This is a genomic window from Massilia frigida (assembly GCF_011682175.1).
Lineage (GTDB): Bacteria > Pseudomonadota > Gammaproteobacteria > Burkholderiales > Burkholderiaceae_D > Telluria_A > Telluria_A frigida.
In genome coordinates this window covers 1-114,237 of record NZ_WHJG01000020.1, presented here as the reverse complement: position 1 = coordinate 114,237, position 114,237 = coordinate 1, and the positions used below count along the sequence as shown (strand labels likewise).

The following is a 114,237-nucleotide window of genomic DNA, read 5'->3' as shown; positions in this document are numbered from 1 at the left end:
CGATTTCAGCGACAACATCGGCGCCGTCTCTGGCGTGGTGGGCCTGGCCGGCGGCCTGGGCGGCTTCGTGCTGCCGATCCTGTTCGGCGCGCTGGTCGACCTGACCGGGGTGCGCTCGTCCGCCTTCATGCTGCTCTACGGCACCGTGTGCGTGTCCCTGGTGTGGATGCATTTCAGCTTCAAAGACAGTGCGCGGCCCGCCGCGCCGCCCCGGCTGGCCGTGGTCGCCTAATTTAAAGGAGAAATCAAATGAGTAAATATGTGATCGCCACCTGGGAGCCGGAAGTGCCGGCCTTCTGGCAAAAGAGCGGCAAGGCGACCGCCAACCGCAACCTGTGGATTTCGATCCCGGCGCTGATGTTCGCCTTCGCCGTCTGGATGGTGTGGAGCGTGGTCGTGGTCAACCTGCCCAATATCGGCTTCAAGTACAGCACCAACCAGCTGTTCTGGCTGACCGCGCTGCCGGGCTTGTCCGGCGCGACCTTGCGCATCTTTTATTCCTTCATGGTGCCGATTTTCGGCGGGCGCAAATGGACCACGATCTCGACCGCCTCGTTGCTCATTCCCGCCATCGGCATCGGTTTCGCGGTGCAGGACGTCGAGACCAGCTACCCGATCATGCTGATCCTGGCCTTGCTGTGCGGCTTCGGCGGCGGCAATTTTGCCTCGTCGATGGCGAATATCAGCTTCTTCTATCCCAAGGCGCAGAAGGGCTACGCGCTGGGCATGAATGCCGGCCTGGGCAACCTGGGCGTGTCGGCGGTGCAGTTCGTGGTGCCGCTGGTGATTACCGCCGGCGTGTTCGGCGCGTTCGGCGGCGAGGCGCAGCAATGGGTCAAGGGCGACGCGCACAAGGCCATGTGGCTGCAGAACGCCGGTTTCATCTGGGTGCCCTTCATTGCGCTGACCGCGGTCGCGTCATGGTTCGGGATGAACGACCTGGCCTCGGCCAAGGCCTCGTTTTCGGAACAGGCCATCATTTTCAAGCGCAAGCATAACTGGCTGATGTGCTGGCTGTACACGGGCACCTTCGGTTCCTTCATCGGTTACTCGGCCGGCTTTCCGCTGCTGATCAAGACCCAGTTTCCGGATGTCAATCCGCTCGATTACGCTTTCCTTGGCCCGCTGGTCGGGGCGCTGGCACGGGTGGTGGGCGGCATCGTGGCCGACAAGCTGGGCGGCGCAAAAGTGACCCTGTGGACCTTCGTCATGATGATCTTGGCCGTGGTCGGCGTGATCCAGTTCCTGCCGCATGGTGGCGTGGCCGGCAACTTCACCGGCTTTTTCTGGATGTTCATGCTGCTGTTTGCTGGCACGGGCGTGGGCAATGCCTCGACCTTCCGCATGATTCCCGTGATTTTCCTGACCGAGCGCCAGCGCGCCGCCGAGGGCAAGGGCCATGCCGCCAAGGAACAGGCGATTGTCGACGCGAACAAGGAAGGTGCGGCGGTACTCGGTTTCACCTCGGCGGTGGCGGCCTATGGCGCGTTCTTCATTCCCAAGTGCTACGGCACCTCGATCGCCCTGACCGGCGGTCCGGACGCGGCGCTGTGGGGCTTCGTCGGGTTTTACGTTAGCTGCATCGTGGTCACGTGGTGGTGCTACGCGCGGCGCAATGCGGACATGCCTTGCTGACAGCAGGAGCGGCCATGGAAAAGAACCGATTTTCGCCGCAGACCTTCCTGGCGCGGCTGCCGCTGTTCGATGCGATGTCGCCAAGCGAACTCGATGCCATCGCCGCCGGCACCAGCGAGCGCCATGCGGCGCGCGGCGAGATCATTTTCCAGCGTGGCGATACCTGCAAGGGCTTTCACCTGGTCATTTTCGGCCAGGTCAAGCTGGCCGCCGGGGTGGCCAACGGGGCCGAAAAGATCATCGAGCTGATCGGCCCCGGACACAGTTTCGGCGAAGCGCTGATGTTCATGGAAAAGCCCTACATCGTCTCGGCCACGGCGCTGGCCGATTCGCTGCTGCTGCATGTGACCAAGGAAGCGGTGTTCGATGGCATCGCGCACGACCCCGGTTTCGCGCGCAAGATGCTGGCCGGGCTGAGCCGGCGCATGCATGGCTTGATCTGCGACCTGGAATCGGTCGCCTTGCAGTCGGGCACCCAGCGCGTGATCGGCTACCTGTTGCAGGACGAGGCGACCGGGCAGGGTGCGCAGCTGACCCTGCCGGTCAGCAAAGCGGTGGTGGCGTCGCGCCTGAACCTGACGCCGGAGCATTTTTCGCGCATCTTGGGCGACCTGACCATGCATGGCCTGATCGGCGTGCAGGGCAGGAATGTGACGATCATGAATATCGACGGCTTGCGCAAGCACGCCGGCTGAACGGAGCAGGCCATGCAAGACATCGAGAAGTTCGTACGCGGTTTCAGCCGCTTCCAGCAGCAGTATTTCAGCGAAGACCATGGCGTCTACGACACTTTGCGCGGCGGACAGCGTCCCAGCACCTTGCTGATCGGCTGCTGCGATTCGCGGGTCGATCCGATGCTGCTGACGGGCAGCGGTCCGGGCGACATGTTCGTGGTGCGCAATATCGCCAATCTGGTGCCGCCCTGCACGCCGGACGCGCCGCCCGGCGTCAGTTCGGCCATCGAGTTCGCCATCTGCAACCTGGAAGTGCTGCGGGTGATCGTGCTCGGGCATGCGCGCTGCGGCGGCATCCGCGCCTTGCTGGCGCCGCAGCCGCTGTCAGCGGAGCAGCGCGAAACCGGGTTTGTCGAGCGCTGGATGCGCATCGCCGAACCGGTGCGGGTGCGCGTCATGCGCGACCTGGCGCACAAGAGTTCGGAAGAACGGCACAAGGCGTGTGAACAGGCCAGCATCTTGCAGTCGCTCGACAACCTGCTGACCTACCCGTGGGTCAAGCGCAGGGTGGAGGAGGGCAAGCTGGTGCTGCACGGCTGGTATTTCGATATCGACAGCGGCGCGCTGATGGCCTATTCGGCACGCCAGCAACAGTTTTTGCCGATGGTGTGCCCGATCGATGCGGTCAAGGGCCGGGTGCTGCCGGCCGGCACGCCGTAAGGTACGCCGCAAGGTCACCGTGCTGGCCGCGTTTCCGTATTAAAGTTGCACAAAAGAATTTTCGATGGCACAGTCGAGGGCTTGCCCATTCCCGCCTCAAGGCCGCACATGAACCTACGACTCCGCCCGGCCCGCCTGCTTGCCTCCTTCTTCCTCTCCATGACAGCACTGGCGGCCTCTGCCGCAGCGACGCCGGACACCGGGCAGTTCCTGCAGATCCTGGAAAAACAGGTGGGCAGCGATGGGAACGACCAGTCGTCCGTTACCGGGCTGATTGCCGACGCGCACGGACAGCAGTTTGCATCGGCCATCCTGGCCCGGCTCGCCGAACAAAAGGCGTACCGGGATGACATGCAGGCATGGCTGAGCGCCAATGCGGAGCCCACGCAGGAAGACCTGGTGCGCAGTTGGCTGAAACATTATCACCGTACCATGTTCTACTCGCACGAGGTCATGGACGATCAGGATATGTCCGTGCTGTTTCGGATGGGGACGATGAATCCGGTGTACGGCACGCCCCGCCAGGGCTGTCAAACCCGCAGCGAGGCGGAGACACATGCGCTGCTCGACGACAGGCGGCACGCGCTGATCGAGGAGCACAAGGACCGCCTTGCCCGCGTCATCGCCGCCGCGTATGTGCGTGGACTGGCTAATTCCAACGCGCCGTCCGAGGACGACAAGTCCGCAAGCAAGATACGCTCGAGCCGGGTGATGGCCGCGTTCCAACGACTGTCGGCCAGCCTGCCGGCGGCCGATGCCGCTATTCTCGCGAACCATTATGCCTACAAGGGCCGGCTGGCCACTTCCATGCAGGAAGCCTGCGACAACGCCTGGGTCATCAGCCATGCGATTGTCGACGCCAAGGTGAGCGATGCCGTGTTGTTGAGGAACAGTGTGACGCAGTCGGCCTACGCGGGCCAGTTCGAGTCGCGTGAGCCAGTAACATTACAGCGCGTATCGGGTTTTACTTCCGGCAAGGCCATGGTCACTGTCCCCACGCTGCTGACCATGCGTCAGGTCGTCGGTACGGTCAGCTTGACCGTCACGGTGGATCAGGCCGGCAAGGTGAGCGAGGTGGCCGTGACGCGCAGCAACCTGGTCCCCGAGCGCGTCACCAGTGCCAACGGGGAGAGCTTTGAAGCCGCGGGGCTGTTCCAGGCGGCGCTTGCAAAATATTACCGCGCGGGACAGTTTGCGCCACGCCTGGTCGATGGCGCAGCGGCGCCATTTTCGTTTTCGCAAGAATTCAATTTTAAGTAACAATCCGGCCTCAGAATCGTTTCACTCTGCTTTATGTATCGGTGTCCAGCATCGATGCTGGCGGCGTCGCCAGAGCGCTGACCGGCGATTAATGTGGCGCAAACACCGGCATTGAACTCCACAGAATAATGGATGAGGGTGGTTGGCGGTAATCCCCTGTTTTATTGGGTTTGCATCCGATCATTCCGCCTTCGCATGAAGCTTTTCCTAAAGAAAGCACATGCTTACCGCTATTTATTCTGAGGAGGTTATTATGTGGATCGGATCAATCGGCTTGGTCGCCGCGACCAAAAATGTTCCCAATGCCGGGACCGATAACCTGGTGCAAGCCACCGTTTTACGCAATGGGAAAGAAATCCGGGTGTTGAACCTGGATTATGCGGATGTGGATGACCATGAACGCGGCGACAGCCGTAGCTACAATTACAGCGGGCCGGCCAAACTGCCTCGCAGAAACGACCTGACGCCGGAATTGCCACCCGGCATAGGAATGATTCCGATGCCGTATCCGGGCTACGGATTCGAGTTTTCACATGGCTTGAACGGCCATTTGCAGATTCAATTGCGCATTAATGGCGATGATATGTGGATCAAGGATAACATCGATCTGTACGTCAAATTCATTCGCCTGCGCGCCACCAGTTTCGATACCCTGGCATGGCTGGAAGATACCGCCTGGACCTACATTGCCAGCTGGACCCAGGATGTGGCGCTGTCCACCGATGACGATGAAGGCGTGACCACCTGGACGCTGAATCTGGCGTAAAGCGGCCGTCTTGATCATGAGGGCGCGCAGCGGGATGGTTTACTCATCCATAATGGCCGGGATGTTCCTTGTCCCGGCCATCTGCATGTCCCGGGATTTGAAATCGCTGATTGAAAATTCAACTTTTGACCAATCCTGCCGTTAATCATTAACGAGCACGGCGCACTGCCGTCTTTCGCCTATGAAGATCTAACGTTACGGCGTGCAATGCGCCAAGGAGGAGAGGTCATGAGTATTACCATTTCCAACACAACACCGTCAGGCGGCGCCACACCCATTGGGCCACGAGAAACCAGCCGCCGGCCGGCCGATAGCGCCCAGGCTGAAGGCAGCGTCAAGACCGACAAGGTGACCCTGAGCGGGCCGGAACAAGCGCCGCTGACCTATGGCGTGCCGCGCGCGGCCGCCGCCGCAGCCCAGGCGCCGCCGGACCTGGACGCCTTGCTGGCCGAGTCCGACCGCCAGGCGCAGGAAGTCATCAACCTGATCCTGCCCGCCGTCGAGCAGCAGGGCCTGAACCTGTCGAAGGTCGTCAGCGGCGAGCAAAAGCTCAGTGCCGACCCGGAAACCATCGAAGCGGCCAAGGCCGCCACCGCCGAAGACGGCGAGTTCGGCGTTGCCAAGGTGTCCGAACGGATCCTGAATATGGCCAAGGGCGCGATCGGCGACGATCCATCCAAGCTGGCCGCGATCCGCGCTGCCGTGGAGGAAGGCTTCGACGAAGCCGCCGAGGCGCTCGGTGGAACCCTGCCCGAACTGAGCCAGAAAACCCGGGACGCCATCATGGCCACCTTCGACCGCTGGGAGAAGGATGGCATGTCGGCAGCCGCTCCCGTCAAGGCGGCCAATGATGCCTCCGGCGCTGCCTGAGTGCACGTTACGCTGAGCAGGCCGCGCCGGACAACGTCCGGCTGCGGTCGTCATCTTGCTTGATTTTAATTTTCTCTTGCCGTCTGCCAGCATTTTCAAGACAATCCGCGCTTCATTCGACGAGAGAAAACTGTACCGATGTCCTTTTTGCCCGCAGGCACGCGCCCATGACGCAGCGCCAGCCGACCTACCAGGAACGGCTCGCCGGCGGCATCGTCGGCCTGCTGGTCGGCGATGCACTGGGCGTTCCCTACGAGTTTCACACGCCTGCCGATATTCCACCGGCCGCCCTGATCGACTTCACGCCGCCGCCACGATTCCCGCGTTCACATCAGGGAGTGGCGCCAGGAACGTGGTCCGACGACGGCGCCCACGCATTATGCCTGCTGGCCTCGCTGCTCGACCGTGGCAGCCTCGACCTGCATGACGTCGGCGCGCGCCTGCTCGCTTGGTATGACGACGGTTATATGGCGGTCGATGGGGTGGTGTTCGATGTCGGCGTGAGCACCGGTACCGCCTTGCGCGCACTGCGTTCCGGCACGCCGTCCGCACAGGCGGGCCCGTGCGGCCAGTACGACAACGGCAATGGATCGCTGATGCGCGTCTTGCCGCTGGCGCTGTGGCACCGCGGGTCCGACGCCAGCCTCGTCCATGACGCCCACCAGCAATCCCTGCCCACCCATGGCCATCTGCGCTCTCAAGTGTGCTGCGCGCTGTACTGCCTGTGGGCGCGGCGCGAGCTGGCGGTATCGAGCGATCCTTGGGGCGATGCGGTGGCGGCGCTGCGTGCCATTTACGCGTCCATGCCGGAGGCGCTGGAAGAACTGGAATGGGCGGTGCGCCCGGACGATCCTCCTGCTGGCGGCGGCTCCGGCTACGTGGTCGACTCGCTACGCTCGGCGCGTCTGGTGCAGGCCGCAGGCACATATGAAGAGGTGGTGCGCGCGGCGGTCAGCCTGGGCAACGACACCGACACCACCGCCTGCATCGCCGGCGGAATTGCGGGTGTACGCCTCGGCATCCACGGCATACCCGCGCGCTGGCGTGAACAGCTCAGAGGTAGCAACTTGTACGGGCATCTGGTCGATGCGCTTCTGGCGTGGCGTACAAGGGACCACGGCGGATGAAAAGCACGAACAGCAATCGGTGCGTTCAGCTCGACTATGTGCTGCAAGAAACCTTCAACGCGACCCCGCCAGGCGTGGGCGATCATCTCGCATGCGCCAACTTATCCCAGCAACGGATCGATACGGTTAAGCGCCGCAACATGCTTGGGTCGGCGTTGCATTCAGGAATATAATGTTGTATCGAATATCTAGCTGCCCTGCCAATGTCCGACATCCAGACCGAAGACCTGACGATCGCCACGCTCGTTCATTCCGATGAGTATGCGAAGCACTTCAAGCAAATCGCCATCATCCGGACCCACGCAATCTATGTGGTGAAACGCAAATATGGGTATGAAATGGCCCGCATTCCCCTTGAGCAGGACGCCACGATCACCTACGCGGTGACGTGGGCGCTTATCCCGATGCTGTTCGGTGCCTTGCTGGTGGCCGGCATTATTGCGATCTTCGTATTCGGTTCGGTTGAAGCCGGCACTCGCATCCCGGTCGGCGCTCTGGCACTCGGGTCGATCTTTGGGAGCGTGCTCATCCGCGGAACAAAACGCCATTTGATTACCGTCCGCACCGGTGGACGCACCTACCGCTGGAGGTCGAAGGCCGGGGCCTTCAAGGACCAGATCGCCAGCACCGCGCGCGTCATCGCCTTTATGCGTGCGCGCAATGGCATACCGGCCGCGCCGCCGGGCGCTCCTGAGCCGGCGGCTGCGAGCGCCGCTGGCTTGTCGACCTAGTCGGAGCCGATCAGCACGGGCGGCGACTTCTTGCGGGCCGCGACGGCGCCATCCTGCCGCGCCGCGCGCATCCGGCCGGGCGCACGATATTGCTCGCCCAGCGCGTCGACCTTGAAGATATTGACCGTCTCGACCAGATTGCCGGCTTGCTCTTCCAGCGATTCGGCGGCCGCCGCAGCCTGTTCCACCAGCGAAGAATTGCTTTGCACAAGCGAGTCCATCTGGACGATGGCCTGGTTGACCTGCTCGATGCCCGATGACTGTTCCTGGCTGGCCGTGGCGATCTCGCCCACGATGGTGGACACGCGCTGGATACTGGCCACCACTTCGTTCATGGTCGCGCCCGCGTGATCGACCAGCTTGCTGCCCAGGTCCACCTTGTCGACCGAATCATTGATCAAGGCCTTGATTTCTTTGGCCGCACCGGCGGAACGTTGCGCCAGATTGCGCACTTCCGACGCCACGACCGCAAAGCCGCGCCCCTGTTCGCCGGCGCGTGCCGCTTCCACTGCCGCGTTGAGCGCGAGGATATTGGTCTGGAACGCAATACTGTCGATCACGCTGATGATGTCGACAATTTTCCGGGCCGATTCGTTGATTGAGCCCATCGTATCGACCACCTGCGAAACGACCGCGCCGCCCTTGATGGCAACCTCGGACGCGGACGAGGCGAGCAGGTTGGCTTGCCGGGCGTTGTCGGCATTTTGCTTGACGGTGCCGGTCAGCTCTTCCATGGAGGAGGCGGTTTCTTCCAGCGAACTGGCCTGCGATTCCGTGCGCGCCGACAGATCGGCGTTGCCGGCCGCGATGTCGTGGGTGGCGGCCGATATCTCGTCGGAACTGGCGCGAATTTTTTGCACGGTCTGTCTCAGGTTGGTGCTGATGGTGTTCATGCTGTGCAGCAGCTGGCCGACCTCGTCGCTGCGTTGTTCCGCCGTCTCGCCGTTCAGGTCACCCGAGGCGATCTTGCTGGCGGTATCGATCGCGTGGGTGAAGCCAACCTTGATGTGCCGGTAGATCATCAGCACGGTGACCAGCGACAGGCACAGCGACACGCCAAGCACCGCAACGGCGACCCAGAACGCGGTATCGGCGCGGGCGGCGGCGATCCGCACTTCCTCGCCGGTGCGTTGGTCGAGCATGGCCAGGAACTCGTTGACCGGCGCCATGATCGTCGCCTTGTTCTTGTGGCAATTGGCGTCGTGCATGATTTTGCGCGCCATGTCCAAGCAACAAGTTGCAATAGAAATGGTATCGGGGCGGGTTGGCGGGGAGAGGACGAAAACCGCTGCCGCTCGCGCGCTTCGCAGTGCCGGCCGGATGCCCGAGCCTGGCACACCAGCCATTGTTTAATCTATTCGAGCTGCACGGGAATATGCGCACCGTTGTGGCTGATCAGCTTGCTGAAGGGGCAAAAGCCTGGCACTGGCCAAGCGGCTGGGGTGCGCGTCTCGCGCAATGCATGCCGATCTGGACCGCGAAGTCGGATGATTTGCTGGAACGAAGAATATTACCTAGCGAGCATTTGAAGCAGGCGCTGTTGGAGGCGGCGGGCCGTGCTATCAACATGGGGAAGCCGCTCGATCTCGGCGTCTTTCTGTTTGCATTCGTCCACGATCGCATCGGCATTGCAGCCAGTGCCCTGGAAGAGCATGGCCTTGACCGCCACCGTCTGGCCTGCCGCATCGCGCACGGCGCGGCCATGGACGGCGCGGAGCGGGACGACGCGCTCGCGCCAGGCATTGATGAAGCGCGGCTGGTGATTCTTAATGACGACTATACGCGGATGGCATTCGTGGTCGAGGTGCTCGAATCGGTCCTGGGAATGCCTCCGGACCAGGCGCAGGCATGCATGATGCAGATTCATCACGAGGGACGGGCGGACTGTGGCGTGTTCCCGCTGGCAATCGCACGCGCCAAAGTAGAGGAGGTCCTGGCGCTTGCGCGGGAGCGCTGCGAACCCTTGCGCACAAGCCTGGCCAACGCTTGATAGGTCGCCAGCGTGCCCCGGCACGCCGCATGGCGCCTGGCGCGATCGCGTGATGCGCACTGCCGGAGCGACCGGATCGCCATCGCAGCGAACCCTATGCCGGCGCAAACTGGCGCAATTCGCCATCCCGCCCGAACGCCAGGAACTGCCCGATCTGGCCGGTGTGAATATAGGTCACCATCATATTGAGCGGTGCTTCTGCCTCGGTCGAGGCCGGCGGCTTGCCATGGCGCCCCGACATGGTGGTGACGAACACGATATCCCATTCCTTGCCGGTGTAGTTCGACTCGGCCACGAGGTCGGCAAAGCTGCCCAACTCGTCGAGGGTCTTGTCCACGCACATGACCGGGGCCAGGGCGCCACCGCGTTGCTCGGCGAAACCGGCGCGCTCGGCCGCGCCCGCCTCCTCGGGCAACTCCGCCTTGGCAAAGGCGAATAGCACGCGCTGCGGTTGCGGCTGGGCGCGCGCGGCTTGGATCAGGTCGTCATAACTGGTGATGTTCATTGCTCGTTCCTTCAGGTTCATGTGTCGATAGCGCATGTATACCGTATCCATTCAGCACCCTCCATAGCCACAAAGGACTAGGCAGCCTAGTCCTTGTCGCCGCGCCGCACCACCTTCTTGCCAATATGCATCGTGACTACCGCTGCGTAGACTGCTTTCATCGGGTTGCGCCCTTGTCGAAGGCGCCGCTCTCATTCAAGCGGAGGCAGCATGAGTCATTTTCTGGATCGTCTGAAGTTCTTCAATCGCCCCAAGGAGACGTTTTCCGACGGCCATGGCGCCGTCGTCCACGAGGACCGTACGTGGGAAAACGCCTATCGCCAGCGTTGGCAGCATGACAAGATCGTGCGCTCGACCCATGGCGTCAATTGCACCGGCTCGTGCAGCTGGAAGGTGTATGTGAAGAATGGCCTGATCACCTGGGAAACCCAGCAGACCGATTACCCGCGCACCCGGCCCGACCTGCCCAACCACGAGCCGCGTGGCTGCCCGCGCGGCGCCAGCTATTCCTGGTACGTGTATTCGGCCCAGCGCGTCAAATACCCGATGGTGCGCGGCCGCCTGATGCAGATGTGGCGCGAAGCCCGCCTGACCATGGACCCGATCGCCGCCTGGGCTTACATCAGCCAGGACCCGGAACGGGCGACATCGTACAAATCGATTCGCGGCCTGGGCGGTTTCGTGCGCGCCAACTGGGATGATGCCAACGAGATCATCGCCGCCGCCAACGCCTTCACCATCAAGAAATACGGCCCGGACCGGATCGTCGGCTTTTCGCCGATTCCCGCCATGTCGATGGTCAGCTACGCCGCCGGCACGCGCTACCTGTCGCTGATCGGCGGCGTGGCCCTCAGTTTCTACGACTGGTACTGCGACTTGCCGCCGGCCAGCCCGCAGGTATGGGGCGAACAGACAGACGTGCCGGAATCGGCCGACTGGTACAACTCCACCTTCCTGATGGTGTGGGGCTCGAACGTGCCGATGACGCGCACGCCGGACGCCCACTTCTACACGGAAGTGCGCTACAAGGGCACGAAAACGGTGGCCGTATCGTCGGACTTCGGCGAAATGGCCAAATTCGGTGATATCTGGCTGGCCCCAAAGCAAGGCACCGACGCGGCGCTGGCGCTGGCCATGGGCCACGTGGTCCTCAAGGAATTCCACGCCGAAGGCGGTTCGGACTACTTCCGCGGCTACGCCAAGCAGTACACCGATTTCCCGATGCTGGTCATGCTCAAGGAAACCAACGGCGCCCTGGTGCCCGATTACTTCCTGCGTGCTTCGCACCTGGACAATAACCTCGACGAAACCAACAATCCCGACTGGAAAACCCTGGTCATCGACGAAGCCACCGGCGCCATTTGCGCGCCGGCCGGTTCGATCGGTTTCCGCTGGGGCGAGTCGGGCCGCTGGAACCTGGAACAGAAAGAGGGCACCAGCGGGCGCGCCATCGATCCGCTGCTCTCGCTGATCAAGTGCAGCGATGCAGTCGAGGAAGTCGGCTTTGCCTACTTCGGCGGCAAGGATGCCAGCGACATGCTGATGCGCCGGGTGCCGGTCAAGAAAGTGGTGCTGGCCGACGGCAGCACCGCGCTGGTGACCACCGTGTACGACCTGACCCTGGCCAACTACGGCATCGACCGTGGCCTGGGCGGCGCCAACGTTGCCACCAGCTACGACGATGACGTTCCCTATACCCCCGCATGGCAGGTCAAGCATACCGGCGTGAAAGCGGCCGACGTGATCACCGTGGCGCGCCAGTTCGCCGAAAACGCCGACAAGACCCAGGGCAAGAGCATGGTCATCGTCGGTGCCGCGCTGAATCACTGGTACCACATGGACATGACCTATCGCGGCATCATCAACCTGTTGATGATGTGCGGCTGCATCGGCAAGTCGGGCGGCGGCTGGGCTCACTATGTCGGCCAGGAAAAGCTGCGTCCGCAAACCGGCTGGACCCCGCTCGCCTTCGCCCAGGACTGGAACCGTCCGATGCGCCAGATGAACGGCACCTCGTTCTTCTACGCCCACACCAGCCAGTGGCGCCACGAAAAGCTGCACACGAGCGAAATCTCCTCGCCATCGGCTGGCGACGACGTCGCGCCGATGTCGCTGATCGACTACAACGCCAAGGCTGAACGCATGGGCTGGCTGCCGTCCGCACCGCAGCTGGAAACCAATCCGCTGGAAGTGACGCGCGCCGCCAAGGCCGCCGGCATGGACCCGGCCGCCTACGCGGTGGGCCAGATCAAGGCCGGCAAACTGAACTTTTCGTGCGACGACCCGGACAATCCGGCCAACTTCCCACGCAATATGTTTGTGTGGCGCTCGAATATCCTGGGCAGCTCGGGCAAGGGCCACGAGTATTTCCTCAAGTATTTGCTGGGCACCCAGAACGCGCTGATGAGCGACGAAACGCACTGCGTCAAGCCGCGCGACGTGAAGATCCGTCCCGCCGCCGAAGGCAAGCTGGACCTGGTCGTGGTGCTGGACTTCCGCATGTCGACCACCTGCCTGTACGGCGACATCGTGCTGCCGACCGCCACCTGGTATGAAAAGGATGACCTCAACACCTCGGACATGCATCCCTTCATTCACCCGCTGTCGGAAGCCGTGCAACCGCTGTGGCAATCGAAGTCGGACTGGGAAATCTACAAGGGCATCGCCGAGAAATTCTCGGAAATTGGCGGCGCATACCTGGGCACCCAGCAAGATCTGGTGCTGACCCCGCTGATGCACGACACCCCGGGCGAACTGGGCCAGCCCTTCGATCCGAAAGATTGGCGCGCCGGCGAGTGCGAGCCGATTCCGGGCAAGACCATGCCGAACCTGACCGTGGTCACCCGCGATTACAAGGACGTGTTCAAGAAATTCACCTCGATCGGGCCCCTGCTCGAATCGCTGGGCAACGGCGGCAAGGGCATCGGCTGGAAAACCGGGCATGAAGTCGAAGTATTGCGCGGCATCAACCGCACGGTGACGGAAGAGGGCGTATCGAAGGGCCAGCCGCGCCTCGACACCGCCATCGACGCCGCCGAAATGATCCTGTCGCTGGCGCCGGAAACGAATGGCCACGTGGCTGTCAAGGCCTGGGCCGCGCTGACGACCATGACCGGGCGCGACCACACCCACCTGGCGCTGCCGCGCGAACACGACACGATCCGCTTCCGCGACGTGCAGGCGCAGCCGCGCAAGATCATTTCGTCGCCGACCTGGTCCGGGCTGGAATCGGAAGAAGTGAGCTACACGGCCGGCTATACCAATGTGCACGAACTGATCCCTTGGCGCACCCTGACCGGGCGCCAGCAGTTCTACCAGGATCACCGCTGGATGCGCGATTTTGGCGAGGGGCTGTGCGTGTACAAGCCGGCCATCGATACCAAGACCACGGCGGCGATGCTGGGCGCTTCACCGAACGGCAACAAGGAGATCGCGCTGAACTTCCTGACGCCGCACCAGAAATGGGGCATTCACTCCACGTATTCGGACAACCTGCGCATGCTGACCTTGTCGCGCGGCGGGCCGCACGTGTGGATTTCGGAAGAGGACGCCAAAGATGCCGGCATCGTCGACAACGATTGGATCGAGGTGTTCAACGTCAACGGCACCCTGACGGCGCGGGCGGTGGTCAGCCAGCGCATTCCGGTCGGCATGACCTTGATGTACCACGCCCAGGAAAAGATCATCAACACGCCGGGCGCGGAAATGTCGGGCAAGCGGGGCGGGATCCACAACTCGGTCACGCGCACCGTGACCAAGCCGACCCACATGATCGGCGGCTACGCACAGCTGGCGTGGGGCTTCAATTACTACGGCACCGTCGGCTCGAACCGCGATGAATTCGTGCTGTTGCGCAAGATGAACAAGGTGGAGTGGCTGGAAGGCCCCCTGGTAGAAGAAAAGAATGGAGCACACGTATGAAGATCAGAGCGCAAATCGGCATGGTGTTGAACCTGGACAAGTGCATCGGCTGCCACACTTGTTCGGTCACCTGCAAGAACGTCTGGACCAGCCGCGACGGCGTCGAATACGCGTGGTTCAACAACGTTGAAACGAAACCCGGCATCGGTTACCCGAAGGAATGGGAAAACCAGGATAAATGGAATGGCGGCTGGAAACGCAATGCCGCCGGGAAGATCGAGCCGCGCCAGGGTGGCCGCCTGAAAATCCTCGCCAACATCTTCGCCAACCCGAACCTGCCGGCCATCGACGAGTATTACGAGCCGTTCACCTACGACTACGAGCGCCTGCAAAACGCGCCGCTGTCGGAAACGCCGCCGACGGCGCGCCCGATCTCTGTGTTGACCGGCAAGAAGATGGACAAGATCGAATGGGGTCCGAACTGGGAAGATGACCTGGGCGGGGAATTTGCCGCCCGCAGCAAGGACAAGCTGTTCGACAATATGCAGAAGGAAATGTACGGCACCTTCGAGAACACTTTCATGATGTACTTGCCGCGCCTGTGCGAGCACTGCCTGAACCCGACCTGCGTGGCATCCTGCCCGTCCGGCTCGGTGTACAAGCGCGAAGATGACGGCATCGTGCTGATCGACCAGGATAAATGCCGTGGCTGGCGCATGTGCATTTCCGGCTGCCCGTACAAGAAGATTTACTACAACTGGTCGTCCGGCAAGGCCGAAAAGTGCACCTTCTGCTATCCGCGCATCGAAGCGGGCCAGCCGACCGTGTGTTCGGAAACCTGCGTCGGCCGCATCCGCTACCTGGGCGTGTTGCTGTACGACGCCGACAAGATCGAAGCGGCGGCCGCGGTGCCCGACGAGCGCGACCTGTATCAGGCGCAGCTGGGCCTGTTCCTCGATCCGCACGATCCGGCCATCATCGAAGAAGCGCGGCGCCAGGGCATTCCCGACTCGTGGCTGGAGTCGGCCAAGAAGTCGCCGGTTTACAAGATGGCGGTGGACTGGAAAGTCGCTTTCCCGCTGCATCCGGAATACCGCACCCTGCCGATGGTGTGGTACATCCCGCCGCTGTCGCCGATCCAGGCTGCGGCCGAGTCCGGCAAGATGGGCATGAATGGCATCTTGCCAGACACCAACAGCCTGCGCATTCCGGTGCAATACCTGGCCAACCTCTTGACCGCCGGCGACCAGCCGCCCGTGATCCGCGCGCTCGACCGCATGCTGGCCATGCGCGCCTATATGCGCAGCAAGACCGTCGACAAGGTCGAGAACCTGGCCGTGCAGGAACAGGTGGGATTGAGCGAGGCCATGGTCGAGGACATGTACCACATCATGGCGATTGCCAATTACGAAGACCGCTTCGTGATTCCGAGCAGCCACAAGGAAATGGCGGAAGACAGCTTCAACGAAAAAGGTTCGTGCGGTTTCAGCTTTGGCAACGGCTGCTCGGACGGCGTGACCGAGACCAGCCTGTTCGGCAAGAAAAAGCAGGGTTCGGCCATCTTCATGGCGATGCCCAAGTCACGCAAGAAAAAAGACGCCCAGGAGGCATGATGAAAACCAGTCAACACTACCAGGTGTTATCAAGCCTGTTGCTGTACCCGGAACCGGAGCTGATCGCGGAATTGCCGTCGCTGGCGAATGCCATCGCCCACTCGCCGGCATTGCACGCGCCGCTGCTGCCGCTGTTCGCTTACCTGAGCGACGGCGCCCTGATCGACCTGCAGCAAAACTACGTGATGACGTTCGACCGCAATCCCTCGCATTCGCTGCATCTGTTCGAGCATATTCACGGCGAATCGCGCGACCGCGGCCAGGCCATGGTCGACCTGATGGAAGAGTACAAGAAGCACGGCTTGCACATGACGGGCGACGACTTGCCCGACTTCGTGCCGCTGTTCCTCGAATTCCTGTCGCAGCAGACCACGGAGGAGGCGGCCCGCCTGCTGTCGGACGCGGTGCACGTGCTGGCCCATATCGGGCGCAAGCTGGCCGCCAACGGCAGCCCCTACGCCGGCGTGTTCGCCGTGCTGGAGCATCTGAGTCCGGTGGCGGCCGAGGAATTGAGCGAGCCGCCGGTGCGCGACATGGACGAGGCGCTGGAAACCTTCGGGCCGGGCATGGACGGGGTCGAACCGCTGCTCAAGCCGACCGGGGCGCCCGGCACGCATCCGATCAATTTCTACCCCCGCACGGCGCGCGCCGCTGCCAGCGTGTAAAGGAAGCATCATGGACTACCTTCATCAATTTCTGTTCGGGATTTATCCCTACATCGCGCTGGCGATCTTCCTGCTCGGCAGCCTGATCCGTTTCGACCGCGAGCAGTACACCTGGAAATCGGAATCGACCCAGGTCCTGCACCAGGGCAGCCTGCGCTATGGCAGCGTCCTGTTTCACATCGGCATCATCGGCCTGTTCTTCGGCCACATGGCCGGGCTGCTCACGCCCGTGTGGGTGTGGGATACGCTGGGCGTGAGCCACGGCCTCAAGCAACTGGTGGCGATGGTGGCCGGCGGCGTGATGGGCCTGCTGTGCCTGGTCGGGATCGTGCTGCTGCTGGTGCGCCGCTTCAGCAACGAGCGCCTGCGCCATGCCACCACCTTCAAGGACAAGATCGTGCTGCTGTGGATCCTCGCAACCTTGCTGCTGGGACTGTCGTCGATCTACGTGTCGGCCGGCCACATGGACGGACACACGATGGTGTTGCTGATGAACTGGGCACAGCACATCGTGACCTTCCGTGCCGATGCCGCCGCCTTCATCGCCGACGCACCGCTGCTGTTCAAGCTGCATCTGTTCATGGGTATGTCGCTGTTCGTCATCTTCCCGTTCACCCGCCTGGTGCACGTGTGGAGCGGACTCGGCGCGCTGACCTATCTTGGCCGCGCTTACCAATTGGTACGTAGCCGTTAATCGGGAGAATCATCATGGGTATTTCAGTCAATGGCGTGGACATCGACGACGTGGCGGTCGAGCAAGAGTTGCCGCATCATCAGGGGGCGGATAATCCGCTCAAGGAAGCGGTGCATGAGCTGGTGCTGAGGACCTTGCTGCTGCAGCAGGCCGAGACGCTGGGGATCACCGGGGGCGACGATGACGCCCGTATCGAGGCGCTGCTGGCGCTGCAAGTAAAGGTGCCCAAGGCCGACGAGGCCGCGTGCACTACGTGGTATCGCAACAATGCCCAGCGCTACACCAGCGGCGATATGGTCGAAGCACGCCATATCCTGTTCCAGGTGACGCCGGGGGCGCCGCTCGAATTGCTGCGCGCCACCGGAGAAGCCGTGCTGGAAGAGTTGCAGGTGCATCCGGAGCGCTTCGACGAGCTCGCTGCGCAGTATTCGAATTGCAGTTCCGGCAAGGTGGGCGGTAGCCTGGGGCAATTGTCGCGCGGACAGTGCGTGCCCGAGTTCGAGCAACTGGTGTTCCGGCTGCGCGAAGGCGAGCTGGGGGGGCGCTTGCTGGAAACGCGCTTCGGCTTGCATATCGTGCAGGTGCTGCGCCGGGTGGAAGGGCGGCTGTTGCCGTTCGAGGCCGTCAAAAGCGAGATTGCGGCCTACCTCGACCGCCAGTCGAGCCAGCGCGCAACGCACCAGTATCTGCATATTCTGGTGGGCCAGGCGCAGATCGAGGGCTTGAGCATGGAAGGGGCCGATAGTCCGCTGGTGCAGTAAGCTGCGATTCCGGGGCTCGCTAGCGGGCCCCGGATGCATGCCGGATGCCGGCCTTGTCGATCTTGCACAGCCATTTGGCGTCCGGACACCACCGTGGCGGCTCCGTCACCGGTTCCGCATGGCCGTCGGCGACAAGATCGTCGACACGGCCTTGCTCGTCGGTATCTTCATCGAAAATGGCGACGGGCATGCCCCGATAAAATGAGATGAGCGCGCCGGACGAGTCGGTCTCCTCGTCGCGGCGGGATAGGACAACGAGGTTGTAGTCCAGCATCTCTCCCGAATCGACGCGGATGCGTGGACTCCGGCCGGACGCGGACAGCTCATCCGATGTGGCCTGCCGCCGTTTCGCCTGCACCGCATCGGGCGCTCGCGCGGGGGCAACGGGGCCAGGGAGTGGGCCTAGAACGTCGTTGCGTGCGTAGGTTATCCCGCTTTGGTCATATGGCTCGCCAGCGCATCCTTGCACATGGAAGCAATCCTGGCACTCCAGCACAAGCTGCCCGCTTCCGACCGCCTTGAACAGCATGAAATCGGAGGGGCCGCACACAGGACAACGTTGCTCGACTTGTATAACGAGTAACTGCTCCATCGCATCGTGAAGAATGCCTTCGATCGAAGCGAGGTGGGTCCTGACTTCATATTGCTCGATGGCGGTTTTGAAGTGACGGAACGCCTCATCTCTCATTGCCGATTGTTGGACGGGATAATCCACTGCCTTCATGCTGAAGTATTGCGCGAAGCGGCGACCGGAAAACGGTTTGCTGCTGAACTGGGCGCGGTATTTTCTGAAGCCGGCGACCAGCGTGGCAAAAATGCGTTCCGGCTCCGCACTGTCGTCCAGCTTGAGCAATTGATCGCGCAGGTCGTGCCATTGGTTCTTCATCAATCTGCGCATCAATCTATCCTGTATGGCGCTTAAACATAGGGGCGGCGCGCCGGGTTGAAGACGTGCGGGTGATCGTTGTCGTCGAGCAGGTCGAGAAATTCGCCGAGGCCTTCCTCGTTGTTTTTGGCAAGGGCATACTCGCTGTCGGCGATCAGATGCACGCACAGCGTTCCGATGTGATGGCCATCGTGTTCAATATGCTCGAACAGTTCGCGGTCGGTGCGGATGATGGGCGGCAGGAACAGGAAGGTCTTGAATGGGCAGCCCTCCAGCGGCGCGGCCGGCAGCGGTACCGTGTGGCCCTGGCCGAACCAGGTGCGGTCCGTCTCGGGCAGCTTCGCCAGCCAGCGCAGGGTGGAAAAATAGGCCGGGTCGAGATCGGGCACGTACCAGACCAGCTCGCTTGCCAGGGATTCGTCCACCTCTTCATTGTGCGGGCCCGTCATGAGCCGGTCGCTCATGCCCGACGTGACCAGCACGTAACCTTCCTGATCCTCGGCATCGACGTCGCACTCTGCGACAAAATTGCGGCCGAATGCATAAATGCTGACGCGGAATGCGCGGTCCTCGTCCAGGTCGATGTGATCTGGCTCGCCGAGTTCGTCGGCCATGGCGCGCAGTCGCGTGGCGGCCAGGGTGTCGTCATTGGCTTCGGCAAGGCCGAACAGGATGTCAGATTTTTCGGCCATGGCTCGCTTTGTTAAAGTGTCGATGGCTCGACTATACAACGCGAAAAGCAAACCGTCGATGGCCGCTGCGTGGCGTGCGCGTTACTTAAAAATCAAGGTAGGTAAAACCGATCTCCCATGGCCGCACGACAGGGAAGCGCCAGATGATTTCGTGGGTGCTCGTCGCTGCGACACAATGATCGACCACCCGCACTTCATAAAATGGATTGGACACACTGAAGCACGCTGCCCAGACCAGCCCGCGCGGGTTCACGACCGCGACAAAACCTTCGTTCCCCATCACGCCTTCGCCGCAGATCGCGTAAGCCTCGGTGCCGATGATGGGCGCCCGATGAATATAGGGAGTGACCTCGTTAAAATAGTTCTCCGGATTCCCCGCAAAACTGTCGATCGATGTGAGGCCGGCTGGACGAATGTCGTAGCGCGGACGCCTGTCGACGTAATCCTCGGTTTCCTCCAGCGCGAGCATGGTCCCGTCACCGGCGATGATGCCGATAAAATCGGGTAGTGAATCGGTCTTCCAGTGCCCGGCAATGGTAGGGTGAAAATATTGGGCGTTTAAATCGATGTTGAGCATGGCGGGGAGGGTATAGGGAGTGGTTGGCGGCGTCACGGCTGGTCGACGCCGCCCCTGGGTGTTTCTATTCCCGGATCTGAAGGTAGGTCTGCGGGTAGTTGGCTTTGAATTCGTTGGCCCTGGTGCTCCACACATCGTCCAGCGAAAAGGAGGCATGTTGCCAGAAGGCGTCGCTGCGCGGCACGTTATTGTTGGCGGCGTTCGCAAAGTCGCTGTCGTTGCGCGTCTTGAACGAGGCGCTGCCGAAATTGGACGCTTCCAGCGCCAGGCGGTAATCCCGGTTGGCCTGGTAGCGCACGGTTTCATCGCTGTTCCAATCGGGCACCGCGCTGTAATGGCTGATGATGTCCGGCGCGTAAAATTCGCCCCAGTTGCCGAGGAATTCGACGCGTTTCTTGTCTTCGGCATTGGCGAAGCGGAAGGCGTGGGTGAGGGCGCCGTCCTTGTGATAGACAACCAGCGGGTGGCCGTTCTGGGTCTGCAACTGGCCGATGGCGCGCGTGGTGTATTTTCCGTGGGCGCTGGTGGAGACATGCGAAATGAAGTCGGCCTGGTCGTTCACCTTGCCGGTCCACACGATCACCGTTTCCACGTCATGCCGGTGGCCGCCGAGGAAGCTCAGGCCGATGGCCTGGTCTTTTTCAAAATACAGTTCGTAAAAGTGGGCGCAGCGTTCGATCTTGTCGGCACCTTCGATGCTGGCCCTGCATAGTTGCCGGTGCACGGTGTTGGCGTAGACGGTCCAGTCGGCATCACGGCATCCTCCGTGGACCGAGCCGGTCGCGCTCTTGCCCGGGTTCTGGCGCAGATGCTCGTTGCGGTGGAATGGCGTGGCCGCGTAGCAGCCATCCGAATCGAAGTCGAACGCCGGATGGAAATTCCTTACCTGCTTTTCATTGTATTTGGTAATCGCCGCGTTCCACTTCGGGAAGTCGTCGGCATGCGCCGCCAGCGCGTTGAATGCGATGCAGGATGCCAGCGCGGCTTTTAACCACGTTGATTTTTTCGGATTGACGGAGATCGTTTTTCTTTTCATGGGATGCGCCTTTAAAAGATTGCCAATGTCGCGGGAAGGTCGGGTGGACCGCTGGTAAACACTACAGAGTATTTATTACCGTTTGTTGACTTGAACATCCTTTCGCGGGCGCTGCGCCGTGATCATCCTGGCGCTGGACGCGCTAATCGACGGGCGTAGCGGCCGATATTCCTTTCAGGGTCAAGGCACTGGCCAACTCATCGGAATAGTCCAGGTAACCCCGCGCATTCGCTTCTTTTTCGCAAAGAAAGTTCTTTACGAACACCGGTGCGGTTTCCTGGAAATCCCCGATCGACAAATCGGTCGCGGCCGAAAACTCCAGGGTGTAGGCGTCGCATTCCTCTCCATCGGGGATGCCGAACAGGATGAAGGTCGATCCGGAACCGGCGTGCCTGGCGACGAATGCGGGCACCTCCTCGTAACGTCCCGATTCGTCCATCTCGAAGCTGGTGCCGTCAATGGCACTTTCCAGCCTGCGCGCCACCGTGTCGAGTGGCTCCAGGCTCGGAATTTCTACTGAGGCTAGTAAGTTTTTCTTTTGCATTGCGTTGTTCCTTAATTCCCGGTCGGGAAATAATGCTGGGTTTCCTGTTTCCTGGCGATTTGTTCCTTGGTAAATATCCTGAACACAGGAAGCTCGCTCTTCATTCCTTCAAGAACCGGATTGTCTTTCATCGTTGTTTCAAGATCCTTGAATGTGTCGTTCAGTGACTCATCCAATTTGCTGATGTCCTTGAAGAAGGTCTTCTTCGGAAACTGAGCGGCCAGGTCATCGCTGATGACAAACAAATCGATGTCGTAGCCTTGCGGCCCGTCATAAGGCTTGCCGCCTTTGGTGGCAACGATGCCATCGAATGCGACCCGTTCCCCGTCCGGTCCCAGCTTGGTGGGATTCTTCAAGCCATCGACCAGGCTGCCCCGGAAACCGATTTTTGCAGTCGGATCGAGCGCCAGTATGCGTTCAATCGACGGTTGTACCGCCGCTTCGATTTGTCCGATGATCAGGGTGCGATTGGCGTTGCCATGCAATACCAGCACTTCCTCGAACGACTTGCCGGTATGGTCGGCGCCGCATTTCGTGCACGGCGTCAGCCCGAGCGGATCGACCCACTGGGTGGGATTCGGCGCATAGGCATGCAGATTGTTGCCACCCAGCAGACCGATCGGGTCGCAGGACACGAAACGGCCAACGTCGGGATCGTAATAGCGGAAGCGATTGTAGTGCAGCCCGGTTTCGATGTCGTGGTACTGGCCCTGGAAACGAATCGCCTGGAACTGGTCCAGGCCGTCCGCCGAGGAGTCTATGTGCGCGGCCGGCGTGGTTTCTTCGAGCAGCTTGCCCCAGGCCTTGAACCTGGCGCCCCAGGTGAGCTCGCCATCGGGCGCGGTCGCTTCGCGCGGCGTGCCCAGGTGGTCGGTGTGCAGGTAGGTGAGCACCGGTCCGGTTTGCGCATCGTTCCCGCCCGCGGACGGCGGCGCCAGGTCCGACTGCGCCACTGGCACGAACGAATGCGGCTCGTAGATGTAGGTGCGGCTGTGGCCCTCGCGCGCTTCGCCGAGCAGGCGGTTGCCATCCCACGAAAAGCGCGTGGTGCCCTGTTTGTCGCGTTTGGCGATGCGGCGTCCGAACGGGTCGTAGGCATATTTCACCGTGTGCAGCGTCGGCTGCTCGTCCTGCGCATTGCGCGTGATGACCGCCTTGACCAGCTGGTGCGCGCCGTTCCACTCGAAGCGCATGCGCGTGTGGCTGCCGACCAGCTTCTCGCTCAGATTGCCGTGCGCATCGTAATCGTAGCGCTTGTCCTCGAACACGCGCACCCGGTTGCCTTCGACCCGGCCCACGCCGGCAACGCTTGCGTCGAGCAGATTATGCGCGGGATCGAACGCAAAGCGTTCGTCCGACTGCGGCTGCACCGCCGACAGGATGCGTCCGATCACGTCGTAGCTATAGGTCGTGCGGCCGTTGCGCTTGTCGTCGATGGCCAGCAGGTTGCCGCTGTCGTCGTATTCGTACTGGCGCGCGATCACCGGCGCGGCGCCTTCGCCCACGCCGATCTGTCCGGTCACCTGCGACAGCAGCCGCCCCGCGTGGTCGTAGCGGAACTGGCTGGTCAGGGCGCCGTGGGTGCGGCTGACCGGACGGTGCAGCTGGTCGCGTTCGATGTCGGTGATGACCTCGCCATCGATATTGATCTGGTGCAGATGGCCCGAGCCGTAGAACAGGTTGTTGAGCACCCGGCCATCCGGCAGCACGGTCTGGATGCGGTTGCCCATCTCGTCGTAGGCATGGCGCAGCAGCGTGGTTCCAGCGTCGCTGTCGGTCTGCTCGGCCACCAGCCGGCCCAGCGCGTCGTATTGAAGCGACACTTGCGCATCGGCGTTGGCGGCCTGGGTCATCCGGCCCAGCTCGTCGTAGGCATAACGCAGGCGCAACTGTTCGGCGCGCGCCTCGCCGGTCACGCGCGAGACAATCTTGTCGACCAGCTGGCCCGCGCTGTCGCGCAGGTAGCTGGTGTCGATGCGGCTGTATTCGGTGCGTTCGCCGCTGCCGTGTTCTTCCTTCGCCACCAGCTGCCCGCTGTCGTCGTAGCGGTAGCGCGTCAGGCGCGCGTCGAATCCGGTTTCCTCGATCAGGCGGTCGAGCGCGTCGTAGACGAAGCGGTGGGCGTCGCCGTTTTCATTGATCAGCTCAGCCATGCGCCGCAGGCCGTCGTAACGGTATTCCATCACGCCACCGCGCGCGTCGATGCGCTTGCGCGGCTTGCCGTCTTCGGCGAGCTCGTAGCTGGTGCGCTTGCCGGCGGCATCGACGCGCGCCAGCAGGCGGCCCAGCGCATCGTATTCGTAATGCTCGGCCGTGCCATCCGCCTGTACCGCGCTCGTCAGGCGTCCGGCCGCATCGTAGGCATACGCGGTCGCGCTGCCATGCGCATCGGTCACGCGCAGCAGGCGCCCGTCCTCGTCGTAGCTGTAGTAGCTGCTGTTGCCCGAGCAATCGGTATAGCTGATCAGTTGCGCGGCGCGGTTGAACGCCAGCTTCTTGACGCCGCCGGCGGCGTCGACCACCTTCACCGGCAAGCCCTGCTGGTCGTAGTGGTAGACGGTGCGCTGGCCGAGCGCATCGGTCACGCTGTGCAGGTTGCCGCGCTCGTCATACCGCAGCGCGGTGGTGGCGCCGAGCGCATCGGTGATCAGGGCCGGCTTGTCGAACACGGTGTCGTACACGATGCCGGTGCCCTTGCCGCCGCTTTCCACCCGCACCACCCGGCTGCGGCCGTCATAGCGGTAACTGGTGCTGCGTCCGCCCGGATGGATGATGCCGACCAGGTTGCCGTTGCTGTCGAGGCGACGCGTAGTCTCGCCGCCGAGCGCGTCGATCATGCCGGTAAAGCGCCGCTTCTTGTCGAAACGGTAGTGCTGGGTGCGCCCCAGGTTGTCGGTGACCACGGTTTCGCCGGCCAGGTAGCGGAAATCCCACGACATGCCATTGTTGGTCCAGTTGCGCGTGACCTTGCCGGTCCATTCAATCTCATCGTATTCGTAGCGCGACACCAGCCCGCCGGGCTGCGCGTGCTCGACCATGATGTGATTGCTGTAGGCGAACTGGCGCATGAGCTGGCCCATGCGGTTGCGCACCTCGGACAGGTTGCCCAGCGCATCGTAGGCGTAGCTCACCAGCACCTCGTTGGTGGCTTCTTCGTAATCGACCGGGTCGCGCTGCACGCTGACGCTGCCCAGGCGCAGCTGGCCGCGATGCTCGATGAAATCCAGCACGAATACGCGCCCGGCGCTATCCTCGATGGTGTCGGGCAGCTGGCGCGCGTTGTAGGCGATGCTGATCTTGTTGTCGTTGGCGTCGACCATGCCGACCAGCACGGCGGTGTCATACGCGCGTCCGAGCATGGCGAACTGGCTGCGCAAGCCCTTGTCGTCGATCAGCTCGAAGCTGCGTTCGCCGGTGCGCTCAAGGGTGATTTTTTCCGACAGCGAATACAGCGCATCGCCCACGCGCGGCAGCGAGAAGGTGATGTCGCGCTGAAACGCGTCCTGCACGACCACCTGGCCGTCGCTGATGTGGAGCGATTCCGACAGCGGCGTACTCCAGCCCTGGCCGAGCCAGCCGGCCTTGCGCTGCGCCGAGCTGTAGACGCGTTGCCAGGCCAGGGGCAGGGCGGCGGGCAGGGAAAAATCGCGCTCGCTGGTGCCGGCCAGGATCTTGCTGCCGGAAATAGGATTGACCGGATTGGCCACCAGCAGGCAGGCTGGGCAGGATTCGGCGGCTTCGCCTTCCTTGCGCGGTTTTTCCTTGACCGGCGCCGGGTTCTTCACCGGCTCAGGCGCGTGCGCGCTGGCTGCCGGCGCAGGTTTGGCTTTGGCGGCCGCAGCCGCAGCCGCAGCGGCGTCGACATCGGCGGCGGCGCTGCGCGGTTGCAGGGCCGGATGGTTGGCCAGTACATCGCGGTTGGCGGCGACCCAGTTGGAAAACTTGGGACCCAGCTTGCTTTTGCTTAAGTGCTGCAGCAGCATGCTCTGCTTGGCTTGTCCGCGCGACAGATACAGCGCGATGGCCGACAGGATCGCAATGAACAGCAGCATCTTGCCTTGCGCAAACGCTTCGACCGATTGCTGCATCATGGTGGCGGACTGGGCGCGCGCATTCTCGGGCAGCCGGCCCGCCTGCCACGCGAGGGCAAAGCCTTCAATCATCTTGACGGCCATGTCGGGGATGGTCTTGCCGATATGAATGACCAGTTCGCCCAGGCCCATCCAGACCAGGACTTCGGTGCCGAGCTGGGCGCCCAGGGTGGAGCCGGCCGCCGCGCCGGGCACGGCGCCGATACCACCGCCCAGCGCGCCCAGCCCGCCACCGATGGCGCCGCCGAGCACGGCGCCGCCGCCCACGTACAGGGCCACTTCCTTGGCTGCCGACCACAGGATGACCCAGACCAGCGACAAGTCCAGGCCGGCCAGCTGGGCTTTGAGCAATTCCGTGAAACGGTGTTCGGAGCGGTCGAGCGCGGTGGAAACAAACATGCCGCAACGCACACTTTCAATTTGCAGCGTGGCTTCCCCGATGCGTTCGATCGACTCGACCATGTGATTCGAGAGGCGGCGCAGGCGCCGGTGCATATCGCGCCGGGCCTGGTCGCCAGCCATCTCGTAGCTCTGCTGCATCTTTCTCAAGGTATTATTGAAGCTGGTCCAACCGTTTGAATCGGAATGATTTGTCATGCGTGCTCGGGCTTGGTCGTGGTCGTCGGGGCTGAATTTAGTATCTAAAAATCAACATATCCATGCTAGTATATCCAATTTCCAAAAAGATAAGCTTCCTTTTTTGCATGTGGCGCGGCCGATTGAGCCTGCCCTGCGGTCGGAATCGACCCACTTTTTGTCGTTGCGGGAGCAGTGTCGGCCATGGTGATCAGCAAGCAAGTGGTGTGGGAGTCGCTGTCACGCTTCGTCAAGCCGTCGCTGCTGGCGGAAACGGCGGCGCAACTCCCGTCCGGCTTGCCGGTGCCGCCGCAATGGGTGGCGATCTTGCAGGCGCAGCAAGCCAGCGGGCGCCTGGAGGCCTCGGCCGGCTGGCATGATTTTTCGGAGCAATTGCCGAACCTGGCAACCTTCTTCAACAAGCAGGCCAGGCCGCTGTTATTGCTGGCCGAGGTGGATCGAGCCGTGTCGCTGCTGTATCCGTTTACCGCCGGCGGCGAGCTGTATCTGTATCGGGGGCATCCGCCGCTGACGGCTGCGCCTGAACGGTTTCAGTCGGTGTGGCCGCGCATTCCGCAGCAATTTCGTGACTTTTACACAACGGTGCACAATGGCTGGACCTTTTTGTCCGCCAATTCCATGGGGCCGCTGCCTGTGGCGGACTGGGCTTACCTGTCCGAGGACCGCTTCGATATCGATGACGCGACGGCGGCCGCCATGCCTGTCGATATCGGCAAGGTGATTACCGTCTTTCACAACGGCGGTGGCGATTACCTGTGCCTGGACTTGTCGGCGCCGGACGGCGTCGCAACGGGCTTGATCTGGTGGCATGACGATCCGGGGCATCCCGAAGTGGTCAATTTCTGGGCGGCGCTCGATGCCTGGATCGGGGTTTTTTTCGAGGACGTCGATAGCATTCCGGCGCGAGCGCTCGCTTGAGGCAAGCCGCCACGACGCCGCGCGTCTCACCAATGCAAAAAATGGTCCGGTAAGGCATGGCGACATCCACTCAAACACTGCGTCTGGTTCTCTACCGCATATTGTTTACGCATGAGGTCACCGATTTTGCCGGCTTGGCCGAGACCCAGGCCGGCCTGATCAGGCAAAGTCACGACGATGACACGCTCGAACACATAGCGGCAGCGCTGACGTGGGCCACCAACCATCCCAACTTCGATTACCAATCGCTGCTTCCGTACATGCCCCATTCCAGCGCGCGCCTGTACGACTACCTGTGCAAACTGGCGCGGGTGTGGGGCGTGGGGTAGGCCGTACGCAACACCCGATTGGGCGCATGCGCCACGCGCAGCTACACGGCGATCTTGCCTTCGATCGAATCGTCGAGGGTTTTGCCGATCACGGCGCCCACCAGCATCTTCACGCCGGCGACGGCCTTGCCGTGCTTGTTATCCCAGTAGTAACCCTGGCCCGGGGTGATCTTAATGGCCGTGATACGCGGATCGTTTTCGCCTTCGGTGAACCAGGTTTTCAGGATGAAGTTCCACAGCTCCTTGATCCTGGCCTTGTCGCGCGTGATCGTGGCCACGCCGTCGAGCACAAGGAATCCAGAGCAGCGGGGCGCCAGCCTAAGATGCGGGCCGCGCTCCGGGCATCCCGAGAAAAACAGGATTCGCTAAGGTCCACCACAAGCGGTCGGGAAAAAGCGCGTGCAAAGCCCAATCATGGCGCGGTTACAAACCCGTGCAGACGCCACCCGCCTATGCACACAGCCCGGCGATATCGCGTATCAATTCGCTCAGGGCAACCGGGTCGAGCGTGGACAGGCTTTCTGTCGGCGAAGGAAAACCGTCCCGGTTGGCCTTGCCGTACTGTACGAAGGCGAGTGTCTGCTCCGGGTTCTCGGTAAGATTGCCGGTATAAATGCCGGGACCAAAGGAAAGCATGGCCGCCTTGTCAGTGCCGATCGGCTTGCAGAAGTAATACATGCAGCCGTGGTCTTCCGCACTGCCGCGGCGCCAGCCCCGGTTGACCAGACCGAGTATCCGGCCGGTCGGCACTACCTTGCCCTCCCACCTCTGCAATGTGCACCCGTCCAGCTCGTCGGCTTCAGCGCGATAGCTGTCGCGGCCGAGCTGCGCGAATGGCTGCAGCAATTCGTAGTCGGCGAACAGCTGGCCAAAGGCGGTAGCGTCGCTGGCGGGCAGTTCCAGCGCATGAGGAATGCCGATCCGCACGTCGGAACCGTCGGGCAGCACAAAATCCTCGTCGCCGGCGCCGGTATAGAAGCCCTCCGGCGTCACCCGGAAACAGGCGACCAAGCGCGCCCGCTCCTGCGCCACCTGCTGGTACACGCCCCATACCAGGCGTTGCACAAGGTGGCGCAGCAGCGGGTGCTGCGCCAGGACGGCCACGAAGACTTCGGCAGTCCAATGACGTGGCGTGCACATGGCGCACTCGAGCCGGAACACCTGCTGCGCCGCGATCACCTTGGCATCCTTTTTAAGCAGCTTGAAGCGCGCCACCGCTTCTGCCGCCAGGGCCTGGTCATCGCTGGCTTTCGGTTTCGGCAGGTCTTTCAGGCGCGCCCCGCTGTCGTCGCGCACATAGGGATTGAGCGTCTCGTCAAAGCCGACCGTAAACCGGCGCGGCCCGAAGTCCAGTGCGAGCTTGCCGCTATCGTCCAGCCCCAGGTCCGGCGCCAGCCGGTCCTCGAGCTCCTCGATGCTCAGATTGCGCGCTTCGGCGATCTGCTCGATCTTGGTCCGTGCGCGGTCCTGCAGGGCCTTGAACTTGAGTTTTTGGGCGATGCCGTTCAGGAGCATGAGCGCCGTATCGGTGCCGATGGCAGCCAGTATGTCCAACCCTGCTGCCGCGCGTGCGTGTTGCGACTGGCCGGGCCACGCCCGCAGCAGCGGCGTCAGTTTGCGCGCGCTGCGATCGTTGCCCAGCATCCCCAGCGCGAGAAAGGCCCAGCCCTCCTTGGCCGGGGCGCCGGCGTCCATCCAGGCCCTGAACAGATCCCAGGCGAAAGCGTCCAGCGAATCGGACGTGCACGCGGCCTTGACGTCGACGATGCCGGCGTAGGGGCCTTCAATGGTGGGAAAGCGCAGCATGGTCCCGAGATGGTCGAGCGCCTCGTCGGGCAAGCCCTTGCCACTAGCGGCGAGGACCGGGCGGGTCCATCCGGCCGGCTGCCAGAAATCGGGCGCCTTGATGCGCTTGTCGGGGTAGCGGTCGAGCGGGTCTTCGTCCAGCAGCGCGCGCACGCGCAGCGCCACGGCCGGATCGGGGTAGCGCTTCGCCACCGCCATCAGCAGAGCATCGTGGCCTTCCGCCGCCAGCAGGCGCAGCGCCAGCACTGCGCAGCGGCGCTCCGCCCCAGGCGCCGCGAGCGCATACGCGATCAGGCCGCAGGCGGCATGTTCGGGAAACGCCAGCAGCCACTGGCGCGCGGTATCGCGCACCGTCTTCAGCTCTGCAAAGGCACGCGCGACGGGCAGCGCCAGTTCGATCGCCCCCAGGTGCAGCGCGAGGTGGAGATTTTTCAAGGCACGGAACGTGCAGACGAGGACCATGCCGGGGATCGCGCCGACACCTGACCGGGCAAGGACAAAATCGATATCGTAGTCCCCCTGGCAGGCTAGCTCATTCCAAAACGCCAGCCCCGTTGGCTGCGGCATAAGCATGGCGCCGCGCGCACTGAAATATGGGCACTCGTCGCGGCTGTCGCGAAGCTCGATCCACAATGCCGCCAGGTCAGCGCCGTCATGCTTGGCCAGGCAGCGCGCGACACGGTCAGTGTTCTTCGTGCCAAGGCGGAACCAGTCGATCAGCCCAGGCAAGTTGCCCAGCTTTTCGCTCAGCGTCTGGTCCCAATCGCTCGGCACAAGGAGTGCCTCGCGTTCGCCCTCGGCCCACTGTTCGACGGGCGCCAGGTCCAGCAGATCGAGCTCCATCGGTGCCGGTGCGCGGCGCCCTGGCACCGTCCATGGCGCCACGGCCAGCACGCGCGGCAAATCGGCCGGCCCGGCCAGGTCGGCGCGCTCGCCAATGTGCGCGCTCAATACGTCGATGACCTTGTTGGCCTCGTCCGAGAGCCATGGCCGCAGCGCGGCCAACATGTCGGCTTGGCTGCGCAGCAAGGTCGCGAGCATGGGCGCGAACGCTGTCATGGCCTTGCGCTCGGCGCCGATCATCTCGCTCAGCCCGGCAATGCCAGCTAGCGGCCAGCACTGCACGGCAGCGGTGAAGCGCGCCATCGCCTCTTTGCCGGTGCTGCTCGCCCCGGCCAGCGCGCGCATGGACGAAGGCGTGCCGATACAGGCCAGGCCTTCGGCAGCCAGGTCATTTTCCGGATACGCGACCAGCAGCGCCTCGGCAGCGAGGCCGCGTTCCTGCAGCAGCGTGGCGACCAGCCGGGGGTAGGTGAAGCCCGATTCGGCGCCACGGTATGAGGGCGGCGCATATGTCATCAGGCGCACGGTTTCCGGCGAGCTTGCCCCCAGTTGCAACCAGTATGCGGGCGTAAAGTCCGGGGTGGCCGCGTAGTCCAGTATCAGCTGCTCGCACCAGCCGGCCTGCTCGGAAAACAGCAGGCCGAACAGTGGACGGCGCTTGACCGGCAGGCCGGGCACGGCTGCCTGGCAAAGCGCCAGGCATTGATCCCATGTAGCTTGGTCGGCATGGGCCAGGTGTGCGCGATAGGCCAGTTCGGTGGCCGTGTAAATACCGTTATTCGTGTAGTTGAAGGCATTTTCGTCGGCATCGGTGAAGCTGAAGTAATACCCATTCGATTTGTGCTCGACGGTGCAGCTCCAGCGCTCCATCTGCAACAGCACGTCCAGCGCGTAGGCCAGGCCCTTGCGTGCCACCAGAAAATCGACGAATGCCGACCCGGTGCTGCGCGCCGCCTTGCTGTAGGAAGGTAATTTTGCTTCGGCCGCAAGCAGTATCGCGTCCGATTCCAGCGAGCCTTCCCATTGGTCCTGATGGAAGCGTGTAGCAGCCTCGTTAACGGCGGGTTTGAAAGCCTTGGAGGCCACGTCGTACTCGGGATAACAAAAGCTCTCGGTCATCGCTTCGCAAAATTTGTCCCACAGTTTTGCCAGGTCGTTGCCTGGCTTTTTGCCGGGAAAGCGGCGTGACGGCAGCGCCAGCGCGGCCAGCTTGGGCGGTATGACGACGAGGGTGTCGAGTGCCAGCCACGGGGCGATATCAGTGCGCGCGCCAGGGGACGCTGGCGCTGCCGTAACCGGTGCGATGGGTTCCGCCGGTGCCACACGTGGCGTCGCTGCCTTCGCAGCCGGGACGGGCAGCGGGACCTGCGCTGCGACAGGGGCACCGGCAGCTGTTTCGACATAGCCCTTTGCGGTCTTCTCCTTGACCAGCTTGGCCAGCGCGGCAGCCGCCTTGTCCGCATCGGCATGAACTTTGGTCTGGCGCTGGCCGGTTGTACCGAATTTGCCAAAGCAAACGTTAAGCTCGCATTCATCCTGTTCAATGCTCCAGAATTTCCGGGATGTGCCGTCGTCAAACTCGAAATGCCGCATGCGTTCCGCCTTATTGTTGTGTGCGTCGATCAAACTAATAACATTGCATTATCGCTCATGTAGGTCGGCAGGCGCGGTTACAAACCCGTGCAGTGCCCGACTGTACTAAGTGCACAGTGTGGTGAGGTCGCTCCCGGGAATCGGGGCCGATTCGATCGCTGCTCAAAAGCGCGCGCAAGTCCCCTATTTGCGCGCTTTTACAACCCGCTAACACTGCGCGGGAACGACGACTTAACGGTATCGACATGGAATCTGTTCGCGCTGATTAGGCAGACACACCCTGGCCGGCGTGCGCCGGCCAGGTGAAACCGGGCTGCGCCAACGGCCTTGGAGAAGAGGAGATATAATTCAGGAAAGATTGTTTAAGTTTTAATGATGCATGCGCGTCGATTATGCTGGCAAGCTTTCCTTTTCAACGTACGCCATGGAGCACACATGCTGGTTTTTTCCGTCACACTCACCGCCAAACCGGACGCAGGCCCGGCCCTGATCGAACTCGCCGCCATGCTGGTGCCGCTCTCGCGCGCCGAGCCCGGCTGCATTCGCTACGACTTCCTTCAATCGCCGCATACCCCGAACAAGTTCGTCTTTTTCGAGGTGTGGAAGAGCCGGGCCGATCTGGATGAACACTACCAGACGCCGCATTTCAAGACCCTCGCCGCGCAGTTGCCTGCGCTGATCGAAGGCGAACCCGAACCCGTGAGCTATGAAACCGAGGGGCCAATACCTGGCTTCTGATCGCAGGCACGAACCGGTGCGCCCGCTACAGGCGCGCCCGGCATATCAGCGCGTGGTCCAGTGCCATGCCGGTTTTTCCAGCTCGCGCATGCCCACGACCCGGGTCGCGCCAAACTCCTTTTCCAGGCAAATCGACTGATAGCCGCGCTGCTTCTCCAGCGCTGCGATCAGCCCGCTGGCGTGCGACACAGCAATGATCTGCGAATGCCGTGCAGCCTTGCCCATCAGGCGTCCGAGCGGCGCCAGCAGGTCGGGGTGCAAGCTCGTTTCCGGTTCGTTCAGCACCAGCAGTTCGGGCGGACGCGGGGTGAGCAGGGCGGCGATCCATAGCAGGTAGCGCAAGGTCCCGTCCGACAGCTCGCTGGTGCGCATCGGGCGCAGCAGGCCGTGCTGCTGCATGAACAGCTCGAAGCGTCCGTCGCTGATCTCCACCTCCAGCGAGGCGCCGGGGAAGGCGTCGTCCACCGCTTCGTGCAGGGCGTCGGCGTCGCCGATCTCGATGATGGTCTGGATCGCGGCGGCCAGGTCGTGGCCATCGTCGCTCATCACCGGCGTGTGCGTGCCGATCTGCGCGCGTCGGGCTGGCGCGTCGGCATCGGTGCGGAAATGGTCGTAAAAGCGCCATGCGCGTACTTGCTCGCGCAACTGCAGCATCTCCACGCCGTCGCGCACGTCGCCAAGCTGGGTCAGCATGCTGTCGAACGTGGACAGGGCCGCACTCAGCACGCGCCACTCGCCGGCGCTGTCCTTGAACTTGACGATCGCCCCGGTGCGCTCGACAAACTGGGCGCCGCGCCGCAGGAAGGGGCCGCTCCAGATGCACTCGCGCTTGATGTGCGGATCGAGCATGAATGCGCTGGGCATGTCCGACTTGAGCGGCAAGCCGAGGTCGATCAGGTAACTGCTGGCATCGCTGGCAAAACCCAGGCGCAGATTGACCGCTTCCTTGCGCCGCGTTCCCTGCACCTCGTGCCGTCCTTCGAGCATCGCCCGCGAGATAGTCTCCGGCCCCGCCCACAAGGTCGACTGCAAGCCGCCTTCGCGCGCCAGCGCCGGAATCAGCCCGCCCTGCGCGGTCTCGGCCAGCAGGCGCAGCGCGCGGTACACGCTCGACTTGCCGCTGCCGTTGGCCCCGGTAATCACGTTCAACGGTTGCAGGGGCAAAATCAGGTCGCGCAGCGAGCGGTAATTGGCAATGGCAAGTGTGGTGAGCATGCTCAAGTGGACGGTTAACTAAGGAACCTCTTGCTTATATCATATCGCTTCGCGTGATAGGTCCCGCATCAGGAAATTACCGATGCGGCACCGGTTTGTGTAACATTCAATTCATTTGAGCAAGTTTCAGAACTGTTGGCATTTATGCTACTATTTGGCAATACGAACGGTCGACTCTGGGCCTTCTTCCTTCTGCATAGGAGTGCGGCGATACTTGTTTAATTCATTGTATGGAGAACGCATGAGCTTGCAAGATCTGGTCAGCGAACGTCAGCATGACCGCTTGTTGCGTTTATTTTTTCTAAATGAGGATGCTCCATCGTCCCAACTTCTCGTCAACCGCGTCGATGTATTCGAGGCGCTTTCGCGTCGGTTCGAGTTCACGGTGGCACTGCTCCCTGATGACCCCAATATCGCACTGAAGGAGCTGCAGAAGCAGATGAGGTGGGTCGCGCAGGTTCGACGGAACGGCGCCCGGCGAAGCCTAGGCGGTTCGATGAGTATCAATTAAGGGGTAGTCATGGACATAATGGTGACCTCTAGACACCTGCTGGCCGACTTGACCACATCGCTCGATGTGGAAGGGCGCGAACACCTGATCATCGTGGTTAAATCGAGCTGGCAGATACCCCGCCGCGGTGCGCGGCCGCGACCGATCGCTCCACAGCCGCTGGAACAGGGCGACGTCTTCTTTGCCGATCCCGGCACCAGCCCGATGAAGTACGGCAGTGACTTGGTGCGTTACAAACCGCGTTGCGACATACTGTTCGACGCGCAGGCTCACGCGCCGGCAGGAGCACCAGTGACCGAGCTGGTGGCCGGTTTCAAGGTGGGCACCCTGCAAAAAGGGGTTAAGGTAATCGGGCCACGCAAATGGCGCGTCCGGCTCGGCATGGCCAGCCTGACCAAGCCGGACCCGTTTGTCAGCATGCCGCTGCATTATGGTTTTGCCTTCGGCGGAACGCGTACCTATCAAAAGGGCAGGGGCGATAAGGTGCAGACACTGACCGAAACCCTGGCCAGCAATCCTGTCGGCCTGGGCTGGGTGGGTCCGAACACCGGAGCGGAGCTGCATGACCTGCCTGCCCCCAGTCTGGAACCGCTAGACGACCCGGTCAGATCTCCCACCGGCAAACACCGGCCGGCAGCGTTTTCCGCCGTGGCGCGCCAGTGGCCGGTCAGAAGACAGTACGCAGGCACCTATGACGCGCATTGGCAGCAGCACACCTTTCCGTTTCTACCGGAGGACTTCGATGAACAGTTTCACCAGTGTGCCCCGGCGGACCAGCAAATACCCTACCCGAAGGGCGGTGAAGAAGTGGTCCTGCTCAACTTAATGGCTGGGCACGAAATCGTGCGCTTCAAGCTACCGGCCCTGGACAAGCTGCAGATCCGCGTGCTGAGGAAGGATTACAGCGTTGCAACGCCGGTACCGGTGGTGGATACGCTGTATTTTGAGCCGGATAGCGAACGCTTCACGGCCGTGTGGCGTGCCAGCGTACCTGTGTTGCGCCGCATTCAAGAGTTCGATACCGTGGCGATCGGGCCCATCGACCTTCAGTGGTGGAGCAACAAGATCCTCGGTGTGGATGGCAATGGCTGTATCGGTTGCGACAGCAGAAAGGAAGCTGCATGATGACGTTCTTTAATACGCGCGCGGCTGCGGATCGCCCGGAGCCGGTGCGCCTGGCGATCCGCGCGGCCGGCCTGTGCTGCGTCGTTGGCTACCACCTGCGCGCTGCCAGCTGCGCGCTGCGTGCGCACATGGACCACTTCCAGGAGAGCGAATTTCGCAGTAGCAACTTTGACCCGATCATCGTGGCCCGGCTGCCCGACGATATCTATGGCCACGAGCGGCTGCAGCGCTGGGTCAGCCATGCGGTGCGTGATTGCGCCCATGGCATGCGCGAGCCGCTGTCCTTGCTGGACGCGGCGCGCACCGCGGTCGTGGTTCTGGCGCCGGATCCCACGCGTACACACACGGGCGATGGCTTTTATGCCGCGCTGGTTGCCAACGCGCTGCATCAGCTGCGCGCAGCCGAAGACGCGGGCGCGGCACCAAGCCCGGACGTGGACGCACGCATCGTCACGGTGATTGCCTCGGGCCGGGCCGGGCTCGGGAACGGCTTGCAGCAGTCCATGCGCCTGCTGGGCGATCAGGCGGTCGAGCAAGTGCTGCTGATTGGCGTGGACAGCTATCTGAATGCGGCCGACATGAACGCCATGCTGCGCGCCGAGCGCCTGCTGGTCAAAGGTAACAGCAATGGCTTTCTTCCTGGCGAGGCGGCCGCAGCGGTGCTGCTGACCCTTGCGACGCCGGATGCCCGCGGCATTTTCATTGAAGGAATTGGCCATGCAGACGAAGCGGGGCGGCCCGATGGCAGCGTGCCGAGCCGCGCGGTCGGACTGACCGAGGCCATACGCGCCGCTTGCGGGCAGGCCCGGGTCACGCCAGCGGATCTGGATTTCCGCCTCAGCGACCAGAATGGCGAACAGTTTTTCGCACGCGAATCGGCCAATGCCGTAACGCGCATCATGTTTGGCGCGCAGCAGCTGGTGCACCTGACCCTGGCCGACAAGATCGGCGAAGTGGGAGCGGCCACCGGTGTAGCCATGCTGGCCTGGCTGTCGCATGAGATGCCGCACATCGACCACAGCCCCGGCAACCTGGGCGTACTACACCTGGCCAACGACGGCGGCGACCGCTGCGCCGTCGTCATTCGCCACACCGGAGAGAACTAGATGGAAACACATGTCTACGCAAACGAGAACGAAGTGTGCTCCAAGGCAGCCGATGGTAAAGCCACTGCCGGCCCCGATCCTTGCTGGAGTCCTCCCGCACCGACTGCCGGACCGGTCGTCGTCCCGTATTCCAACACAGCCTGTGCCAAGGAACTGACCAACGGTTCCAGCACCGTCTTCGTGTGCGGCACGCCGGTCGCATTGCGCGATAAATCCTTTCTTGCCAACAGCGTTGGCGATGAACCGGCAACGCGCAATCTGGGCATGGGGGTATCGAGCCACGATATCAAGGGCGATGCCTACTTCATTGACTGGTCACCAAATGTCAAAGTGGAAGGTCTGAATGTCTGCCGCCACAACGATCCAATGACGCACAACCACGGGTAACAGGAATGCAGACGTCGGCCAATTCCCCAACCAGTATCTATCTCGATACGTTCAACAAACATCCTTCCTGCGCGGACGACGAGAAAGTAGTCAAGGACAAATGTAAGCCTGAACCGGAGCAATCTGAAGAAGACAAAAAAAAGGGCAAGCCAAAGCCAGAGAGAAAGGGGCTTGGCGGAAAACTGGCCACGGCCGCGAAAGCGCTTGACGACGCCGGCAAGCTGGCCGCCGGCTACAAGCGCGACCCGGGCAGCAAGACCGCCTTTGATGGCAACGGCTGGATGGAAGACCATTGCACAGGCCAGTGGATTTCCCCGATCCACACCGCTGATCCGGAGTTCGAAAAGAAACTCACCGAGATGCTCGAAAACATCGAGGACAAAAGGTTGCGCCTGATGTTGGACGGCTTCGATGAGCTGGTGGAAGTCGCGGTTGCAAAGGTCGGCCCTGTGGCGCAGGAAATGGCCACCAATTTCCTGATCAGGGCCGGTTTGAAGGCAGGAGTCGGCGTGCTCACTGCGGAGACCTTGCTGGGACCATACCTGATGGGTGCGTGGACCGCAACTGACTTGGTTCTTACAGCTAAAGAGCTGGCGGCAATGGCCGGCGACAAGGGCAAGGCTGCATTGGACGCCCTGGAAAAAACCAAAAATATCGGCGACAAGGCCAAGGATATTCTCGGCAGCTACAAAAAAGAACCGCATCGCGCCCATGCGGATGCTATGAGCCTGATGGCCCAGCTCGACACGTGCCTGCGAGCCCGCAAATGCCTGCTGGTGCCCTATAAGAATGCGGATAGCGACGGCAGGACGGATAAAGAAGAAAGCGCCAGGCGCACGGCGGCTAGCGGCAAGAAAGCCACTGTAACAAACAGTAAGGCCAAGTCGCAGGCAAAACACGGGCATGGTTGCTGCCCTGGCCAGACCGGCCATCATATTCTCCCGAATGCTATGGTCGAAGGCGCCGACTGCCCCGGCTACGACTACGACAATGCGCCGACTATGTGTCTGGAAGGCGCAAACAACGCTGCGCTTCATGGCAGCCACGGTATGGCGCACAACAACCTGAAGGTGGCCATGTTCGACTATACGAAAAAAACCGGCAAAAGCAAGCTATCCTATGCCGACGCCAAGAAGCACGCGATCGATGCGGTACAAATGGCCGGCGCAATCCAGTGCAAGCGGGAATGCCTGGAAGCCCAGCTCGATGCGCACTACAAGTGCGATGGCAAGGAATTGAATGCCAATGCAGGCGTCGGCGGTGGCACGAAGAGAACGCCACCACCCGTGAATAATACAGACAACGGATAGGATGAATATGCAGATTACAATGAAGGAATATGCCACCCACCTCAGCACGTTTTATGTCTATGGATGTGCCGTGCGCGACCGGACGCGTTTTGGTTTCATTGCGGATCGCTGGTATACCGACGAAGAAGTCGAGGCAGAGGAAAAAAGCGGACGTAGCCGGGACCGTCGCAACAAGCACTTGGTTACATTTTTCCGTAATGGTGACTCAGGCAAGCAGTGGGGCTCAACGCTGCTGGAAGAATGGGCGACCGTGTACATCGGCGCGGCGACCAAGCCGCAGAGCCAGTTCATTGCACTGGAAATGGAGGACACCTCGGCCTTTGTCGTCGGCAGCGGTGTCAGCTACATGGATACCCCGGTCGAAGATTGCAAGGGCAATCCCCTGCGCGGGGGGATACGCCGCACCAAGATGATTGAAGGCTACGCCTATGTTTGCGGGGGCGTCAGGTCGGTCGGCAAGCGGCTTGGCAAGGGCGAATGGTTTTCGCACTCGCAGGCCATCCCAGAACTGGCGGATTGGAGTGACGGCGGCTTCGATGACATCGCCGGATTCAGCGAAAACGATCTGTATGCTGTCGGCGGCAAGGGCGACGTCTGGCACTACAACGGCAAGACGTGGCAGCAGGTGTCTTTCCCCACCAATATCTGGACCAGGACAGTCTGCTGCGGCGGCGATGGCAATGTCTATATCTCGTGCTACGAGGGATTGACTTTCATGGGACGTGAAAACCGCTGGAAGAAAATCTATGACGGCGGCATCAGCCTCGGGTTCAAGGACATGGTCTGGCACGAAGGCAAAGTCTGGTGCACCAACGACAACGGGGTATGGACGATCGAGAACGGCAAGCTGGCGCGGGCCGGCGGCCTGCCCTCGGAAATATATGTATGCTCCGGCAGCCTGTCGGTCAACGACGGCGTGATGCTGATGGCTGGCCTGGGCGGCGCTGCATTTATGGAAAACGGCCAGTGGCACAACTTGTTCCTGCGCGGCGAAATGGAAATGGCCGTGCGCAAGTCGAGCGCGCCGTGAGCGGCGCGACCAGCGCTGCCAGCACGGTGCAGGCGCCGTGCCGGCTGGACCACTACCGTATTCCCGCTAAACCCACCTTGAGCTTGACGATTCAATGAAGACTGATCCAGTCCCTTTCCCGATTATTGCGCCGCTGGTGCGCCGCCATGCGGAAGATGCCGCCTTCTATTGGTCGCAGCATGACGGCTCGGCGAGTTCACCGCACCTGACCCTGGCCGGATAGCGATCGCAGTACTGATAAAGAAGAAAGCGCCAAGCGCACGGCGGCCAGCGGCAAGAAAACCACGGTAACAAACAGTAAGGCCAAGTCGCAGGCAAAACACGGGCTTGGTTGCTGCCCTGGTCAGACCGGCCATCATATTCTCCCGAATGCTATGGTCGAAGGCGCCGACTGCCCCGGCTACGACTACGACAATGCGCCGACTATGTGTCTGGAAGGTGCCAATAACGCGGCGCTTCATGGCAGCCACGGTATGGCGCACAACAACCTGAAGGTGGCCATGGCAAAATACAAGGCTGCGACTGGCAAGGACACGCTGCCCTATGCCGACGCCAAGAAGCACGCGATCGATGCGGTACAAATGGCCGGCGCCATCCAGTGCAAGCGGGAATGCCTGGAAGCCCAGCTCGATGCGCACTACAAGTGCGCCGGCAAGGAATTGAAGGCGGATTCAGGCTCCCCCGGTGGCACGAAGAAAAAAACACGACCCGTGAATGACCAAGACAACGGATAGGACGAATATGCAGATGACACTGAAAGAATATGCCGCCAACCTCAGCACATTTTACGTCTATGGATGTGTGGTGCGCGACCGGACGCGTTTTGGCTTTATTGCCGATCGCTGGTATACCGATGAAGAAGTCGAGGAAGAGGAGAAAAGCCGCAGTAGCCGGGACCGTCGCGACAAGCACTTGGTTACGTTTTTCCGTAATGGTGACCCCGGCAAGCAGTGGGGGTGGACCCTGCTGGAAGACTGGGCAACCGTGTACATCGGCGCGGCGACCAAGCCGCAGAGCCAGTTCATTGCCCTGGAAATGGAAGACTCGTCGGCCTACGTGATCGGCAGCGGTGTCAGCTACATGGATACCCCGGTCAAAGATTGCAAGGGCAGTCCCATGCGCTGCGGGGCGATTACTCGCACCAAGATGATCGAAGGCTACGCGTATGTGTGCGGTGGCAACAGGTCGGTCGGAAAGCGGCTTGGCAAGGGTGAATGGTTTTCACACTCGGAGGCCATTCCGAAGCTGGCGGATTGGAGTGACGGCGGCTTCGATGACATCGCCGGATTCAACGAAAACGATCTGTATGCAGTTGGCGGCAAGGGCGACGTCTGTCACTTCAACGGCAAGACATGGCAACAGGTGGCGTTCCCCACCAATATCTGGACCAGGACAGTCTGCTGTGGCGGCGATGGCAATGTCTATGTCTCGTGCTACGAAGGATTGACTTTCATGGGGCGCGAAAACCGCTGGAAGAAAATCTATGACGGCGGCATCAGCCTCGGGTTCAAGGACATGGTCTGGCACGAAGGCAAAGTCTGGTGCACCAACGACAACGGGGTATGGACGATCGAGAACGGCAAGCTGGCGCGGGCCGGCGGCCTGCCCTCGGAAATATATGTATGCTCCGGCAGCCTGTCGGTCAACGACGGCGTGATGCTGATGGCTGGCCTGGGCGGCGCTGCATTTATGGAAAACGGCCAGTGGCACAACTTGTTCCTGCGCGGCGAAATGGAAATGGCCGTGCGCAAGTCGAGCGCGCCGTGAGCGGCGCGACCAGCGCTGCCAGCACGGTGCAGGCGCCGTGCCGGCTGGACCACTACCGTATTCCCGCTAAACCCACCTTGAGCTTGACGATTCAATGAAGACTGATCCAGTCCCTTTCCCGATTATTGCGCCGCTGGTGCGCCGCCATGCGGAAGATGCCGCCTTCTATTGGTCGCAGCATGACGGCTCGGCGAGTTCACCGCACCTGACCCTGGCCGAGCTGGGGCGCTTCAGCGCAATGCTTGCTGCACACCTCGAAGGGCTGGAAGTGGCAGGCTCTGACGGTTGGGCCCCGGCCCTTGCCGCGCTGGAGCGCTGGAAGAAGCCCGGCGAAGCATTTGTCTGCGCCTGCTTGGCGCTGCAAGCGGGCAACGCGGCGCCGTTCGATGAATTGATGGCACATGTGCGCGCCCGTCCCGATGAATTGCTGCGCGGCGTGATCAGTGCGTTTGGCTGGGTGCCGCACGCGCAAGCGGCTGCCATCATTTATGCGTGGAGCGCGCCCACCAGCGATCCCATTCGTCAAACTGTGGCCTTGCGTGCCACCGCCTTGCTGGGTGCTGCCGCCACGCCAGCCTTGGCGCAGCCACTGGCGTTGTTCCTGGACAGCCCCGACGAGCACGTGCGCGCGGCTGCCTGTCGTGTTGCCGCTGCCGCGAGTGCGGGCGACAGCCTGCACGATGCAGCCCTGCGCGCCGGCCTGGCGGGTCCATGCCTGGTTGTGCGGGCTGAAGCGGCGATTGCCCTTGGCGGCCGTCCGCCCCTTCGTGCAAACCATGATGCCGAAGACGCAATGGTGGCGGCCGAAGCTCTGTGGCAATGCGTGATTGTCCAGGTCAAACTGCACAACGCGGCAACCGGCTGGTACCGCAAACAAGCCCTGCGCCGCCTGCAGCGCTGGGTGCAGTTGTTGGCCAGACTAATACCCATCGGCAATCCTAACCTGGCGGCACTGATCAATTTCATGCCGGCTCGGGTGGCCCTGCGCTTCATTGCTTACCATGGCGACAGTGCGCACTTGCCTTACGTGATCGCCCAGATGCGCGACCCGGCCACTGCGCGCTACGCTGGCTGGGTATGGCAAACGATCACCGGGGTGGGCCTGCGCGCCAGCGCGCTGGTCCTACCAGAACCGCATGCCGGGTCCGACACCCCGGAGCTTGGCGATGCCGGCCAGGATGCCGATCTGGGCCTGCCTGTGCCTGACGCCGACGCCATCGCTGGCCATTCCAGCGTTCGGCTGGCAGAAGGTCAGCAATATCTGCAGGGGCAAGTGCTCAACCCTATGCGGGCCCTGTCCCTACTGCAGCACGCCGTACAAGCCGAGCGCGGTATCGCGGCCCAATACCTGCTCGCGCTCCCTCCCGGTGAGGCAGGCGCTCCGCACGTCCGGCTTTCGATACGCGCTGCTGCACCATTGCAAATCCGCTCTGCGGACAAGCTACGCGACCAGTTTGCGGAAAGCGCTATTGGCGCATGAAGACCGCGCTCGACCCGTGGGACGATGCCGACATGCTGGCCCAACGCCTGCGGTACGGGATGCGCTGCTGTTCATTCTGATCGGCGCGGAACAATAGTGCGCCCGCTGCCGCGACATGCGCCCGCATTTTGATGCCCAGGTGTCCCAAGTCGAACCCATATCGTTATAGGGAGGAAGAGAGAAAACGGAAAAATAGCACGCCAAGGCGGGCGAGGCTGACGTCGAGGGTCCGGTTCGTGGCAAAGGCCCAGCCCGGTGTTATGTTGGCAGATGCCGGTTATGGTGGTGAAACGGCCTTTCGTGACGGTATTACAGAAATGGGCTTGCTCTATGCCGTCGGCATCCCCCCCGGAACGACGGTATGGCCGCCGGGCGTGTCACAGTTGCCGCCGATGCCGCAAAAAGGCCGGGGACGCCCATCAAGCCTGCTGCGTCGCGGGCCGGGCCACGAACCTTCGTCGGTCAAGGAAGTAGCGATGGGACTACCAACAGATGCGTATCAGCGGGTGAACTGGCGGGAGGGGTGTAATTCGACCTCGTCGTCGCGCTTCGCCGCACTGCGCGTGCGGCCGGCCCATCGCGATATCTGGCGCAGCGTGCAGCGTGCAACGTGCAGAGGAGTGGTTATTGATCAAATGGCCCGAAGGCGACGCCGAGCCGTTGAAATACTTTCTCTTAACAGCACCAAGCGGCGCCACGCTTGAGCAGATCGTGTTCGTGACGAAAATGCGCTGGCGAATCGAGCGCGACTATCAGACCTGAAGCAGGAATTCGGCCTCGGACACTATGAGGGCCGAGGCTGGCAAGGCTTTCACCACCATGCCACGCTGAGCATCGCCGTTTATGGATTCTTAATCAGTCAACGTCTCAACGATCGAGGCGCAAAAAAACTCCGCTCAACCAAAAATCGCTCCCTTACCCGTTAATTACATCCATCGCGGCAGCCAGGCGAACGCAACCCCACGTGCCTGATTCGATAACGTCGCTCCGCGCAGCAATCACACGCGCAATCATGATGCGATTTCAGCGTTGCCCATGTTGCAATGCGGTTGGACGGAATGTATGACACAGTAAGATGAACATCGCGATGACAAATTGTCACACAGGCCGCCTGGCGCGCGCTTGGAAAAAGCGCGCCATCTAGTTCTTTATGACTAGCCCCGCTACCTCGTCATGGGCACATTCAAATCCGGCCCGGCCCGCTACAATCGGCTTGTCATCAATCTTCAGGGAGTAGGACCATGCTGCGCGACCGGTACGGGCGATCGATCGAATACCTGCGCCTGTCGGTGACGGACCGCTGCGACCTGCGCTGCAGCTACTGCATCCCGAAAGGCTTCAAGGGCTTCGAGGAACCGCAGCACTGGCTCACCTTCGATGAAGTCGCGCGCCTGGTGGGCGCCTTCGCCCGTCTCGGCACGCGCCGCCTGCGCCTGACCGGCGGCGAGCCGCTGCTGCGCCGCAATCTTGCCGAACTGGCCGGGCGGCTCTCCAGCTTGCCCGGCATCGACGACCTGTCGCTCTCGACCAACGCGACCCGCCTCGCGCACCACGCCAGCGAACTGCGCGCGGCGGGCGTGTCGCGCATCAACGTCAGCCTCGATTCGCTCGACCGCGCCTGCATGCACCAGATCACCGGGCGCGACAGTCTCGGCATGATCCTCGACGGCATCATGGCCGGCAAGGCGGCCGGTTTCGATCCGATCAAGATCAATATGGTTGCCCTGCGCGGCGTCAACGAGCACCAGATCGACGCCATGGTCGCGTTTTGCATCGAACACCAGTTCGTGCTGCGCCTGATCGAAGCCATGCCCATGGGCAGCACCGGGCGCGACGCCACCTGGCTCGACCTGGGGCCGATCGAACGCCACCTGCGCCGCCATTTCGGCCTGATCCACCAGCCGGCCACGCTCGGCGGCGGTCCGGCGCGCTACCTGGCCACGCCGGATGGGCGCACCAGCGTCGGCTTCATCACGCCGATGTCCCAGCATTTCTGCGCCGACTGCAACCGCGTGCGCCTGTCGGTCGACGGCACCCTCTACCTGTGCCTCGGCCAGGAAGACAAGGTCGAGCTGCGCCCCTTGCTGCGCGGCGGCGCCAGCGATGCCGAACTGGAGCAGGCGATCCGCGCCGCTATCGAACTCAAGCCCGAAAAACACGAATTCCGCGAACAACCCGGCAAAATTATCCGGTTCATGTCGCAGACCGGTGGATGAGCGCCATTCCGGCGGGAACGTTTTGCCGCCCGCAAGCGTATCATGGCGTCAGCAAGGAGTACCCATGACCCTCGACACCCTGATTCCATCCCGTCACAAGCTCTCGACCAAGATTGTCGGAGCGCTGGTGGGCTTTCTCTCGCTGGCCCTGTTTGCCATCGGCGTGACCCTGTACCTGTCCTGGCAGCTCGAAGGCAGCGCCGCCGCCATCAACGATACCGGCAGCCTGCGCATGAGCAGCTACCGGCTGGCGATCCTGTTGTCGCAGCCGGGCGACCGCGCCAGCGATGCGGCGCGCCAGGCCGGCGCCGTCCAGCAAATGGCGCAGATCGATGCCACCCTGGTCCAGCTGCACCAGGGCGACCCGCAACGCCCCCTGTTCCTGCCGCCGACCAGCGCCATCCGTGGCGAATTCGAGCGCATCGACAGCGACTGGCGGCGCGAGCTGCGCCCGGCGGCCCAGGCACTGGCGGCCCGCGACGGCGCCACACCGGACGCGCTGCGCAGCTACCTGGCGCGCACCGACCGCTTCGCCGGCCGCGTCAACGCGCTGGTCCAGTTGATCGAGCGCGACAGTGAAACCCGCACCTTCTGGCTGCGCGCTTCCCAACTGGCCTTGCTGGCCCTGGCGCTGGTCGGTACCGTCAGCCTGATCTACCTCATGTTCAGCCTCATCATCGAACCGGTCACGCGCCTGCACGAAGGCTTGCACCGCATGAAGGACAAGGATTTCGAAGTGCGCCTGGAGGTCGACAGCGTCGATGAATTCGGCCAGCTGGCGCAGGGATTCAACCAGATGGCCGACTGCCTGCAAGCGCTGTACGGCAATCTGGCCACCCTGGTGCAGACCAAGACGGCCGCGCTGGAGCACCAGAACCACGAACTGGCCCTGCTGTACGATAGCGCCGCCTTCCTGCAGCGTCCGCAGCCGCTGGAACCGCTGTGCCAGGGCTTCTTGCAGCGCATCAGCGACTATTTCAATGCCGACGGCGGCTCGGTGCGGGTACTCGATACCGGCCGCGATAACGTGCACATGGTGGTCCACCGCGGTTTGTCGCCGCGCCTGGTCCAGCGCGAACACTGCATGAAAGTGGGCGATTGCCTGTGCGGCGAAGCGGTCCAGAAAAAAGTGACGGTGATCCACGACTTGCGCAAGCTCGACAAGGGCTACGAACTCGAATGCCACCGCGAAGGCTTTGCCACCGTGTCGGTGTTCCACATGTATGCGCACCAGCAGCACCTGGGATTTTTCAACCTGCATTTCCGTTCCGCGCGCGAGCTCGACGCGCGCGAACAAGGCTTGCTCGAAACGCTGGGCCAGCTGCTCGGGACCGCCGTCGAAAACCTGCGCCTGGGCGCGCGCGAACGCGAAATGGCGGTGTCGGAAGAGCGCAACCTGGTGGCCCAGGGGCTGCACGACAGCATTGCCCAGGGTCTCAACTTCCTCAACCTGCAAGTGCAGATGCTGGAACAGTCGGTGGGCGACGGCAAGCTCGCCGATGTGGCCGAGATCGTGCCGGCCCTGCGCGCCGGCGTCCAGGAAAGCTACGAAGACGTGCGCGAGCTGCTGCACAATTTCCGCACCCGCCTGGTCGAGGGTAACCTGATCGGCGCGCTGGAAACCACGGTCGACAAGTTCCGCCGCCAGACCGGCATCGCCGCCGAGCTGGTGGCCGATGTCGACGGCGCCCCGTTCCCGCGCGAGCAGCAGCTGCAATTGCTGTTCATCGTGCAGGAAGCGCTGTCGAACGTGCGCAAGCACGCCGGTGCGAGCCGGGTGCTGGTGCGCCTCGAAGACCGCCACGATTTTCTACTCAGCATCGCCGATAACGGCGACGGCTTCGATCCGGCGCTGCTGGAAGGGCGCGGCGACAGCCACGTCGGCATCCACATCATGCGCGAGCGCGCCCAGCGCATCGAAGCGGCGCTGAGCGTCACGTCCAGCCCCGGCGCGGGCACCACGATTGCCTTGACCTTGCCGCAGGAATGCCGGCGCGCCGCCTGATACGAATAAAGAGGAACCATGGACACCCCGAAAGAACCGATCCGCGTGCTGCTGGTGGACGACCACAGCCTGTTTCGCAGCGGCATACGCTCGCTCTTGCAGCGCCACACCGAGTTTGCCGTCGTCGGCGAGGCGGCCGACGGCGTGGAAGGCATCAAGCGCGCGCGCCAGCTGCAACCCGACGTGGTGCTGCTGGACTTGAACATGCCCGGCATGTCCGGCGTGGAAACGCTGCAACTGATGCAGCAGGATTGCCCGGACGCGGCGATCGTCATGCTGACCGTGTCGGAAGAGTCGCACGATCTGGCGACAGCGCTGCGCGCGGGCGCCAGCGGCTACCTGATCAAGAACATCGACACCGATTACCTGCTGCGCGCGATCCGCCGCGCGGCTGCCGGCGAAACCGTGGTGGCCGAAGCCATGACCGGCAAGCTGGTGGCGCAGTTGCAGGGGGGCGCAGCGGGCGAGGCGCCGGCGTCGGAACTCGACAAGCTGACCCCGCGCGAGAAGGAAATCCTCGACTGCCTGGCGCGCGGCGAAAGCAACAAGGCCATCGCCCGCAACCTGGACCTGGCCGAAAGCACGGTCAAGATCCACGTCCAGAACGTGCTCAAGAAGCTGAAACTGGCCAGCCGCGTGCAGGCCGCCGTGTTCGCCGTCGAGCACCGCCTCAAATAGCCCGGCCCGGGCCGGAAGATCGCAGGCGGCGGCGACATGCCGCCAGCGCTCGCTCCGGAGCGTGCATCGGAGCGAGGGCCGCGGGCACGCGTGGCTTGCGGATCAAGCGCCGCCGCAACCGCCGCAGCAACCACCGCTCGCTTGCGGCGCCACCGTGAAGCCGGCGGCGGCCACGGCCAGGCGCAGCTGATCGGCCGAGGCGCGCGCCTCATCGAAGCCGACCCGCGCGCGGCCGGTAGCCAGGGTCAGGTGCACGGTCTCGACGCCGGCGACGGCTTCGAGGGCTTTGGCCACGGCCAGTGCGGCGCTCTGGTCCTGCATGGCGGGAATGGTGAGTAAAGCGGTTTGCATACGTTCTCCGATGAATGGCGTGGTGGATGCGAACAGCGTAAAGCGCCGCACCGCCAGCCGTCCAGAAGCCCGTGCGATTTGTTCGAAAAGCATAATCTGCATCAAGAATGGCGCATTTCCGCGGCGCCGTGTCCGCGCCGGTGTCAAAACGCGCGCGATAGTCGTTGCCCGGGGCGGCGGCATAAAGTAGTATATTTAATATATCTTTAAACAGGTGATGACATGAGTCTGCTGACAATCGACGAACCGGCCGCGCCGGTCCACCACGCGCCGTGGAGCGCGCAACACCCCGTGTGGGCGCTCGGCTTTCGGCCCTTCTACATCCTGACGGCTGCATTTGCGGCGCTGGCGGTGCCCTTGTGGCTGGCGCAATACCTCGGCTGGCTCGCCTTGCCGCACGGCGGCCTGGGCTGGCACGCGCACGAAATGGTGTACGGCATGGCCATCGCCGTCATTATCGGTTTCCTGTTCACGGCCGGGCGCAACTGGACCAATCTGCCGACCCCGCATGGCGCCCACCTGGCGGCCCTGGCTGGCGTGTGGCTGGCCGGCCGCGGCGCCATGCTGTGCGCGCCGCCACTGGCCGCCGCCGGGGTCGACCTGCTGTTCCTGCCGCTGGCCGCGTGGCCGCTGTATCGCGTGTTGAAACAGTCGGGCAACAAGCGCAACCTGTTCCTGGTGGCCTTGCTCGGCTTGCTGACCGTGGCCAACGCGCTGTTTCACGCGGCCACGCTGGGCTGGATCGCCCTGTCGCCGCTCACGCCCGTGCATGCGGGGATCCTGGTGATCGTCATCATCGAGGCGGTGATCGGCGGACGCGTGATTCCCATGTTCACCACCAATGGCGCGCCCGGCACCAAGCCGGTGGTGCGGCCCCGCTATGACAAAGTCGCGCTGGCCCTGACCGCCGGCGCCAGCATCGCCTGGGTTGTGGCGCTGCCCGGCGCGCTCACGGCCGCGCTGATGATGGCGGCCGCCTGCGCCATGCTGCTGCGCCTGGCGGGCTGGCAGCCGCAGCGTACCCTGCATGTGCCGCTGCTGTGGATCTTGCACCTGGGTTACGCCTGGATCGCCTTCGGATTTGCGCTGCTGGCGCTGGCCGCGCTGGGCATCGGCACGGCCAGCGCCGGCTTTCACGCGCTGGCGGTCGGCTCGATGGCCGGGCTGATCATCGGCATGATGACCCGCACCACGCTCGGCCATACCGGCAGGATACTCAAGGCCGGGCGCTACGAGCCGGTCATGTATTCCCTGATCCAGGCCGGCGCCGTGCTGCGTGTGCTGGCGCAGGTGGTTCCCGGCGGCTGGCGCGATGGCGCGCTGCTGGCCTCGGGCGCGTGCTGGAGCCTGTCGTTCGTGCTGTTTTTGCTGGTTTACACGCCGTATCTGTGGCGCGCCCGCATCGATGGGCGCGAGGGCTGAGGCGAAATGGCAGGATACGGGTCCGCAGCACGCCGTTGCGGCGACTATCCCCATTTAAGTGAAGTGATCAGGAAAAAATGACGACCGTATTTGCCATGCCCGTGTTCGATGCCACGGTAATTTTTGAAGGAAATGAACTGTTCAAGGGAAAAGGATCGGCCAGCATGTGGGCCGAGAAACTCGCTGCCGAGCTTGGCGGCGAGGTCGGGGTCGAGAAAATCGGCACCGGCTGGGTGTTAACCGGCCGCGTCGATGGCGACGACTGCCAGTGGGGCATCCACGGGCAGCGCCTCAAGCGCGTGCTCAGCGCACCTGCGCAATAGCATCGCTACGCACTTTTAAAGCCTTTTCCAGCCCCGGATCGCGTTTGTAGACGTCTTCCGGAAACAGGGCCAGCCCTTCGCGGTCGGTCACGGCCGTCGAATAGAACAGCACCACCGGAATTGGCGTTTTCAGGCTGACGGTCTTCATCGGCGCCGGCTTCATCAGTGTTTCGATGGTGGCCGGGGTCATCTGCGGCTGGTCGCCGAACACGAACTTGGCCAGGCCGAGCGGGTTTTCGACCCGGATGCAGCCGTGGCTCAGGTCGCGCCGGCCGCGCTTGAACAAGCTTTGCGCCGAGGTCGAGTGCAGGTAGATATTGTCCGTGTTCGGCATGGCAAACTTCACCGCGCCCAGCGCATTGCGCGGACCGGGACGCTGGCGCACGCGGAACTGGCCGGCGCGCAGGCCGTCCAGGGTCGCCGCATCGACCACCGACACGGGGCCGCCGCCGCCGACCGGCACCAATTCCATCTCGTTCTTGCCCAGGTAGCCCGGATCGCGCGCCAGCTTGGGAATGATCTCGCCTTTTTCTATGCTGCGCGGCACGTTCCAGTAGGGATTGAATTCCACATAACGCATCGAACCGACGAATAGCGGCGTCGGCGTCTTGACGGCGGCGCCGACGATCACGCGCATTTCGATCAGCGGATTCTTGGCGCCGGGACCGAGTTCCAGTGCCCACAGACGGAACGAGGGCAGGTTGACGGCGATCAGGCGGCCGTCCGGGAAGTCGGGCAGCCAGCGCAGGCGCTCCAGGCCCAGCTCGAGCTGGCGCACGCGGCGCGACAGCGGCACGTTCAGGGCCGCCAGCGTGCCGGCGCCGATCACGCCATCGTCATTGAGCGCGTGGCGCGACTGGAAGTGCTTGACGCCGTCGGCCAGGGCCGCCGTGTAGAGGCCGGCGCTGGCGGGCGGCTCGGCCGGGGCGGTAGCGCTCAGGTCGCCCAGCTGGATCAGGCGCGCGCGCAGGGTGGCCACGCCAGCATACGGCGCGCCCGGTTCGAGCTTCTTGACACCCTCGGGCAGCGGCGGCAGCGCCGTGAACGGCTGCTCGGCCAGCTTGCGGTAGGTCGCCAGGGTGGTCATCACGCGCCGGTACAGGGGAATGCGCGGCTCGGAGGCGGCCACGGCCTGGTCCAGGCGCTGGCTCAGCAGCGCCGCGCGCAACTGGTCGACCGGGTCGGTCTTGGTCAGGCGCGGGTCGGGCAGGGTGGTGTGGTATTCGGAGCGCACGCGGCCCACGCGCAGGTCGGCCAGGTAGTGCAGCATGGCCTGGGTCATGGCGGCGTCGAAGCGGGCGCTGGCGCGCAAGGCCGGGTCGGCCAACTGGCGCGCCAGGCCGTCGGCGTTGTATTCGGACGGCGACAGGCCGTGCACCGCTGCATTTTGCAGCAGGGCGATGGCGGCGCTGGCCTGTTTGTAGCCGCGGTCTTGCCAGGCCGGCGCGTAGGCGCGCGGCACGTAGAAGCGGGCCAGCCAGTCGCGCTCGTCATAGGGGCGGGGCGTACGGATGATGACCGCCGCCGCATTGATCGCCAGCGTGCGCAGCTCGGCTGCGATGCCGGTCGCCGGCTGTGCAATGGCCGCTACCGGGGCTGCGGGCAGCGGAGCCGCCGCGCCGGCGCCGCTGTGGGGCAGCCAGACCACCAGTGCCATGGCGATTGCGCTCAGGCGGAAGCTTCGTTTGCCGACGATCATTTAAGTTTCCAGACAGTAAAAATCCGACCATCTTAATCGAACATGCCCACGATGACATAACTGTTGCCGGAAAAGTTATAAAAATGGTAGCGCCAGCGCAACAATTCGCTTGGGATCGCGGGGTGGGACGGGCTGCTAACGACGACCGGATGCGCCGCGTTCGCGCATTGCGCAACGGTGGAGGAGCGGTCCGCAATCGAGCCTAACCCGAGCATCATGAATGACGCCGTTGCGTTATCAAAAAGACATCATCGTTTTGTTTGGAGTCAGAAACCACATAAAAATGGTCTTGGCTGCGCGACAGACTGAGTCTCAGCAAGCGTTATCTCGTCCTTAAGGTCCGGCAGGGCCCGTTTGCGGGCCTGCTCGAACGCCTTGAGGTCGCGCCGCAGTTCCATGTGATTCTCGCGCTTGTAGATGAAATCGCCGAGATAGACAGTGTGTCCCGCCGGGGCGATGAAGGCCGTCGCCTTCCCGGGCGGGGCATCATGGAGCCGGCCGTAGGAATAGCTGCCGGGCGGAACGTCGAACGCCACATACTGCACCTGCCCCGGGGCCGACAGAATACTGGCCTCGGTCCGGTTATAAAACAGGCAGCCGCCGGTGATGGCCTGGTCCGCTAGGCTGTATTGCTCGAGACGAACAGATAGCCCTTGGGCCTCCCGATTACCCTCCACGCCGATGCCGTAGACCACGACGGCGCGCCAGAAGTTGGGCGTGCCCCCGCTTGGCAGGGGGTGAGTGTTATTCATCAGGCAGCCGCTGAGCAGCACGCTTGCCGCGAGCGGCGCCAACAGGTATCGAAAAGAGGGCATCGGGTCCTTGACAGGGGCGGGAGGATGCGGCGGGCGTGCCGCTCGCTCCCGGTGCGCATTAGACCACAGCGGTGCCGTCAGGATCTAATAGCCGATCTCCTTGAGATAATCGGCGCGCGCGGCCAGCGCCGTATCGGCGAAGTCGGAGAACACGCCGTCCACGCCTAGCGCGTAGAACTGCTTGTATTCGAGCTTGGGATCGCCCTTGTAGTCGAGCGGCAGGCGGCGTTTTTCGTTACGGAAGGTATAAGGGTGGACCAGCAGGCCAGCCTTGTGGGCATCGGCCACCAGGGTGGTAGGCGCGGTGGTGCTGGTATCGGCCTCGTTGAGCTTGCCGTCCTTGTTGGCGTCGACCAGCTTGCCGTCGGCGCCGGTGCTGCCTTTGGTGCTGACGATATAGCGCTTCCACGGGCCGATGGCGTCGGCGTAGGTCTTGATCTCGGCCAGCCCGGCCGGGGTGACCATGGCGCTGAACAGGCGCTTGTCGCCGGCCAGCGCCCAGTCGTACGGGCGGTCGAAAGGCGCGGCGTAGGTGAGGGCGCCGGTTTTCAGGTCGACATCGTCGGCATCGATCAATTGCACCATGCGCACGGTCGAGCCCTTGCCGCGCATGTACTTCAGGCTGCCCGGCTCGAACGACTGGATGAATACCGGCGCGCCAGCGCTGTTCCAGCCGGCGGCGCTGAGCAGGGCCAGCAGCTTGTCTTCCAGCGGCAAGCCGTTTTGACGGTGGAAGGTCGGGTTCTTGGTTTCGGGGTACAGGATGATGTTGCGCCCGCTCTTCTTGATCATGTCGACGATTTCCTGGATCGTCGCGATCTTGTAGCGGCCATTGAATTGCTGCGGCCGTTCGGCGTCGGTGGATATGCCGCCCAGGGTCTTGATCTCGGCCAGGGTAAAGTCGCCGGCGAACCAGCCTTCCTCTTCCACGCCATCGACACGCAGCTTGCGCTTGCGGCTGGCGAACTCCGGGTGCGAGGCGACATCGGTGCTGTAGGCCAGGTTGGGATCGTGGCGGGCGATCAGGATGCCATCCTTGGTCGACACCACATCGGGTTCGATGGCGTCGGCGCCTTGCTCGATGGCCATGGCGTAGGCTTCCACGGTTTCTTCCGGCAGGTAGCCGCCGGCACCGCGGTGCGCGACCACCAGCGGCGCCTTGCCGTCGAGGGTGTTGAGGACGACGGGATCGCCGCCGCCGCACGCGGCCAGCGCCATGGTTGCCGCGCACATCACTGCCAGGTTCCGTTTCATTGCCATTGCTGAGTCTCCCTAGATCAAACGCGGAATTCTAGGTGGTGGAAATGACAAGCTGATGACGCTGACATAGTGATGCCCCTGCAAGGCTGGCGCGGCGTCTGGCATTTGACGCGACGCGCCGTCTCACTAACGATTGCGCGGGAACATGGCGTGGGCATGGCAGCGTGTGATGGGCCAGCCCTCATGGATGTGTTCCGAGCCGGGTTGCCCACGAATCTCGCAGATCTCGGCACTCAGGTATCGAATATCGCAGAGGTAGGACTCGAATGCGTCGTCGCAGGGACTACAGCGTACGTGCAAGGCCGCCCATTTCTGAAACACCTCCTCGATCACCACGCCCGGTGGCAACTTGTCGAATACGTCATCGACAAGCGCAAGCCAGCCGGAGGCGCATGTTTGTTCAATTCACTTTTTCGCCTCAGATCGGTCCATCGATTTCGCCGTTGAGCTATTAAACGGGCCAGTATAGTTGAGGCGATGAAATGCCTTTCGTTCTGACCGATAATCTGTTCTGCTTGCTTTCTGCCCCCCCGTGGACGATGGCGCAAGTGCGTCGAGAAAGCTGTCGCTTGCGTACGAGGAGAATCGTTGAAGATGAAAGCGATCCTGATCCGGGATGGAGGCGACAACGTCAAGTGGACGAAGTGCTCCCCGTTCGACGGTTTGGATGGAATGAAGTGACCGTGACGCCATCACAGGCTATGATATTGCTTCATACCAGCACTCATCCCGCCGGGCAGCGCCCGGCCTCGAAAGGGCGGACCTCATGAAGATACGGCGTTGTGCAGTCCTGTTCATCGAACCGCGCGAAGACCTGGGCATCGACTGGGCGGCCTTGTTCTCGGGCGCCCGGGCGCTTAGCGCCGCGCTGCGCTGGGTGGCGCTGGCGCCGCACCTGGACCGCGAAACCACCATCGACGCCGCCCAGGTGGCCGCCCTTGGCGCCATCGGCCAGACCGCCTGGACCGAACGCGCGGACGTCGAGCGCCAGTTCGGCGCCCCAATGCTCGACAGCCTGCTCGCACTCGGCCTCCTGCTCGACGACGACCCGGCCGACAACCCCGCCCGCGAACGCGACGCCCTGCTGCGCGCCCAGCACTGGCGCCCGCTCTCGGCCGCCGCCCACATGTTCAGCCGCTGGGACGGCATGGAAGTCGACAAGGGCATGCACTTTCCCAGTTTCGAGGAACTGGTGCAGGCCTACGGCACGCCGCCGCCGCCGGCCCTCGGCCGTGGCGATCCGGCGCAGGCGATCAAGCTGCCGCCGCCCTTGGGCGGAGCGCTCGACGCCCAGCTGCTGCAGCGCTACACCGGCCGCAATTACGATCCCGCTGCCGTGCTGCCGCTGGACCTGCTGGCGCGCCTGCTGCAGCGCACCTTCGGCGCCCAGGCCGAGCGCATGGTGGCCCAGGAAGCCATGGTATTGAAGAAAACCAGTCCCTCGGCCGGCGGCCTGCATCCCACCGAAGCCTACGTGCTGGTGCAGCGCGTGCCGGGCATCGCTCCCGGGTTATATCACTACCACGCGCTCGACCACACCCTCGCACCGCTGGCGGCGCTCGACGCGGCCGCCGCCAGCGAGCTGGCGCGCCAGTTCGTGGCCGACCAGCACTGGTTCGTCGATGCTCCGGTGATGGTGGTAATGGCGGCGCGGGTGGCGCGCAATTTCTGGAAGTACCGCAACCACGCCAAGGCGTACCGCGCCATGATGCTCGACGCCGGCCACCTGTCGCAAACGTTTTATTTATTGGCCACCGAAGCGGGCATGCCGGCCTTCGTGACGGCGGCCGTTAACGAGAAAGCGATCGAGCGCGCGTTCGGGCTCGATCCCTTGTCGGACGCGGTGGTCGCCGTGTGCGGCTGCGGTGTTGCAGCCGCCGGACAGACCACGCTGGAATTGCGTTATGAAGAGTAAAGCGTAGGGCGAAACGCCCGAATCAGGCGGTGCCGGACAAAAAGAAGGGAATTGCGCCGGCAGCGCTGTCGAGCTTGGACATGAAGGCCATCCGGTCGAGGGCAATCGCATCCTTCGCAGCCAAGCAGCGTTCGGACGGAATCTGCCCGGCTTCCAGCGAAATGCCGAGGCTGCCCAGGGCCGCTACCGGGTCCCCCAGCAGGCGTGCGCGGAATACGTCATCGCTGGACAATTTATGGAGCAGGGAGTCCAGGTCGCTATGCAGGTGGGTTGTCATGGTAAGGGCCTTTTCGTGTAGGAAAATGATGAGTCACGTAGGAGAAGCTCTTAGCCATGGTAGGACAGTTATTGATCGGTATCAAGGTTTAGAAATCATAGCTGTGTGTTTTTCTCCCGACTGTTGGCACCGTCCATCACTTCGTCGAACAAGCGTAGGAAAGTAGGCAATATTTCCATTGCGGTCTTGCCATCCTTAGCCATCAGACACTGTTCCAGTTCGCCGGCCGACCCATACAGTTGCTGGGCCGATAGATTGCCGGCCGCACCCTTGACCTTGTGCACCAGCAGCGCCGCGTTGTCCAGATCGCCGCTATCGATGGCTTGCGCGATGGCGGCGTGGCTGCCCGTAAAATCCTTGGCGAACATGGTCAGCAAGCGCGTGAGCAGCGGGCCATTGTGGCCCAGGCGCGCCAGCGCCGCTTCCACGTCGATGCCGGGCAGCTCGCGCGGCACGCCGCCTTCCTCGGGCGGCGGCGCGCTCTCGGCCGCCACCCGGTTCGGATCGGCGTGGATCCACCCGGCCAGCACCGTGTACAGGATGGCCGGCTCGATCGGCTTTGACAGGTAATCGTTCATGCCCATCGCCAGGCAGCTGTCGCGGTAGCCGGTCACCGCGTGCGCGGTCATGGCGATGATCGGCAGGTCGGCATGGCGCGGGTTGGCGCGGATGCGCGCGCTGGCCTGGTAGCCATCCATTTCCGGCATCTGGATATCCATCAGCACCGCGTCGTAGTCAGCCTGGTCGACCATGCGCACGGCATCGACGCCGTTGCCGGCCAGGTCCACGTGCACCCCGGCGCGGCGCAGGATCTCGCTGGCCACCTGCTGGTTGACCAGGTTGTCGTCGACCACCAGCACGCGCGCCCCGCAGATGTGATCGGCGGCGTGGGACGGGAAGGGCGCCGCGTCGCGCCCCGGCACGGCGGCGTCGAAGCCCATGGTCGCCAGTACGCTGTCGAGCAGCTGCGAGGCGCTGACCGGCTTGACCAGGAAGGCGCCGATGCCCGCTTCCTCGGCCGCCGCCTTGATATGGTCGCGCGCGAAGGCGGTCACCATGATGATCGACGGGATCGACGCCAGGGTCGGGTCGTCCTTGATGCGGCGCGCCGTTTCCAGGCCGTCCATGTCGGGCATGTTCCAGTCCATCAGCACCAGGTCGTAGGGTTCGAGCTGCAGCGAGAACAGGGCGGCGGCGCCCGAGCCGACCGCGCTGGCGTCAAAACCGAAGCTGCGCAGCTGCAGTTCCAGCATTTCGCGCGTGGGCGCGCTGTCGTCCACCACCAGCACCTTCTTGCCGCGCGCCCCGGCGCCGGCCTGCAGGCGCGCGCCGCCCTGCGCCGGCGCCACGTTCAGCGTCAAGGTGAAGTGGAAGCGGCTGCCGGCGCCAAGCTCGCTGTCGACGCCGATTTCGCCGCCCATCTTGCGCACCAGCTGCTGCGAGATCGCCAGTCCCAGGCCGGTGCCGCCGTAGATGCGGGTGGTGCTGGCGTCGGCCTGGGCGAAGGCCTGGAACAGGCGCTCCTGCTGCTCCGGGCTGATGCCGACCCCGGAATCCTCGACCGCGAAGCACAGGCGCACCTGGTTGTCGTCGCCGCTCCACTCCTTGTCGCGCTCCACGCGCAGCTGGATATGGCCATGCGCGGTAAACTTGAGCGCATTGCCGACCAGGTTGATCAGCACCTGGCCGAGGCGCAGCGGATCGCCCATCAAGATCTGCGGCACGTCGGGCGCGGCCCAGATCACCAGTTCGAGTTCCTTTTCGGCCGCGCGCCAGGCGAACAGGTCGACGATATTGGTCAGCGTGTCGGGCAGGTCGAACGGCACCACTTCCAGTTCCAGCTTGCCCGCTTCGATCTTGGAAAAATCGAGGATGTCGTTGATGATGTCGAGCAGGTTGTTGCCGGCCCGGGCGATCTTGCGGAAGTAGTCGCGCGGCTTGGCATCGAGCTCCAGGTGGGTGCCCAGGCCCGCGAAGCCGAGGATGGCGTTCATCGGCGTGCGGATTTCGTGGCTGATATTGGCCAGGAACTCGCTCTTGGCGCGCGTGGCCGCTTCGGCGCGGGCACGCGCCTGTTCGATCAGGCGCAGCGCATTGGCCTTCTGGAAGGCCGACACGAACGGTTCTTTCAGGGCCTTGAGCAGTTCCAGGTCGCTGTCTTCCAGCGGCACCTGGGGCGCGCGGTTCTCGAACACCAGGAAGCCTTCGATGCGCTGCTCGATGCAGATGCGCACCGCCAGCTGCGCGTGGCCCGCCTGCGCCGGGGTGGCGGTGCGGGTCAGGTAAATGTCGGAGGTGATCCTCTCGGCCGCGTTGACGTAGCGCGCCTCGGCCTCGCCCAGTTCCATCCGTTCTTCGACCGGCGTGCCGCCGTTGCGGTCCCACATCGCGCGCACGGCCAGGTTGTCGGTGTCGGCTTCGCGCACCAGCGCCCAGGCGGCGTCGATGCCCTTGATGAACATCGATTCGCGCAGGATGGTGTGCAGCAGCGCGTCGAAATCGAGCTGCTCGTTGATCGACTTGACGATGGCGTTGAGCTTTTCCAGGTGCTGGGTGCGCGAATAGACCTCGGCCTGCAGCGCCGCGCGGCTGCGCTGCAGCTGGCTGACGCGCCAGCGGTACAGGCCATACACGGCCGCCACGCTGGCCAGCACGTAGCTCAGGTAAGCCCACCAGGTCTGGTGCCAGGCCGGCAGCACCCGCACCCGGATCGACAATTCTTCGTCGGCCCACACGCCATCGCGGTTGGCGCCGCGCACGCGCAGGCGGTAGGCGCCCGGCGCCAGGTTGCTGTAGGCCGCCACGCGCCGGTTGGCGTCGTTCTCGACCCAGCTCTGGTCGTAGCCTTCCAGCTGGAAGGCGTAGCGGTTGCGCTTCGCATCCGAAAAGTCGAGCGCCGACACTTCGATTTCGAAGCCCTTGATCCCGGGCGGCAGGATCAGGCGGCTGTCGCGCTGCGCCAGCACTTGCGCGCCCGCCACCGGATGGCCGTCGGTGCGCAGGGAGCTGATGGCCAGCGGCGGCCGGTATTCCCAGTTGGCCAGGCGCTCCGGATGGATCACGGTCAGGCCGCCGGTGGCGCCAAACAGCAGGTCGCCTTCCGGCGTGGCGGCGGCCGCGCCGATGAAGTAGGTTGGAAAACCCAGGCCTTCGGCGCGCGCCAGCGGACGCGCCTTGAGACTGCCGCTGTCGATGACGGCGATGCCGTTGCCGGTGGTGGCCCACATGCGCGCGCTGCGGTCCAGGCGCAGGGCCGACACTGCGGTGCTGGGCAAGCCGTCGGCCAGGCCGAGGCGGCGGAATACCGGCGCCCCGAGCGGGGTGCGCATTTCGAGCACGTTGATGCCGCCGCCGTGGGTGGCCACCCACAGGCGCCCGCGTCCATCCATGGCCAATGCGCTGATCACCGGGTCCGACAGGGCGCTCTCGTTGCTCGGATTGGCGAGGATCTGTTCGATCTTGCCGGTGGCCGGGTCGAGCCGGTTCAAGCCATTGCGGGTGCCGATCCAGAGCGCGCCGCCCGGATCGGTCATCAAGGCCTGGATGCGGTTGTCGGACAGGCCGCCGGGGCTGGCCACGTACGACTTGAGGGTATTGGCGGCCGGGTCGTAGCGCAGCAAGCCCTCGAAGGTGCCCAGCCACAGCTGCCCGGCCTGCGGGGCGATGGTGCCGATGCGCGGGTAGGCGTTCGCCTGCGGCAGCGCGATGCGCGCCACGCGCCGCCCCTGTTCGGAGGTGCGGTACAGCCCGAGCTGGGTGCCGATCCAGGCGTCTTGCGGCGTGGCCTCGGCCATCGCCAGCAGCACCCGGTTGGGCAGGGCGCTGTCCAGGCGCGCCGGGTCGGGCCGCAGGGCGGCGCTGCGGGTGCCGTCCGGGTCGATCAGGTCCACGCCCTGGTCGGCCAGGCCGAGCCAGACGCGCCCGCCGGAATCGGTCATCAGCGCGGTGACCGCCGCTTCGGGCAAGCCGTGCGCGCCGAACACGGCGGCCACCGCGCGGTTGTTGGGGTCATGGAAATCGACGCTGCGCTCATTGCTGATCCAGATCAGGCCGCTGCGGTCGCGCAGCAGGGCGGCGCTGCGGTCGTTGGCCAGGCTCGATGGCACGGCCGCCTGGTGCAGGATGCGGCGCGCGCGGGCGCTGTCGGCTTCAATGTCGATGATGCCGCCGCCGTAGGTGCTGGCCCACCAGTGGCCGGGCACGGATTCGGTAATGGCCAGCACCATGTTGGCGTGCGGGTCGGTGACGCCCGACAGTTCCATGATCCTGGCGCGCATGGCGCCGGCGTCGACCACGCCGATGCCGCTTTTCAGGGTACCGAAGGCGATCTGGCCGCGGCTGTTTTCGCCGAACGAGAGCACCGCGTCGCGCCAGGGCGCGCCGGCGTCGTCGGCGCCCACCGGAATGGCCGCAAACTGGCCGCTGGCGGCGTCGCGCCGGGCCAGGCCGGTGCTGGTGCCGATCCACAGGTTGCCCTTGCGGTCCAGGTGCAGTGCGCGGATGCGGCTGTCCGGCAGGGTGCCGGGCACGCCCGCATCGTGGCGGTAGTGGCGCACCGAGGCGCGCGCCGGGTCGACGTAATCGAGGCCGGAGGGCGTGCCGACCCAGACCCCGCCCACGCCGTCGCTGGCGATGGCATTGATGGCGGCATCGGCCAGGCCGGCGGCGCCGGCCGGAAAGCGGATGAAGCGCTCGTTGACCTTGTCGTACATGGCCAGCCCGCCGGTGGCGGTGCCGATCCACAGGCGGCCGCGTCGGTCCGCGTGCAGGGCCTGGATGAAATCGGCGGGAATCGAATACGGGTCGCTTGCGTTGTGCACGAAGGCGAGCATGCGGTAGCCGTCCCAGCGGGCCAGGCCGCGCTGGGTCCCGATCCAGATGAAGCCGTCGCCATCCTGCGCCAGCGCCATCGCGACCGGGTGCGGCAAGCCCTGTTCCAGGCCGATGTGCTCGAACAGCGGGGTGGCCAGTTTTTCCCAGCGGTCAGGAGCGGCCGCCGCTATCGAACTTGCCGATATGCAAATAAAAAAGCCAAGGGCGGCAATCAATGGCACCAGCCATCGGCACCCGTGCGGGCGGTGTGGGCGGGTGCCGGGCGTCATCGTTGATCCGCGCGCCAGGAACGGAGAGCGCGCCGGAAGGCGCGGGTGTAGCGACGGACTGTTGTAGCGTGGACGTTCAAGTCGGGACGCGCTCCTGTCGGTGGATTCGGATGCAGCGGCGTCCCCCGGTCGGGCTCGCCTTTCCTGAAAGCATACGCACTTGTCCGTGTACTGTCTATTCGGGTCGGGGTTCGCATATTCGTTTGGCAATATTGCGCGGCCGTTTAGGGGCCAACATGTTGCGATAATCCAAAACCGAGCGGGAACGGCGCGCGTCGCGCAACGCAGCCGGTGAAGTTGCCATTGGTTACTGACGAAAAAAACCTCGAAGAAAATCCGAACCTTGGCGCTTGATCGGCCTCAAACCAAGTTTTCACGCTTTTGGAAGAGGAACTTCGCATGAGTAAGATTGCCTTGATCACTTTGGAGCATCGTGCCGTGTCACTTGCCTGCAGCGGTTTCGCGTTACTACTTGGCGCTTGCGGAGGCGGCGGGGAGCCCGAACGCGCTCCCGCCCCGGCCCGCACGGCGCCCGCCAGTGTGGTGGCCGCCACGCCACCGGCGCAGGCGGCCGATCCCGACCGCACCGGCCAGGCCGGCGACGACCAGGCCGGCGCCAGCGGTCCGGACGCCGCCCAGGTGGCGCACGTGGCACCCGCATCGTTCGCCCTGTCCGGCTACGCGCCGGACGACGAGGAGCAGGCGCCTGCCGCCGCCAGGCAGGGGCGTGCGCTGTACGTGTCGCCGCAGGGCGCCGACGACAATCCCGGCACCCGCACGCGGCCGTTCCGCACGCTGGCGCGGGCCGCGCGTGCCGTGACGCCGGGCGTGACCGTGTACGTCGCCCCGGGCACCTACGACGGCGGCATCCGGACCACCGCCAGCGGCCAGCCCGACGCGCGGATCGGATTCGTGTCCACCGAACGCTGGGGCGCCCGGATCGTGCCACCGGAGCGCTCCGCCACCAAGGCCGCGTGGGATAACCGTGGCAACTACGTCGACATCGTCGGCTTCGACATCGACGGCGGCATGCACCGCGGCGGTACCCGCTGGAGCACCGGCATCTACAACGGCGGCTCCTACGACACCCTGCGCAGCAACCACGTGCATCACATCGCGCAGGGCGCACCCTGCACCAGCGCCGGCGGCGCCGCGATCGGCCTGGATGGCTTTTATCGCGGCGTGCAGGGGCAGGTGATCGCTAACCTGGTGCACGACATCGGCCCGGCTGGCTGCCGCTTCGTGCAGGGCATCTACGTCAGCACCACCGGCAGCGTCAAAAACAACGTGGTCTACCGCGTGGCCGAAGCCGGGATTCATTTATGGCACGACGCGCGCGATGTGGTCGTGACCAACAACACCGTGACCGGCTCGAACACCGGCATCGTGGTCGGCGGCGGCGACTTTTATCACACGTCCGGCCCGAACGACCATACGGCGGTGTACAACAACATCGTGTACGACAACCGGATGGGCATCTCGGAGCAGGGCCGCACGGGGCGCAACAACAGCTACCGCAATAACCTGGTCTACAAGAACAGCAGCTACGACTGGCATCTCAGGAACGGCTTGACGCACAGCGGCACGGTCAGCTCGGCGCCGCTGTTCGTGGGCGACACCAAGGTCGCCTTGCCCAACTTTAGCCTCAGCGCCAGTTCGCCGGCCATCGGGCGCGCCACGCCGGTGCATGCCGCCGCCACCGATTTCAATGGCCGCCCGCGCAATGTGTTTTCCGGCTTCGACATCGGCGCTTACCAGCACTGAGCGCGCGCGCCATCGGCCATCGTCCGCAGCGGCGATGGCCGATGGCGCGCCAAACCGCGTTCAATATATTTCTTTACATCCGCGCCAGGGCCGGGTTAGTATCTGCGCCTTCGCAAGACAACCTCATTACCGAATCGAGAACCTCACGTGCCTGTACACAGCCAAGCTATCTGCTGACGATAACGGATTGACCTGCCCGGATTAGCAACCGGTAGGCTGTGCATGCCGCTTTCCCACGACCATTGCTGTCGTGGCGTAGTTCTCCCTTTGTCGTCAGCTCCTATCTACACCATGGAGCGCATCATGACGAACTTCGTTCACAATCTGGAATTACACAAATACCCTTCCACCCGTCACCTGGAAGGCTCGCAGCTGCAGCAAGGCGACGCCGGTTTCGACAAGCCGGGCAAGCGCAACGATCCGCGCGCGGCCTATGCCGCGCTGGCCGGGCGTTACATCGTCGTCGAAGAAAAACTCGACGGCGCCAACGCCGGCGTGAGCTTCAGCGAAGGCGCCGAACTGCTGCTGCAAAGCCGTGGCCATTACCTGGCCGGCGGTGGGCGCGAACGCCAGTTCAGCATCTTCAAGCGCTGGGCCGCCGCCCACGAGAGTGCGCTGATCGCGCGCCTGGGCGAGCGCTACGTCATGTACGGCGAGTGGATGGGCAAGAAGCACAGCGTCTTCTACAACCAGTTGCCGCATCTGTTCTGCGAGTTCGACATCTACGACCGAGAAAAGCAGGTCTTCCTGTCGACCGCCGCGCGCGCCATCCTGCTGGGCGAGGCTCCGGTGCTGGCCGTGCCGGTGCTGTATGCGGGAGTGGCGCCGTGCAAGCTGGCCGACCTGCTGGCCTTCATCCGCTTTTCGCTGGCGAAGACGCCGGCGTGGAAAGGCGACTTTGAAGCGACCGTCGCCCGCGAAGGGCTGGACCTGGCCAAGTGCTGGGCCCAGGCCGACAAGTCCGACCTGGCCGAAGGCCTGCACATCAAGGTCGAGGAAGACGGCGTGGTCACGGCACGCTACAAGTGGGTGAGGAGCGACTTCGTGCAAGCGATCCTGGACTCGAAGATGCACCACTCGCAGCAGCCCTACGTGCCCAATCAGCTGGCGCCCGGGGCCGACATTTACGCGCCACGCCTGACCACGACATGGGAAGACCTGGGCCTGGTAACCGAAGGAGCCATCTGATGGACAAACTGACTTATAAAGCCATGGCGGCGCACGTGCCCGCGCCCGGCCAGACGCCCGACTGGGCCTGGTTCCTGCACGCGATTCCCGCGCTGGCCTTGCTGGCAACGACGCCGCAGGACCCGTACTACCACGCCGAGGGCGACGTGTGGATTCACACGCGGATGGTGATCGAAGCCCTGATGCGCGGGGGCGACTACATCGACGGCAGCGGCGAGGAGCGCTTCATCCTGTTCTACGCCGCGCTGCTGCACGATATCGCCAAGCCGGCGACGACCGTCATCGATCCTGACAGTGGCCGCATCGGGCAACCGGGCCACTCGAAGCGCGGCGCGATCGACGCGCGCATCCTGTGCTGGCATGCGGGCGTGCCGTTCGCCGTGCGCGAGCACATTTGCCGCATCATCACCGTGCACCAGCTGCCGTTCTTTGCGCTGGCGGGGAACAAGAACGGCCAGTCGGCCGAGTTCCTGATCCGCAAGCTCTCGCATGAACTGGACCTGCGCCTGCTGTCCGCGATGGCGCAGGCCGACATGGAAGGGCGCTGGTACGAAAAGAAGGATGACTGCCTGGTCGATATCGAGTTGTTTCGCGAGATGGCGCGTGAGGAAGGCTGCTACGGCACCCAGAAAGCATTCGCGGACCCGCACACGCGCCTGTCGTACATGCGCGGCGCCGGCATCGCGCCCGATTTCGTGCATCACCAGAATGCGGGTTCGCGCGTGACGGTGATGTCAGGTTTGCCGGCGTCCGGGAAGAACCATTGGGTGGCGGCCAACCGGGCGCGCTTGCCGGTGGTGTCGATCGATGACGCACGCGAAGAACTGGGGCTGCGCCACGGCGCCAACGAAGGCGCGGTGGCGCACCGGGCGGTCGATTTGGCCAAGGAGATGCTGCGCGAAAAAGCGCCGTTCGTGTGGAATACCACGCACCTGAGCGCGCAGATGCGCAAGAAGACGCTCGACCTGCTGTATGCCTACGATGCCGAGGTCGAATTGGTGTATCTGGAGCAGCCGCCGCAGGTCATCTTCAAGCGCAATACGCAGCGCGATACCAGCCTGCCGAACAAGGCCATCGAGCGCATGCTGTTCAAGTGGGAAGTGCCGCTGCCGAGCGAGGCGCATGTGGTGCGCTATTTCGCCTAGCCGAGTGCACTGTCGGCCGGTTGGTCACGCTATTGTGTCGGTCCGGCGCCGCTGGAAGGGGCATGGTTTGTCAGCCCGCGCGCAGGTGCGCCATGGATAAGCATGGCGCCTCCCAACGCGGACGAGCCGGTCACTGATCCGTTCGAAGCCGCCGGCCCGCCCGGGCACCGGACAGCGTCGTGTTCACACGGCCAGCATCCAGTGAGGCGTGCATGAATATCCCAGCAGTCTGCGCGCACCGCTCGCCAGATTTTCCGGTTCGTCCAGCGAGCGATGAGCGGCGGCCAGTTCCAGCCCTGCCATGGCAGGGGCGAGGCGTTTGCGCAAGCGTGGCGCCTGTTGCGCCAGATGAGCATGCGCCCAGGCGATCAATTCGGCGGTGGCCGGGGCAGGGGCCAGCGACAGGAAGAAGATCATCTGGCGCCACGCGTATGCGGCATTCCTGATCGCGCGCAGTCGTTCAACGTCACACTCGTCGCGCCCTGCTTGCTGGTCGCGGCAGATCCACTCGAAGCATTGCTGCGCCATGCCGTAAAATCGGGGCCGCAGCTCGTCGCCCAGTCCGAGCGACGATACCAGCGCGGCCAGGTTCTGGGTGGTGAGGATCTGCTGCTGCTCGATCATCATGGCATTGCCGGTCACGCCGCCGTTGCTGCGGACGCCCGCGCGCTTTTCGCATAGGCGAATGAGCTCTTTTATGTAGGTCCGGGCGTGGACCGGCGCCTTGGCCGGCTGCACGAGTTCACGCAAGTAGCTGCGCTGTCCCGCATCGATGCCGTAATAGCGGCAGTACAAACTGTCCTCCAGCAGCGTGCTCGCCTGCGCGGCCACCCTGCTGAATTTGGGCGAGAATGTGCCCTCGAATATATCGGCGGCCAGTTCTTCCACCAGCGGCAAGTCCAGTCCCGCGCTCCCCGCCAGCGCGCTCATTTCCTGCACCAGCGGATTGGGGATCATCGTCTGCGGGAACGAGGTCAGTGTCAGCACCGCGATTTCTTCCAGCGTCCTGCGGGCCAGCGTGCGGGGCTGCAAGCCGTGTTGCCGCTCGGCGTAGACGGCGGCGATCCACGGCAGTTCATGCAGCTGCACCTGATGCGCCAGATTCTGCAGCAGCACAGAGCGGCGGCGCCGGAATGCATGGTACAGCGCGCCGTACAGGTGTTTGAGCGAAGGGTCTTCGATCGCCGCGCCGTTGATGGCGGCGCTCAATTGCGGAAGCACCGTGGCCAAGGCCTCGGCCGAGCGGATGATACCGTGTTCGACCAGCGCCGCGATGGTATCGATGTGGCAGCGCCACAGCTTGGCGAGCAGGGAGGGCGGGATCGCGCTGCCGGCTCCCTCGCCGAGATTGGCCGCTTCGGCCGCGGTGACCGTCACGCTGAGCGGCGCCAGATCATCGATTCCGCCTTCCTGCGGATAGGCGCGCAGGCGGTCGGCCAGCACGCCGGCCAGCAGATGGTGCGGCACGCCTCTGGCCTGCCTGGCCTGTTCGCTGCGCAGCGCGCCGCATTGGGCCGATCCGGGGCGGCCGCGCTTGCTAATGTATCTGGCCAGGATGAGACGTATCTTGCCGACGTCGCGCCCGGTCAGAGCGGCCGGCTCCATCACGCAAATGCGCAGATAGTCGAGCAGTTGCGCCGCGCTATCGTCCTTGCGCCGGGTCACGCTGTGTCCGGACCACTCGTGCAGCAGGGCCTCGCCGCGCGCATGCCATTGGGCCGGATAGTGGCGGCACGGCCAGCCGCCGGCGATGCGGAATTTGCCGCTGACGCCGTCGCGCCATGCGCCGTTGGCATCGATATCGATCGACGGCGGCTCGCCCTCGACGCTCTCGATGAACAGCTGGACCGCGCGGTCGTACAACGGCAGCAGCACGCGCACGGTATCGCGCTGCGTCATGATGCGGCGGTTCGGTGCGCGCCGTTTGTGCAAGGCCAGCGCCACCTCACGCACCGGCTTGAGAAAGACTCGCTCGCCGAAGCGGCGTGCTTGCGCGGCGGGCGCCGGAAAAAAACGCAAGCGGTCGAACCAGGGCGCGATTGCGCTGAGTACCTCGCGCGCCGCATCCGCTTTGCCATGGCGGGTGAGCCAGGCCACGACCAGCAAGGCGCCTTCCTCGGGCACGTTGACGTCGTAGCAGCCTGAGTCGAGCAGGGCGTACAGACCCGCCATCCCGTCGTCGGTCAGCAGGCGCGCGTTGAGCCAACGGCGCGCATCGGGCACGGGCGCCATGCCGGCTGCGGCCAATGTCTGCAGTTCGTGGTCGAGCAAGGCGCCGCCGGCCTTGAAGCCGCCTGTGGCGAAGCCACCCTTGACGATATCGGGCGTGACCCAGGCGGGAACCCCGGCCAGCGGGGTGCGCGAGCCGACGTCGATCGATCCCGTCAACATGCCGGCCATGACCTGCTCCCACTGCCGCACCTTGCCGCGCGCGCGTTCGCGCACCTGCGGGTCGGGGTGGTTGGTGCTGGTGCGCAGGGCGGCGGCCAGTTGCAGTGCCGCGTAGCCGGGCGCCATGCGCAGAGGTTCCGCGCCGGGAGCGTCGTTATCCACGTGGTATCCATTGAAATGACGTGTTGGGGTCCGGAAGCTGGAATCGAACCAGCACCTACTCAGTTAGAAGCCGAGTTCTCTGCCATTGAGGTATTCCGGAATTGTTTGCATGGACGCGGCGCCCAGCAGCATTGATGAAAATCAACGCTCAGGCGATCAGACTAGCAGCTTTGCCAACTTTACTCAATGCACTGGCGAAAAACGTTTTATTTTATGGTGCCGTTGAATCGGCCGGTGCATACAGTCCTGCCGCGCGCAGCGCGTCCCGCATGGCCATCACAGTCGCCATCTGATAACAGCTGATCTTGGAGTCGGTGCTGTTGTAGGCGCCGTCCACGATGCGGATGCGGCAGCCGCTGAGATAGTCACCGTCGAATGCGTCTTCCGACAGCACATGCTTGATGCTGCTGATCACCGCGTCGAGAAACAGGAGAGGAATCTGTTCCTCAGACACTTCCCAGCTGAGCGTGCATCCATATGTCGGTTCTGGTTCCAACACCAGATCGATCACCCCAAAACGCCCGGGCGGCCCCATCTGGCGGACGAAGCGCCCGGCACCGGTGCAGCGTGTGCGTAGCGGCACGCCGCGAGCGCCCCTTATCACCAAAGCAATTTCCATCGGATCAGCCCCACAACTTCCACCAGGGCCGTTCGCTGTCCGGCGGCGGTGCATTGCGCGATGCGATCGCCTGGACCCCGTCGCACAAAGGGCAAAACGAGGTGAATGTCTCTAGCGCGGCGTCGGCCGGCAAGGCTGGGAAAATGACCTTGATTAAATCTGATGGCGCGTCGAACAGTTCCGCGAAGCCGCACTTGCTGCATCCGTGGATCAGCCACGAGCCGCGTTCCTTGAGGTACTTTTCGCTGACCATCACCGGCTGGCCGGTGCCGGTGGCGATGAAGCGGATCGATTGATTGATGCGCACCGTTTCCAGCTGCGTCGGAGCGATGATCACCCGTCCGCTGAAAATATCGCCTGCGACGCCGGTGATGCTCACCCATGCGAGTTCGGGATGCGCACTGGTCATGCGGCGGCCGCCGTCGTGGATGATGACCTGAATGTCGTCCGGATGGTTGGGATGAAGCTTGCCCGCCAGGGCGGGATGTGTGCGCCATTCCATGAGCTTGTCTTTATTAGTGAGATTGCAGCGCAGAGCGCGGAAAAAAGGGCCGGAAATCGCTTCCCGGCCCCGAACTTACTTTACAACATACTTACGCAGCAACTGCCTCGGCGCGCTGCAGCATGCGCGGCGCGTGCCGTGCATACACCGCACTGGCAAACGCCCGGCCTTGCGACAAGGAGCGCAAACTGGTCGTGTGCCCGAACAGGTTCGCCAGCGGCACATCGGCAACGACTTCGACGCGGCCGGTCTGCTCTTCGATGCCGAGCACCTTGCCGCCACGGCGTTGCAGGTCGCCGATGACATCGCCCGCATTCACGGCCGGCGCATCGACGTTCACCGTCATGACCGGTTCCAGCATCAGCGGATGGGCACGTTTGAGCCCAGCCAGCGTGCCTTCCTTGGCCGCCACCGCGAACGCCATGTCGTTACTGTCGACCGCGTGGTAGTCGCCATCGAGCAGGGTCACCTTGACGCCCGTGACCGGGTAGCCGAGAGGACCTTGCGCCAGCGCTTGCCGCACGCCTTTTTCGACGGCCGGAATGAAGTTCACAGGCACCACACCGCCCTTGATCGCATTCTCGAAAGCAAACACGCCATCGAACTGTTCAACCCGCAACACGACGCGTGCATACTGCCCGCTGCCGCCGTTTTGCTTCGACACTTTGCCTTCCAGTTCCACCGCGGGCCCGGCGATGGTTTCGCGATAGGCCACCTGGGGCGCACCGACCGTGACTTCCACGCCCGTTTCACGGCGCACACGCTCCAGCACCACGTCCAGATGCAGTTCGCCCATGCCCCACAGCACCGTTTCGCCGCTGAGCGGATCGCTTTCGAGGCGCAAAGACGGGTCTTCGCGACGGAAGCGGTCGAGCGCGGCGAGCATCTTGGCGCGGTCGCCACCCTTGCCGGGTTCGATCGCCAGTGCCACCACCGGTTCACCTGCATGAATGGTTTCCAGCACCAGCGGCACGGCCCTGGTCGACAAGGTATGCCCGGTCAACGCATCCTTCAGGCCGGCGATGGCAATGATACTGCCGGCCTGCGCCTGGGCGACACCGGTGCGGCGGTCCGCATGGATCACATACAGGCGACCCACGCGCACCGTCGCGCCGAGCGATGCATTCCACACCACATCGCCTTCGCGCAGGGTGCCGCCGTACAGCCGCACATACGACAGCGAACCGTGGTCGTCGTGCACCACCTTGAACACCAGCGCCGCCAGCGGATCGGCGTCGCCGGTGCCAACCGTCAGCGTTTCACCGTCCAGGCGCGCCACCGGGGCGGCGCGCTCGTCGGGCGAAGGCAGCCAGTCGATGACGGCGTCGAGCAGCGGCTCGATGCCGGCATTGCGGTACGCCGAGCCGGACAGCACCGGCACGGCGCGGCGCGCCAGCGTCATGGCCCGCAGGCCGGTACGCACATCCGCCGGCGAGAGCGTATCGTCCGCCAAAAACGCGAGCGTGAGCGCGTCGCTGGCATCGGCCGCCACGGCGGCGGCGTGCGCATAGGCTGCCTCGGCCGCCGCCTGCAGATGCGCGGGCAGGGCGCTTGAACGCATCGCGCCAGCCGCATCCCAGGCGAGGAAACGCTTGCCGAGCACGTCGATGGTGCCTTCGAAGCCATCGCCGGCGCCGACCGGAATGCTCAAAGGCACGGCCAGGGCGCCGAGGCGCGACGCGATCTGGCCCACCACGCGGCCGAAGTCGGCGCCGGTGCGGTCCATCTTGTTGATGAACACAATGGTCGGCACGCCGTGTTTCTGCGCCTGGCGCCAGACCGTTTCGGTCTGGGGCTGGATGCCGGCCACGCCGCACAGCACGGTCACGGCGCCGTCGAGCACGCGCAGCGAACGTTCGACTTCGATGGCGAAGTCGATGTGGCCGGGCGTGTCGATCAGCGTGAAGGCGTGGCCGTTCCAGGCGCAGCGGGTGGCGGCCGCGCCGATGGTGATGCCGCGTTCTTTTTCGAGGTCCATGCTGTCCATCGTGGCGGTGCCCTCGTGGACTTCGCCGGTGCGATGGATTTCGCCGGTTTTCAGGAGGATGCGTTCGGACAGGGTGGTCTTGCCAGCGTCGATGTGGGCAATGATACCGAAGTTGCGCGCGTTGGCGCGAAGGATAGTCGCAGTCATGATGGTGCTTTCTTGCATAGCGGGCGGTCGTGGTTTGTCTTGGGGACAAGCGCCGCGGGAGCCATGCGACCACCCTTGTTCAGTGATCCCGCGCGCGTTCTACATCGGCTGACTTCATGATATATGTGCTCCTAAGCAACTACTGAGTGTGGGTATGGAAAAGCGGAACTGCAAAAACAAAAAAGGCCCGAAGTGGGCCTTTTTTGATGGGTGCTCGTCAAGAGCGAATCAAGGGGCGCACTGTCGCGGCCCGGGACGTTGTGAGCAACGTGCCGGGAAGGCGAAGGTAAAAAAGAGGATGTCCATTGAGTTCATGGCCGCAAGCTTATTACCCCGTTTGAGAAATGTCAAGGACTGATTTTGTTGTTGATTCGTCACGCGAAAGCGCTTTCCCGCCCGTCGCCAGCATGCCGGGATCGGTATTTTTGTCAAAACATTGAATATGACCAACATTTCTACGTGCTCTGGTGTGAAAATGCTGCTCAGTTGCACAATCACTATTTACGCTGGCGCGCACATGCCGCGCGAGTGTCCGACAACATCGCAAAACACAGCAGGAATTTGACTATGAAACACCTCTCCAGCCGCTATGCGTGCGCCCTGATCGCCGCGCTGGCGCTCTCAGCCTGCGCCACCCAGGAACCCGGAACGGCGGATGCGGCATCGCCCGGCGCCAGCGCGGCCCCGGGCAGCCTGGTCGCCAATGGCAAATTGACCCCGGAAGGCGAACTGCGGCGCGAACGCGCGTTCAAGGCCTATCAGGCGGGCAACAAGGCGCTGGCGTATTCCGAATGGCTGGGCATCGCCGAGCAAGGCTTCGGCGAGTCGCAGTTCAACATCAGCGTGATGGAGAGCGATGGCGACACCGGCGCACCCAACGTGGCCAAGGCGCTGACCTGGCTGCACAAGGCGGCCGATGCCAATTATCCGGAAGCCCAGTTCCAGCTCGGCCAGCGCTATAACAAGGGCGATGGCGTGGGCAAGGATTCGGCCAAGGCCGTGGCCTACTGGCGCAAATGCGCCGCGCTGGGCGACAAGCGCTGCGCGTTCAATGCCGGGTTGGCGCTGGCATCGGGCGTGGGCGTGCCGCAGGACCGCGCCGGCGCCATGACGCTGTTGACCGACGCGGCCAGCGGCCCGGCGGCGCTGGTGCCCGCGCAGTCCCAGCTGGGCAAGATGTATCTGCAGGGTGGCGACAAGGAGCGCGATTACGCCAGGGCGCGCCAGTGGCTGGAACCTGCCGCCGCCGGCAACGATGCCGATGCACTGTACAACCTGGGCGTGATGTACAGCCTGGGCTTCGGCGTCAAGGTCGACAAGCGCAAGGCCGCCGCCTTGTACCAGCGCGCCGCCACGCAGGGAGACCCGATGGCATTGAACAACCTCGGCAGCGCCTACCGCTACGGCGAAGGCGTGCCGAAGGACCAGAAAAAGGCCGTGGCCCTGTTCAAGCAAGCCCACGACGGCGGCAATCCGCAAGGCACGGTCAACCTGGCCGACATGACCTTCAAGGGCTGGGGCGTGCGCTCCAACAAAACGGCGGCCGCGGACCTGTACAAGACAGCCGCTGATGCCGGCCATCCGCTCGGGCGCTGCCGTTACGCGCAAGCGCTGCGTCACGGCGATGGCGTGGCCAAGAACGCGGGGCAGGCCAACCGCCTGCAGGAAGCGGCCAACAATGCCAATACGCCTTGCGACAGCGATGCGCCGCTAGGCGAGTGGATCGTCAACCGCAGGACCGCCGGCCGCTCCTGAGCGGCGTGGACTAACGCGCGATGCCGGCGCGCGCCGGGCCGGGCGCATATGCAATCCGGTTGCATTTGCGCCCGGCTTGGGCTATCATCGCGTTTTGCAACACAGTTGCACCAAGCGATAGCGCAAGTCTGGTCAGGGCGATGATAAAACGAGTAATTGGAGTGGCGGACTACGCCGGGATGACGGCGGCCGCACTGTGTTTGTTGCACTGCCTCGGCCCGCCGCTGCTGCTGGCCGTGTTTCCCCTGATGAACTGGTTCCCGCATGACGATGGCCTGCATGCCTGGCTGCTGATCCTGGTCGCGCTGCCGGCGCTGGTTGCCCTGGTGGCCGGCTTTCGCCAGCACCGGCGCGCCCTCGTGCTCGCGCTGGGCGCTTGCGGATTTGCCTGCTGCTGCGCGGCGGTGCTGGTTGCCGGACCCCGTTACGGGCACGGCGCCGAAGCCATCTTGACCAGCATCGGCGGCCTGTTCATCTTCGCCGCCCACCTGAAAAACCGTTCCTTCTGCGCCGGCTGCACGCTGGCCAAGCAGCCCGGCTGCTGCTGACCTGCCGGTGCCCGGCGTCACGCCGCACGCGCCGGGATAACGCCCTAATCCGCCATGAAACCACTTCCCAGGAGCAGCCAAAGCGTCCGGCAGGCGACATGCCACAGCGCCTTGGGGACATCGTTGTCGCCGGCTTCCGGCAGTTTGCCGGCGCCGGCAAGCACGGTGCCTCCCCGCGCACGCCACGCATCGCGACAGGCCGTTATCCGGGCGGTCGAGGCGCACGCCGGGCAGGTGCACTGCGCGCACACGGATGCGCCGGGGGCATTCGCCGCTCCGCAGCCGAGACAGGACCAGATGTAGGCGGGCATGTGGAATCGATTCAAAAGAGAAAGCGCCGATGATACACGGCGGCGCGGGCAAGGCTGGCAATTCGCTCATCCGGGCGGTGCGCTTTCTTGTATCATGGACGGCTTTGATTTTCAGACCAGGATCGCCCGGATGTTTGCTTTGAAATTGTGCGCCGCCGGCGCCTTGTCTTCCGTGCTGTCGTGCGCCGCCGTGGCGGCCGTCGCGCCGGCATGGCCATGCCGGCTTGTCTTCCTGAGCGCGGGCGCGATCGGCAACGTGCGCCACAATGATATGGGCGACGCCGGCAGTGCGGAACGCCAGGCGCGCACCCTCGCTGAAATAGAAAAATTCTTGCAGAAACAGGGTGGCCAGGATGGTGCGTGACCGACGCTGGATTGCCGCCGGATGTGTGATCGTGGTCGCGTGCGGCATGGCGACGCGTAAATATCCCTCGGTGTTGTCGCATTACTTCGGAAACTATCCCGGCGATGCGCTGTGGGCCTTGCTGGTGTTCCTGTTGTGGGCGTTTTGCCTGCCGCGCGCGAAAACCGGCACGCTGGTCGTGCTTGCGCTGGGCACCGCATTCGCGGTCGAGTTCTTGCAGTTGTACCAGGCGCCATGGATCAGGCATGTGCGCGCCACCAAGCTGGGGCATCTGGTCCTCGGCAGCGGCTTCGACTGGCGCGACCTGGTCGCCTACAGCGTAGGCGTGGGAATCGGCGGCCTGCTGGACCGGGCGCGGGCGATGCTGCGTTAAGTAGTCAGCCTGGTAAATACGCCGCCGCTTGCGCTTTCATCCGCCTAAACTGATGCGCATCGCGTGCGCTGGCCCTTTCGCAATGCCTGCTGCCTAGCCCGGCACAAGATGGGTTGTTCAACGACGTCTGCATCGCTGCCTGACAGGCTTTGACCGCAAAAATTGGTGGACTAGTCGAGTCCGTCCGTGCCTGCAAGCGTGCATCGTCGTGATGTCAATACGCCCGGCGCGCGGGTACCCATGCCGCATCATGTGTTGAATGGCGAGACGCGAACAGCTACGGATACAACCGGATATCTCGCATGTGTCTCTCCTGGTATGGGATGAATGGTCTGTGCCCGGCGGCGTTGGCCCGCCGCCGGGTGGATCGAAACGAGAATCGCACAATCTGGTACGGTCGTTCGCAAATTTATTTGACGTGCCGAAGACGCCTGCGCGACGTAAAACATTGACATGACGGCGACGACGCCAGCAGGAGCCTTGTCAGGTGAACGCTTCGCCTCCAAAGCATGCCGCCCAAAGCGCTGCATGGCGGTCATGAAAGCGTCACATTATGTCGAGACCGCCGCGTTTATCGACTGGCAAGGTATCAAATGGTTTGCCAGAGCGAGGCGACGCGTCGCTCTCGCTGTTTCAAGAAAAACCAGATCCGTGGAAAATTTAATGCTGATTGCATTTGCGTTACAAATTGATGACAATTTTCCGCTTGATCTCGTTGTCCACCTTGACTAGTCATTTGGCACCGGCCTCATATTTTCTTCGTCGCCACCAGGCTTTTATATTTCCCTGCTTGACTTTCAATATTGCCTTATATAGAATTCGGCGCCATGATTAACTTGCACGCCGATAAAACGGCGCCATTCCAATAAGATAATACACTTTCAAAAAAAATAATATTATGAAAAAAGATATTACCTTAAGAAAAGCCATTCCACGAGATGCCGCTCAGATCGTCGACCTCTACCAGAGCGTCTACCAAGGTGATTACAGTGATCCAATGATGTCGGAGACGGCGCGACTGCGCGCTGCGCTCGGGCGGGATGACTATTACTGGATTGTGGCGTCCATCGATGACCGAATTGTTGGTTCCGTTGTCTATCAGCACACGCTCACTGGGTTTGCCAAAGTCTTTGGCGCAGTCATTGAAAATGACTGTCGCGGACAGAATTTGACGGAACGGATGATGGAATTCGGCTATGCGCAATTGCGCGCCATCGCACATGTCGAAGTCGTCTACGCCACAACCAGAACGGTTTCTTCGGCACCGCAAAAATTGACGGCGAATCTGGGCTACCGAAAACTGGGAATTTTCCCAAATGTTCACAAGACGAGTGGGTATGAAACGCATTGCCTGACTGCATTATTTACGAAAAGCGCGATCGAGTCGCGCTTTACCGATTTTGCCCTGCATCCACGCCTGCGTCCCCTTTTTGAAATAGTCCGGCGCGAATGCGGCTTGCCCGCGATTCCCGACGATTGGATTCCCCATGCCAGCGCCGAAAATTTCTCGCGCGCACGCTCCGCGCTGGAACTCGAATTGATCCATGCACCGCGCCTGACCAAGCGCCGTTTTGACGAGGGCAAGAACACGCTGGTGGCGCAAGACCACCATACTTTTTTCCCGTTTCAAGAACCCAATCTGCTGATCAGCTCGGCCGATCAGGACGTGGAGGTTTTCTGTTATTTTTCAGAGACGGACAAACATTGCGTGTTGATCGGCATTCACGATTCGTGCAATGCAGGATTCGCCGATATCGTGGAAAAGGCATCGGTAATCTTGCAAGACCTGGGTGTGCGCTATATCGAATTCATTATTCGCGCCGATGAGTCGGAGAAAATAGAAATCGCAATGCAAGCCGGTTTCATTCCCTGCGCCTATTTCCCCGCCATGCATTTGATTGGCGCGCAGCGCTATGATTTCGTCATCTTCAGCCGATCTTATGAAATACTGAATTTCAGAAATATCCGCCTGGAGGGAATTAATCGCGAATATTTGAACCAGTATCTGCAACTCTGGAAAAAAAATTCGCTGGAGCCGGAACCGGCGTGCGCAGCGTGACAGGATTATCATGAAATTTTCAATGGCAGTATTCAAGGACCAGAATTCATCCCGGCTTTTCGTCGGGCAATTCATTTCACAAATCTGCGACAAGATGATGACCCTCGGCCTGGTCTGGGTTATTTCGCAGGAGCAATCCATACAAATGATACCGTGGTTCCTGGCGATAGGCGCGCTTCCCCATCTGTTGCTGGCCAGCAGTGGGGGCAAGCTGGTGCAAAGAATCGGCGTCCTGAGGACACTGATACACACCGACGTATTAAGGGGCATCATCTTCTTGCTGGTCGGACTGTTGTGGCTCGCCTATTTCAAGCACCATTCGCTGACCACGCTATTTATCCTGACGTTTGTTTCAAATTTGCTTGGCGCGCTGTTCAATATCGCTGTCTTTACGCTGCCCGGGCTCATGCCAAAAAAGGAATTGGTCCCACAGTTGACCGCCATGGTCGATTCCTGCTTTTCCCTGGGGACGGTAGTTGGGCCAGCGATTTCCGCGCTGCTCTATCCTTGGCTTGGTTTGTCGGGTCTGCTTGTATTGAATGGGCTTAGCTATTTGCTGGCGGCAGGGCTGGAAGGGGGAATCCGGCTCGATCCTGCTGATCCGGAAACGGTCGAATCGGAGCCGGCGAATGCCGACATGGCGCCAGCGATACCCGGGCGGTCGATGTTTGCCGATCCCTTGATACGCTTCATGTTGTCGGCATTTTTCCTGATGAATCTTGCGCTGACACCCTTGATGGCCTTGCTCCCCTTGTTTGTCCAGACCCGATTCGCCGGCAATCTTGCCATGCTGGCCGCCTTCGAGGTGTCGATCGGCATCGGGATGGTGGCGGGAAGTTTGTTGCTTTCGGTCGCGGAATTTCCGCTCAAAAGGGGCAAGCGGGCGATCGCCGGCTTGAGCGCCGTGTCCCTGCTCTACCTTTTCTTTGGCTTGAACCACAATCCCGTATTGGCTTGCCTGGCACTGGCTGGCTTGGGGCTGGCACTGGCCGTCGTCAATGTGTCGCTATTGACGCTGTTTCAATCGCGGCCCGCGCCAGCCGATGTCCCCGTGGTCATGAGCTGGGTCAATACGATCAGTATTGGCGCCTTGCCGATATCGATGTTGATGGTGGGAAGCTTGATTGAAAAAATCGATTTGACAAAAATGACGATATGTCTCGCGCTCGGGTTGTTGACGATATCACTGGCCACCGCATTTTATCGGGAATTTAGGGAAATATGAATATCAAGACTATGCACGCGGTCCAGGGCGTTTGCGAACAACGCCATCCCTTCGCTTCCTCCGCCGCGCAGGAATCGATGTTTGTCGATGCCATGAAGGAAAATATCAACTGGCACCAAGAGCAATCGCCATTTTATCGGAAATTGCTGGAAATGAAACAATTTGATGCCGCCACGCTGACGTCGATCGATGACCTGGCGAGCATCCCCTTTGTTCCGGCGACGTTTTTCAAGTCGCACGAACTTCTTTCGGTTGCGCGCGATGACATCAAGCTGCACCTGACTTCTTCCGGAACGACCGGTCAAAAGTCGCAAGTCTCGTTTGATGCCTGGTCATTGAGCGCCGGGCAAAAGATGATCGACGCGGTCTTCGAGCACTTTGGCTGGAACACGCCGGATGTCAAGACCAACTATCTGCTGTATTCGTATGAAACCGCATCGGATTCGCAACTGGGAACGGCCCACACCGACAATTTCCTGTGCAAGTATGCACCCGTTGCATCGGCATTTTATGCTTTGCGCAGGACCGGCGCGCCAACAACGGCGACGGGCGGCGCGTCGCACGAGTTCGATGTTTTTGGTTGCATCGAAAAGCTGCAACACTACGCCGCAGAAGGTCTTCCAGTACGCATTTTCGGTTTCCCGGCATTTCTGTTTTTTACACTGAAGCGGATGCGCGAGCTGGGCTTGCCGCCGCTCAAACTCTCCGCCGATTCGCTGGTATTCCTCGGCGGTGGATGGAAAGGCAATGCCGACCAGGCGATCGCCAAACACGATCTGTACGCCCGCATTCACGAGCAGCTTGGCATTCCCGACCTGCGTATCCGCGACAGCTTCGGCTCGGTCGAGCATGCCGTCCCGTACGCGGAGTGCGCACACCACCAATTTCATGTTCCCGTCTGGTCGCAGGTGATCATCCGCGATGTGCGTACCCTGAAACCAAGGAAATTCGGTGAAGCGGGCTTCCTGCAATTTCTCACGCCCTACATCACCTCAGTGCCTGCCCAGAGTGTCTTGATGGGCGACATGGCGACACTGTATCCCGGCGAATCCTGTGCTTGCGGAAATGAGCGGCCGTATTTCGTCATTCACGGACGGGCTGGAACAAGTAAAAATAAAAGCTGCGCCATTGCGGCGGCTGAACTGTTGAGGCGGTAATCATGGAAAATATGAACAAGCAACACCTCTGGCAAGGCGAGTGGATCGGCGATCAAGAACTGGCCAGCAGGATCGGCGATATACAATCGCTGGTGGCCCGGCAAATGGCGTGCGAACTCGATATCGAGACGGTGCTGGCGGCCGGGGATTTACTCGGGAAAAATATCAGGGAAAAATCGGCTATTTTTACCGAATTGAAGAACTGCTTGTCTGGCACCGATCAATTGACGTCGGACGAAATCGCTCTGGCCTTGCTTGAAATAGCCGATGTCTTGCGCCGTGCGAATCTGGAAAAGAAGCTGATCCGTGAACTCGGTTCCAGCAATCCCTTGCTCGCTTGCCGCACCCAATTCGACGATGCGATCTTCGAAGCTTGGGCGCCGTTGGGTTTCCTGGTCCACATTTCACCGCAAAATGCCTTCGCGGTCGGGCCGATGAGCGTGCTCGAAGGATTGCTTTCTGGAAATTTTAACTTTCTCAAGACGAGTCCACAAGAGAGTTCCTTCGCCCAGATCTTGTTACATGCCTTGGGCAAGTGCGATCCGAGCGCCCAGCTTGAGAAATTCATCATCGTGGCGAAAATTTCGTCGAAGCGAAAAGATCTGTTGGAGCCGGTATTTGCCGGGGCCGATGGCATTGCCGCCTGGGGCGGTGAGGAGTCGATTCAATCGATACGCGCCATGGCCCCTGCCAGCGTGCGCATCGTCGAGTGGGGACACAAGATATCGTTGGCATTTCTTTCCATGGAAGCTGCCCAGGATCCCCATACGCTGAAACAACTCGCCATGGAATGCTGCCTGATGGAACAGCAAGCCTGTTCCAGTCCGCAATGTGTCTATCTCGACACGTCGGACTGGAATGAATTGCAGCGGTTTGGCGAGCGGCTTGCCGATGCCTTGACGCTGGTGGCGCACGAACTGCCACGCCAGTTGCCCGATACCGCCAGTGCCGGCGAAATTGCTTTGGTCAGCGAGTGTCACAGGCTCGAATCGTGCCTCGGCAATGCTCGCCTCATCGAAGCACCAGATGGCGGGTGGCGCATTTACATCGACGACCATGCGGCGCTGGCGGCATCGCCGCTGTACCGCAGCATCTGGGTCAAGCCCTTGCCGCGCACCGACATCATCCGGGTCTTGCGGCCCATGCGCAACTATCTGCAAACAGTGGCGATCTGTTGCAAACTCTCGGAAATGCATCCGCTGGCGCGCTCTTTTTTGCGTGCGGGTGCGATCCGTATCCGGCGTATTGGCGAAATGACGGGAGGATACCCCGGCGAGCCGCATGACGGTGTCTATGCGTTGCAACGCTATTGCCGCAGAGTGAGCTTGCAGTTGGCCCATGAAGCGCAGGGGATTTCCAATTTCGATGAGTTGAGAAAATTCCCTCCGCTGCAGTGGGACCCCGTTCCGGCCATTACCGCCAAGGAGCAGTTCCAGTCGGTGCCGGCCGATCCTGCCCAAGCCCATCTCTTCTTCAAGTCGGGCGGTAGCACGGGCGAACCAAAACTGTCGACGTTCAGCTACCAGCAATACCATGAGCATATCCGGCTCGGTGCCGAGGGTTTGTACGCGGCGGGCTTTGATCCGCTCGGCGACCGGGCGATGAATCTGTTCTTTGGCGGGGGACTCTACGGTGGCTTCATCAGCTTTTTTTCGGCACTCGAACAGCTGGGCGCGATCCAGTTCCCCATGGCGGCCCATGGCGATACCCGCATGGTCGCCCAGGAAATCGTCAAGAACAAGGTGAATGTCTTGCTCGGCATGCCATCGTATATTCTGCAGCTGTTTGAAAAGGAAGCCGACATTCTCTCCGCCTATCGGGGAGTCAAGAAGATCTATTATGGCGGAGAACATTTCAGTCCCGCCCAGCGAAATTATCTGCACGAGTCCTTCCAGGTCGATGTGATACGCTCGGCCGCCTATGGCAGCGTCGATATCGGTCCGATCGGCTTCCAGTGCGAACATAGCGATGGCGGCGTCCACCATCTTCAGCAACAGCTTCAATACCTCGAAATATTGAAAATGGATGAAGATCGAGCGGTGCAAGGCGAGGAAGTCGGCCGATTGGTTTTCACGCCGCGCATGTTGTCGGTCAATAAGCCATTGCGCTACGAAATCGGCGATGTCGGCCACTGGATCGCCGATCCGGATGGCATTTGCGCCTGCGGCAGGGCCGCGCCGCGCTTTCGACTGCTGGGACGGACGGGGGATATTTGCCGGATTGGTTCCACTTTCCTCAATTATCAGGAATTCATCCGTATCCTGGCGACGCACTTCGCCTATGCGGGCGAAGCGCAGCTGATCCTGGCGCAAGCCGAGATCAAGGAAAAGGTCATCTTGGTGATTTCCGATTCGGAGCGCTTGCCAGCGCTGCGTTGCCGGGAGATTTTCCTGGAAAACTACCTGGATTTGCAGGAAGCCGTGCTGACCGATGAAACGCTGCTGTTTGAAGTGCAAGCGGTGGGAATCGATGAATTCCACAGGACTGCGGGAAGCGGAAAATTGATTCGTGTGCTGGACCGGAGAGCGCGTTGATGAGCATGGAAATTAGCCGGGAAATACTTCCCTCACTGATCGCGTTTGCCCGGAAAAATTCGCCATTTTATGGCGATCTTTACCGCGCATTGCCGGAAACGATACACGCGATCGAACAGTTGCCCGTGTTGAGCCAGCAAGCGTTTTGGGAAGCCAACCGTCTGGAGGGTGGGCAATTGCTGACGGGGGCGATGCACGATGGCATCGTCTTGAAGAGTGGCGGAACCACCGGCAACCCCAAGTTCTCGGTGTTCAGCCGGACTGACTGGAATGTGTTTGTGACAGCCTTTTCCCGCGGACTGGCGCTGGGAGGTCTGCAGGATGGCGACCGGGTCGCCAATCTGTTTTATGTCGGCGAGTTGTATGGATCGTTCTTGTTTACCCACAAGGCGCTCGAAGAGTGCCCCAAGCGGGTCATGCAACTCCCGATTGCGGGCGCCACGACACCCGACGATGTCTATCGCTTTATCACGGAATTCAAGGCCACGGTCTTGGCCGGCGTGCCGACCACAATGATGAGTCTGGTAGATCACATTGACAAGGTGGGGGGCGATCCAGCCGCGTCGGCGGTCAGATTGATCCTGTTTGCCGGCGAAGCCATGTATCCCGATCAGCGCGCCAGGTTGGAAGCATGCTTTCCAGGCGTCGAGATCCGCTCCATCGGTTATGCGAGCACGGATGCCGGATTGCTGGGATTCGCCGATCTTTCATGCGGCCCCAATGAATTTCGCTGCTACGATGATGATGCGCTGTTCGAAATTATCGATGAAGAAACGGGCTCGCCTATCGTCGCGCCGGGCATCGAAGGGCTGGCCGTGGTCACGGCCCTGCGGCGCCATTTGATGCCGATCCTGCGCTATCCGGTCGGCGACAGGGCCAGGTGGGTCGATGCCCATGGTACGGCGCATCGCAAGTTTCTGTTACGGGGGCGTTCCGATGAATCGGCCAGGGTCGGCCCGGTCACGCTGTATCCGGAAGATGTAAGGTCGGTACTGGCGTCGTTTCCGGCTTGCCAGGGCGCCTGCGATTTTCAATTGCTGACCATCCATCGTGACGGAAAGGATGGGTTGATACTGCGGATCGGCAATCGCAATGCCGATCCGGCGCTCAGCGCGCAGATCATCGCTGCGATCTACGAGCATCGCCCCATGTATGGTCAATTGCTGGCGCAAGGCAAGATCCTGCCCATCGACATAGAATGGGTGGATGCGACGGCGCTGGAAATCAATCCCCGCTCGGGAAAGCTCAAGCGCGTGATCGATCGTCGCTTTGCCTGAGTTCACGTAGAGCTTGGTGAAGGGCCATGAAACGCTTGGCGAAATTAGGATCAGTTTTTGTAGTTTTGGGGCTGGCTGTTCTGTTTTTTTTGGGTGATTTTTTTCTTCATCCTGTTGCGGTAAGCGGCTTTCAAATGATGAGGTTGTTTCGCTTAAGGAATCAGCAGGGCGTGTAGATGTAAAATCGATTTGGAAACTACAGGACCACGCCTCTCATCGTGGCGATGTAGAAGAATCGCTATTTTATTTGCGAAAGTTGGGGGTTGAATTCCGGGTGGGAGAAGCAAGGTATCTATATTTTTCTACTATCGCTAATGATCCTCAACTTTTTGAGCGCCGAAGGAGTGAAGCTGTTGAGCAACTGATGACTGCTGCAAAGGAGGGACATGGCGCCTCTCAGTTTTTCCTTGCTTTCTATTATGAAAACGGACAATTCGGTTTTCAAAAGAATAAGGAAGAGGCACTCAAGTGGTATGAAGCAGCTGCAAAAAATGGAAGTTACCAGGCTGCGAATAAAGTCAGAGAGCTGAAAAATAGGTAGAAAAACGATGGGCAAGCAGGTGGGGAGACTCGTGGGGTCAGGTGCGTGGGCATTTAGCGCGTGGAGGACCTTCTTCCGAAGGCAGAGGGTGAAAACATCTCGCCCAAGAAAACCTTCAAAGGCTATAAATTAAGCTCCGTTCACATCGACCTCAAATACTTGCCAAGATGCCAGATGAGACCTCGCGTCGCTACCTGTTGGAAAGTGAGACGCCAGCATGTTGGCGCGACCGTGCGCCGGCGCCAGCGTCGAGCCGACCAGTGTTTAGCCGGCGCATGGCTGGCATGTGTTTGCCCAGGCGCTAGCCGCCCGTTTTGCGCTTTGTCGGCGGTTCCTGCAAGCGCTGCTGCAGAAACGCCACTACGGCCGCTTCCTCCGGCTGCAACTCGTGCAAATCCTCCACCAGCTCGCGCCGGGTGCTTTCGCGCATGGCGTCGAGCACGGTGCCATCAAGATAGGCGTCGAGGATTGCCGGGTGTACATAGCACTTGCGGCAGATCGACGGCGTGTTGCCCAACTTTTCGGCCACCGATTCGATCGCGCGCACGATGTTTTTCTTCGCTTGCGCTTCCGAGTCGAACTTTTCGAACTCCTGTAGCGCCAGCGCCGCCAGCACCGTGCCCGACCAGGTGCGGAAATCCTTGGCGGTGTAGTCTTCGCCGCTGATCTCGCGCAGGTAATCGTTCACGTCGGACGAGTCGACCGTGTGCGCATTGCCATCGTCATCTTCATAGTGAAACAATTCCTGCCCCGGGAGGTCGCGGATACGGCTGATGATGCGCGCCAGGCGCCGGTCTTCCACTTTGACGTTGTGGAATACGCCGCTTTTGCCGCGAAAACGGAACTCGACCGCCTTGCCGTCGATGCGCACATGGCGGTCGCGCAGGGTGGTCAGGCCGAAGGATTTGTTCTGGCGCGCATATTCCTCGTTACCGATCCGCATCATGGTCGCTTCCAGCAGATACACGATGGTGGCGAGCACCTTTTCGCGCGGCAGGCCGGGTCGCTTGAGGTCGGCATCGACGGTGCGGCGGATCGCGGGCAGGGCCTTGCCGAAGCTGATCATGCGCTCGTACTTGACTTCATCGCGCAGCTTGCGCCATTTGGCGTGGTAGCGGTATTGCTTGCGCCGTTTGGCGTCGCGCCCGGTGGCTTGCAGGTGGCCGTTGGCCAGCTTGCAGATCCAGACGTCGGTCCAGGCCGGCGGAATGGCGAGCGCGCGGATGCGTGCCAGGGTGTCGTCGTCGGTGACGGTCTGGCCGCTGGCGTCGAGGTAGATGAAGTTCTTGCCCTGGGCCTTGCGCGTGATGCCGGGGGCGCTGTCGCTGACGTAGCGCAATCCCGGCGATGTGGCGGCGGCGAGCACATCGCCGGAGGGGGCCGGGCTGGCGGCGCCGGGTTCGTCTCTTTTCATGGTTGACTCGGTTGTGGTGGGGAGACAGGCGTTGCGCTGTCAATGTCATGTGAAATACTACCCGCGGCCGGCTTGAGCTGCGGTTCGCTTGGGAGATTCCGAGCCGATATTAAACTGCGAGGGCCAATCGAAACGAATGGTCCGCGGCGTACATGCTGATTAGTTTTTGATATCACGCCGGGTATCAGCGCCGTCCTGTCCGCAAATGGGTGCGTACTCATCCATTGGAACGTAGAGCAGCATGTGCTACATTTCCTTCCCCTACCGTTTCCGAGAAGTTGTGAATGCGCATCGGCGACCTCGACCTGGACGTCCGCTCGGCGGGCAGCGGTGTGCCATTCATCTGGGCGCACGGCTTGATGTCGTCCATGGACGCGGAGGACGCGCTCGATATCCTCCAGTGGCAGCACTTTCCCGCCTCGCTGCGCCTGGTGCGCTATGACGCGCGCGGCCATGGCGCCGGCGCACCCTGCGCGCAGGCAAGCTGGTCCCAGCTGGGGCAAGACATGCTGGCCATCGCCGACGCCATCGGCGACCGCAGCTTCATCGCCGGCGGCTGGTCGATGGGCTGCGCCAGTGCGCTGTACGCCGCCTTGCACGCGCCCGCACGGGTCGCTGGCCTCGTGCTGATCCTGCCGCCCACTCTGTGGGAAGTGCGCGCTGCCCAGGCCGCCCTGTACCGGCGCGCCATCGCGCTCGCAGCGGCAATGGGCGAGGCGCGTTTCGCCAGGCTCATCGCCAGCGACGCAGGCGGCGCGCTGCCATCCTGGCTGCTCAAAGCCGCACCCCACCTGGCCACAGCCGCCCGCCACGGCGTGCGCAGGATGAGCGCGCCGGCCATGCTGGCCCTGTTCGAGGGCGCGGCGGCGTCCGACCTGCCGCCGCGCGCGGCCCTGGCGGCGCTGGCGGCCACCCCGGCGCTGATCGTCGGGTGGTCCGGCGATCCAAGCCACCCGCTGGCCTCGGCGCAGGAATTGCACCGCCTCCTGCCCAGGTCAAGCTTGTTCCTTGCGCACGATCATCACGACGTGCTGGCCATCCCCGCGCGGGTACGCCAGTTCACCCAGGGCATCGCCGCAGCGCGCTGACGCCTGCCACGGCATGCGTGGCGCCTGGCAGGCCACAATTATTCGCCGCTGAAACTGTTGTTGTTCCGCTCTGTAGTGATATTTTCCAATGGAAATAATGTACACTCGGAAGCATCAGTACGCTGGCGCCAAACCCTGCGCCGGCGTGCACCGACGTGCACCGGCTGGCGCCCGCAGGCGCGGCCGCCAGCGCTATTTCCCCGGCCCAGCCCCGCCGATTCGTCGTCTTTACAACTCGTCCGACAATCGCCACACACCACATGTTGACCGCTCGCCGCTGGATTCCTGGCCCCATGTCGCTCAAAGCGCGCTTCTCGCTGGCCGTTGGCATGCTGATCGTCCTGACCGCGACCGTGCTCACCGTCGCGTCGGTGCTGATCGTGCAGCGCGGCATCGAGACGGTGGTGGGCGAGCGCGAAGCATCGCTGATCAGCCAGGTGGCGCGCGACCTGGACAATAAATTCATGAACCGCCAGCGAGCCTTGGTGCGCCTGGCGCACGATCTGGAAATCCGCCCGCACCCGTCGGCCGCGTTCCAGGACAAGCTGGAGCAGCATCACAGCATGGATGGTTTTTTTACCAATATGTCGGTACTGGACGCCCAGGGCGAGCACGTCGCCAACATGGATTATCCGGATAGCCGCGGCCAGCTTAATTTTTCCACGCGCGACTATTTTCTCGACACCATCCGCAGCGACGGCCCGGTGATCTCCAAGCCGCTGCGCAGCCAGATCAGCGGCCGCCCGGTGGTGATCATGACGGCGCCGATCCACGGCAAGGATGGCCAGATCAGCCACGTCCTGGTCGGCACCATTGACCTGGCCAGGGACAGCTTCATCAAGGAATTGTCGATCGGGCAAGTCGGCAAGACTGGCTACTTCTATATTCTCACGCGCGAGGGCGTGTTCGTCTCGCACCCCGACGAACGGCGCATCCTGCACAGCATCGACGAGGGCGGCAAGCGCGCGCCCTCGCTCGACCTGGCCCTGGGCGGCTACGAAGGCACGCTGCGCTCGGCCGCCGACAACGGGGCCGACGCGCTGGTGTCGTACCAGCGCCTGGCGGGGACCGGCTGGCTGCTGTGCGGCGTGTACCCGACCGCCGAAGCGTTCGCCTTCGCCGGCAAGATGCGCTGGAACGCGGCCATCATCGCGGCCTTGCTGCTGCTGGTAATCGGGCCGGTGGCCTGGCTGATGATCGAGCGCCAGCTGCTGCCGCTCAAGCGCCTGGGCGCGCGCATGGCGGCCGGGCGTGGTACGCCAACGCCGGACGCGCCGTACGCGGACGATGAAATCGGCGAGCTGTGGCGCGCGTTCGATGCCCTGATGGCCGAGCGCGACCAGGCCGAGCGCGCCGTCGCCGAAAGCGAGCGCAACCTGCGCATGGTGGCTGATAACGTCCCGGCCCTGGTCGGCTATGTCGACAAGCACGAGCGCTTCGTGTTCGGCAACGAGCGCTACAGCGCCTTTTTTGGCATCACGGCGCGCCAGATTATCGGCAAAAGCGTGCGCGAGGTGATCGGCGAGGCGGTCTACCAGGTCAGCAAGCCGTACCTGGACGCGGCCATGAGCGGGCGCGCGGTGCGCTTCGAACGCCAGGTGCTGCGCCATGGCGTGCTGCAATGGGACCGGGTGGCCTACAACCCCGATGCCGACGCCGCCGGGGTGGTGCAGGGCTACTTCGTGCTGGTCGATGACATCACCGAACTGAAGGCCACCCAGCAAGTGCTGGCGATGAGCGAAAAGCGCATCCGCACCATCGCCGACAACATGCCGGCGCTGATCGGCTACGTCGATACCGAATATCGCTACACTTTCTGCAACCGCGCCTACGCCACCATCACCGAGATCGCCCCGGAATCGATTGTGGGGCGCACCGTCAGCGAGGTGTTCGGGCCCAAGGTGTTCGCGGCGGTCGCGGCCCAGATGGCGGCGGCCCTGGCCGGCAGGCGCGTGTCGTTCGAGCGTCCTGCCGCCGAGCTCAAGGGCAACCGCTACCTGCAGACCGACTACATTCCCGATGTCGGCGCGGACGGCAAGGTGGCCGGGTTCTACACGATGGTGATGGACATCTCCGAGCGCAAGGCGGCCGAACTGGCCCTGGCCGCGCAGCAGCGCCTGCTGCACACGGTGACCGACAACCTGCCGGCGCTGGTCAATTTCATGGACCGCGAGGGCCGCTTCGGCTTCGTCAACCGGCATCACGAAAGCTGGTTCGGACGGCCGCTGGCGCGCATCCACGGCAGCCTGGTGCGCAGCCTGTTTTCCGCCGCCGAGGCCGAGGTGCACCAGCGCGCCTTCGACGAAGCCATGACGGGCCACACGGTCAAGTTCGATTTTGCGCGCATGCAGGGGGCCGACAAGCGCCACTACCAGGCCACCTACATTCCCCAGGTCGACGCCGGCGGCGAGGCGGTCGGCGTGACCGGCCTGGTCAACGACGTGACCGATGCCAAGCTGCTGGAAGAACAACTGAGCGCGCTGGCGCGTTTCGATGCGCTGACCGGCTTGCCGAACCGCACCCAGCTGACCGAGCGCATCGGCCGCGCCCAGACCCGCAGCGCGCGCAATGGCAGCGTGATGGCGGTGATGTACCTGGACCTGGACAAGTTCAAGTCGATCAACGACAGCTTCGGCCACAGCGGCGGCGACACGGTGCTGGTCGAGTTCGGCCGCCGCCTGTCGGCCTGCGTGCGCCAGAGCGACACCGTGGGGCGCCTGGCCGGCGACGAATTCGTGATCCTGCTGGAAGGCTTGCTGAACGTGGCCGAGTGCGCCGTGGTGGCGCGCAAGATCATCAAGGTGATGGAAAGGCCGTTCGATATCGATGGCGTGGCGCGCATCGTCAGCACCAGCATTGGCGTGGCGACGGCCGAAAACGGCCGGGCCGGGGTCGACACGCTGCTCAAGCATGCCGACGATGCCCTGTACCGGGCCAAGGATTCCGGCCGCAACCGGTATGCCATGACCTCGGTGAAGTAGGCGCTGGCGCCCGGAGCGCCTTAGCGGCGGGTGTAGATTTCGTCGGTACTATACACGCTGCCGCTCGGGCTCAGCAGGTAGAGCTTGCCGCCGTTGGCATAGAACGCGAAGTTGAGCGGGCCCTGGGCTTCCAGGATGCCTTCGTCGTGCACGCAGGTCGATTCGCCGTTGGCAAAGTTCATGCACCATTGCGCCTGGCCGTTTTTGACCGTGTGCACGACGCCGGGACCGTCGATCGACATGGTGTGGCGCGGCGCGCGCAGGGTCAGCAGGTCGAGCTTGAGCGGAACGCTCTGGCTGCCGGGCGTGAGCACGGTGGCGGTGTCGGCGGTACCGCTGTAGGCGGCAGTAAACTTGGCGCTCAGCTTTTCGCCGCCGACCACGGCACCGGTGCAGTCCTTGTTCATGTAGTAATCGGATTTGACCTCGATGTCGACCGAATCGGCAACGCCGGGCGTGTCGCTGATGACCGTCGACGCCAGCTCGTGCGAGTCGCAAGGGGCAACCCAGTTGCCCGTGTAAGCGGCCAGTTTCGAGACCACAGGAGGCGGCGTGGGCGTCGGCGTGGACGGGGTTGGCGAGCCGCCGGAGGAACCGCCGCCGCCGCAGCCAGCCAGCAGGACGGTGGCAAGGGTGGAGAGAGCGATCGTTTTGATAGTCATTGTTTACCTGTCGTGAGAGAAAAAGCGTGGAGGCGCATAGTACACAAAATGCCATATGGAAAAACTATTCAAATGTCACGAGATCGCAGTTTTTCGCATTTCTCACAAGAAAATCCGAAATCTGGCATCCTGCGCCCTGGTATTCCATTTTCAGGCCGTGCATGAACTATCTCGCCCATCTCTATCTGGCCCGTTACAGCGACGAGGCGATGCTGGGCGCCTTGCTGGGCGATTTCGTCAAGCCGAACGCGGGTGCGCAGTTCAGCGCCGTCACCGAAGCGGAAATCCTGATTCACCGCAAGGTCGATACCTTTACCGACAGCCACCCGGTGGTGCTTTCCGCCAAGGCCATGTTCGACGGTCCGGGGCGGCGCTATTCCGGCATCTTGCTCGACGTCTATTACGACCATGTGCTGGCCCTGCGCTGGGCGCGCTATTCCGATGTGCCGCTGCTTGACTTCATCGCGCGCTTTTATGGCGCGCTCGATACCCACGCGGCCGTGCTGCCGCCCAACCTGGCACGGATCGCGCCTTACATGATCGAGCAGGACTGGCTCGGTTCCTACCAAAGCTATGCCGGCATCGAAACCGCGATCCGGCGCATTTCGACACGCCTGTCGAAAAACGGCGACGTGATGCGCGATGCGCTGCACGAGCTGAAACGCCATGCCGATGCCATTGCCGACGGTTTCGACGTGTTTTTCCCCGAATTGATCACTTTTGTAGAAAGCCAGCGCAATGAAAGACAATAAACACTACGCGGCGATTTGCCAGTATTACGGCGAGACCCGGGCCGAGCGTTCGGGCGTGCTGCTGATCGCGCATATCGATGAAGGCATCGCGCTGCTCGGCGCCATCGGCGCCCCGCTGCGCGCCATGGAAGCGTTCTGCATCCATCCGCTGGTGCAGGACGATGGCGCGCTGCTGGCCGCGCTGGCGCCCGGATCGGTGTTTGCCGCGCTCCAGCCCGATCCGGTGGTGGTGGCGCTGGCGATGGAATACCGGCGCGTGGCCAATGCCTACTTATCGCACCATTGCGAGCGCGCCGACGATGCCATCGAACTGAGCTGCGTGGACGAGGTGAACCAGATGCTGATCGCCGACAAAGTCCAGAACCGCAAGGATTTCGAGCGCCACCACCTCGGCAAGCATGCGCGCAGCGACACCTTGCAGCTGTACTTTGCCAACTGGCTGCGCCGGCTCGGCGTGTCGGAAGAGCGCTACGCGCAGTTATGCGGGCGCGCCGGCACGGCCGCGCCGCAGGTGCTTATTTCGGACGTGGAGGCGGTAGAACCGGGTTCAATTCCATCGACCAGATCACCGAATTGATTTTCCAGCCATCGCTGGTGCGCACCAGTTGCCAGCTCTCCTGGCCCCAGTTCGATTTGTAGCCATTGGACACGTAGCTGTAGTCGAAATAGACCTGGGCCACATCGCCATTCGATTCGATGCGCACGTTGTCGACCGTTTCGTCGACCGGATACGCACTCTCGACGATGTTGTCGATGAACGCGGTCGCGCTGCCGGTCCCGGAAATCTTTTGAATACCCGGTTTGGACTGGGCCTTGCGGCGCTCGTCGGCCATCTTGACGCTGTTATCGGTGACCACGCCGATCCACGGAATCGAGGCCGAGTACAGCAAGCCCATGAAGGCCGGTTTATCCTTCTTGACGACTGCAGTGCGAAACGCCTCGACCACTTTTTCGAGCGCCACCACGTCGGCCTTGGGCGTAGTGCTGCTGGCCGTTGCCGCGCATGCCGGCGCGGACGAGAAAACCAGTGCTGCGATGAGCCAGTGCTTCATGTAATCCTTCACGTTGAATGGTCATGGTCATCCTGGCGGATGCCGGAGTCGCAATGTAACACGGCAATCCAACGCAAGATTGGCTTTTCGATATGCATGTTCGGCGGCTTACTTCAGCCGCACGCGGCGCGAAAAATGGAGCGCCACGGCCAGCAAGCCAAGCGCGCCGCCCACCAGCAGCGCGGGCGCCCCGAGAATTTGCCCGATCAGGAAGCGCGCCAGCACCGGCTGCCGCTGTTCGTAGGCGATCACGGCGCCGATCCAGGCCATCGACAGGGGGATGATGGCGGCTGCCGTGGCGCCGGCCAGCAGGCGCACGGCGAGCGGCGCGGGCAGGCTGGTGGCGGCCGCGCACAGCAGGGCGGTGGCGGAACTGGCCAGCGCGGCCAGTGCGATCACCAGGTACTTGCCGTAGCGGTCGCGCAGCGGGCCGAAGCCCAGCTGCGCGAGGCCGTAGGCAACCGGGAACACGGTAATGACCAGCGCGGCCTCGCCCAGCGGCACGCCGAACGCGTTCGAGAGCAGCGGCAGCAGCGGGTCGGCCGCGCGCATCGAGATGCCGCTGCCGAAGGCGGCCAGCGACAGCAGCGGCACCGCGCTGGCGGGAATGGGGGAGGCGGAACTCATCGGCGTCGCTGATTTGTTTCAACTGCGCAATTATCCGCGCAATCTCGCCAGGCGGCAGGCAGGGTGGCGGAAAGCTGGCGCCATGCGCCGCCGCGCGGCGCTACACTGGCCTGCACATTCCATACAGGGAGAACGTGATGAGCTTAGTGGGCGGGTGTTGTTGCGCAGCGGTGCGCTACGAAACGTCGGAACGGGTGTTTCACCAGACGATATGCCACTGTCCCACGTGTCGGCGCGCGTGCGGGGCGCCGCGTGTGGCCTGGTTCAGCGTGGCGCGCGGGGAGTACCGCGTCACGGCCGGCACGCCGGCGCAGTACCGGTCCAGTCCGGACGTCACGCGCACCTTTTGCGGCGCCTGCGGCACCCAGCTGACCTATGCGCACAGCGGCAGTCCGGACCAGATCGACGTCACCACCTGCAGCCTGGACAATCCGGAACTGCTGGTCCCGGGCGACCATACCTTCACCTTCTATCGGCTGGCCTGGGACCACGGCGACGACGGCACGCCGCAGTACGCCCACACCCGCGCCGAAGGCTGAGCCCGGACGGCGTTCAGAACGAATAGACGAGCGTGAGCGAGGTTTGGGTGTCGGTGTTCTTTTTGTCGGCCGGCACATTCGTGTCGTTCCGGACGATAAACGCCGCCTTCATCTGCATGGTGCCGTTGATCTTGGTGCTCAGGGCGGCTTCGGCAATCGAGTGGGTGTTCGAGGTACCGCGCTCGACGCTGGCGATCTGGGAGAACAGCGCGTTCTGGCTGACCTGCCAGCGTACGGCGGCCGCACCGCGCACGGTAAAGCCGCTTTCGGGTTCGCCGGTGGCGCGTTCGCCGCGGAAATAGCCCGGACCGATTTCGATGTCGACGCTGGCCGCCGGCGAGTCGTACCAGCGCGTGCTGCGCCCGACCGCCATGGTGTTGTACCTGCTGTAGGCGCCGAACTTGTCGCCCACGTGAGCGGCCAGCACGAACAGCTTTTCGTTTTCCTTGACCAGTTTGTAGGCTGCCTTGGCCGAGAGGGAATAGCGTTCGGCAGAGCGCCTGGAGGTGCTGTTGCCCTCGCTGTCGTTGACTTCATCTTCCTTGAAGTGGCCGGCGACGATGTACTGGTTGCTCCAGTCGTCGAGTTCCTGGCGCGCATCGATCTTGCCGGAGACCGAGGTGCCGGCGGTATTGCCCGAAGTACTGATGGCGCCCAGTTCGGCGGAGGTGTGCCAGCTGGCGTCGGGGTGGTCGTCGGCAAAGGCGGGAGCGCAGGCCATGGCCAGCGCGATAAGCGGGAGGAGTTTCATGAGCGTGTTGGTGCGGGTGAAAGATTGCCCGCATTGTAACCGAGCTCAGGATTGGCTGCCCGTCCGGTTGCCGGTCTTGCGGTCCATGGCAGGCCATCCCGGATGGCAGTGCGGATCATGCGGCGAAAAAAAAGAATGAACTTCCTTTTGGCGCACGCAGTCTCTATGCACTTTACTGTTCTCGTGGTGCGTTTCGGAAGGGGAAAGCCCCTGGCCTACCTCTGGAAGCGCGCCATGGATCGACGATCAGGCAGCGGAAGCCGCTCAGCGGATGGGCGTGGCGGATGTCTGTGACGTGGAGATTCGGATGAATCTTGCGTCGATACGTAGTGCACGGGAGAGTAAGGTCAACAAGGCAATCGGCAGACTGAACATGGCCAGAATCATCGTGGCGCACCGGCCCGTAACGATTGCTCGCGCACGGCGCCTGGCCGCGCTACAGGACGAGGCCATCCTGTACGATGCGCCGCTGCGGGATAGAGAGGTGCCGTCGCGAGAAAGCGGCAGACTTGCCTTGGAAGACGCAAGCAACCGCCTGTCCCGGCCATGCCTGCTTGACGTTGAAGTCGTAGACACTACCCGGCGCAAGCGCCGACCAGCGTCAACTCCGTGCCACGTTTCCGGCGCGCCGCTTGTTATTGCAAGCCAGCCAGGCGCTGCGAGCGGGCCGACTGGGCGGCGCTGTCTTGCAGCATCAGGCTATGACGGGCTGCCTTGAGCGTGGCGATGTCGCGCGCCAGTCCGCCGCCAGCGCCCGGCTTGCGCACCACCGGCAGTTCGCGCCGGGGCAGTTGGGCTTGCGAGGCGGCGTAGCGGTCGACGACGAGCGCCCTGACTGTCGCCGCCGCCGTCGATTCGCCGCTGACGATCGCCTGGCTTTCGTCCGCGCCCGCCTCGTCGGCAGTGGCCGCTTCCGTGACGCCCGCCACCACCGCCACGGTCTGCGCCTGCTGCGGACAGTGCGCGTCGGTCAGCGTGACCTTGCCGTCATTGTCGATGCACTTGACAATCGCGAGCGCGGGATCGGCGAACACGGTCGACGACAGCATCAGGCCGGCGAAGAAGATGCTGCGGGTGAGGGCGGGGTGAATCATGGTCGTGCTCCTGTTTGCGAATGAGTCCATTGTCCGCAGTTCGCCGGCACCTATCTGTTCGTTACCACACGCTGTTGTTTTTGCATTGAACTTACGAAAATGAAATAAGTATTCTGATGCGAACGGGTGCGCACGGTTGGGCCGAACGGGCACGAGTCCGACGGGGAACGTAGAATATCCGTCATAGGCGGGCTCATCTACCGCGTTTATGACAGGCGGCAATTCGCATGCGTATCCGGACTTATTTGTTCCTGATGGCCGCTGGCATCCTGGTGCCGGTGGTGGTGTTTGCCGGGCTGGCGCTGGACATGCTGCAAAACGCCGAACGCGAGGCCGCGCTGCGTGGACTGAGGGAAACCTCGAACAGCATCGCCTTGCTGGTTGACCGCGAACTCTACAGCGCCGAAGCGGCCCTGCGCGTGCTGGGCGGCTCGCCCTCGCTGGCAGAGGGCGACCTGAAGGCTTTCTATGCGCAAGCGCGGCGCGCCAACCGCGGCAGCACGGGCTGGACCATGCTGCTCGACGAGCAAGGCCGGCAACTGATCAATACCGCGCTCCCCTACGGCAGCGCCTTGCCGACGCGCGGCGCGCCGGTGCTGGTCAAGCACGTGATCGCCACCCAGAAAACCTATGTGTCGGACGTCATGAACGGCCCCGTGATCAAGGGCTTGGTGACCACGCTGACCGTGCCGGTGCCGATCGACGATGGCAAGCGCTACGTGCTGACGGTGGCGTTTTCGACCGACCATTTCACGCGCCTGATGGCCAGCGTCGACGTGCCGCCCGGCTGGCTGGTCGCCATCATCGACACCCAGGGCCGCTTCATTTCGCGCAACCTCAACCCCGAGGGCAGGATCGGCACGCCCGCCCGGCCCGAGCTGACGGCGGCGGCGCGCAAGGCGCACAGCGGACAGATCCGCCACCACACGCTCGAAGGCACCGAAGCGTTCGACGTGTTCACCCATTCGAGCCTGTCCGGCTGGACCCTGGCCGTGGCCGCGCCGGCCGTGCTGATCGAACGCTCGGCGCGCCACGCCGCCTTCGTGGCCGCCATGGGTTTACTGGCCGCGATGCTGTGCGCGGCGACGCTGGCCGTGTATGTCGGCCGCCAGCACGTGCGCTCGCTCGCGCGCGCGGTCAAGGCCGCCACCGACCTGGGCGCCGGCCAAGCCCCGCGCCGGGTCCAGTCGCGCGTGGCCGAGATGAATGAACTGCACAACGCCCTGCATGCGGCGGGCGAGCAGATGCTGCAAGCCCAGGCCTACCGGCGCACCGCCGAGGCCGACCGCCAGGCCTTGCTCGAGGCCGAAAAGAGCGCGCGCCAGATGGCCGAGCAGCAAAACAGCGCCAAGGACCAGTTCCTCGCCATGCTCGGTCACGAACTGCGCAATCCGCTGGCACCGATCAGCACCGCCGCCCAGTTGCTGCGCCTGCAACCGGACGACGCCAGGCGGGTGCGCTACGCCAGCGAGGTCATTTCGCGCCAGGTCGAGCACATGAATAGCTTGCTGGGCGACATGCTGGACGTCTCGCGCGTCACGCGCGGCCTGGTCACGCTCGACATCGACGACCTGGAACTCGACGCCATCCTCGAGCGCGCCCTGGAACAGACCCACGGCCTGGTGGAGGCGGCGCAGCACCGGGTCGAACTGTCGCTGCCGTCAACCCCGATCCGCCTGCGCGGCGACAGGACCCGCCTGGTCCAGATTTTTGCCAACCTGCTCAACAACGCCGCCAAGTACACCCCGCCCAAGGGCCGCATCGGGGTCAAGGCCACCGTGGAGGATGGCCATGTGGTGGTGACGGTCAGCGACAACGGCGAAGGCCTGGCAGCGGAACTGGTACCGCGCGTGTTCGACCTGTTTTCCCAGGGCGAGCGCAAGCCGGACCGCGCACAGGGCGGGCTCGGGCTCGGACTGGCGCTGGTCCAGAGCCTGGTCCGGCTGCATGGCGGCAGCATCACGGCGTCCAGCCCGGGGCCGGGGCAGGGCAGCAGCTTCACCGTCACGCTGCCGTGCGAACCCCGGGATAGCGCGCCGCTGGCGCCGCGGCACCGGCGTGGCGACGCGCGCGGGCCGGTGCTGCGCGTGATGATCGTGGACGACAATGTCGACGGCGCCATCAGCCTGTCGCTGTTCCTCGAAGCGGCCGGCGGACACACTGTGTGCACGTATTACGATGCCGGCGCGGCGCTGGCCTGGGCCGCGCCGGAAGCGCCGGACGTGTTCATCCTCGATATCGGCCTGCCCGACGTCACCGGCTACGACCTGGCGCGCCAGTTGCGCGCGATGCCGCAGTTCCACGATGCGCTGTTCATTGCCCTGACTGGCTACGGCCAACCGCAGGACCGCGAACGCGCGCGCGAAGCCGGCTTCGACCACCACCTGGCCAAGCCGGCCGATCCGCAGCACGTGCTGGAACTGCTGAGCCGCCCGCGCAAGGCGGGCGGGCGCCGTCCGGTCAGCATGCGCAGTTAGCCGCCGGCCGGGCAATTTGTTACCATGTCGGCTCTTTCCCCATCCATTCCGCCTCCCATGCCCAAAAACAAGCGCCCCGTTCCCCGCAAATCCCACGTTCCGGCGCAGGAGGATGACGACGTACTGGCCCAGCAACTGGCCGACTTCGCGCTCGCGCTGGCCGAACAGGAACAGGATGAGGAGGGCGACGCCGAAGCGCTGCGCCTGAAGGAGGTCGAATTCGGGCGCTTGCTGCGCAACGCCTTGCGCAAGAAGAACGACGAAGTGCTGTACGGCGCCATCGAACGCGCGCGCTACACCGATGCCGGCGCCTACCAGCTGCTGCGCGAGCGCACCGAAGAAGCGGCCGGCACTGTCACCCTGCGCCGCGAAAACGGTCCGGAAATGGAAATCAACGCCTTCGCGCTGCCGGTGTTTGTGCACAGCACGGGCGGCCTGAAGGAAGCGGAAAGCTTTGCCGATGGCGACGCCTTCGAGCAGCTGGTCGAGAGCCTCAAGCAGGGCGGCCTGGAAAGCCCGCAAGCGACGGTGGTGATGATCAGCCACGCCTACGACCTCGATGAAGTCGACGCCATCACCTACAGTCACCTGAACGACATGGTGCGCGACGCCGCCGGCTCGATGACCGAAAAGAAACTGGTAGCGCGCCCGGCGCTGGAACGCAGCATGACGGGCTGGGCGCCGACCCATTTCGGCCCGGCCGACCAGGCGGTCGAACTGCGCTTTTTGCTGGGCTTCGCAATGAAGCGTGCCGACGATCCGTTTTACGCGGCTCCGGCCGGCGAAGCGCAGGCCGATGCCTGGTTCGAGGCGCGCATGGAACGCTACCGCGCCTGGACGGTGCAAGCCGGGCCGCTGGTCAAGCGCTGCCTGGCGGCCGATCCGGCCTCGGTCGAGCTGCATTTTCTGTACCAGGACTTGTTCTATGGCGCCAAGGAGCAGGGCGTGGCCGAACTGGCAATGCTGCGCATGATCAGCGATGTCAACGCGGTGCTGGAAGCGGGCGCGGTTGCCGCTGGCGAGGTGCGCGCGGTGCTCGGACCGGCCGCGGTGGAAGATGAAATGGTGATGCGGGTCAACCTGAGCGACGCTGCCGGCATGTTGCTCGCCTCGCTGGAAAAGCCGCTCGACGTGGCCGCCGACCTGCAGGGCGAGGTCGACGACCTGTGCGATGCCCTCGGTTCGCTCGGCATCAGCGCGATCCGGGTGGCGCAGCGCTTCGGCGACGATGGCCAGCCGCAGGGCGCCATCGCCTACGGCAGCTAAGGCAGCCTGGCGTTGGCCAGGAACGCCCAGGCCACCGAAATGACCACCATCCCGGTCAGGGTCACGCACGACCAGGTAAAGAACCAGGCCGACCACAGGTTGGCTTGCAGCGCCCGTTCGGCCAGGCAACCCATGCCGAAGTCGAACATGGTCATCACCGACCAGCGCCGCAGGTAGGTAGGGAAATAGCGGCACATGCGGCGGTTATGCTGCAACGCGGCGTGCCGCTCGTACACATTGCGCGCCGCGCCCAGGTCGCGGAACAGCCAGTCGAAAAACAGGAAGCGGTATAGCAAGGTCGAGAAACTGATCGCGGGATCGCCGTCGGCGCCGGGCTCGGGGGAGGGCGTATCTGCCATGGTCGGACCTTTGCTGGAGTCTCAAATGGGCGTTTGGCGGCGCTGTCGCCGCGTACGGCATACCGTTCATGACACCGTCTACTGCGAAACCGTCGCCCCCGCGAAGGCGGGGGCCCAAGTTCTACGCTCAGCTTCCGGCTGCGGTTGTAACTTGGACCCCACGCGGGGGCGCCGAGTCCTTCGCGGCGGCGACGGAGCGTAGAACCTGGATCCCACGCGGGGGCGTCGAGTCCTTCGGGGAGCGACGAAGCCAAGGTCAACAGTATTGCACCATGTGTCGACTATATACCGATCCCGGCCGCACCGCAGCGCGCCTGCTCAGGGTGTGAGCGGACGCGGTTTGCCCACCCAGTACCCCTGCGCGAAATCGACCCCGATCGTCTTCAGGCTGGCCAGGATGGCCGGGTCGCTCACGTATTCGGCAATCGTCTTGCGCCCCATCATGTGGCTGATATCGTTGGTAAAACGTACCATTTCAAAATCGACCTGGCTGGACGACATCATCTGGATGAAGGAACCATCGATCTTGATGTAGTTCACGGGTAGTTGCTTGAGGTAGGAAAACGAGGTCATGCCGGTGCCGAAATCGTCCAGCGAAAAGCGGCAGCCGCGCGCGGCGAAGGCTTCGATGAAGGCGATCGTCTTTTGCATGTCGGCGATCGCGCCATTTTCCGTGATCTCGAAACACAGTTTGTCGGCCGGCACCTCGGAGGCGTCGATCAGGTCGGCCGCGAACTTGTGAAAGCTGGTGTCGCCCAGCGAGCGGCGCGACAGGTTGATGCTGCACATGGCCAGCGTGTCCATCTGGTCCGGATTGCTGGCAAGCCATTCCATGGTGCGCGTCAGCACCCAGCGGTCGATCTTGACGATGACGTCGTAGCGCTCGGCCGCCGGCAAGAACACGGACGGACCGATTGGCCCGTTGCGGCCGTTGCGCATGCGCAGCAGGATTTCGTAATGGCGCGGGCTGTCGCCATCGTCGAGCGGCAGGATCGGCTGGTAGTACAGCTGCAGCTGCTCGTTCTGGAAGGCATGCGTCAGGCGCGTCACCCAGTGCATGTCGCTGCGCCGCTGGGCGAAGTCGAGGTCGCCCTTGAAATGCACGTAGATGCGGTTGCGTCCGCGATCCTTGGCGATGTAGCAGGCATGGTCGGCGCGCCGCATCGCTTCCTCGACGTTGATGGTGCCGCTGTCGATCGGGGTCAGGCCGATCGAGACGCCCAGCTGGAACACGCGGCCCTTGCAGACGTAGCGGAAGGTGCGGGTGGCGTCGAGGATTTTTTGCGCCACGGCGGTCGCTGCATCGACGTCGCAATGCTCGACGATGAGCGCAAATTCGTCGCCGCCGATGCGCGCCAGGGTATCGCGCTCGCGCACGTGCTCGCTGTAAGTGGCGGCCAGGCGCTTGAGCAGATCATCCCCCGCCTGGTGCCCGCAGGTATCGTTGACCACCTTGAACTGGTCCAGGTCCATGTAGAGCAGGGCGGCGCAAGCCCCGCCCGGATGTTGCGCGCGTTCGATGGCGCGTTCCAGGCGCAGCTCGAATTCGCGCCGGTTGACCAGGCCGGTAAGCGCGTCATGGCTGGCCTCGAAGCCGAGCCGGCGCAGCAGGCGCGTCGATTCGGTGACGTCGTGGATGATCAGTACCGTGCCGATCAGTTCGCCGTCATCGAGGATCACCGGCGCCACGGCGTTCTCGACCGCGAAACGCTGGCCGTCGCGGCTGATCAGGGTGGCATGCGGCAAGGTGTCGGTGGTCAGGTGCTCACCAAGGCAGCGTTCGATGGCGCCAAAGGTGGCGTCGCTGGCGGCGTGCTCCTCGATGTGCAGCACGTCGTGAAAGCGCAGGCCGCGCGCAGCCGTTTCGGCGATGCCGAGCATGCGTTCGGCGGCCGGGTTGACCGACATGATGACGCCGCTCCGGTCGGCCGTGATCACGCCGTCGGTGATGGCCGCCAGCGTGACCAGGGCGCGTTCCTTCTCGGCGGCGGCGGCCAGTTCCATGTGTTTCAGCTTGCTGACATCGTGCAGCACCGCAATGGCGACCCGCGCCACGCCGTCGCTGTCGATGATCGCGGCGGTGGTCACGTCCAGGTGCAGGCGCGCGCCGTCGTCGCGCTCGTACACCAGCTCCTGGGTGCGCGGGCCGTCCTGCTCGTTGACGGCGCGCGTCAGCGGCAGGTCCTGCGCCCGGATGCGCGCGCCGCTGGCGTCGACGAAGGTGTAGTTGTCATAGTCGTGGAAACTGTCGATGCCGGAAAAATCGCGCCCCATCATGCTGGCGGCGGCCCGGTTCTGGTAGGTCAGCCGGCCCGAGGGAACGTCGGCCAGCACGATGCCAGAGGGCATTTGTTCCAGGATGTCGGAGAAGCGCGCCCGTTCCTGGCGCAGTTGCGACAGCAGGCGCTCTTTTTCTTCCTCGGCGACCTTGAGGTTGTCGATGCCGACGCAGGCGCCGAGGAACTGCATCGGGCCATTTTCGATGCCGCGGTGCCAGTTGGCACGCAGGAAGAACCACTGGCCCGTGCCATCCTGGCGCAGGAAGCGCAGCTCGGTTTCGATGGGGGCCGTGCAGGGATCGCGCCGGGCATCTTCCAGCAAGGTGCGGAAGCGGGCGCGGTCGTCGGGGTGCACGAACTCCAGGCAGGCCTCGAAATCGAGCTCGCGCGCTTGGCCATCGTGGCCGAGCAGTTCGAGCAGCTGGCGCGATATCTCGACCTGGCCGCTATCGACATGCCACTTCCACGTACCGGCCTGGGCCGCGCGAAGGATCAGGTCGATCTCCTGTTTTTCCTTCTCGCACTGTTCAAGCAGCCTGTGCCGGGTCAAATCCATGGTGATCTTGGAAAATCCCAGCAATTGCTCGTCGTCGCCGCGCAGGGCGGTGATGGCGATGTGGGCCCAGAACAGGCCGCCATCCTTGCGCTTGCGCCAGGTTTCCTCGCTATAAAACCCATTCCTGGCGGCGCAACCGAGATTATGCTGCGGCCAGCCGCGCTCGCGGCCCTGCTCTGTATACAAGAGCGACAGATGGCTGCCGATGGCCTCATCGGCGGTGTAGCCCTTCATGTCCTGGGCGCCGCGGTTCCATACGGTAATATAGCCGAGCGGGTCCATGAGGAACACCGCCACCTCGCGGATGCCGACCACCATCAGACGGTAAAGTTCGGCGGCTTCATGCTGCGGCAATGCGGACGCCAGGAATCGTTCGGACATGGGCTACCCCACCTTGTGAAGGTGTAAATGGACTTAGAGACGCGGGCTGATCGGAAGTTCCCGCGTTTTAAAAATCTTTTACGTGCTACACAATTGACTTTTATTCATCGTCGGCCTACATTGCCAGCTTGACCCTGGGCGACCGCCAAGAGGCACATCGGACACCCAATGATCGAGCAGAACAACAACACAGGCGGCAAGCCGAGGGGCGAATCCAAGGACCGGATCAACATCCTGCTGGTGGACGACCAGCGCGCCAACCTGACCGTGCTCGAAGCGGTGTTGGCCGAACTCGACGAAGTGCTGGTGAGCGTCACCTCGGGCGAACAAGCCCTGCGCGAACTGCTTAACCGCGACTTTGCCATGGTGCTCATGGATGTGCATATGCCGACCATGAGCGGTTTCGAGGCGGCCGCGCTGATCCGCAGCCATCCGCGCGCGCGCACGCTGCCGATCATTTTCCTGACCGCCGCCGGCGACGACCCGCGCGACGTCGAACACGCTTATGCGCTGGGCGCGGTCGATTACCTGACCAAGCCAATCAGCCCGGTCATCCTGCGCGCCAAGGTGGCGGTCTTCATCGACCTGTACCGCAAAACCGCCGAAATCGCCCTGCATGCCCAGGCCAGCCACCTCGAAGCGCTCCGCACGCGCGACGAGCGCATCCGCCTCATCCTCGACAACACCCGCGATTATGCCTTCATCGGCACCGATACCGATGGCATCGTCACCGAATGGGAAGGGGGCGCCGAAACCATCACGGGCTGGTTCGCGGCCAAGGCCTGCGGCCAGCCGAACGCCATCATTTTCACCCCCGAAGACCGCGCGGCCGGGGTGCCGGAGCACGAGATGCGCATGGCGCGCGACACCGGCCGCGCCGACGACAAGCGCTGGCACGTGCGGCGCGACGGCACCCGCTTTTTCGCCGATGGCGTGATGGTGCCGCTGCGCGACGACGCCGAACGCCTGCGCGGCTACGCCAAGATCTTCCGCGACGCCACCCCCGAGCGCCTCGCCGCCGAGCAGCTCGAAGCTTCCGAACAGCAGCTCGACGAATCGCGCCAGCGCTCCCAGCGCGCCGAGGAAGGCATGCGGCGCCTGGCGGCGGTGGCGGCGCAGTCGTCCGACTTCATCGGCATTGCCGGTTCGGATGCGCGCACCAGCTACGTCAATCCGGCCGGGCTCCGCCTGGCCGGACTGGCGCCCGATGCCTCGGTCGGCGAGTACGCCATCGGCGATTTTTTCGCTCCCGACTCCCGCGATTTCGTCGAGCAGGTGGTGTTGCCGGCCGTGCGCGGGCCGGCGGGGCGCTGGGAAGGCGAGCTACGCATGCGCAACTTCGAGAGCGACGCCATCCTGCCCGTGTACTACAAGGGCTTTGCCGTGTGCGACGACGAGGGCCAGAATATCGGCCTGGCCTCGATCACGCGCGACATCACGGCCCAGAAGCAGGCAGAAAACGATTTGCGCCGGGTGGCGGCCGACCTGGCCGAGGCGGACCGGCGCAAGTCCGAGTTCCTGGCCACCCTGGCGCATGAGCTGCGCAATCCGCTGGCGCCGATCCGCACCGGCCTGGACCTGATCCGCATGTCGGCCGCGCCGCCCCAGAGCATGGCCAAGGTGCACGAGATGATGGACCGCCAGCTGGGCCATCTGATTCACTTGGTCAACGACCTGCTGGACGTGGCGCGCATTACGCGCGGCAAGATCGAGCTCAAGCGCGAAGCCAGCGACGTCGCCACGCTGGTGGCGATGGCGGTCGAAACCAGCATGGCGGCCCTGAACGCCGGCGGCCATGCATTGACCGTGGACCTGGCCGACGTGCCCTTGCCGCTGGACGTCGACGTCACCCGTATCGTGCAAGTGCTGAGCAACCTGCTCAACAATACCGCCAAGTACACGCCGGCCGGTGGGCGCATCGCGCTGCGCGCCGTGCGCGACGGCGGCGAGGCCGTCTTGTCGGTGATCGACAGCGGGGTCGGCATATCGCAGGAAGACATGGGCACCCTGTTCGACATGTTCACCCAGGTCGGGCGCAACCTCGACCGCTCGCAGGGCGGGCTGGGGATCGGTCTGTCGCTGGTGCGCCGCCTGGTGGAATTGCACGGCGGCAGCGTCAGCGCCGCCAGCGCGGGACGCGACCTGGGCAGCACCTTCACCGTGCGCCTGCCGCTGCGCAGCGGCGAGCCGGCGCAGGCGCCCGTGCCGTGCGCGGACGCGGTGCCGGCCGCCCTGCGGGTGCTGGTGGTGGACGATAACGTCGACGCCGGCAACAGCCTGGCGGCCTTGCTGCAGGCGCTCGGCCACAGTACCGACATTGCCGTCGATGGCGAACAGGGGCTGGTGCTGGCCGCGCGATGCAAGCCGCACCTGGCCTTCCTCGACATCGGCCTGCCCGGCATGAGCGGGCACCAGCTGGCGCGCGCGATCCGCGCCATGCCCGCGCTGGACGGCATGCTGCTGGTCGCGCTGACCGGCTGGGGCGCGCGCGCCGACGTCGTCATGTCGCACCAGGCCGGCTTCGACCGCCATCTGACCAAGCCGGTCGATATTGCCGCGCTCAACAGCGTGCTGGCCGCCGCCACCAAGGCCTTGGCTACACCGCCCGTGGCGGCATCGCCCGTGGCTACTCCGCCGGTGGCTATACCGCCGGTGCCTATGCCGCCCGTGGCTACACCGCCCGTGGCTATACCGCCCATATCAATTTAACAATTTGTATGCTTGGGTGCATGATGCCTACGCTACAATATTATCGAAAGGATGATCAGTGAACATGCGCGTGCCTCCCCTTTATCCCGAACGCCCGGTGGCCGGCGCGCTGTCGTGACGCGCGTACAGACAGTCTCGTGCGGCACCCTGGTCGTCAATCCGGCCGGCCAGTTGCTGCTGTGCCACGTCACCAATACCGCCAACTGGGACATTCCGAAAGGCATGCAAGACCCCGGCGAAACCACGCTCGAGGCCGCCATTCGCGAATTGCAGGAAGAAGCCGGCATCGCTTTTGCGCCGGAGCGCTTCGAAGACCTGGGCGGCTTTGCCTACCGCAGCGACAAGCGCCTGCACCTGTTCCGCGTGCGCGCGGGCGAGGAGCTGGGCAGCCTGGCGCACCTGGCCTGCACCAGTTTCTTTCCGCATCCGGTGAGCGGCGAGCCGACCCCGGAAACGGATGCCTTCCGCTGGGCCGACCGGCGCGACGTGGCTCGCCTGTGCTGGCCGCGCATGGGCAAGCTGCTGCTCACGCTCGACTGGTAGCGCAGAAAAGGACCCGGGCCGGATCGTGGCGCCTCGCCCGGCTCGACAGCAAGGCGACCGTGTACCGGATTGGCGTGCGCAGCTGTGGCGAGGGGCGTCGTCCGATCAAGCAGGGCGGGGCGGCTATCCCGATCGGCATTCAGCCCGGTCCCGGCGGCTCCGGCGCATGCCCATGCCCATGCATGGCAAGGATGCGGTCCATGAAGTCCAGCGCGTATTGCATCCATTGCGCCGGTGGAATTTTTCTTCGCTGATCGCCTCGCCATTCGAAAATGCCGGATGGCACATCCTGTGCGGGACCCGCGTCTTCGGTGCGCGCGCCAAATTCGCCCATCGATTCGGCATCGGCCAGGCCGGCGACGCTGTCAACCTGTTGGAGGATACCTGCAAGCCATTGCCGCACTGTGAAGCCTGCGCGGGTTTCAAGCGCAGACTTTTGCGCCAGCAAACCCTCACGCTGTGCGTCGTAGGGCGCTTGAACGACTGCCTTCTCGCGCAGCAAGTCCATTTGCGTTTGTGCCAGGTCTTTCAGCGTTCGCTGTTTACGCAGCCTTGCCAGGGCTGCGGCAAGCCTTCCGCTTGGCGCTGCGGGCATTGCATCGGTCACCGTCTTGATTCGCGCATCGAATTGCGCCAGCTCCGCGGGCGGGTTCAATTCCAGCACTAAAATATCGGTGCGCAACTGCCTGTGCGCATCCGTATCATGTTCCGCTACAACGCCCCGATCCAGCAAATCGCGATCGGCCAATTCAATTGGTAAACCGGCGACCTGGAAGATATCGGTCACCCATTGCCCGGGGTCGGCAATATATAAGGCGCGCCGCTGATTGTCCAGTAAGTTGAAGAGTCCGACAAAACTGGTACGCGCCAGCAGCGGCTCAGCAATCATTTTCGGGTAAGTTATTGCACCGCCCGGCGTAACGCCGTTGTCGATGTACTGCCCGATCAGTGTGGCCAAGCCCCGGAAGGCCGCCGCGCCGCCATCGGCGGCGGCATGCGCATTCGGTGCGGCGTTGAGTGGCGCGGCGGCCACATCGCGATTGATCATGCGCGGTATTTGCTCCAGCATGAGGGCGGTGGTCGCTTGCGGGCCTGCCTGCATGGCCGCGTCGCGCGGCGTTACCAGGGTGCTCGTATCCGCGGCATCGTGGGTAATTTGATCCAGGCTGAATCGTCCGCCTCCGGCGCGCTCTAACAGAGCAGTGGTAATGGCCCCCATTGCGGTCATGACGTGGACCAGTGCCTGTCGCCCGGCCTGACTTTCCGCGACGGGCGGCCTGATCACAAATTCCAGCTCGCTGAGTCCTTGTTCGGCTTCATCGGCCTCCATGCGAAAGCCATCGTTGTTGGCATGACGGACCACGTCCTTCTTGGCAAATGGCGCCGGCGCGACGATTTCCCCGTTATCGCCTGGCGCTTGAAAATCGACAAACCATCCGGTTTCAAACTCGAAGCCGACCATTCTTTGCACCACGGCGGATTGCTCCTGGAATCTTTTTTGCTGGACAGGCTGCACCCGCGCGGCGGCAGCGCCAGGTGCGCCGGAATGCTGGTCGGACGTGGCGGGCGCGCTGCTCCCGAATGTCGCCGCTTTGGCCCCCATCCGATCCGCTTCCTGTTCCAGGGCAATATCATCGTTCACCGCCACCCCATCTTTCATCTGCATCGTTGCTCGCACCCGCCCCTGCGCCTGCTGCACCACGTGCCAGGCTTCATGCGGCAGATGCTGTTCCTGCCCCGGTCCGAGGTGGATATCCTTCCCTTGCGCATACGCCTGGGCATGCAACTGCGCGGGCCGCGCGCAATTGTAATGAACCTTCACACCCTCCATCGAGATCCCTGAAAGACCTTCGATCCCCGACTTGAGCTGGTCCGGCAGTCCCGACTTGCCGGTCGTTGCGATGCGATCATGTGCCGGCTGTGACGGCGATGCGGATGCCGGTTGCAAGGCTTGCTCATCGGCCACCCCTTGGGCCACGGTTGCCGGGCCACGGATCATCGCGTCGGAAAACCGCTGCGCCGTCTGTTGGCGCGCGCTGTCGTGGATCATGTCAGCCACTTGCCGCAGCGCGTGCTGCTTGCCGTTGGCGTCCGTCGCCATCATTCGCAGTTGCATGGCCTGCGCGGCGCGGCTGTTCGCCGCCGGCGCGGCGTTCATCATCGCCGCCATATTGACCATCGTGGCCATGCGCGTGCTCGATGCAATCATCGCTGCCATGCCGCCGTGGACTGGATCCACAGCCAAGCCGCCGGCTTTCTCCGCAACAGGCTCGTTGCGCGCACCCGGCTGCTGCGCTGCGGCTATTTGCATGCTCGTCCCTTGGCGTGTGTTGTCCGAAAATTACTCCTGGCAGCCCCGCCACCTTAGCATCTTGGCACGGAGGTTCAAGCTTTATTTGCCGCGCCGGGTTTTACGGCAGTCGTGGCTCCTCGCCCGGCGCCAGGGTGCGGCTACGGCGCCGGCAATATCGGCCCCGGGGGCCGGGGCGGGCGGCAAGGCGCCGATCTGGCGCGCGCCGTCGGATTGCTGGTCGAGGCTGACGTCTTCGGCGACCGCGAAGCGGCCGTCGGGATCGTCGCCATCCGCCGGCAGCAGGGAAGCGGAACGGGACGGCGGCGCGGCCTCGTTCGCACTGGCGGGATCGGGGATGGCGGACGGCGCCGCCGTGGGTAGGGATATTTTGCTTGGATTCCCGCCGCGCCAAAAAGTTCAGCCAAGCGCCCGCGCCGCGCTATTTGCCGGCGTCGGAACGGCGCCAATTCTTGGCCGCGATCGCCCACAAGATCAGGCAATAGGACAACAGCCGCAGCAGGAAGTGGAAAGGCGAATCTTCGTTCATCCCGGGCGTGAGGCTGGCGTAGACCCGGTGCCCGCCGTCGGTCAGGAAGGAGAGGGCGAAATACAGGAAAAAGCGGTCGCGCGAACTGCGCCAGAAGCGCAGGAAAAACAGGCCGATCACGAGCGAGCCCATGGCGCCGGCCCCGGCCAGCATCAAATCCATCGCCTACTCCTTCTCGTAGATCAGGCCGTACAGCAGCAGGGATACCGAGAGCAGCGCCGTGACCAGCCGCAGCGTGAGCAAATCCACGCGCGGGAACACCAGTTTGTCGAGGATCAGGATCAGGTTGTTGAGCGTCATGCCGCAAAAGCACAGACCGCTCCAGAACAGCAGGCGATGGCCGGTGCGCGCGTAGCTGGCCAGCAATAGCCAGGCGCAGGCGAGCGCGGTGAGCATGCAAAGAACGTAGATTGCCGCAGCCATTAGGATTCCTTTCGCCATGTGAACGCATCGGCAAACTGCTGCGCCTTGCGCTCGAGTTTCGCGTGAATCAGATGGGTGACGTCGACCAGGCGGCGCCCGTACAAGTCGGCCAGCGCGTCGATCACCTGGCCCAGCGCCGCCGTGGCGGGCTGGTAGCGGAACACCGGCTCGCTGCCGGCGTGGCGCAGGGTGACGGTCATGCCGGCGCGCGACAGGTCCGCCAGCAGGGTGGCGGCCAGCTTGTCGCTGATATACAGCCGCTCGGCCACCGCCTGCGTGCTCCAGTCCTGCTGCGTGCCGCCGCGCAATAGCAGCAGCGCCTCCAGGTGGGGCACGGAGGCAATGCTGGTCAGTACGAACCGGCGCAGCTCTTCGGGAATCGGTTGGGGCACCATGATGTGAAAGAATCCATTGCGCCAAGCTGAGCCAACGCGGTCCAAAATCCGTATTCTAGACGATTTTGTTTATCAAGTATGCATCATTTGTGTCGCGGTCAGGATGGCCACCGCGATCAGCAGCACGCCCATGGTGCGCGCCAGCAAGGTGGCGGCGCCGGGATGGCGTTCCAGCCAGCCGCCGGCACCGCCGCCGAGCAGGGCGAGGGCGCCGTACACGCCCGCCTGGGTCAGCGCGGTGATCGTGCCCAGCAGCGCCGACTGGACCCACAGCGGCTGTGGACCGGGTTGCAGGAACTGGGGAAAGATGGCCAGCATGAACAGATAGGCTTTCGGATTGAGCAGGCTGGTGCCGAGCGCGCGGCGAAAGGTGGCGCCGCTGGAGCAGGCCGCGCCCGGCATGCGCACGCTCCCCGCCGCGCTGGCGCGCAGGAAGCTCCAGCCGATCCACGCCGTGTACAGCGCGCCCGCGCCCAGCGTGGCCTTGAACAGCGCCGGCCACAGCACCAGCACCGCGGCCGCCCCCAGCGCTCCCATGGCCAGGTGGCAGAAACCGCCGCTGACGATGCCGGCCACGGCGGCCAGTCCGGCGCGGCGCCCGCCCAGCATGGCGCTACCCATGACGAACGCCATGTCGAGGCCGGGCAGGGCGACGATGCCGAATACCACCAGGAAGTACAGCCACAGGTTGGTGCCGCCGCTCATGCCGCCGCCATGATGGAGGATCGGGCTGGCGCGGTCACGCTGGCTGCGCTGACCCAGCGCAGGCGCGAGCGGCGGCCAGGGTCGAGCACCAGCAGTTCGGGCGGCGCCGCCAGCAAGCCGGCCGCGCCCAGTTCGGCGGCGGCCGCGTCGAAGGCCGGGCGCAAGGCGGCCAGCGCCGCGTCGCCGCTCAGGATGCCGAGCCAGACGAGGGCGCCGTCCGCAGCGCACTCGCCGGGCGTGGTCAGGATGCCCGCTTCGATCACGCCGCAGCCATGGTAGGCGGCGAAACAGCGTTCGGCGGCACGTTCGCAAGCGGCCATCCGGCCCGGCGCCACAGGGAGAATCTGCGCGATGACGATGCCCTGCGCTTCGCCGGCCATGGGCAGGGGAGCGATGCCGGCACCCGCTTTGAGCGGCCTGAGCACCAGCACATCGGTGCGGTCGGCCATGCCGCCCGTGTGCGCCAGGTCGTCGAACGCGCGCACGATCCTGGCGCGCGCCGCCGGCGTGCGAAAGCCGCGCAGCCAGGCGAAGCCGTCCGGCCGGTCGCGCTCGCAAAAATGGCCGAACGCCATGCCGCCCAGGTGCTGGAAGCGATGCGCCAGGGTATCGTCGAAACGGTGCACGATGGCGGCGCGTGCGCCCGGCGCCATCGTATAGCGGCGCAATTCGATCACGGGGAAATGGTCGTGCGGTGTCGGGCTTGTCATGTTGTGCTCTCTTTCTTGTTGATGAAACATCGACAAGCGATAGCGTAAGTGCAAAACAGGACAGAATTCGCCCTATTAATCTGATATCGTTGCAGCATGTACCATCCAACCACCCGCGTGCTGGCAGTGCTCGAACTGCTGCAAACCCATGGACGCCTGAGCGGCGCCGAGATGTCGGCGCGGCTGGCCGTCGACACGCGCACCTTGCGCCGCTACATCGTCACGCTGGAAGAGATGGGCATTCCCATCACCACCGAGCGCGGGCGCCACGGCGGCTATGCGCTGCTGGCCGGCTTCAAGCTGCCGCCGATGATGTTTACCAACGATGAAGCGCTGGCACTGGCGATCGGCTTGCTGGCCGCGCGCAGCCTGGGCTTTGCCGAGGCCGCGCCGGCCGTTGCCAGCGCCCAGGCCAAGCTCGAACGCATCATGCCTGCCAACCTCAAGCGGCGGGTGCGCGCCATCGATGAAACCGTCCGCCTCGACATGCTGCGCAGCGTGGCCCCGACCGACAACGACGCCCTGGTCACGCTCAGTTCGGCGGCGCTGGCGCAGCAGCGCGTGCACCTGCGCTACCGCGCGCCGGACGGCAGCGAAACCGAGCGCGGCTTTGACGCCTACGGACTGGCGTTTCGCGGCGGCTGCTGGTACGTGATCGGCATGTGCCACCTGCGCGCCGGGATGCGCTCGTTCCGGCTCGACCGCATCGTGCGGGCCGAGCCGCGTCCGGTATCGTTTGCGCGCCCGGCCGGTTTCGACGCGCTCGGTTACCTGACCGAGTCGATGGCCGCGATGCCGCGCGCGCATCCGGTCGAGGTGCTGCTGCACACCGACCTGAAAACGGCCAGCACGCATTTTTTCGGCGCCCTCGGCGTGTTCGAGCAGGTCGACGCAGGCGTGCTCCTGCGCTGCAGCACCGACCATGTCGACTGGTTCGCCGGCCACCTGGCGGGGCTGCCGTTCGAGTTCGAGGTGCGCGCGCCGGACCTGCTGCGCGACAGCCTGGCCAGATTAGGTGAACGACTGCTTCGCATGGCGGGCGCGCTCCGCTAGAATGCGTCGCTCATCATTTCAATTTGGAAAATATGATTCAGAAAACACTGGCCGGCCTCGTCCTGGGATGGACGATGCTGGCAGCCGGCAGCGCGTTTGCCGGCGGTTGCCCCGCCCACTATGTCGACGGGCGCCTGCCCGAAATCCGCAATGCCAAACTGGCGAAAGCGACCACCGAATTGTGCTACGGCGTGTTCGGCGTCATGCATTCGGGGATCACGCGCACGCCGCTGTGGTCGGCCGAGCGCCTGCGTCCGGAAAACCTGGCGCTGGCCAGAAAACTGTCGCGCGACGATTCGTTTCACGCCGAGGAGCGCTTGTCGCCGGCGCAGCGGGCCGAGCTGTCCGACTACGCCCGCAGCGGCTTCGACCGCGGCCACATGGCGCCCAACGGCAACATGCCGGACCGCCGCACCCAGCACGAAAGTTTCACGCTGGCGAACATGGTGCCGCAGGATGCCGACAATAACCGTCACCTGTGGGCCGGGCTGGAGGGGCGCGTGCGCGACATGGTCAAGAAGGAAGGCACTTTGTATGTGATCACCGGACCGGCCTTCATCGGCGGGCGCTTGCAAAAGGTGGGCAAGGTGCTGGTACCGAGCCATTTGTACAAGGCAGTGTATAGTCCGGGCCAGAAGGCGGGCGCGGCCTGGCTGGTGGAAAATCGTTCGACGGACGAGCTCGACGTGATGACGATTGCGGAACTCGAAGAGAAGATCGGCATCAACCTCATGCCATCGCTGAGCGCCAGGCAGAAGTCGGTGATGCTCGACCTGCCGCAGCCGAAACACAAGAAATCGCGGCGCTGGCCGTTCTGACATTCAAGGAGATGCAATGAGCAGCAAGAAACAGGGTTTTGTACCGTACGCCAACGAGGCCGATGTGATTTCGGTCGGCAAGCTGATGATCGAAAACCGGCTCGACCGGATCACGGTCAGCGGCGATGTGGACCTGACTGCCGATGACTTTGGCCTGGCGCACGCGCGCCGCCTGCACGAGGTGCTGGGCGAGATCGTCGCGAAGCTCGAAGCGATGACCTTGCCCGCCAAGCTGCCGCCGGCGGCGGTGGGCGAGGTGGACAACCCGTTCAACTGAGCGCATGACGGTTGCGCTGATCGTCACCCGGCCGGATAGCGAGAAATGGCAGTGGTTCACGGTCCCGCTGGCCGTGGAAGAGGTGTATCAGCGCTACTGGATGCCAGGAGCGGCGGCGACCGCGGCGGTCTGGCTGCCGCTGTTCCAGACCGGGTGCCCGGTCGAGGGCAAGGACTTTCCCGCGCTGACGATGGAATTGCTGACCTTGCGCGGGTGGGTGTTGGCGCAGCCGTTCGATGATGGCCGGCAGCAGGCGCTCACCGGCAGGATCGATGCGCTGATCGACGCCCTGGGCGAACTGCTGGCCGACACGGGCGGCGAGGTCGAGGTATTTATTGGCTAGGCGCACATCGCGCTGTCTGCCCTGACGGCTGGCCCGGGACAATCCCGTTGGAAGGAGTCAACATCTTATGCATTCCCACTTTCGCTTCCGCTTCTGGGGTTGTAAGCCGGAACCGCCGAAATTTCCGTCACCCCAACTCCAGCCCGTCCAGGAGTGCGGCCAGGTCGATTATCTTGCCACCGCTCTGGAAGGTGTAGTGCCCGTTGAGCAGAATATGCCGCCAGGCTGCCGGCGACAACTGGATGATCAGCTCAACGGCCTTGGCGCTGCCGCTCGCCTCGTACTTCGTCAGCAGGTGCGACAAGATGGCAGAGTTGTAATAGATGATCGCGTTGGCGATCAGTCTGGCGCATTGGTTGCTGATCTCAATTTCGATGTCGGTGCGACCGGTCAATTCCTTTTTTCCACCGACCTGGGCGATGGTCGAGCGTAGCTGGTGGTACGACTCGATGCGGTTCTGCGAGCGATGCACGTTTCGTTCCAGTTGCGGATTGCGCAGGTAGCGCAGCGTATAGATGCTGCGCACCAGTTTGTCGAACTCGAAGATCGCACGCCGCGTCGGATTCGGCGCTGTGTAGGTGCATAGTTTGCGGATGAGCGTACCCTGGGTCATTTCCTTGAGGGCCAGCGTGGCAACGATCTGATCAATATTCGGCTTCTCGTTGACGATGAGCTGTCGATCGATCTGGCCGACTGGACGAATCAGGCACTTCTCATACAGCGCTGGATCGTCGGCGCAATACAATTCCTGGAGTTGGTCTTCGAGGTCGGTGAAACGCGGCTCGAAGCGCAGTCCGTACCAGTGCAGGATAGCGAAGTTGGCCTTGTTGACGCTGTGCATATCGCCAGTGATAGCGGTCGGCACGATATTCGACGTATTGCGATACCAGATGTCGAACACGTGGTGGCCTTCGTAGTCATGCGCTCCGATCAGGTAGCCGTTGAGCGGCACGTGGTTGCATAGCAGCGTGTAGGCGACCACGCCCTTGCCGCGCCCGAAGTATTTGCGCGAGTAGCGCGCCTTCACGGTAGGCCGCTCGACGCCGAACTTCTGGCCGTCGACGGCTCCGTACAGCGTATTCAGGTCGAACGAGTAGTGAGGGAAGATCGGCAGCGCGGCGACGGCGTTGCTGATGCAGTCGTTGGCCGCGTGCAGCGACGCTTGCCGCAGGTACTGCTGGTAAGTCGATTCCAGCACATGATAGGGGATGTCGCTGGTGCGCGCCATGACCTGGTTGCCATGGTTCATCGCCTGCGCGATGATGACCGCCATCAGACTGTCGGCGTCGGCCACCTTTTTCGCATAGCGTGGTTGCAACGGAGTCAGCGCCGACAGGAACTGGCACTGTCCATTGACGAAACGGAACACATCGGCCACGTCGCAGAACGGCAGTTGCTCATAGAGCGCTTGCTCGCGTGCTTTCTGGTTCTCGGCCTTGGGTCTGCGCCAGGTTAGTGCCTTGGTATCCTTGTTGTACTCCATGTGCGTGAGCTTGCCCTGTTTCAGCTCGCGATTGAACGCCAACCACTGCGTGCGCAGCTCGGCGGTCAGGGTGTCGAGCTGCGCCTCAATCGGCTGGCGCAGGAACGGAATGTCCATCTCGGCCAGCATGTCGGCCTTTTCGTCCATCGAGACCAACTCGTCGGAGAAATGGCGGTGTTGCAGGCTGTCATCAAGGTAGATTTCACCCGACTTGAAGCGCTTCCGGATTTGCCGGTACAGCCAGAACTCGTAGCGGTCGGCATGCAGGCCCGTTGGCTTGCCATCGGCATCGAAGACCAACAGATACGAACGCAACCGTTTTGGTAGCGTGGTTGGCGGACATTCTGCCAGCGGCCGTTGCGACAAACGTTGCTGCTTGGCGAACACGCTCCTGGCCCAGGCCAGCGCAACGAGCCACGGACTGTCCTGGTCGATGCCGGCGAAATCGAGTGCGACATATAGAGGTCGTAGGTGGCGGCGGATACGTTCGGCCAGGCCATCCACCGCCTGCCAGTGCAGAGCCAGCTTGCTCACCGGCTTCACACTCATGCGCTGACCGGCGATCTGGAGCGTGTCTTTCGGCATGATCTTGTACGCGCGCTGGCGCACGTTGCCAAACGGTGTGGTATCAGCCACCGTGTCATCGACATAGAGCAGCAACAAGCGGCCAACCTGCGGCGTATCCGGTTGACGACGCACCTGTTCTGCGACAAACAATTTCTGCGCGCCGGCGCTGCTCTCCTCCTCCAATTTCTTCATGTGATAGGCCATTGCATCGACCAGGTTGTCGGAGAGCTGCCGGTAGCGCTGCCAGGCGTAGCACAACAAGTAGAGACGGGTCTGATCTGCCTTGATGGTGCGCAGGTCGTGGACGGTATAGAAGCTCGCCAGGCTCGCGTAGTAGAGCAGGTTCTGTTGCGAAACACCCAGCTTTGGCAGCAACGCCTTGGCGATCCGGTGCAGCGGCTCCAGCAAGGCGCGCTTCTCGCGCTCGCGGATCATCTGACGCCAACCGAAGTCTTTGGCGTCCTGCTTGAGCGCCGCCAGTTGGGACAGGGTGTCATCACGCACCAGAAGCTGGGCCAACGCGGTCCT

General features: G+C 63.3%; 98 protein-coding genes, 1 tRNA gene and 3 pseudogenes (1 of these 102 only partly in view). 64 read left to right on the top strand and 38 right to left on the bottom strand.

Annotation, left to right across the window (positions count from 1 at the left end; genetic code table 11):
* From F2P44_RS19450 to F2P44_RS19410, 9 genes are all read left to right on the top strand, one after another.
* Window positions 1–232, top strand: the end of a protein-coding gene (locus tag F2P44_RS19450; protein ID WP_167088704.1) for an MFS transporter. Its footprint begins 1,022 nt before the window's first position; only the last 232 of its 1,254 coding nucleotides appear in the window; its start codon lies off the left edge, out of view; its stop codon occupies window positions 230–232.
* Window positions 233–249: 17 nt separating this feature from the next.
* A complete protein-coding gene (locus F2P44_RS19445; protein ID WP_167088703.1) occupies window positions 250–1,635 on the top strand; it encodes a NarK family nitrate/nitrite MFS transporter in 1,386 nt (461 codons plus the stop codon).
* 14 nt (window positions 1,636–1,649) lie between these two features.
* Window positions 1,650–2,330 (top strand): Crp/Fnr family transcriptional regulator, encoded by a 681-nt coding sequence (locus F2P44_RS19440; RefSeq protein ID WP_167088702.1) that lies wholly within the window; start codon window positions 1,650–1,652, stop codon window positions 2,328–2,330.
* A 12-nt stretch (window positions 2,331–2,342) separates the two neighbouring features.
* Window positions 2,343–3,029, top strand: a complete 687-nt coding sequence (locus F2P44_RS19435; protein WP_167088701.1) for a carbonic anhydrase — start codon at window positions 2,343–2,345, stop codon at window positions 3,027–3,029.
* Window positions 3,030–3,137: 108 nt separating this feature from the next.
* Complete coding sequence (locus tag F2P44_RS19430; protein WP_167088700.1) at window positions 3,138–4,289, top strand: energy transducer TonB; 1,152 nt, start codon at window positions 3,138–3,140, stop codon at window positions 4,287–4,289.
* A gap of 220 nt (window positions 4,290–4,509) precedes the next feature.
* Window positions 4,510–5,055 (top strand): hypothetical protein, encoded by a 546-nt coding sequence (locus F2P44_RS19425; protein WP_167088699.1) that lies wholly within the window; start codon window positions 4,510–4,512, stop codon window positions 5,053–5,055.
* A 228-nt stretch (window positions 5,056–5,283) separates the two neighbouring features.
* Window positions 5,284–5,925 (top strand): hypothetical protein, encoded by a 642-nt coding sequence (locus F2P44_RS19420; protein WP_167088698.1) that lies wholly within the window; start codon window positions 5,284–5,286, stop codon window positions 5,923–5,925.
* Between the two features lie 167 nt (window positions 5,926–6,092).
* Window positions 6,093–7,052, top strand: coding sequence for an ADP-ribosylglycohydrolase family protein (locus F2P44_RS19415; protein WP_167088697.1), 960 nt, complete (start codon window positions 6,093–6,095; stop codon window positions 7,050–7,052).
* Between the two features lie 203 nt (window positions 7,053–7,255).
* Entirely contained in the window at window positions 7,256–7,783 is a 528-nt protein-coding gene (locus F2P44_RS19410; RefSeq protein WP_167088696.1) for a hypothetical protein, read from the top strand.
* Here F2P44_RS19410 and F2P44_RS19405 read toward each other — a convergent pair.
* Window positions 7,780–8,832, bottom strand: a pseudogene (locus F2P44_RS19405) (methyl-accepting chemotaxis protein); the annotation flags it as partial. The gene F2P44_RS19410 and the pseudogene F2P44_RS19405 overlap by 4 nt on opposite strands.
* A 326-nt stretch (window positions 8,833–9,158) precedes the next feature.
* On the opposite strand from F2P44_RS19405, the gene F2P44_RS19400 reads away from it, so the two are divergent.
* On the top strand, window positions 9,159–9,773 hold the full coding sequence (locus tag F2P44_RS19400; RefSeq protein WP_167088694.1) for an ATP-dependent Clp protease adaptor ClpS: 615 nt from the start codon (window positions 9,159–9,161) through the stop codon (window positions 9,771–9,773).
* 94 nt (window positions 9,774–9,867) lie between these two features.
* On the opposite strand, the gene F2P44_RS19395 is transcribed toward F2P44_RS19400, so the two are convergent.
* Window positions 9,868–10,278, bottom strand: a complete 411-nt coding sequence (locus F2P44_RS19395) for a ribonucleotide reductase subunit alpha (protein WP_167088693.1) — start codon at window positions 10,276–10,278, stop codon at window positions 9,868–9,870.
* A gap of 210 nt (window positions 10,279–10,488) precedes the next feature.
* On the opposite strand from F2P44_RS19395, the gene F2P44_RS19390 reads away from it, so the two are divergent.
* Genes F2P44_RS19390 through F2P44_RS19370 form a run of 5 tightly spaced genes read left to right on the top strand, consistent with a single transcriptional unit; the run spans window position 10,489 to window position 17,872 of the window.
* On the top strand, window positions 10,489–14,199 hold the full coding sequence (locus tag F2P44_RS19390) for a nitrate reductase subunit alpha (protein ID WP_167088692.1): 3,711 nt from the start codon (window positions 10,489–10,491) through the stop codon (window positions 14,197–14,199).
* Window positions 14,196–15,752, top strand: a complete 1,557-nt coding sequence (gene narH, locus F2P44_RS19385) for a nitrate reductase subunit beta (RefSeq protein WP_167088691.1) — start codon at window positions 14,196–14,198, stop codon at window positions 15,750–15,752. The genes F2P44_RS19390 and narH overlap by 4 nt, the downstream gene beginning before the upstream one ends.
* On the top strand, window positions 15,752–16,417 hold the full coding sequence (gene narJ / locus F2P44_RS19380) for a nitrate reductase molybdenum cofactor assembly chaperone (RefSeq protein WP_167088690.1): 666 nt from the start codon (window positions 15,752–15,754) through the stop codon (window positions 16,415–16,417). Before narH ends, narJ begins: the two co-directional genes overlap by 1 nt.
* 10 nt (window positions 16,418–16,427) lie before the next feature.
* Window positions 16,428–17,111 (top strand): respiratory nitrate reductase subunit gamma, encoded by a 684-nt coding sequence (gene narI, locus F2P44_RS19375; RefSeq protein ID WP_167088689.1) that lies wholly within the window; start codon window positions 16,428–16,430, stop codon window positions 17,109–17,111.
* A gap of 14 nt (window positions 17,112–17,125) precedes the next feature.
* Window positions 17,126–17,872 (top strand): peptidylprolyl isomerase, encoded by a 747-nt coding sequence (locus F2P44_RS19370; RefSeq protein WP_167088688.1) that lies wholly within the window; start codon window positions 17,126–17,128, stop codon window positions 17,870–17,872.
* 19 nt (window positions 17,873–17,891) lie between these two features.
* Here F2P44_RS19370 and F2P44_RS19365 read toward each other — a convergent pair whose 3' ends face one another.
* From F2P44_RS19365 to F2P44_RS19340, 6 genes are all read right to left on the bottom strand, one after another.
* Complete coding sequence (locus tag F2P44_RS19365; RefSeq protein ID WP_167088687.1) at window positions 17,892–18,770, bottom strand: hypothetical protein; 879 nt, start codon at window positions 18,768–18,770, stop codon at window positions 17,892–17,894.
* A 20-nt stretch (window positions 18,771–18,790) separates the two neighbouring features.
* Window positions 18,791–19,450, bottom strand: coding sequence for a suppressor of fused domain protein (locus tag F2P44_RS19360; RefSeq protein ID WP_167088686.1), 660 nt, complete (start codon window positions 19,448–19,450; stop codon window positions 18,791–18,793).
* Window positions 19,451–19,535: 85 nt separating this feature from the next.
* A complete protein-coding gene (locus tag F2P44_RS19355) occupies window positions 19,536–20,063 on the bottom strand; it encodes a hypothetical protein (RefSeq protein ID WP_167088685.1) in 528 nt (175 codons plus the stop codon).
* Window positions 20,064–20,091: 28 nt separating this feature from the next.
* Window positions 20,092–21,063, bottom strand: a complete 972-nt coding sequence (locus F2P44_RS19350) for an NPP1 family protein (protein WP_167088684.1) — start codon at window positions 21,061–21,063, stop codon at window positions 20,092–20,094.
* A 142-nt stretch (window positions 21,064–21,205) separates the two neighbouring features.
* Window positions 21,206–21,607 carry a hypothetical protein gene (locus F2P44_RS19345; protein WP_167088683.1) on the bottom strand — a complete coding sequence of 134 codons (402 nt, stop codon included), beginning with the start codon at window positions 21,605–21,607 and terminating at the stop codon, window positions 21,206–21,208.
* A gap of 11 nt (window positions 21,608–21,618) precedes the next feature.
* Window positions 21,619–26,295 carry a DUF6861 domain-containing protein gene (locus F2P44_RS19340; protein ID WP_167088682.1) on the bottom strand — a complete coding sequence of 1,559 codons (4,677 nt, stop codon included), beginning with the start codon at window positions 26,293–26,295 and terminating at the stop codon, window positions 21,619–21,621.
* A 183-nt stretch (window positions 26,296–26,478) separates the two neighbouring features.
* Here F2P44_RS19340 and F2P44_RS19335 point away from each other — a divergent pair, with 183 nt between their 5' ends.
* Both F2P44_RS19335 and F2P44_RS19330 read left to right on the top strand, forming a co-directional pair.
* Window positions 26,479–27,213, top strand: coding sequence for an SMI1/KNR4 family protein (locus F2P44_RS19335; protein WP_167088681.1), 735 nt, complete (start codon window positions 26,479–26,481; stop codon window positions 27,211–27,213).
* 56 nt (window positions 27,214–27,269) lie between these two features.
* Window positions 27,270–27,542 carry a hypothetical protein gene (locus F2P44_RS19330; RefSeq protein WP_167088680.1) on the top strand — a complete coding sequence of 91 codons (273 nt, stop codon included), beginning with the start codon at window positions 27,270–27,272 and terminating at the stop codon, window positions 27,540–27,542.
* A 41-nt stretch (window positions 27,543–27,583) separates the two neighbouring features.
* Here the strand turns inward: F2P44_RS19330 and F2P44_RS35625 are convergent, their stop codons facing one another.
* Both F2P44_RS35625 and F2P44_RS19320 read right to left on the bottom strand, forming a co-directional pair.
* Window positions 27,584–27,832 (bottom strand): pyridoxamine 5'-phosphate oxidase family protein, encoded by a 249-nt coding sequence (locus F2P44_RS35625; protein WP_370662720.1) that lies wholly within the window; start codon window positions 27,830–27,832, stop codon window positions 27,584–27,586.
* A gap of 160 nt (window positions 27,833–27,992) precedes the next feature.
* The gene (locus F2P44_RS19320; protein WP_167088679.1) at window positions 27,993–31,784 is read right to left on the bottom strand and encodes a WGR and DUF4132 domain-containing protein; all 3,792 of its coding nucleotides are present in this window, start codon (window positions 31,782–31,784) and stop codon (window positions 27,993–27,995) included.
* A 435-nt stretch (window positions 31,785–32,219) separates the two neighbouring features.
* Between F2P44_RS19320 and F2P44_RS19315 the strand changes: the two genes are divergently transcribed.
* Window positions 32,220–32,522, top strand: coding sequence for a putative quinol monooxygenase (locus tag F2P44_RS19315; RefSeq protein WP_167088678.1), 303 nt, complete (start codon window positions 32,220–32,222; stop codon window positions 32,520–32,522).
* A 45-nt stretch (window positions 32,523–32,567) separates the two neighbouring features.
* Here the strand turns inward: F2P44_RS19315 and F2P44_RS19310 are convergent, their stop codons facing one another.
* A complete protein-coding gene (locus F2P44_RS19310; RefSeq protein ID WP_167088677.1) occupies window positions 32,568–33,737 on the bottom strand; it encodes an AAA family ATPase in 1,170 nt (389 codons plus the stop codon).
* 241 nt (window positions 33,738–33,978) lie between these two features.
* Here F2P44_RS19310 and F2P44_RS19305 point away from each other — a divergent pair, with 241 nt between their 5' ends.
* The 14 genes and pseudogenes from F2P44_RS19305 (at window position 33,979) to F2P44_RS19245 (ending at window position 47,352) form a co-directional block, all read left to right on the top strand.
* Window positions 33,979–34,248 (top strand): hypothetical protein, encoded by a 270-nt coding sequence (locus F2P44_RS19305; protein WP_167088676.1) that lies wholly within the window; start codon window positions 33,979–33,981, stop codon window positions 34,246–34,248.
* A 9-nt stretch (window positions 34,249–34,257) separates the two neighbouring features.
* On the top strand, window positions 34,258–35,373 hold the full coding sequence (locus F2P44_RS19300) for a DUF2169 family type VI secretion system accessory protein (RefSeq protein ID WP_167088675.1): 1,116 nt from the start codon (window positions 34,258–34,260) through the stop codon (window positions 35,371–35,373).
* Complete coding sequence (locus tag F2P44_RS19295) at window positions 35,370–36,479, top strand: hypothetical protein (RefSeq protein ID WP_167088674.1); 1,110 nt, start codon at window positions 35,370–35,372, stop codon at window positions 36,477–36,479. The genes F2P44_RS19300 and F2P44_RS19295 overlap by 4 nt, the downstream gene beginning before the upstream one ends.
* Window positions 36,480–36,866 carry a DUF4150 domain-containing protein gene (locus F2P44_RS19290; protein WP_167088673.1) on the top strand — a complete coding sequence of 129 codons (387 nt, stop codon included), beginning with the start codon at window positions 36,480–36,482 and terminating at the stop codon, window positions 36,864–36,866.
* A 5-nt stretch (window positions 36,867–36,871) separates the two neighbouring features.
* Complete coding sequence (locus F2P44_RS19285; RefSeq protein WP_167088672.1) at window positions 36,872–38,176, top strand: HNH/endonuclease VII fold toxin-2 domain-containing protein; 1,305 nt, start codon at window positions 36,872–36,874, stop codon at window positions 38,174–38,176.
* 1 nt (window position 38,177) lies between these two features.
* Complete coding sequence (locus F2P44_RS19280) at window positions 38,178–39,206, top strand: beta propeller repeat protein (protein ID WP_167088671.1); 1,029 nt, start codon at window positions 38,178–38,180, stop codon at window positions 39,204–39,206.
* A 94-nt stretch (window positions 39,207–39,300) separates the two neighbouring features.
* The gene (locus tag F2P44_RS36155; protein WP_267877617.1) at window positions 39,301–39,429 is read left to right on the top strand and encodes a hypothetical protein; all 129 of its coding nucleotides are present in this window, start codon (window positions 39,301–39,303) and stop codon (window positions 39,427–39,429) included.
* A gap of 151 nt (window positions 39,430–39,580) precedes the next feature.
* Window positions 39,581–39,940: an HNH/endonuclease VII fold toxin-2 domain-containing protein gene (locus F2P44_RS19275; RefSeq protein WP_167088670.1), complete on the top strand. Its 360-nt coding sequence runs from the start codon at window positions 39,581–39,583 to the stop codon at window positions 39,938–39,940.
* 7 nt (window positions 39,941–39,947) lie between these two features.
* Entirely contained in the window at window positions 39,948–40,973 is a 1,026-nt protein-coding gene (locus F2P44_RS19270; RefSeq protein ID WP_167088669.1) for a beta propeller repeat protein, read from the top strand.
* Window positions 40,974–41,067: 94 nt separating this feature from the next.
* Window positions 41,068–42,453: a hypothetical protein gene (locus F2P44_RS19265; protein ID WP_167088668.1), complete on the top strand. Its 1,386-nt coding sequence runs from the start codon at window positions 41,068–41,070 to the stop codon at window positions 42,451–42,453.
* Window positions 42,454–42,653: 200 nt separating this feature from the next.
* A pseudogene (locus tag F2P44_RS19260) lies at window positions 42,654–43,425 on the top strand (IS701 family transposase); the annotation flags it as partial.
* 269 nt (window positions 43,426–43,694) lie between these two features.
* A complete protein-coding gene (gene moaA / locus F2P44_RS19255; protein WP_167088667.1) occupies window positions 43,695–44,669 on the top strand; it encodes a GTP 3',8-cyclase MoaA in 975 nt (324 codons plus the stop codon).
* A 64-nt stretch (window positions 44,670–44,733) separates the two neighbouring features.
* Window positions 44,734–46,674: a type IV pili methyl-accepting chemotaxis transducer N-terminal domain-containing protein gene (locus F2P44_RS19250; RefSeq protein WP_167088666.1), complete on the top strand. Its 1,941-nt coding sequence runs from the start codon at window positions 44,734–44,736 to the stop codon at window positions 46,672–46,674.
* Window positions 46,675–46,692: 18 nt separating this feature from the next.
* Window positions 46,693–47,352 (top strand): response regulator, encoded by a 660-nt coding sequence (locus tag F2P44_RS19245; protein ID WP_167088665.1) that lies wholly within the window; start codon window positions 46,693–46,695, stop codon window positions 47,350–47,352.
* Window positions 47,353–47,454: 102 nt separating this feature from the next.
* Here the strand turns inward: F2P44_RS19245 and F2P44_RS19240 are convergent, their stop codons facing one another.
* A complete protein-coding gene (locus F2P44_RS19240) occupies window positions 47,455–47,703 on the bottom strand; it encodes a heavy-metal-associated domain-containing protein (protein WP_167088664.1) in 249 nt (82 codons plus the stop codon).
* Between the two features lie 222 nt (window positions 47,704–47,925).
* On the opposite strand from F2P44_RS19240, the gene F2P44_RS19235 reads away from it, so the two are divergent.
* Window positions 47,926–49,125, top strand: coding sequence for an NnrS family protein (locus F2P44_RS19235; RefSeq protein ID WP_167088663.1), 1,200 nt, complete (start codon window positions 47,926–47,928; stop codon window positions 49,123–49,125).
* Between the two features lie 77 nt (window positions 49,126–49,202).
* A complete protein-coding gene (locus tag F2P44_RS19230; protein WP_229423624.1) occupies window positions 49,203–49,448 on the top strand; it encodes a hypothetical protein in 246 nt (81 codons plus the stop codon).
* Here the strand turns inward: F2P44_RS19230 and F2P44_RS19225 are convergent.
* From F2P44_RS19225 to F2P44_RS19210, 4 genes are all read right to left on the bottom strand, one after another.
* The gene (locus F2P44_RS19225) at window positions 49,429–51,147 is read right to left on the bottom strand and encodes a L,D-transpeptidase family protein (protein ID WP_167088662.1); all 1,719 of its coding nucleotides are present in this window, start codon (window positions 51,145–51,147) and stop codon (window positions 49,429–49,431) included. The genes F2P44_RS19230 and F2P44_RS19225 overlap by 20 nt on opposite strands.
* A 32-nt stretch (window positions 51,148–51,179) precedes the next feature.
* Window positions 51,180–51,365 carry a hypothetical protein gene (locus F2P44_RS19220; protein WP_167088661.1) on the bottom strand — a complete coding sequence of 62 codons (186 nt, stop codon included), beginning with the start codon at window positions 51,363–51,365 and terminating at the stop codon, window positions 51,180–51,182.
* A 48-nt stretch (window positions 51,366–51,413) separates the two neighbouring features.
* Window positions 51,414–51,962, bottom strand: coding sequence for a hypothetical protein (locus F2P44_RS19215; RefSeq protein ID WP_167088660.1), 549 nt, complete (start codon window positions 51,960–51,962; stop codon window positions 51,414–51,416).
* Window positions 51,963–52,046: 84 nt separating this feature from the next.
* Window positions 52,047–53,222: a glycerophosphodiester phosphodiesterase gene (locus F2P44_RS19210; RefSeq protein WP_167088659.1), complete on the bottom strand. Its 1,176-nt coding sequence runs from the start codon at window positions 53,220–53,222 to the stop codon at window positions 52,047–52,049.
* A gap of 766 nt (window positions 53,223–53,988) precedes the next feature.
* On the opposite strand from F2P44_RS19210, the gene F2P44_RS19205 reads away from it, so the two are divergent.
* Window positions 53,989–55,137, top strand: coding sequence for a putative peptide maturation dehydrogenase (locus F2P44_RS19205; RefSeq protein ID WP_167088658.1), 1,149 nt, complete (start codon window positions 53,989–53,991; stop codon window positions 55,135–55,137).
* Between the two features lie 22 nt (window positions 55,138–55,159).
* Here F2P44_RS19205 and F2P44_RS19200 read toward each other — a convergent pair whose 3' ends face one another.
* A complete protein-coding gene (locus tag F2P44_RS19200) occupies window positions 55,160–55,414 on the bottom strand; it encodes an NHLP-related RiPP peptide (protein WP_167088657.1) in 255 nt (84 codons plus the stop codon).
* A gap of 95 nt (window positions 55,415–55,509) precedes the next feature.
* Window positions 55,510–60,468 carry a hybrid sensor histidine kinase/response regulator gene (locus F2P44_RS19195; protein WP_370662719.1) on the bottom strand — a complete coding sequence of 1,653 codons (4,959 nt, stop codon included), beginning with the start codon at window positions 60,466–60,468 and terminating at the stop codon, window positions 55,510–55,512.
* 447 nt (window positions 60,469–60,915) lie between these two features.
* Between F2P44_RS19195 and F2P44_RS19190 the strand changes: the two genes are divergently transcribed.
* From F2P44_RS19190 to F2P44_RS19180, 3 genes are all read left to right on the top strand, one after another.
* Complete coding sequence (locus F2P44_RS19190; RefSeq protein ID WP_167088655.1) at window positions 60,916–62,280, top strand: DUF1565 domain-containing protein; 1,365 nt, start codon at window positions 60,916–60,918, stop codon at window positions 62,278–62,280.
* 303 nt (window positions 62,281–62,583) lie between these two features.
* A complete protein-coding gene (locus tag F2P44_RS19185) occupies window positions 62,584–63,468 on the top strand; it encodes an RNA ligase family protein (protein ID WP_167088654.1) in 885 nt (294 codons plus the stop codon).
* Between the two features lie 8 nt (window positions 63,469–63,476).
* Window positions 63,477–64,613, top strand: a complete 1,137-nt coding sequence (locus F2P44_RS19180; protein ID WP_223165060.1) for an AAA family ATPase — start codon at window positions 63,477–63,479, stop codon at window positions 64,611–64,613.
* Between the two features lie 183 nt (window positions 64,614–64,796).
* On the opposite strand, the gene F2P44_RS19175 is transcribed toward F2P44_RS19180, so the two are convergent.
* From F2P44_RS19175 to fusA, 5 genes are all read right to left on the bottom strand, one after another.
* Window positions 64,797–67,166 (bottom strand): hypothetical protein, encoded by a 2,370-nt coding sequence (locus tag F2P44_RS19175; RefSeq protein ID WP_167088653.1) that lies wholly within the window; start codon window positions 67,164–67,166, stop codon window positions 64,797–64,799.
* Window positions 67,167–67,194: 28 nt separating this feature from the next.
* A tRNA-Arg gene (locus F2P44_RS19170) sits at window positions 67,195–67,266 on the bottom strand.
* Window positions 67,267–67,377: 111 nt separating this feature from the next.
* A complete protein-coding gene (locus tag F2P44_RS19165; RefSeq protein WP_167088652.1) occupies window positions 67,378–67,785 on the bottom strand; it encodes a hypothetical protein in 408 nt (135 codons plus the stop codon).
* A 4-nt stretch (window positions 67,786–67,789) separates the two neighbouring features.
* Window positions 67,790–68,287, bottom strand: coding sequence for a hypothetical protein (locus tag F2P44_RS19160; protein ID WP_167088651.1), 498 nt, complete (start codon window positions 68,285–68,287; stop codon window positions 67,790–67,792).
* 91 nt (window positions 68,288–68,378) lie between these two features.
* On the bottom strand, window positions 68,379–70,421 hold the full coding sequence (gene fusA / locus F2P44_RS19155) for an elongation factor G (RefSeq protein WP_167088650.1): 2,043 nt from the start codon (window positions 70,419–70,421) through the stop codon (window positions 68,379–68,381).
* A 567-nt stretch (window positions 70,422–70,988) separates the two neighbouring features.
* On the opposite strand from fusA, the gene F2P44_RS19150 reads away from it, so the two are divergent.
* The 13 genes and pseudogenes from F2P44_RS19150 to F2P44_RS36600 form a co-directional block, all read left to right on the top strand.
* Window positions 70,989–72,176, top strand: coding sequence for an SEL1-like repeat protein (locus F2P44_RS19150; protein ID WP_167088649.1), 1,188 nt, complete (start codon window positions 70,989–70,991; stop codon window positions 72,174–72,176).
* Between the two features lie 161 nt (window positions 72,177–72,337).
* Entirely contained in the window at window positions 72,338–72,724 is a 387-nt protein-coding gene (locus tag F2P44_RS19145; protein WP_167088648.1) for a MerC domain-containing protein, read from the top strand.
* A 441-nt stretch (window positions 72,725–73,165) separates the two neighbouring features.
* Window positions 73,166–73,399 carry a hypothetical protein gene (locus F2P44_RS19140; protein ID WP_167088647.1) on the top strand — a complete coding sequence of 78 codons (234 nt, stop codon included), beginning with the start codon at window positions 73,166–73,168 and terminating at the stop codon, window positions 73,397–73,399.
* Between the two features lie 46 nt (window positions 73,400–73,445).
* Window positions 73,446–73,772: a ribosomal maturation YjgA family protein gene (locus tag F2P44_RS19135; protein WP_229423623.1), complete on the top strand. Its 327-nt coding sequence runs from the start codon at window positions 73,446–73,448 to the stop codon at window positions 73,770–73,772.
* Window positions 73,773–74,225: 453 nt separating this feature from the next.
* A complete protein-coding gene (locus tag F2P44_RS19130; RefSeq protein ID WP_167088645.1) occupies window positions 74,226–74,504 on the top strand; it encodes a hypothetical protein in 279 nt (92 codons plus the stop codon).
* A gap of 166 nt (window positions 74,505–74,670) precedes the next feature.
* Window positions 74,671–75,831 (top strand): GNAT family N-acetyltransferase, encoded by a 1,161-nt coding sequence (locus F2P44_RS19125; protein WP_167088644.1) that lies wholly within the window; start codon window positions 74,671–74,673, stop codon window positions 75,829–75,831.
* 10 nt (window positions 75,832–75,841) lie between these two features.
* Complete coding sequence (locus tag F2P44_RS19120) at window positions 75,842–77,056, top strand: MFS transporter (RefSeq protein WP_167088643.1); 1,215 nt, start codon at window positions 75,842–75,844, stop codon at window positions 77,054–77,056.
* A complete protein-coding gene (locus F2P44_RS19115) occupies window positions 77,053–78,213 on the top strand; it encodes a LuxE/PaaK family acyltransferase (RefSeq protein ID WP_167088642.1) in 1,161 nt (386 codons plus the stop codon). The genes F2P44_RS19120 and F2P44_RS19115 overlap by 4 nt, the downstream gene beginning before the upstream one ends.
* Before the next feature lie 2 nt (window positions 78,214–78,215).
* Window positions 78,216–80,747 (top strand): acyl-CoA reductase, encoded by a 2,532-nt coding sequence (locus tag F2P44_RS19110; protein WP_167088641.1) that lies wholly within the window; start codon window positions 78,216–78,218, stop codon window positions 80,745–80,747.
* Window positions 80,747–82,024, top strand: a complete 1,278-nt coding sequence (locus F2P44_RS19105; RefSeq protein WP_167088640.1) for a phenylacetate--CoA ligase family protein — start codon at window positions 80,747–80,749, stop codon at window positions 82,022–82,024. Before F2P44_RS19110 ends, F2P44_RS19105 begins: the two co-directional genes overlap by 1 nt.
* Before the next feature lie 26 nt (window positions 82,025–82,050).
* The gene (locus tag F2P44_RS19100; RefSeq protein ID WP_167088639.1) at window positions 82,051–82,200 is read left to right on the top strand and encodes a hypothetical protein; all 150 of its coding nucleotides are present in this window, start codon (window positions 82,051–82,053) and stop codon (window positions 82,198–82,200) included.
* Between the two features lie 188 nt (window positions 82,201–82,388).
* Window positions 82,389–82,565, top strand: a complete 177-nt coding sequence (locus tag F2P44_RS19095; RefSeq protein WP_167088638.1) for an SEL1-like repeat protein — start codon at window positions 82,389–82,391, stop codon at window positions 82,563–82,565.
* Between the two features lie 57 nt (window positions 82,566–82,622).
* Window positions 82,623–82,762: pseudogene (locus F2P44_RS36600) on the top strand (IS481 family transposase); the annotation flags it as partial.
* 104 nt (window positions 82,763–82,866) lie between these two features.
* On the opposite strand, the gene F2P44_RS19090 reads toward F2P44_RS36600, so the two are convergent.
* Window positions 82,867–83,979, bottom strand: coding sequence for a DNA topoisomerase IB (locus F2P44_RS19090; RefSeq protein WP_167088637.1), 1,113 nt, complete (start codon window positions 83,977–83,979; stop codon window positions 82,867–82,869).
* A 284-nt stretch (window positions 83,980–84,263) separates the two neighbouring features.
* Between F2P44_RS19090 and F2P44_RS19085 the strand changes: the two genes are divergently transcribed.
* Both F2P44_RS19085 and F2P44_RS19080 read left to right on the top strand, forming a co-directional pair.
* Window positions 84,264–85,067, top strand: a complete 804-nt coding sequence (locus F2P44_RS19085; protein ID WP_167088636.1) for an alpha/beta fold hydrolase — start codon at window positions 84,264–84,266, stop codon at window positions 85,065–85,067.
* Between the two features lie 293 nt (window positions 85,068–85,360).
* Window positions 85,361–88,048: a sensor domain-containing diguanylate cyclase gene (locus F2P44_RS19080; RefSeq protein WP_167088635.1), complete on the top strand. Its 2,688-nt coding sequence runs from the start codon at window positions 85,361–85,363 to the stop codon at window positions 88,046–88,048.
* A gap of 20 nt (window positions 88,049–88,068) precedes the next feature.
* On the opposite strand, the gene F2P44_RS19075 is transcribed toward F2P44_RS19080, so the two are convergent.
* Entirely contained in the window at window positions 88,069–88,710 is a 642-nt protein-coding gene (locus F2P44_RS19075; protein WP_167088634.1) for a hypothetical protein, read from the bottom strand.
* 161 nt (window positions 88,711–88,871) lie between these two features.
* Here F2P44_RS19075 and F2P44_RS19070 point away from each other — a divergent pair, with 161 nt between their 5' ends.
* Window positions 88,872–89,462 carry an acyl carrier protein phosphodiesterase gene (locus F2P44_RS19070; RefSeq protein WP_167088633.1) on the top strand — a complete coding sequence of 197 codons (591 nt, stop codon included), beginning with the start codon at window positions 88,872–88,874 and terminating at the stop codon, window positions 89,460–89,462.
* Window positions 89,449–90,039, top strand: coding sequence for a hypothetical protein (locus F2P44_RS19065; RefSeq protein ID WP_167088632.1), 591 nt, complete (start codon window positions 89,449–89,451; stop codon window positions 90,037–90,039). Before F2P44_RS19070 ends, F2P44_RS19065 begins: the two co-directional genes overlap by 14 nt.
* On the opposite strand, the gene F2P44_RS19060 is transcribed toward F2P44_RS19065, so the two are convergent.
* Complete coding sequence (locus tag F2P44_RS19060) at window positions 89,978–90,514, bottom strand: Cif family virulence factor (protein WP_167088631.1); 537 nt, start codon at window positions 90,512–90,514, stop codon at window positions 89,978–89,980. The two genes, F2P44_RS19065 and F2P44_RS19060, sit on opposite strands and share 62 nt — an antisense overlap.
* A 108-nt stretch (window positions 90,515–90,622) precedes the next feature.
* A complete protein-coding gene (locus F2P44_RS19055; protein ID WP_167088630.1) occupies window positions 90,623–91,141 on the bottom strand; it encodes an MFS transporter in 519 nt (172 codons plus the stop codon).
* A 137-nt stretch (window positions 91,142–91,278) separates the two neighbouring features.
* Between F2P44_RS19055 and F2P44_RS19050 the strand changes: the two genes are divergently transcribed.
* Window positions 91,279–91,680, top strand: coding sequence for a GFA family protein (locus tag F2P44_RS19050; RefSeq protein WP_167088629.1), 402 nt, complete (start codon window positions 91,279–91,281; stop codon window positions 91,678–91,680).
* Window positions 91,681–91,693: 13 nt separating this feature from the next.
* Here F2P44_RS19050 and F2P44_RS19045 read toward each other — a convergent pair whose 3' ends face one another.
* Entirely contained in the window at window positions 91,694–92,431 is a 738-nt protein-coding gene (locus F2P44_RS19045) for a DUF481 domain-containing protein (RefSeq protein WP_167088628.1), read from the bottom strand.
* 635 nt (window positions 92,432–93,066) lie between these two features.
* Window positions 93,067–93,525: a hypothetical protein gene (locus tag F2P44_RS19040; protein WP_167088627.1), complete on the bottom strand. Its 459-nt coding sequence runs from the start codon at window positions 93,523–93,525 to the stop codon at window positions 93,067–93,069.
* 227 nt (window positions 93,526–93,752) lie between these two features.
* Between F2P44_RS19040 and F2P44_RS19035 the strand changes: the two genes are divergently transcribed.
* Both F2P44_RS19035 and F2P44_RS19030 read left to right on the top strand, forming a co-directional pair.
* Window positions 93,753–96,002 carry a hybrid sensor histidine kinase/response regulator gene (locus tag F2P44_RS19035; protein ID WP_167088626.1) on the top strand — a complete coding sequence of 750 codons (2,250 nt, stop codon included), beginning with the start codon at window positions 93,753–93,755 and terminating at the stop codon, window positions 96,000–96,002.
* Window positions 96,003–96,059: 57 nt separating this feature from the next.
* Entirely contained in the window at window positions 96,060–97,268 is a 1,209-nt protein-coding gene (locus F2P44_RS19030; protein WP_167088625.1) for a hypothetical protein, read from the top strand.
* Here the strand turns inward: F2P44_RS19030 and F2P44_RS19025 are convergent.
* Complete coding sequence (locus F2P44_RS19025) at window positions 97,265–97,627, bottom strand: hypothetical protein (protein WP_167088624.1); 363 nt, start codon at window positions 97,625–97,627, stop codon at window positions 97,265–97,267. The genes F2P44_RS19030 and F2P44_RS19025 overlap by 4 nt on opposite strands.
* A gap of 318 nt (window positions 97,628–97,945) precedes the next feature.
* On the bottom strand, window positions 97,946–100,843 hold the full coding sequence (locus F2P44_RS19020) for a bifunctional diguanylate cyclase/phosphodiesterase (RefSeq protein WP_167088623.1): 2,898 nt from the start codon (window positions 100,841–100,843) through the stop codon (window positions 97,946–97,948).
* Window positions 100,844–101,011: 168 nt separating this feature from the next.
* Here F2P44_RS19020 and F2P44_RS19015 point away from each other — a divergent pair, with 168 nt between their 5' ends.
* Window positions 101,012–103,552 carry a response regulator gene (locus tag F2P44_RS19015; protein ID WP_167088622.1) on the top strand — a complete coding sequence of 847 codons (2,541 nt, stop codon included), beginning with the start codon at window positions 101,012–101,014 and terminating at the stop codon, window positions 103,550–103,552.
* Between the two features lie 114 nt (window positions 103,553–103,666).
* Window positions 103,667–104,095 carry an NUDIX hydrolase gene (locus F2P44_RS19010; protein WP_370662718.1) on the top strand — a complete coding sequence of 143 codons (429 nt, stop codon included), beginning with the start codon at window positions 103,667–103,669 and terminating at the stop codon, window positions 104,093–104,095.
* 139 nt (window positions 104,096–104,234) lie between these two features.
* On the opposite strand, the gene F2P44_RS19005 is transcribed toward F2P44_RS19010, so the two are convergent.
* The 6 genes from F2P44_RS19005 to F2P44_RS18980 all read right to left on the bottom strand — a co-directional run bounded on the left by F2P44_RS19005 (window position 104,235) and on the right by F2P44_RS18980 (window position 109,168).
* Window positions 104,235–106,406, bottom strand: a complete 2,172-nt coding sequence (locus F2P44_RS19005; protein WP_229423622.1) for an eCIS core domain-containing protein — start codon at window positions 106,404–106,406, stop codon at window positions 104,235–104,237.
* Window positions 106,407–106,827: 421 nt separating this feature from the next.
* On the bottom strand, window positions 106,828–107,097 hold the full coding sequence (locus F2P44_RS19000; RefSeq protein WP_167088620.1) for a DUF5985 family protein: 270 nt from the start codon (window positions 107,095–107,097) through the stop codon (window positions 106,828–106,830).
* Window positions 107,098–107,100: 3 nt separating this feature from the next.
* Complete coding sequence (locus F2P44_RS18995; RefSeq protein WP_167088619.1) at window positions 107,101–107,358, bottom strand: DUF5985 family protein; 258 nt, start codon at window positions 107,356–107,358, stop codon at window positions 107,101–107,103.
* Window positions 107,358–107,753 (bottom strand): hypothetical protein, encoded by a 396-nt coding sequence (locus tag F2P44_RS18990; RefSeq protein ID WP_167088618.1) that lies wholly within the window; start codon window positions 107,751–107,753, stop codon window positions 107,358–107,360. The genes F2P44_RS18995 and F2P44_RS18990 overlap by 1 nt, the downstream gene beginning before the upstream one ends.
* Window positions 107,754–107,825: 72 nt before the next feature.
* Window positions 107,826–108,458, bottom strand: coding sequence for a LysE family translocator (locus F2P44_RS18985; protein WP_167088617.1), 633 nt, complete (start codon window positions 108,456–108,458; stop codon window positions 107,826–107,828).
* On the bottom strand, window positions 108,455–109,168 hold the full coding sequence (locus tag F2P44_RS18980) for an NIPSNAP family protein (RefSeq protein WP_167088616.1): 714 nt from the start codon (window positions 109,166–109,168) through the stop codon (window positions 108,455–108,457). The genes F2P44_RS18985 and F2P44_RS18980 overlap by 4 nt, the downstream gene beginning before the upstream one ends.
* A 96-nt stretch (window positions 109,169–109,264) precedes the next feature.
* Between F2P44_RS18980 and F2P44_RS18975 the strand changes: the two genes are divergently transcribed.
* Genes F2P44_RS18975 through F2P44_RS18960 form a run of 4 tightly spaced genes read left to right on the top strand, consistent with a single transcriptional unit; the run spans window position 109,265 to window position 111,659 of the window.
* On the top strand, window positions 109,265–110,221 hold the full coding sequence (locus F2P44_RS18975; RefSeq protein ID WP_167088615.1) for a helix-turn-helix transcriptional regulator: 957 nt from the start codon (window positions 109,265–109,267) through the stop codon (window positions 110,219–110,221).
* A gap of 32 nt (window positions 110,222–110,253) precedes the next feature.
* Entirely contained in the window at window positions 110,254–111,039 is a 786-nt protein-coding gene (locus F2P44_RS18970; protein ID WP_167088614.1) for a DNA/RNA non-specific endonuclease, read from the top strand.
* 16 nt (window positions 111,040–111,055) lie between these two features.
* Window positions 111,056–111,316 (top strand): hypothetical protein, encoded by a 261-nt coding sequence (locus tag F2P44_RS18965; protein ID WP_167088613.1) that lies wholly within the window; start codon window positions 111,056–111,058, stop codon window positions 111,314–111,316.
* Between the two features lie 4 nt (window positions 111,317–111,320).
* Window positions 111,321–111,659 carry a hypothetical protein gene (locus F2P44_RS18960; RefSeq protein ID WP_167088612.1) on the top strand — a complete coding sequence of 113 codons (339 nt, stop codon included), beginning with the start codon at window positions 111,321–111,323 and terminating at the stop codon, window positions 111,657–111,659.
* A 127-nt stretch (window positions 111,660–111,786) separates the two neighbouring features.
* Here F2P44_RS18960 and F2P44_RS18955 read toward each other — a convergent pair.
* Window positions 111,787–114,237, bottom strand: a 2,451-nt coding sequence (locus tag F2P44_RS18955; RefSeq protein WP_167088611.1) for a Tn3 family transposase, incomplete at its 5' end; no start/stop codon positions are given.

What these genes read in the sequence shown, in the direction of transcription:
- F2P44_RS19095 (WP_167088638.1), top strand. Translation starts at nt 82,389, where the DNA reads ATGACTGCTGCAAAGGAGGGACATGGCGCCTCTCAGTTTTTCCTTGCT.
- F2P44_RS19230 (WP_229423624.1), top strand. Translation starts at nt 49,203, where the DNA reads ATGACGACCGTATTTGCCATGCCCGTGTTCGATGCCACGGTAATTTTT.
- F2P44_RS19415 (WP_167088697.1), top strand. Translation starts at nt 6,093, where the DNA reads ATGACGCAGCGCCAGCCGACCTACCAGGAACGGCTCGCCGGCGGCATC.
- narI (WP_167088689.1), top strand. Translation starts at nt 16,428, where the DNA reads ATGGACTACCTTCATCAATTTCTGTTCGGGATTTATCCCTACATCGCG.
- moaA (WP_167088667.1), top strand. Translation starts at nt 43,695, where the DNA reads ATGCTGCGCGACCGGTACGGGCGATCGATCGAATACCTGCGCCTGTCG.
- F2P44_RS19040 (WP_167088627.1), bottom strand. Translation starts at nt 93,525, where the DNA reads ATGATTCACCCCGCCCTCACCCGCAGCATCTTCTTCGCCGGCCTGATG.
- F2P44_RS19285 (WP_167088672.1), top strand. Translation starts at nt 36,872, where the DNA reads ATGCAGACGTCGGCCAATTCCCCAACCAGTATCTATCTCGATACGTTC.
- F2P44_RS18995 (WP_167088619.1), bottom strand. Translation starts at nt 107,358, where the DNA reads ATGGCTGCGGCAATCTACGTTCTTTGCATGCTCACCGCGCTCGCCTGC.
- F2P44_RS19320 (WP_167088679.1), bottom strand. Translation starts at nt 31,784, where the DNA reads ATGCGGCATTTCGAGTTTGACGACGGCACATCCCGGAAATTCTGGAGC.
- F2P44_RS19205 (WP_167088658.1), top strand. Translation starts at nt 53,989, where the DNA reads ATGAAGATACGGCGTTGTGCAGTCCTGTTCATCGAACCGCGCGAAGAC.
- F2P44_RS19435 (WP_167088701.1), top strand. Translation starts at nt 2,343, where the DNA reads ATGCAAGACATCGAGAAGTTCGTACGCGGTTTCAGCCGCTTCCAGCAG.
- F2P44_RS19420 (WP_167088698.1), top strand. Translation starts at nt 5,284, where the DNA reads ATGAGTATTACCATTTCCAACACAACACCGTCAGGCGGCGCCACACCC.
- F2P44_RS19045 (WP_167088628.1), bottom strand. Translation starts at nt 92,431, where the DNA reads ATGAAACTCCTCCCGCTTATCGCGCTGGCCATGGCCTGCGCTCCCGCC.
- F2P44_RS19295 (WP_167088674.1), top strand. Translation starts at nt 35,370, where the DNA reads ATGATGACGTTCTTTAATACGCGCGCGGCTGCGGATCGCCCGGAGCCG.
- F2P44_RS19165 (WP_167088652.1), bottom strand. Translation starts at nt 67,785, where the DNA reads ATGGAAATTGCTTTGGTGATAAGGGGCGCTCGCGGCGTGCCGCTACGC.
- F2P44_RS18965 (WP_167088613.1), top strand. Translation starts at nt 111,056, where the DNA reads ATGAGCAGCAAGAAACAGGGTTTTGTACCGTACGCCAACGAGGCCGAT.
- F2P44_RS36155 (WP_267877617.1), top strand. Translation starts at nt 39,301, where the DNA reads ATGAAGACTGATCCAGTCCCTTTCCCGATTATTGCGCCGCTGGTGCGC.
- F2P44_RS19310 (WP_167088677.1), bottom strand. Translation starts at nt 33,737, where the DNA reads ATGCTCACCACACTTGCCATTGCCAATTACCGCTCGCTGCGCGACCTG.
- F2P44_RS18990 (WP_167088618.1), bottom strand. Translation starts at nt 107,753, where the DNA reads ATGGTGCCCCAACCGATTCCCGAAGAGCTGCGCCGGTTCGTACTGACC.
- F2P44_RS19315 (WP_167088678.1), top strand. Translation starts at nt 32,220, where the DNA reads ATGCTGGTTTTTTCCGTCACACTCACCGCCAAACCGGACGCAGGCCCG.
- F2P44_RS19130 (WP_167088645.1), top strand. Translation starts at nt 74,226, where the DNA reads ATGACGGCGACGACGCCAGCAGGAGCCTTGTCAGGTGAACGCTTCGCC.
- F2P44_RS19335 (WP_167088681.1), top strand. Translation starts at nt 26,479, where the DNA reads ATGGTGATCAGCAAGCAAGTGGTGTGGGAGTCGCTGTCACGCTTCGTC.
- F2P44_RS19430 (WP_167088700.1), top strand. Translation starts at nt 3,138, where the DNA reads ATGAACCTACGACTCCGCCCGGCCCGCCTGCTTGCCTCCTTCTTCCTC.
- F2P44_RS19395 (WP_167088693.1), bottom strand. Translation starts at nt 10,278, where the DNA reads ATGAACATCACCAGTTATGACGACCTGATCCAAGCCGCGCGCGCCCAG.
- F2P44_RS18970 (WP_167088614.1), top strand. Translation starts at nt 110,254, where the DNA reads ATGATTCAGAAAACACTGGCCGGCCTCGTCCTGGGATGGACGATGCTG.
- F2P44_RS19270 (WP_167088669.1), top strand. Translation starts at nt 39,948, where the DNA reads ATGCAGATGACACTGAAAGAATATGCCGCCAACCTCAGCACATTTTAC.
- F2P44_RS18975 (WP_167088615.1), top strand. Translation starts at nt 109,265, where the DNA reads ATGTACCATCCAACCACCCGCGTGCTGGCAGTGCTCGAACTGCTGCAA.
- F2P44_RS19265 (WP_167088668.1), top strand. Translation starts at nt 41,068, where the DNA reads ATGAAGACTGATCCAGTCCCTTTCCCGATTATTGCGCCGCTGGTGCGC.
- F2P44_RS19190 (WP_167088655.1), top strand. Translation starts at nt 60,916, where the DNA reads ATGAGTAAGATTGCCTTGATCACTTTGGAGCATCGTGCCGTGTCACTT.
- F2P44_RS19305 (WP_167088676.1), top strand. Translation starts at nt 33,979, where the DNA reads ATGAGCTTGCAAGATCTGGTCAGCGAACGTCAGCATGACCGCTTGTTG.
- F2P44_RS19070 (WP_167088633.1), top strand. Translation starts at nt 88,872, where the DNA reads ATGAACTATCTCGCCCATCTCTATCTGGCCCGTTACAGCGACGAGGCG.
- F2P44_RS19000 (WP_167088620.1), bottom strand. Translation starts at nt 107,097, where the DNA reads ATGGATTTGATGCTGGCCGGGGCCGGCGCCATGGGCTCGCTCGTGATC.
- F2P44_RS19300 (WP_167088675.1), top strand. Translation starts at nt 34,258, where the DNA reads ATGGACATAATGGTGACCTCTAGACACCTGCTGGCCGACTTGACCACA.
- F2P44_RS19075 (WP_167088634.1), bottom strand. Translation starts at nt 88,710, where the DNA reads ATGACTATCAAAACGATCGCTCTCTCCACCCTTGCCACCGTCCTGCTG.
- F2P44_RS19410 (WP_167088696.1), top strand. Translation starts at nt 7,256, where the DNA reads ATGTCCGACATCCAGACCGAAGACCTGACGATCGCCACGCTCGTTCAT.
- F2P44_RS19340 (WP_167088682.1), bottom strand. Translation starts at nt 26,295, where the DNA reads ATGACAAATCATTCCGATTCAAACGGTTGGACCAGCTTCAATAATACC.
- F2P44_RS19135 (WP_229423623.1), top strand. Translation starts at nt 73,446, where the DNA reads ATGGCGACGCGTAAATATCCCTCGGTGTTGTCGCATTACTTCGGAAAC.
- F2P44_RS19240 (WP_167088664.1), bottom strand. Translation starts at nt 47,703, where the DNA reads ATGCAAACCGCTTTACTCACCATTCCCGCCATGCAGGACCAGAGCGCC.
- F2P44_RS19220 (WP_167088661.1), bottom strand. Translation starts at nt 51,365, where the DNA reads ATGATGCTCGGGTTAGGCTCGATTGCGGACCGCTCCTCCACCGTTGCG.
- F2P44_RS19020 (WP_167088623.1), bottom strand. Translation starts at nt 100,843, where the DNA reads ATGTCCGAACGATTCCTGGCGTCCGCATTGCCGCAGCATGAAGCCGCC.
- F2P44_RS19280 (WP_167088671.1), top strand. Translation starts at nt 38,178, where the DNA reads ATGAATATGCAGATTACAATGAAGGAATATGCCACCCACCTCAGCACG.
- F2P44_RS19140 (WP_167088647.1), top strand. Translation starts at nt 73,166, where the DNA reads ATGTTTGCTTTGAAATTGTGCGCCGCCGGCGCCTTGTCTTCCGTGCTG.
- F2P44_RS19425 (WP_167088699.1), top strand. Translation starts at nt 4,510, where the DNA reads ATGCTTACCGCTATTTATTCTGAGGAGGTTATTATGTGGATCGGATCA.
- F2P44_RS19235 (WP_167088663.1), top strand. Translation starts at nt 47,926, where the DNA reads ATGAGTCTGCTGACAATCGACGAACCGGCCGCGCCGGTCCACCACGCG.
- F2P44_RS19065 (WP_167088632.1), top strand. Translation starts at nt 89,449, where the DNA reads ATGAAAGACAATAAACACTACGCGGCGATTTGCCAGTATTACGGCGAG.
- F2P44_RS19370 (WP_167088688.1), top strand. Translation starts at nt 17,126, where the DNA reads ATGGGTATTTCAGTCAATGGCGTGGACATCGACGACGTGGCGGTCGAG.
- F2P44_RS19055 (WP_167088630.1), bottom strand. Translation starts at nt 91,141, where the DNA reads ATGAGTTCCGCCTCCCCCATTCCCGCCAGCGCGGTGCCGCTGCTGTCG.
- F2P44_RS19215 (WP_167088660.1), bottom strand. Translation starts at nt 51,962, where the DNA reads ATGCCCTCTTTTCGATACCTGTTGGCGCCGCTCGCGGCAAGCGTGCTG.
- F2P44_RS19100 (WP_167088639.1), top strand. Translation starts at nt 82,051, where the DNA reads ATGAAACGCTTGGCGAAATTAGGATCAGTTTTTGTAGTTTTGGGGCTG.
- fusA (WP_167088650.1), bottom strand. Translation starts at nt 70,421, where the DNA reads ATGACTGCGACTATCCTTCGCGCCAACGCGCGCAACTTCGGTATCATT.
- F2P44_RS19290 (WP_167088673.1), top strand. Translation starts at nt 36,480, where the DNA reads ATGGAAACACATGTCTACGCAAACGAGAACGAAGTGTGCTCCAAGGCA.
- F2P44_RS19085 (WP_167088636.1), top strand. Translation starts at nt 84,264, where the DNA reads ATGCGCATCGGCGACCTCGACCTGGACGTCCGCTCGGCGGGCAGCGGT.
- F2P44_RS19245 (WP_167088665.1), top strand. Translation starts at nt 46,693, where the DNA reads ATGGACACCCCGAAAGAACCGATCCGCGTGCTGCTGGTGGACGACCAC.
- F2P44_RS19105 (WP_167088640.1), top strand. Translation starts at nt 80,747, where the DNA reads ATGAGCATGGAAATTAGCCGGGAAATACTTCCCTCACTGATCGCGTTT.
- F2P44_RS19035 (WP_167088626.1), top strand. Translation starts at nt 93,753, where the DNA reads ATGCGTATCCGGACTTATTTGTTCCTGATGGCCGCTGGCATCCTGGTG.
- F2P44_RS19110 (WP_167088641.1), top strand. Translation starts at nt 78,216, where the DNA reads ATGGAAAATATGAACAAGCAACACCTCTGGCAAGGCGAGTGGATCGGC.
- F2P44_RS19160 (WP_167088651.1), bottom strand. Translation starts at nt 68,287, where the DNA reads ATGGAATGGCGCACACATCCCGCCCTGGCGGGCAAGCTTCATCCCAAC.
- F2P44_RS19225 (WP_167088662.1), bottom strand. Translation starts at nt 51,147, where the DNA reads ATGATCGTCGGCAAACGAAGCTTCCGCCTGAGCGCAATCGCCATGGCA.
- F2P44_RS19115 (WP_167088642.1), top strand. Translation starts at nt 77,053, where the DNA reads ATGAATATCAAGACTATGCACGCGGTCCAGGGCGTTTGCGAACAACGC.
- F2P44_RS19345 (WP_167088683.1), bottom strand. Translation starts at nt 21,607, where the DNA reads ATGCAAAAGAAAAACTTACTAGCCTCAGTAGAAATTCCGAGCCTGGAG.
- F2P44_RS19025 (WP_167088624.1), bottom strand. Translation starts at nt 97,627, where the DNA reads ATGGCAGATACGCCCTCCCCCGAGCCCGGCGCCGACGGCGATCCCGCG.
- F2P44_RS19250 (WP_167088666.1), top strand. Translation starts at nt 44,734, where the DNA reads ATGACCCTCGACACCCTGATTCCATCCCGTCACAAGCTCTCGACCAAG.
- F2P44_RS18980 (WP_167088616.1), bottom strand. Translation starts at nt 109,168, where the DNA reads ATGACAAGCCCGACACCGCACGACCATTTCCCCGTGATCGAATTGCGC.
- F2P44_RS19210 (WP_167088659.1), bottom strand. Translation starts at nt 53,222, where the DNA reads ATGGCAATGAAACGGAACCTGGCAGTGATGTGCGCGGCAACCATGGCG.
- F2P44_RS19080 (WP_167088635.1), top strand. Translation starts at nt 85,361, where the DNA reads ATGTCGCTCAAAGCGCGCTTCTCGCTGGCCGTTGGCATGCTGATCGTC.
- F2P44_RS19445 (WP_167088703.1), top strand. Translation starts at nt 250, where the DNA reads ATGAGTAAATATGTGATCGCCACCTGGGAGCCGGAAGTGCCGGCCTTC.
- narJ (WP_167088690.1), top strand. Translation starts at nt 15,752, where the DNA reads ATGAAAACCAGTCAACACTACCAGGTGTTATCAAGCCTGTTGCTGTAC.
- F2P44_RS19275 (WP_167088670.1), top strand. Translation starts at nt 39,581, where the DNA reads ATGGTCGAAGGCGCCGACTGCCCCGGCTACGACTACGACAATGCGCCG.
- F2P44_RS19090 (WP_167088637.1), bottom strand. Translation starts at nt 83,979, where the DNA reads ATGAAAAGAGACGAACCCGGCGCCGCCAGCCCGGCCCCCTCCGGCGAT.
- F2P44_RS19200 (WP_167088657.1), bottom strand. Translation starts at nt 55,414, where the DNA reads ATGACAACCCACCTGCATAGCGACCTGGACTCCCTGCTCCATAAATTG.
- F2P44_RS19400 (WP_167088694.1), top strand. Translation starts at nt 9,159, where the DNA reads ATGCGCACCGTTGTGGCTGATCAGCTTGCTGAAGGGGCAAAAGCCTGG.
- F2P44_RS19365 (WP_167088687.1), bottom strand. Translation starts at nt 18,770, where the DNA reads ATGCGCAGATTGATGAAGAACCAATGGCACGACCTGCGCGATCAATTG.
- F2P44_RS19005 (WP_229423622.1), bottom strand. Translation starts at nt 106,406, where the DNA reads ATGCAAATAGCCGCAGCGCAGCAGCCGGGTGCGCGCAACGAGCCTGTT.
- F2P44_RS19050 (WP_167088629.1), top strand. Translation starts at nt 91,279, where the DNA reads ATGAGCTTAGTGGGCGGGTGTTGTTGCGCAGCGGTGCGCTACGAAACG.
- F2P44_RS19330 (WP_167088680.1), top strand. Translation starts at nt 27,270, where the DNA reads ATGGCGACATCCACTCAAACACTGCGTCTGGTTCTCTACCGCATATTG.
- F2P44_RS19350 (WP_167088684.1), bottom strand. Translation starts at nt 21,063, where the DNA reads ATGAAAAGAAAAACGATCTCCGTCAATCCGAAAAAATCAACGTGGTTA.
- F2P44_RS19030 (WP_167088625.1), top strand. Translation starts at nt 96,060, where the DNA reads ATGCCCAAAAACAAGCGCCCCGTTCCCCGCAAATCCCACGTTCCGGCG.
- F2P44_RS19185 (WP_167088654.1), top strand. Translation starts at nt 62,584, where the DNA reads ATGACGAACTTCGTTCACAATCTGGAATTACACAAATACCCTTCCACC.
- F2P44_RS18960 (WP_167088612.1), top strand. Translation starts at nt 111,321, where the DNA reads ATGACGGTTGCGCTGATCGTCACCCGGCCGGATAGCGAGAAATGGCAG.
- F2P44_RS19150 (WP_167088649.1), top strand. Translation starts at nt 70,989, where the DNA reads ATGAAACACCTCTCCAGCCGCTATGCGTGCGCCCTGATCGCCGCGCTG.
- F2P44_RS19120 (WP_167088643.1), top strand. Translation starts at nt 75,842, where the DNA reads ATGAAATTTTCAATGGCAGTATTCAAGGACCAGAATTCATCCCGGCTT.
- narH (WP_167088691.1), top strand. Translation starts at nt 14,196, where the DNA reads ATGAAGATCAGAGCGCAAATCGGCATGGTGTTGAACCTGGACAAGTGC.
- F2P44_RS19015 (WP_167088622.1), top strand. Translation starts at nt 101,012, where the DNA reads ATGATCGAGCAGAACAACAACACAGGCGGCAAGCCGAGGGGCGAATCC.
- F2P44_RS19440 (WP_167088702.1), top strand. Translation starts at nt 1,650, where the DNA reads ATGGAAAAGAACCGATTTTCGCCGCAGACCTTCCTGGCGCGGCTGCCG.
- F2P44_RS19125 (WP_167088644.1), top strand. Translation starts at nt 74,671, where the DNA reads ATGAAAAAAGATATTACCTTAAGAAAAGCCATTCCACGAGATGCCGCT.
- F2P44_RS19360 (WP_167088686.1), bottom strand. Translation starts at nt 19,450, where the DNA reads ATGGCCGAAAAATCTGACATCCTGTTCGGCCTTGCCGAAGCCAATGAC.
- F2P44_RS19390 (WP_167088692.1), top strand. Translation starts at nt 10,489, where the DNA reads ATGAGTCATTTTCTGGATCGTCTGAAGTTCTTCAATCGCCCCAAGGAG.
- F2P44_RS19060 (WP_167088631.1), bottom strand. Translation starts at nt 90,514, where the DNA reads ATGAAGCACTGGCTCATCGCAGCACTGGTTTTCTCGTCCGCGCCGGCA.
- F2P44_RS18985 (WP_167088617.1), bottom strand. Translation starts at nt 108,458, where the DNA reads ATGAGCGGCGGCACCAACCTGTGGCTGTACTTCCTGGTGGTATTCGGC.